Origin of the sequence: Pseudomonas sp. 1D4 (genome assembly GCF_001728925.1) — a bacterium.
Taxonomy (GTDB): Bacteria; Pseudomonadota; Gammaproteobacteria; order Pseudomonadales; family Pseudomonadaceae; genus Metapseudomonas; species Metapseudomonas otitidis.
Window position 1 is genome coordinate 1 of the sequence record NZ_LXJQ01000020.1, and the last position, 90472, is coordinate 90472.

At 64.3% G+C, this 90472-nt stretch carries 85 protein-coding genes and 4 pseudogenes; 36 read left to right on the forward strand and 53 right to left on the reverse strand.

Annotated elements, in window-relative coordinates:
- The coding region (locus A7D27_RS27175; protein ID WP_139134090.1) for a transposase at positions 1-136 on the forward strand (136 nt) is incomplete at its 5' end.
- A gap of 45 nt (positions 137-181) precedes the next feature.
- Here A7D27_RS27175 and A7D27_RS12165 read toward each other — a convergent pair.
- From A7D27_RS12165 to A7D27_RS12175, 3 genes are all read right to left on the reverse strand, one after another.
- Entirely contained in the window at positions 182-949 is a 768-nt protein-coding gene (locus A7D27_RS12165) for a GntR family transcriptional regulator (protein WP_069561964.1), read from the reverse strand.
- A gap of 137 nt (positions 950-1086) precedes the next feature.
- The gene (locus tag A7D27_RS12170; RefSeq protein ID WP_069561965.1) at positions 1087-1791 is read right to left on the reverse strand and encodes a FadR/GntR family transcriptional regulator; all 705 of its coding nucleotides are present in this window, start codon (positions 1789-1791) and stop codon (positions 1087-1089) included.
- A gap of 71 nt (positions 1792-1862) precedes the next feature.
- Positions 1863-3155 (reverse strand): C4-dicarboxylate transporter DctA, encoded by a 1293-nt coding sequence (locus tag A7D27_RS12175; RefSeq protein WP_069565051.1) that lies wholly within the window; start codon positions 3153-3155, stop codon positions 1863-1865.
- 312 nt (positions 3156-3467) lie between these two features.
- On the opposite strand from A7D27_RS12175, the gene A7D27_RS12180 reads away from it, so the two are divergent.
- The gene (locus A7D27_RS12180) at positions 3468-4817 is read left to right on the forward strand and encodes an NCS2 family permease (RefSeq protein ID WP_069561967.1); all 1350 of its coding nucleotides are present in this window, start codon (positions 3468-3470) and stop codon (positions 4815-4817) included.
- 63 nt (positions 4818-4880) lie between these two features.
- On the opposite strand, the gene A7D27_RS12185 is transcribed toward A7D27_RS12180, so the two are convergent.
- Positions 4881-5153: a hypothetical protein gene (locus A7D27_RS12185; RefSeq protein WP_069561968.1), complete on the reverse strand. Its 273-nt coding sequence runs from the start codon at positions 5151-5153 to the stop codon at positions 4881-4883.
- Positions 5154-5537: 384 nt separating this feature from the next.
- Here A7D27_RS12185 and A7D27_RS27180 point away from each other — a divergent pair, with 384 nt between their 5' ends.
- Together A7D27_RS27180 and A7D27_RS12195 are read left to right on the forward strand one after the other, a co-directional pair.
- The gene (locus A7D27_RS27180) at positions 5538-6248 is read left to right on the forward strand and encodes a S24 family peptidase (protein ID WP_165675156.1); all 711 of its coding nucleotides are present in this window, start codon (positions 5538-5540) and stop codon (positions 6246-6248) included.
- Positions 6249-6425: 177 nt separating this feature from the next.
- Positions 6426-6578: pseudogene (locus tag A7D27_RS12195) on the forward strand (transposase); the annotation flags it as partial.
- Positions 6579-6654: 76 nt separating this feature from the next.
- Here A7D27_RS12195 and A7D27_RS12200 read toward each other — a convergent pair.
- The 9 genes from A7D27_RS12200 to ppsA all read right to left on the reverse strand — a co-directional run bounded on the left by A7D27_RS12200 (position 6655) and on the right by ppsA (position 14786).
- Positions 6655-7701: an OmpA family protein gene (locus A7D27_RS12200; RefSeq protein WP_069561971.1), complete on the reverse strand. Its 1047-nt coding sequence runs from the start codon at positions 7699-7701 to the stop codon at positions 6655-6657.
- Between the two features lie 108 nt (positions 7702-7809).
- On the reverse strand, positions 7810-8400 hold the full coding sequence (gene sigX, locus A7D27_RS12205; RefSeq protein WP_069565054.1) for an RNA polymerase sigma factor SigX: 591 nt from the start codon (positions 8398-8400) through the stop codon (positions 7810-7812).
- 87 nt (positions 8401-8487) lie between these two features.
- On the reverse strand, positions 8488-9312 hold the full coding sequence (locus A7D27_RS12210) for a mechanosensitive ion channel domain-containing protein (protein WP_044401644.1): 825 nt from the start codon (positions 9310-9312) through the stop codon (positions 8488-8490).
- Between the two features lie 2 nt (positions 9313-9314).
- On the reverse strand, positions 9315-9560 hold the full coding sequence (locus A7D27_RS12215) for a CrfX protein (protein ID WP_069561972.1): 246 nt from the start codon (positions 9558-9560) through the stop codon (positions 9315-9317).
- 55 nt (positions 9561-9615) lie between these two features.
- Complete coding sequence (locus tag A7D27_RS12220) at positions 9616-10611, reverse strand: zinc transporter ZntB (RefSeq protein ID WP_069561973.1); 996 nt, start codon at positions 10609-10611, stop codon at positions 9616-9618.
- Positions 10612-10631: 20 nt separating this feature from the next.
- Positions 10632-11120 carry a ribonuclease E activity regulator RraA gene (gene rraA / locus A7D27_RS12225; RefSeq protein WP_069561974.1) on the reverse strand — a complete coding sequence of 163 codons (489 nt, stop codon included), beginning with the start codon at positions 11118-11120 and terminating at the stop codon, positions 10632-10634.
- Between the two features lie 19 nt (positions 11121-11139).
- Positions 11140-11346 (reverse strand): hypothetical protein, encoded by a 207-nt coding sequence (locus A7D27_RS27835; protein ID WP_139134091.1) that lies wholly within the window; start codon positions 11344-11346, stop codon positions 11140-11142.
- An 11-nt stretch (positions 11347-11357) separates the two neighbouring features.
- The gene (locus A7D27_RS12230; protein WP_069565055.1) at positions 11358-12353 is read right to left on the reverse strand and encodes an alpha/beta fold hydrolase; all 996 of its coding nucleotides are present in this window, start codon (positions 12351-12353) and stop codon (positions 11358-11360) included.
- Between the two features lie 63 nt (positions 12354-12416).
- Positions 12417-14786, reverse strand: coding sequence for a phosphoenolpyruvate synthase (ppsA, locus tag A7D27_RS12235; RefSeq protein ID WP_069565056.1), 2370 nt, complete (start codon positions 14784-14786; stop codon positions 12417-12419).
- Positions 14787-14944: 158 nt separating this feature from the next.
- Between ppsA and A7D27_RS12240 the strand changes: the two genes are divergently transcribed.
- Complete coding sequence (locus A7D27_RS12240; protein ID WP_044401624.1) at positions 14945-15763, forward strand: pyruvate, water dikinase regulatory protein; 819 nt, start codon at positions 14945-14947, stop codon at positions 15761-15763.
- A 15-nt stretch (positions 15764-15778) separates the two neighbouring features.
- Positions 15779-16408 carry a LysE family translocator gene (locus A7D27_RS12245; protein ID WP_069561977.1) on the forward strand — a complete coding sequence of 210 codons (630 nt, stop codon included), beginning with the start codon at positions 15779-15781 and terminating at the stop codon, positions 16406-16408.
- Between the two features lie 5 nt (positions 16409-16413).
- Here A7D27_RS12245 and prpF read toward each other — a convergent pair whose 3' ends face one another.
- The 5 genes from prpF to A7D27_RS12270 all read right to left on the reverse strand — a co-directional run bounded on the left by prpF (position 16414) and on the right by A7D27_RS12270 (position 23226).
- A complete protein-coding gene (prpF, locus tag A7D27_RS12250; protein ID WP_069565057.1) occupies positions 16414-17601 on the reverse strand; it encodes a 2-methylaconitate cis-trans isomerase PrpF in 1188 nt (395 codons plus the stop codon).
- Positions 17602-17695: 94 nt separating this feature from the next.
- Positions 17696-20305: a Fe/S-dependent 2-methylisocitrate dehydratase AcnD gene (acnD, locus tag A7D27_RS12255; RefSeq protein WP_170832292.1), complete on the reverse strand. Its 2610-nt coding sequence runs from the start codon at positions 20303-20305 to the stop codon at positions 17696-17698.
- A 14-nt stretch (positions 20306-20319) separates the two neighbouring features.
- The gene (gene prpC, locus A7D27_RS12260) at positions 20320-21480 is read right to left on the reverse strand and encodes a 2-methylcitrate synthase (protein ID WP_069561980.1); all 1161 of its coding nucleotides are present in this window, start codon (positions 21478-21480) and stop codon (positions 20320-20322) included.
- Between the two features lie 124 nt (positions 21481-21604).
- Positions 21605-22492: a methylisocitrate lyase gene (gene prpB, locus A7D27_RS12265; RefSeq protein ID WP_069561981.1), complete on the reverse strand. Its 888-nt coding sequence runs from the start codon at positions 22490-22492 to the stop codon at positions 21605-21607.
- Positions 22489-23226, reverse strand: coding sequence for a GntR family transcriptional regulator (locus A7D27_RS12270; RefSeq protein WP_069561982.1), 738 nt, complete (start codon positions 23224-23226; stop codon positions 22489-22491). The genes prpB and A7D27_RS12270 overlap by 4 nt, the downstream gene beginning before the upstream one ends.
- A gap of 297 nt (positions 23227-23523) precedes the next feature.
- Between A7D27_RS12270 and A7D27_RS12275 the strand changes: the two genes are divergently transcribed.
- Genes A7D27_RS12275 through A7D27_RS12285 form a run of 3 tightly spaced genes read left to right on the forward strand, consistent with a single transcriptional unit; the run spans position 23524 to position 26586 of the window.
- The gene (locus A7D27_RS12275; RefSeq protein ID WP_069561983.1) at positions 23524-24063 is read left to right on the forward strand and encodes an ATP-dependent zinc protease; all 540 of its coding nucleotides are present in this window, start codon (positions 23524-23526) and stop codon (positions 24061-24063) included.
- Between the two features lie 5 nt (positions 24064-24068).
- On the forward strand, positions 24069-25595 hold the full coding sequence (locus tag A7D27_RS12280; RefSeq protein ID WP_069561984.1) for an inactive transglutaminase family protein: 1527 nt from the start codon (positions 24069-24071) through the stop codon (positions 25593-25595).
- A 4-nt stretch (positions 25596-25599) separates the two neighbouring features.
- The gene (locus tag A7D27_RS12285) at positions 25600-26586 is read left to right on the forward strand and encodes an alpha-L-glutamate ligase-like protein (RefSeq protein WP_069561985.1); all 987 of its coding nucleotides are present in this window, start codon (positions 25600-25602) and stop codon (positions 26584-26586) included.
- Between the two features lie 80 nt (positions 26587-26666).
- On the opposite strand, the gene A7D27_RS12290 is transcribed toward A7D27_RS12285, so the two are convergent.
- The 7 genes from A7D27_RS12290 to A7D27_RS12320 all read right to left on the reverse strand — a co-directional run bounded on the left by A7D27_RS12290 (position 26667) and on the right by A7D27_RS12320 (position 37448).
- Entirely contained in the window at positions 26667-27818 is a 1152-nt protein-coding gene (locus tag A7D27_RS12290; protein ID WP_069561986.1) for a MalM family protein, read from the reverse strand.
- Positions 27818-29407 carry an outer membrane protein transport protein gene (locus tag A7D27_RS12295; RefSeq protein ID WP_170832290.1) on the reverse strand — a complete coding sequence of 530 codons (1590 nt, stop codon included), beginning with the start codon at positions 29405-29407 and terminating at the stop codon, positions 27818-27820. Before A7D27_RS12295 ends, A7D27_RS12290 begins: the two co-directional genes overlap by 1 nt.
- Positions 29408-29423: 16 nt before the next feature.
- Complete coding sequence (locus A7D27_RS12300; protein ID WP_069561988.1) at positions 29424-30431, reverse strand: flagellar protein FilC; 1008 nt, start codon at positions 30429-30431, stop codon at positions 29424-29426.
- Positions 30432-30509: 78 nt separating this feature from the next.
- Positions 30510-31271: a C39 family peptidase gene (locus A7D27_RS12305; RefSeq protein ID WP_069561989.1), complete on the reverse strand. Its 762-nt coding sequence runs from the start codon at positions 31269-31271 to the stop codon at positions 30510-30512.
- 87 nt (positions 31272-31358) lie between these two features.
- Positions 31359-31799 (reverse strand): DUF6160 family protein, encoded by a 441-nt coding sequence (locus A7D27_RS12310; protein ID WP_069561990.1) that lies wholly within the window; start codon positions 31797-31799, stop codon positions 31359-31361.
- A 241-nt stretch (positions 31800-32040) separates the two neighbouring features.
- On the reverse strand, positions 32041-34740 hold the full coding sequence (locus A7D27_RS12315; protein WP_069565059.1) for a LuxR C-terminal-related transcriptional regulator: 2700 nt from the start codon (positions 34738-34740) through the stop codon (positions 32041-32043).
- Complete coding sequence (locus tag A7D27_RS12320) at positions 34737-37448, reverse strand: LuxR C-terminal-related transcriptional regulator (protein WP_256557161.1); 2712 nt, start codon at positions 37446-37448, stop codon at positions 34737-34739. Before A7D27_RS12320 ends, A7D27_RS12315 begins: the two co-directional genes overlap by 4 nt.
- A gap of 256 nt (positions 37449-37704) precedes the next feature.
- On the opposite strand from A7D27_RS12320, the gene pabB reads away from it, so the two are divergent.
- Positions 37705-39045, forward strand: a complete 1341-nt coding sequence (gene pabB, locus A7D27_RS12325) for an aminodeoxychorismate synthase component I (RefSeq protein ID WP_069565060.1) — start codon at positions 37705-37707, stop codon at positions 39043-39045.
- 53 nt (positions 39046-39098) lie between these two features.
- Here the strand turns inward: pabB and thrH are convergent, their stop codons facing one another.
- Entirely contained in the window at positions 39099-39716 is a 618-nt protein-coding gene (gene thrH, locus A7D27_RS12330; protein ID WP_069562036.1) for a bifunctional phosphoserine phosphatase/homoserine phosphotransferase ThrH, read from the reverse strand.
- A 192-nt stretch (positions 39717-39908) separates the two neighbouring features.
- Here thrH and A7D27_RS12335 point away from each other — a divergent pair, with 192 nt between their 5' ends.
- Positions 39909-40643, forward strand: coding sequence for a phosphoadenylyl-sulfate reductase (locus A7D27_RS12335; RefSeq protein ID WP_069561993.1), 735 nt, complete (start codon positions 39909-39911; stop codon positions 40641-40643).
- A 4-nt stretch (positions 40644-40647) separates the two neighbouring features.
- Positions 40648-40923 (forward strand): hypothetical protein, encoded by a 276-nt coding sequence (locus tag A7D27_RS12340; RefSeq protein WP_069565061.1) that lies wholly within the window; start codon positions 40648-40650, stop codon positions 40921-40923.
- 48 nt (positions 40924-40971) lie between these two features.
- Here the strand turns inward: A7D27_RS12340 and cysB are convergent, their stop codons facing one another.
- The 5 genes from cysB to A7D27_RS12365 form a co-directional block, all read right to left on the reverse strand.
- Positions 40972-41946, reverse strand: coding sequence for an HTH-type transcriptional regulator CysB (gene cysB, locus A7D27_RS12345; RefSeq protein ID WP_069561995.1), 975 nt, complete (start codon positions 41944-41946; stop codon positions 40972-40974).
- A gap of 121 nt (positions 41947-42067) precedes the next feature.
- Entirely contained in the window at positions 42068-42568 is a 501-nt protein-coding gene (locus A7D27_RS12350; RefSeq protein WP_069565062.1) for a universal stress protein, read from the reverse strand.
- Positions 42569-42611: 43 nt separating this feature from the next.
- Positions 42612-43514: a 5'-nucleotidase gene (locus A7D27_RS12355; protein ID WP_069565063.1), complete on the reverse strand. Its 903-nt coding sequence runs from the start codon at positions 43512-43514 to the stop codon at positions 42612-42614.
- 9 nt (positions 43515-43523) lie between these two features.
- Positions 43524-44483: a putative 2-dehydropantoate 2-reductase gene (locus A7D27_RS12360; RefSeq protein WP_069565064.1), complete on the reverse strand. Its 960-nt coding sequence runs from the start codon at positions 44481-44483 to the stop codon at positions 43524-43526.
- The gene (locus A7D27_RS12365; RefSeq protein ID WP_069565065.1) at positions 44483-44866 is read right to left on the reverse strand and encodes a thioredoxin; all 384 of its coding nucleotides are present in this window, start codon (positions 44864-44866) and stop codon (positions 44483-44485) included. The genes A7D27_RS12360 and A7D27_RS12365 overlap by 1 nt, the downstream gene beginning before the upstream one ends.
- On the opposite strand from A7D27_RS12365, the gene A7D27_RS12370 reads away from it, so the two are divergent.
- Both A7D27_RS12370 and A7D27_RS12375 read left to right on the forward strand, forming a co-directional pair.
- A complete protein-coding gene (locus A7D27_RS12370) occupies positions 44867-45286 on the forward strand; it encodes a PilZ domain-containing protein (RefSeq protein ID WP_069562000.1) in 420 nt (139 codons plus the stop codon).
- A 162-nt stretch (positions 45287-45448) separates the two neighbouring features.
- The gene (locus tag A7D27_RS12375) at positions 45449-46525 is read left to right on the forward strand and encodes a 3-deoxy-7-phosphoheptulonate synthase (RefSeq protein ID WP_069562001.1); all 1077 of its coding nucleotides are present in this window, start codon (positions 45449-45451) and stop codon (positions 46523-46525) included.
- Between the two features lie 59 nt (positions 46526-46584).
- On the opposite strand, the gene A7D27_RS12380 is transcribed toward A7D27_RS12375, so the two are convergent.
- Together A7D27_RS12380 and A7D27_RS12385 are read right to left on the reverse strand one after the other, a co-directional pair.
- Positions 46585-46866 (reverse strand): GNAT family N-acetyltransferase, encoded by a 282-nt coding sequence (locus A7D27_RS12380; protein ID WP_069562002.1) that lies wholly within the window; start codon positions 46864-46866, stop codon positions 46585-46587.
- A gap of 18 nt (positions 46867-46884) precedes the next feature.
- Positions 46885-48156 (reverse strand): hypothetical protein, encoded by a 1272-nt coding sequence (locus A7D27_RS12385; RefSeq protein ID WP_069565066.1) that lies wholly within the window; start codon positions 48154-48156, stop codon positions 46885-46887.
- A 442-nt stretch (positions 48157-48598) separates the two neighbouring features.
- Here A7D27_RS12385 and oprI point away from each other — a divergent pair, with 442 nt between their 5' ends.
- Positions 48599-48850, forward strand: coding sequence for an outer membrane lipoprotei OprI (gene oprI / locus A7D27_RS12390; protein WP_011335311.1), 252 nt, complete (start codon positions 48599-48601; stop codon positions 48848-48850).
- A gap of 125 nt (positions 48851-48975) precedes the next feature.
- On the opposite strand, the gene A7D27_RS12395 is transcribed toward oprI, so the two are convergent.
- The 3 genes and pseudogenes from A7D27_RS12395 to A7D27_RS12405 all read right to left on the reverse strand — a co-directional run.
- On the reverse strand, positions 48976-49935 hold the full coding sequence (locus tag A7D27_RS12395) for a L,D-transpeptidase family protein (RefSeq protein ID WP_069565067.1): 960 nt from the start codon (positions 49933-49935) through the stop codon (positions 48976-48978).
- Positions 49936-50005: 70 nt separating this feature from the next.
- Positions 50006-50287 carry a hypothetical protein gene (locus A7D27_RS12400; RefSeq protein ID WP_044401521.1) on the reverse strand — a complete coding sequence of 94 codons (282 nt, stop codon included), beginning with the start codon at positions 50285-50287 and terminating at the stop codon, positions 50006-50008.
- Positions 50288-50343: 56 nt separating this feature from the next.
- Positions 50344-50631 (reverse strand): annotated as a pseudogene (locus A7D27_RS12405) (arylesterase); the annotation flags it as partial.
- Positions 50632-50677: 46 nt separating this feature from the next.
- Here A7D27_RS12405 and A7D27_RS12410 point away from each other — a divergent pair.
- Both A7D27_RS12410 and A7D27_RS12415 read left to right on the forward strand, forming a co-directional pair.
- Complete coding sequence (locus A7D27_RS12410; RefSeq protein WP_069565068.1) at positions 50678-52162, forward strand: tyrosine-type recombinase/integrase; 1485 nt, start codon at positions 50678-50680, stop codon at positions 52160-52162.
- The gene (locus A7D27_RS12415; RefSeq protein WP_069565069.1) at positions 52159-52503 is read left to right on the forward strand and encodes a hypothetical protein; all 345 of its coding nucleotides are present in this window, start codon (positions 52159-52161) and stop codon (positions 52501-52503) included. Before A7D27_RS12410 ends, A7D27_RS12415 begins: the two co-directional genes overlap by 4 nt.
- 321 nt (positions 52504-52824) lie before the next feature.
- Here A7D27_RS12415 and A7D27_RS12420 read toward each other — a convergent pair whose 3' ends face one another.
- On the reverse strand, positions 52825-53628 hold the full coding sequence (locus A7D27_RS12420) for an abortive infection family protein (protein ID WP_069565070.1): 804 nt from the start codon (positions 53626-53628) through the stop codon (positions 52825-52827).
- A 285-nt stretch (positions 53629-53913) separates the two neighbouring features.
- Here A7D27_RS12420 and A7D27_RS12425 point away from each other — a divergent pair, with 285 nt between their 5' ends.
- The 5 genes from A7D27_RS12425 (at position 53914) to A7D27_RS12445 (ending at position 60134) form a co-directional block, all read left to right on the forward strand.
- A complete protein-coding gene (locus A7D27_RS12425; RefSeq protein ID WP_165674747.1) occupies positions 53914-54507 on the forward strand; it encodes a BRO family protein in 594 nt (197 codons plus the stop codon).
- Positions 54508-55411: 904 nt separating this feature from the next.
- Positions 55412-56203, forward strand: a complete 792-nt coding sequence (locus A7D27_RS12430) for a hypothetical protein (RefSeq protein ID WP_069565072.1) — start codon at positions 55412-55414, stop codon at positions 56201-56203.
- A gap of 58 nt (positions 56204-56261) precedes the next feature.
- Positions 56262-58517 (forward strand): hypothetical protein, encoded by a 2256-nt coding sequence (locus A7D27_RS12435; RefSeq protein WP_069565073.1) that lies wholly within the window; start codon positions 56262-56264, stop codon positions 58515-58517.
- A gap of 275 nt (positions 58518-58792) precedes the next feature.
- Complete coding sequence (locus A7D27_RS12440) at positions 58793-59554, forward strand: hypothetical protein (protein WP_205895076.1); 762 nt, start codon at positions 58793-58795, stop codon at positions 59552-59554.
- A gap of 46 nt (positions 59555-59600) precedes the next feature.
- Positions 59601-60134 carry a hypothetical protein gene (locus tag A7D27_RS12445; protein ID WP_177343737.1) on the forward strand — a complete coding sequence of 178 codons (534 nt, stop codon included), beginning with the start codon at positions 59601-59603 and terminating at the stop codon, positions 60132-60134.
- A gap of 292 nt (positions 60135-60426) precedes the next feature.
- Here A7D27_RS12445 and A7D27_RS12450 read toward each other — a convergent pair whose 3' ends face one another.
- Complete coding sequence (locus tag A7D27_RS12450) at positions 60427-61029, reverse strand: arylesterase (protein ID WP_069565075.1); 603 nt, start codon at positions 61027-61029, stop codon at positions 60427-60429.
- Positions 61030-61040: 11 nt separating this feature from the next.
- Here A7D27_RS12450 and A7D27_RS12455 point away from each other — a divergent pair, with 11 nt between their 5' ends.
- From A7D27_RS12455 to greB, 3 genes are all read left to right on the forward strand, one after another.
- Entirely contained in the window at positions 61041-61724 is a 684-nt protein-coding gene (locus tag A7D27_RS12455) for an ABC transporter ATP-binding protein (protein WP_069565076.1), read from the forward strand.
- 5 nt (positions 61725-61729) lie between these two features.
- Positions 61730-64237, forward strand: a complete 2508-nt coding sequence (locus tag A7D27_RS12460) for an ABC transporter permease (protein ID WP_069565089.1) — start codon at positions 61730-61732, stop codon at positions 64235-64237.
- A 64-nt stretch (positions 64238-64301) separates the two neighbouring features.
- Complete coding sequence (greB, locus tag A7D27_RS12465) at positions 64302-64799, forward strand: transcription elongation factor GreB (RefSeq protein ID WP_044401512.1); 498 nt, start codon at positions 64302-64304, stop codon at positions 64797-64799.
- 1 nt (position 64800) lies between these two features.
- On the opposite strand, the gene A7D27_RS12470 is transcribed toward greB, so the two are convergent.
- The gene (locus tag A7D27_RS12470) at positions 64801-65109 is read right to left on the reverse strand and encodes a hypothetical protein (RefSeq protein ID WP_044401509.1); all 309 of its coding nucleotides are present in this window, start codon (positions 65107-65109) and stop codon (positions 64801-64803) included.
- A 227-nt stretch (positions 65110-65336) separates the two neighbouring features.
- Here A7D27_RS12470 and thpR point away from each other — a divergent pair, with 227 nt between their 5' ends.
- The 5 genes from thpR to A7D27_RS12495 all read left to right on the forward strand — a co-directional run bounded on the left by thpR (position 65337) and on the right by A7D27_RS12495 (position 70491).
- The gene (thpR, locus tag A7D27_RS12475; RefSeq protein ID WP_069562015.1) at positions 65337-65882 is read left to right on the forward strand and encodes an RNA 2',3'-cyclic phosphodiesterase; all 546 of its coding nucleotides are present in this window, start codon (positions 65337-65339) and stop codon (positions 65880-65882) included.
- A 198-nt stretch (positions 65883-66080) separates the two neighbouring features.
- On the forward strand, positions 66081-67013 hold the full coding sequence (locus A7D27_RS12480; RefSeq protein ID WP_069562016.1) for a triacylglycerol lipase: 933 nt from the start codon (positions 66081-66083) through the stop codon (positions 67011-67013).
- A 46-nt stretch (positions 67014-67059) separates the two neighbouring features.
- Positions 67060-68094 (forward strand): lipase secretion chaperone, encoded by a 1035-nt coding sequence (locus tag A7D27_RS12485; protein ID WP_069562017.1) that lies wholly within the window; start codon positions 67060-67062, stop codon positions 68092-68094.
- A gap of 385 nt (positions 68095-68479) precedes the next feature.
- The gene (locus A7D27_RS12490; protein ID WP_069565077.1) at positions 68480-69412 is read left to right on the forward strand and encodes a triacylglycerol lipase; all 933 of its coding nucleotides are present in this window, start codon (positions 68480-68482) and stop codon (positions 69410-69412) included.
- Positions 69413-69459: 47 nt separating this feature from the next.
- On the forward strand, positions 69460-70491 hold the full coding sequence (locus A7D27_RS12495) for a lipase secretion chaperone (RefSeq protein WP_069562019.1): 1032 nt from the start codon (positions 69460-69462) through the stop codon (positions 70489-70491).
- A gap of 66 nt (positions 70492-70557) precedes the next feature.
- Here A7D27_RS12495 and A7D27_RS12500 read toward each other — a convergent pair whose 3' ends face one another.
- Both A7D27_RS12500 and A7D27_RS12505 read right to left on the reverse strand, forming a co-directional pair.
- A complete protein-coding gene (locus A7D27_RS12500; RefSeq protein ID WP_069562020.1) occupies positions 70558-70992 on the reverse strand; it encodes a DoxX family protein in 435 nt (144 codons plus the stop codon).
- Positions 70993-71104: 112 nt separating this feature from the next.
- Positions 71105-72520 carry a transglycosylase SLT domain-containing protein gene (locus A7D27_RS12505; RefSeq protein ID WP_069565078.1) on the reverse strand — a complete coding sequence of 472 codons (1416 nt, stop codon included), beginning with the start codon at positions 72518-72520 and terminating at the stop codon, positions 71105-71107.
- A 237-nt stretch (positions 72521-72757) separates the two neighbouring features.
- On the opposite strand from A7D27_RS12505, the gene A7D27_RS12510 reads away from it, so the two are divergent.
- The 5 genes from A7D27_RS12510 (at position 72758) to A7D27_RS12530 (ending at position 77776) form a co-directional block, all read left to right on the forward strand.
- Entirely contained in the window at positions 72758-73564 is an 807-nt protein-coding gene (locus tag A7D27_RS12510; protein WP_069562022.1) for a TatD family hydrolase, read from the forward strand.
- Positions 73565-73672: 108 nt separating this feature from the next.
- Positions 73673-75154 carry a methyl-accepting chemotaxis protein gene (locus A7D27_RS12515; RefSeq protein WP_069565079.1) on the forward strand — a complete coding sequence of 494 codons (1482 nt, stop codon included), beginning with the start codon at positions 73673-73675 and terminating at the stop codon, positions 75152-75154.
- An 88-nt stretch (positions 75155-75242) separates the two neighbouring features.
- The gene (locus A7D27_RS12520) at positions 75243-75599 is read left to right on the forward strand and encodes an Mpo1-like protein (protein ID WP_069565080.1); all 357 of its coding nucleotides are present in this window, start codon (positions 75243-75245) and stop codon (positions 75597-75599) included.
- A gap of 95 nt (positions 75600-75694) precedes the next feature.
- Positions 75695-76198: a molybdopterin-dependent oxidoreductase gene (locus A7D27_RS12525; protein WP_083265619.1), complete on the forward strand. Its 504-nt coding sequence runs from the start codon at positions 75695-75697 to the stop codon at positions 76196-76198.
- 3 nt (positions 76199-76201) lie between these two features.
- Positions 76202-77776 carry a GGDEF domain-containing protein gene (locus tag A7D27_RS12530; RefSeq protein ID WP_069565081.1) on the forward strand — a complete coding sequence of 525 codons (1575 nt, stop codon included), beginning with the start codon at positions 76202-76204 and terminating at the stop codon, positions 77774-77776.
- 1 nt (position 77777) lies between these two features.
- Here A7D27_RS12530 and A7D27_RS12535 read toward each other — a convergent pair whose 3' ends face one another.
- The 10 genes and pseudogenes from A7D27_RS12535 to A7D27_RS12575 all read right to left on the reverse strand — a co-directional run bounded on the left by A7D27_RS12535 (position 77778) and on the right by A7D27_RS12575 (position 88250).
- A complete protein-coding gene (locus A7D27_RS12535) occupies positions 77778-78575 on the reverse strand; it encodes an acyl-CoA thioesterase II (RefSeq protein ID WP_069562026.1) in 798 nt (265 codons plus the stop codon).
- Positions 78576-78694: 119 nt separating this feature from the next.
- Positions 78695-79456 (reverse strand): CHAD domain-containing protein, encoded by a 762-nt coding sequence (locus A7D27_RS12540; protein ID WP_069562027.1) that lies wholly within the window; start codon positions 79454-79456, stop codon positions 78695-78697.
- Between the two features lie 41 nt (positions 79457-79497).
- Positions 79498-81492: a DUF3488 and DUF4129 domain-containing transglutaminase family protein gene (locus A7D27_RS12545; RefSeq protein ID WP_069565082.1), complete on the reverse strand. Its 1995-nt coding sequence runs from the start codon at positions 81490-81492 to the stop codon at positions 79498-79500.
- Complete coding sequence (locus A7D27_RS12550; protein WP_069565083.1) at positions 81489-82448, reverse strand: DUF58 domain-containing protein; 960 nt, start codon at positions 82446-82448, stop codon at positions 81489-81491. Before A7D27_RS12550 ends, A7D27_RS12545 begins: the two co-directional genes overlap by 4 nt.
- Complete coding sequence (locus A7D27_RS12555; RefSeq protein ID WP_069565084.1) at positions 82448-83365, reverse strand: MoxR family ATPase; 918 nt, start codon at positions 83363-83365, stop codon at positions 82448-82450. The genes A7D27_RS12550 and A7D27_RS12555 overlap by 1 nt, the downstream gene beginning before the upstream one ends.
- Positions 83366-83488: 123 nt before the next feature.
- Positions 83489-84361 (reverse strand): methyl-accepting chemotaxis protein, encoded by an 873-nt coding sequence (locus A7D27_RS29115; RefSeq protein WP_371850573.1) that lies wholly within the window; start codon positions 84359-84361, stop codon positions 83489-83491.
- Positions 84347-85468 (reverse strand): annotated as a pseudogene (locus tag A7D27_RS29120) (HAMP domain-containing protein); the annotation flags it as partial. The gene A7D27_RS29115 and the pseudogene A7D27_RS29120, both read right to left, overlap by 15 nt.
- Before the next feature lie 235 nt (positions 85469-85703).
- Complete coding sequence (locus A7D27_RS12565) at positions 85704-86312, reverse strand: flavin reductase family protein (protein WP_069565085.1); 609 nt, start codon at positions 86310-86312, stop codon at positions 85704-85706.
- A gap of 69 nt (positions 86313-86381) precedes the next feature.
- Positions 86382-87806 (reverse strand): MFS transporter, encoded by a 1425-nt coding sequence (locus A7D27_RS12570; RefSeq protein WP_083265620.1) that lies wholly within the window; start codon positions 87804-87806, stop codon positions 86382-86384.
- A gap of 165 nt (positions 87807-87971) precedes the next feature.
- Positions 87972-88250 carry a hypothetical protein gene (locus A7D27_RS12575; RefSeq protein ID WP_069562033.1) on the reverse strand — a complete coding sequence of 93 codons (279 nt, stop codon included), beginning with the start codon at positions 88248-88250 and terminating at the stop codon, positions 87972-87974.
- Positions 88251-88413: 163 nt separating this feature from the next.
- Between A7D27_RS12575 and A7D27_RS12580 the strand changes: the two genes are divergently transcribed.
- On the forward strand, positions 88414-89439 hold the full coding sequence (locus A7D27_RS12580; protein ID WP_069565086.1) for a patatin-like phospholipase family protein: 1026 nt from the start codon (positions 88414-88416) through the stop codon (positions 89437-89439).
- 108 nt (positions 89440-89547) lie between these two features.
- Here A7D27_RS12580 and A7D27_RS28715 read toward each other — a convergent pair.
- Positions 89548-89727, reverse strand: a pseudogene (locus tag A7D27_RS28715) (IS5/IS1182 family transposase); the annotation flags it as partial.
- 263 nt (positions 89728-89990) lie between these two features.
- Positions 89991-90311, reverse strand: a complete 321-nt coding sequence (locus tag A7D27_RS27845; protein ID WP_139131172.1) for a hypothetical protein — start codon at positions 90309-90311, stop codon at positions 89991-89993.
- Between the last annotated feature and the right edge of the window lie 161 nt (positions 90312-90472).

A 90472-nucleotide genomic window follows, 5' to 3' on the forward strand; every position in this document is an offset into this window, starting at 1 on the left:
TTTCCATATGAACACCAGTGTCCTGGAGGGGGTGAACAACCGCATCAAGGTCATCAAGCGCATGGCCTACGGTTTCCGGGACTCGACGTATTTCTTCCTGAAAATCAAGGCCGCCTTCCCCGGGAAGGCGCGATGAACCTGAAAAAGCCCCGGAAACGGGGCTTTTTCATGCCTGCGTGAATCAGGCGCCGCGGGAAGCGCGGGCGCCCTTCTTCTTGTTCTGCAGGATGTGCGAGAACACCGCGTGCAGATCATCGGAAGCCGTCTCGCCATCGAGGTTGAGTTTGGCGTCGACGCTGTCCATGTGACGCATCATCAGTTCCACGGCGGTGTCCACGTCACCTGCCTCGATCGCGTCGATCACCCGGTCGTGCTCCTCGTCGGAACAATGGGTGCGACTGCTGCTTTCGTAGAGCGCGATGATCAGCGAGGTCTGCGAAATCAGGCTGCGCAGGAAACCAAGCAGGGTGTAGTTGCCTGCGGCCTCAGCCAGCTTGAGATGGAATTCCCCGGACAGGCGGATACCCATCCCACGGTCGCCCCGGGCGAAGCAGGCGCGCTCCTCCAGCACCATCTGGCGCAACCCGGTGATCTGCTCGGGGGTGGCGTTCTTGCAGGCCAGCTCGGTGATGGCCCGTTCGATCATCCGACGTGCGTAGAAGATCTGCCGTGCTTCCTCGGCACCCGGGCTGGCCACTACGGCACCCCGATTCGGCCGCAGCAGCACCACACCCTCGTGGGCGAGGCGGGACAGCGCGCGTCGGATGATGGTGCGGCTCACGCCGAAGATCTCGCCGAGGGCCTCCTCGCTGAGCTTGGTGGCCGGTGCCAGGCGCTGCTCGAGGATGGCTTCGAAGATATGCGCGTAGACCACCTCGTCCTGGGTTCCACTGCGCGTGCCTTTGGTGGCACGCGGCGGTTTCTTCAGACTTTGCTCGACGTCGTTCATGAGGACCACACAGTGAAGTTCAAAAGCGGGAATGGGCTGACACTATGCCGACGGGATGCCTTTACGCCAGCACCCAAGCCATCAGCCGCATGAAAGTGTGGCGCATTGTACACAAACCGCCCGCAGCTCACAGAACATCACGCTTTGGAGGCACTCATCGGCGGCTCCGGCAACTGCAGCGGCAGGTCGAGACGGCGAGCCTCATTGGCCAGGTGCAGGCGCATCAGGTCGGCAGCCAGGGCGCTGTCGCGGCGACGAATGGCCTGCACCAGCGCCTCATGCTCGCGCACTCGCGCCTCAAGCTGGTCGGCGCCCTGGCGCAGCAACACATCGCTGCGGGCCAGCGCATCCCCAGCCTGGCCAACCAGGTGCTGGAAGATCGGATTGCTGGTGAGATTGCCCAGCAGGCGGTGAAACCCCAGATAGGCCTCGACGAAGGCATCCAGCGCACCGTCCTCGGCGGCATCGCGCAAATCCAGCAGGCGCAGGCGCAGGCGATCGAGGTCGGCACTGGCGATGGACTGTGCCACCAGCCCCACGATGAAGGGCTCCAGCGCATAGCGCAGCTCGAGGATGTCAGCCATGCGATGCCCGGCCGCCACGCGCGGCTCAACCACGTCGGCGGCCTCCTGCGCCAGCACCTGCACCCCCTTGCCGGGCAGCGAGCGCACCATGCCGAGGGTCTCCAGCACGGTGACGGCTTCGCGCAGGCAGGGCCGGCTGACCCCGAGCTGGTCGGCCAGCTCCCGCTGCCCGGGCAGCATCTCCCCGGCGGGCCAACGGCCCTGCTCGATGGCTTCACGCAACGACTGCACAACCGACCCCACCAGGGTGGTAGACATGGATTCGCTTCCTCTTCGACCCGTTCAGGCCCGGCGCCGGGCAGCATCATGCCTGCCCGATCGGTCCGTACTCAATCGGCAGAAGGCCGAGCCTTGAAGGCCAGCCCCTGCTCGCCGGCCAGCACGCCACGGGCGCGCTGCAGGTCGATGTCCTGCTCCCAGCGGGCGATGGCGACGGTGGCAACACAGTTACCGATTAGGTTGGTCAGCGCCCGGCCGATGCCCATGAACCAGTCCACCGAAAGCACCAGCACCAGGCCGACCACCGGGATCGCCGGCACTGCCGCCAGGGTCGCCGCGAGGATCACCAGCGCCGAGCCCGGGATGCCGTGGGCGCCCTTGGAGGTCACCAGGGAGACCAGCAGGATGGTGAGCAGGTCGTTCATCGCCAGGGGTGTGCCGGTGGCATGGGCGATGAAGACGATGGCCAGGGTCAGATAGATGGAGAAGCCATCCAGATTGAAGGAGTAACCGGTGGGGATCACCAGCCCCACGGTGGAAGTGCGGATGCCCAGGTGCTCCAGCTTGCGCATGACCTGAGGCAGTACCGCATCGGATGAAGCGGTGCCCAGCACGATCAGCAACTCCTCCCGCAGGTAGCCGAGGAATGGCAACAGGCGCAGCCCCGAAACCCGCAGCACCGTCCCCAGCACCAGCAGCACGAAGGCCGCGCAGGTCAGGTAGAACACCAGCACCAGGCCGCCGAGGTGGCGCAGGGAGTCGATGCCGTATTTGCTGGTGGTAAAGGCGATGGCGCCGAACACCCCGATCGGCGCCAAACGCACGATCATCCCCATGATCCGGAAGATCACCTGGCTCAGCTCACCGATCAGCCGGGCAATACCGGCCGCCGACTCCCCAGCCATGTTCAGTGCGCAACCGAACAGCACCGAGAACACCAGCACCTGGAGGATGTCGTTATCAGCAAAGGCTCCCAGTACGGAGTTGGGAATCAGCCCCATCAGGAACGCCACCGGCCCATGCAGGTCGCCGGTGCGCGAGGTGTAGGCCGCCGCATCACCCGCCGGCAGCTCGCTGAGATTGATGTTGGCGCCCTCCCCCAGCCCGGAGCCGTAGGCCACCAGCAGGCCGATCAGCAACGCCAGGGTCGTCAACACCTCGAAGTACACCACCGACTTGAAGCCGATGCGGCCCACCTTCTTCAGGTCGCCGGCACCGGAGATGCCACTGACCACCACGCAGAACACGATCAGCGCGATGAGCATCTTGACCAGCTTGATGAATCCATCTCCGAGAGGCTTGAGCTGCGCCGAGAACTCGGGGAAGCCGACGCCACAGAGGATACCGATGACCAGGCCGATGACGACCTGAAGGAAAATCGAGCGCGAACACCACTTGAGCATTGGAGTGATCTCCTGGGGTGCCTTCGCGGCGCGCAGCAGGGAGCCACGGATACCGGAGGCTTTGTTGTTGTGGTCTTACCGGTCAGTCCAGCTATCGCAGTCTAGGACCGTGAAAACTCGTACACAAGAGCACGCAAACTCCAATTGACTTTTTTGTACACAAACACATAATCCAACTGCATACTTTCTGACTCAAAAGTCAGAAAATGCGTCAGCCCGCCGGGCAAAAACCTCAAGGCTTCCCCCTCCGTGCAAGGGACCCAGGTAACCAGCCGGGAAGAAGCTCACAACAACGAATGAGAGGTACCTGCTGTGGAACGCACCAGACAACAAGAACAAAACCTGTACGCCGAAAGCCCTCCTGCCCAGGGCCTGCTCGATCGCCTCTTCAAGCTCACCCAGCACCGCACCACCGTGAAGACCGAACTGGCCGCCGGTCTCACCACCTTCATCACCATGGCCTACATCATCTTCGTCAACCCGAACATCATGGCGGACGCCGGTATCGACCACGGCGCCGCCTTCGTCGCTACCTGCCTGGCTGCCGCGTTCGGTTGCTTCCTCATGGGGCTCTACGCCAACTGGCCGGTCGGCCTGGCGCCGGGGATGGGCCTCAACGCCTTCTTCACCTACACCGTGGTCAACACCATGGGCTACAGCTGGCAGATAGCCCTCGGCGCGGTCTTCCTCTCCGGCGTGCTGTTCATGGTGCTGACCTTCTCGCGCATCCGCGAATGGCTGCTCAACAGCATCCCCAGTAGCCTGCGATTCGCCATGGGAGCCGGGGTCGGCCTGTTCCTCGGGCTGATCGGCCTCAAGACGGCCGGCATCGTCGTCGCCCACCCCTCGACCCTGGTGCACATCGGCGACCTGACCTCCCCCGGCCCGCTACTGGCCGCCATCTGCTTCCTGATGATCGCGGTGCTGGAGTACCGCCGCGTATTCGGCGGCATCCTCATCAGCATCCTTACCGTCACCCTGGCCGGCGTCGGCCTTGGCATCGTCAAGTTCGGTGGCGTGTTCTCCATGCCCCCGAGCCTGTCCCCCACCTTCATGGCAATGGACATTGCCGGCGCGTTCAACGTGACCATGGTCAGCGTCATCCTCGCCTTCCTCTTCGTGCACATGTTCGACACCGCCGGGACGCTGATGGGCGTGGCCCAGCGCGCCAACCTGGTGAAGGAGGACGGCCGCATCGAGAACCTGTCCAGGGCCATGAAGGCCGACAGCGCCTCCAGCGTGTTCGGCGGCGTGCTCGGCGTACCGCCGGTGACCAGCTACGTGGAAAGCGCGGCCGGTGTGGCTGCGGGCGGAAGGACCGGCCTGACCGCAGTCACCGTGGGCGTGCTGTTCGTCGCGGCGATGTTCTTCGCCCCGCTGGCCGGGATGATCCCTCCCTACGCCACTGCTGGCGCCCTCATCTATGTCGCCATGCTGATGATGGGCGGCATGGCCCACATCGACTGGGACGAACACACCGAGACCATCCCTGCGATCGTCACCGTGATCATGATGCCGCTGACTTTCTCGGTCGCTGACGGCATCGCCCTGGGCTTCGTCAGCTACGTCGCCATGAAGGCCTTCACCGGCCGCTACCGCGAGGTGTCCCTCAGCCTCTACGTGCTCTGCGCGATCTTCATCGCCAAGTTCATCTTCCTCTGACCGCCCCGGAGTCTCGCGCGCCGACCGCGAGGCTCCGTACAGGCGCTCACCTCACCCCGACACTCAATGACACAACGCCAGCAGATGCGGCCGATAATGGCCGCCTGGCTCCTCACTGATCGAGCACATGAAACTCAGCCGCGTCGGGCCGGACAGCCAACCCACTTCCTCGAACACCCGCACATCGGCGGTCACCTGCTGCACCAGATAACCCCGGTTGCAGCGATGCTCCTCCCGTGTCACAGGCTCGCGCGCGATGGAAGCGAAACAGCAGACACGCCCGCCCACCTCGACACGATGGATACCCAAGCAAAGGACCGTCAGTTGAAATTGCACATCGCGTCTCCTTTCGCGAGACACCAGGGCAACCTGGCCCCAGCGTAAGAAAGCCCTCCCCCGTCACTGCACCACCCCTGGCCGGGACCATGCGAGCCCTCGAATCGGAAAGGGCACCTTCCTGGCACCCCATCCAACCCCGGAGTCACACGGGATACCAAGGACGGGCAACCACGCGACGGCTGGAGAGCGAAACGTCCCAAACCGGCGCCATCCTCTTTCCTGCCAGTCATCAACGCCAGAAGGCAGATTGTCTGGAAGGGCGAATACAGCGCCACCTGCGGAAAAATCCCAAAGACAGAATACGCATAGTATTCGATGATACAACCCTGTATTACACAAGGTCACTGGCGAATGGCAATACGGCGCGTACTGTCGCCCTCCATGAAAAAATGGAACCTGCTGGCCAAAGCCAGAATGAAAGAATTGGGCGTCACCCAGGAGCAATTGGCCGAACGAATCGGCGTGACCCAGGGCGCAGTCGCGCACTGGCTGAACGGCCGCCGCGAGCCAGGGCTGACGAGAATCAACCGGATACTTGCCTGCCTGCAGATGCCGACTCTCAGCATCGGCGGACAACTCGTGCAGTCTGCTCACGACAGCCCCGACAGCAAAGAAGAAGCGCGCGAGGTCCCGGAAGGAGTCATCCCCATGACCATCAGGGAAACCGATGCTCCCCGCTACGAGTACGAAATCGAGCTTCCACTTCTGAGGGAAGCCACAACCTCCAAGGCAAAAAGCAACACCCTGGAGGAACTGGACTACTCAGGCATCCGCTTTAGCCGACACGCACTTCAGGCGCGCCAGATCGACCCGGCTCTCGCCGCCTGCCTCATCGTCTGTGGCGACAGCATGGCGCCCCTGTTTCCCGATGGCGCCATCCTCGGCATCGACCGTGGCCGCCGCGAAGTCATCGATGGCAAGACCTATGCCCTGCTCGATGCCGGCATGCTCCGGGTGAAGATCCTCCACCGCCTGCCCGCCGGCCAGGTACGCCTGCGCAGCCACCAACGGGACGAGTACCCGGATGAAGAGCGAGCGCTGGCTGAGTTGGAGATCGTTGGCCAGGTCTTCTGGTCCTCGGTGCTCTGGTAGTTCCCCGCACCCGTCAACCGATCCGGGCTGCTCGTACCTGAGCGGCCCTTCCCCACCAAACTCCGGACAAAAAAGGTTCTTCGCGGAATCAGGGGAAAGAGCGAGTTGACAGTCAGGGAAGTAGGTAGATTGGCAGTCGCCAAACGCACCAACCCCCACCCCCTGCTGCCGCCGTGCATCCTAGCCAGTGCCCGTTTCCATATGAACACCAGCATCCTGGAAGGGGTGAACAACCGCATCAAGGTCATCAAGCGCATGGCCTACGGTTTCCGGGACTCGACGTATTTCTTCCTGAAAATCAAGGCCGCCTTCCCCGGGAAGGCGCGATGAACCTTTTTATTGACGCAGTTTTCCCCAGACAAAGAAAAACCCGGCCGAGGCCGGGCTTTCCTGAAGCTCAGACCAATTACTTGGCTTGGGCTTCTACTTCAGCTTCTACGCGACGGTTAACAGCGCGGCCAGCTTCGGTGGCGTTGTCGGCAACCGGGCGGGACTCACCGTAACCAACGGCGTTGACGCGGTCAGAACCTACACCGTACTGGTTGACCAGTACTTCACGAACGGCGTTGGCACGGCGCTCGGACAGCTTCTGGTTGTAGGCGTCGGTGCCGACGGAGTCGGTGTGGCCTTCAACGGTGGTGGTGGTGGCCGGGTACTGATTCATGAAGTCAGCCAGGTTCTTGATGTCGCCGTAGCTTTCTTCCTTGACCTTGGACTTGTCGAAGTCGAACTTCACGTCCAGCTCAACGCGAACCACTTCGGCAACGGCCGGGCAGCCGTCGGCGTCAACGGTGACGTTGGCCGGGGTGTTCGGGCACTTGTCGACGTTGTCGCACACGCCATCGTTGTCGCTGTCGGAGCAGACTTCGGCAACCGGAGCAGGAGCCGGCTCGGCAGCGGGCTTGGAGCCACCACCGAAGTTCACGCCAACACCCACACCAGCAGCCCATTCGGCTTCGTTGGCGTCGATGTTGTACATGCCGTCCAGACCAGCCTTGGCGTAGAAGTTCTCGGTGAAGTAGTACTTCACGCCGGTGCCGATGTTGGCGAAAGTGCTGTGGTCACGACCGGTACGATCCGGAACGTTGCTGATGTTCTGGTGAGCGAGACCAGCGGACACGTACGGGCGCAGACCTACACCGGGAGTACCGAAGTGGTAGATCGCATCCAGGCCAGCCTGATTGCCTTTGATGTTCTTGTTACCAGTGTCGTTTTCCGAACGAATGTCGTGAAACTCGCCATAGGACAGAGCCAGTTCGACGTCATCGGTCAGGTAGTAACCAACCGAACCGCCCAGCAGGTTGCCGTTGGACAGATCACGCGAGCTATCGGTGAAGTAGCGCTTGCCGAAAGCCTCCACCTCGACAGCGCCTTGGCCTTGCGCCAGCGCGTTCAGAGAAAATGCGGCAACGAGAGAGCCAACGGCTACGCCTAAGGTGTTTTTCAGTTTCATCCGTAAATCCCCATCTTGGTTGTCAGTAAGTTGTCAAACAATCTCAATGGACAACTTGGTCCGCAAGTTTACCAGAACTCGCTGCTCTTAGAGATTGATTTTGCCCAACTAAGTTTCGGTCGATCCTGAAAATTTTTCGCGCAAGCGATCAAGAGCGCGTTTGTATCTCATCTTTGTCGCGCTCAAGCCCATATGCATGATGTCGGCGATCTCCTGGAACTCCAGTTCCGCAACAAAACGCAGTACGAGGATTTCACGATCGATCGGGTTCACATGCACCAGCCAGCGCTCGAGCCCGCCACGCTCCTCGATCTTCGGAGCCTTCTCATCGGAGGCCTCCTCAAGCGGATCGAGACTCAGGGCATCGAGCAAGCGACGCTTGCGTCGCTCTTTGCGGTACTGGGTAATGCATTCGTTGTACGTGATGCTGTAGAGCCAGGTCTTGAACTTGGATTTACCCTCAAAGTTCTTGAGCCCATATAGCACTTTGAGCATCACCTCCTGGCAGACATCATCAGCGTCTCGTTCGTTCCCCAAATATCTCGCGCATACATTGAAGAGGGTCCGCTGGTAACGGCGCATCAGCTCTTCATAGGCCCGAGTGACATGGAACAGCTCGACATGCGCACGCTCCACCAGCTCTTCGTCGGAGAGTTCGTGAGGGTCATAGCGCAGGGACAGCGATTGGGGTTTGTTCAAAACAGGTCGGGCCGGCAATGATCGGGAGCCGCCGGAGCGCGTGGGCGCTGATCCGGCGGCCAATATTAGCAGGGATGGCGCTGCGTGTTAGCGGCTCGTTACCCGCTGGTCGAGAAGCGTCCGATTGGCCACCGATACCAGATCCCCCTCGTCGGTGAGCAGGATGGTCTTCACGGTGCCGATCTCCTCGATCTGCCCTTCGATGTCCCCGACCTTGACCTCCTGGCCGACTTGGTAAAGCTCGCGCACATAGATCCCGGCGATGATCTGCGCGGCAATGTCTCGGCTGCCAAGGCCCAGGGCCAGAGCAGCCGCCAGACCGATGGAGATCAGCGCGATGGCGATGACGTTGTTCAGCAGGTCGGTCTTGACCTCCAACTGGCCAATGGCCACGGAGATACTGATGAGGATGACCAGGCCCTGGGCGATACGCCCCAGGCCATGGGCGTAGTCCAGGCCCACGCCTTCCGCCGCGCCACGAACGATCCCGCTGAGCAGTTGCGCCAGCAGCACGCCGGCCAGCAGCACCAGAGCGGCGCCCAGCACTTTGGGAAGGTAGAGCGCGAGCATGTCCAGGGTCGCCGAGACGCGATCGAGACCCAAGGACTCGGCAGCGGACACCAGGAAGATGAGCAGGACGAACCAGTAGACGATCTTGCCGATCAGTGAGGAAACCGGCACCTGGATACCGACGCGGCCAAGCATCTTGGTCAACCCGGTCCCGGCCATCAGGCGATCCAATCCCAGCTTGGCCAGCAGCTTGGAGAGCAGGGTATCCAGCAGCTTGGCAACGACGAAACCCACCAAGACCACCACCAGCGCGCCGAAGAAGCGTGGGATGAAGCCGGCTACCGGTGTCCACACCGTGGTCATGGCGTTAACGATACCTTGGGTCCAGGGGTCGAATTCCATCTTCATTCAGCCTTGTCAGCAGAGCGTTTCGAGGAGGAACGGCGAGATACGGGCGCCACATGCGCCGAGCCATTGTTCAGGGCGATCATCAGGGCTTCGGCCCAGTGGCCGAGCAGGCAGAAGAGGTCGCCCACGCCAACCTGCCGGTTCGCGGTCTTGAGGACGCGACCGAGCGCCGCGCTGTCGTCATGGTCGGACGGCGCGTTACGGAGCATGTCCCGCAGGGATTCTTCGAAGGGATCGTGCATTCGCACCTCTCGTAGGTATGTCGGCTAGACGCAGCAGGCTGGAGATGGGTCACATTCAAAGCCAGCGCAGCCGACGGAAGAGCCACCACTGGAAGGCGGCCACCCCGAGGAGGAGCAGGCACACGATGGGAAAGCCATGGGATGCGTCGGCGCCCGGCAGCCCACCCACGTTGATACCCAGGAGCCCGGTGATGAAGCTCATGGGCAGAAAGAAGCCGGTGATGATGCCCAGCAGGTACATAGTGCGCGTCATCCGCTCGCTCATCCGGCGGTTCTCGGACTCCAGCACCAGGGCGACTCGTTCGCGAATCATCTCCAGCTCTTCGAGGTAGCGAGTCAGGCGGTTGTTCAGTTCGTTCCAGTAGTCAGCGTCATCGGACGCGAACCAGCCAAGCCGATTGCGCGCCAGTTGGCCATAGATGTCCCGCTGCGGAGAAAGGAAGCGGCGCAAGGCCGCAGCCCGCCGGCGGGTCTGCAGCATCAGGTCATGATCGGGGTTGTAGCGCTCACTGGCATCGAGCTGCTCCTCCTGCTCATCGACCGCATCCCCCAGATGAGCGATCAGCGAATCGACCTTGCTGGTCAGGTGCTCGGCAAGATAGAGCAGCACCTCGGATGCACTGCGCGGCCCGGTCCCGGCGCGCCACTGCTGGATCAGCTCATCAGTGGCATGAAGGGGGCGCAACCGCAGGGAAATCACATGGCGCGCATCGGCGAAGATGCGCACTGCCACCATGTCTTCCGGCTGGGCACCGGGGTTGAGGTTGACCCCGCGAAGGAACAGCAGCAGTTGCTCATCCGGCAGGGTTACCAGACGCGGGCGGGTGCTCTCCTCCAACAGCAGGTCACAAGCGAACTCCCCCAGCCCACTGCGCTCGCGCAGCCACAGGCGCGCCAGGGGATGCCCACGGTCCCAGTGCAGCCAGAGGCTTTCATGCGCGCCGAGCTGGAGCCCATCCAGCTCGGCGCGACTGATGGCGCGCGCGCCACCCTGCGCGTCGAGCACGAATGCATGGACCAAACCCGCACCGGGGCTCTGCTCACCTGTCATCCTCGCGCCACCCTGCCCGGTTACCCGGGCATCTTCAGCGGTTCGGGGGAGACGATGATGCCGTTGTTATCGGCATACAGGTACTGCCCCGGGCGGAAAGTCACGCCACCGAAGGTGACGGCAACATTCAGGTCGCCGATACCGCGCTTATCGGTCTTCATCGGGTGGCTGGCCAGGGCCTGGACACCCAGGTCAGTCTGGGCGATCACGTCCACATCACGGATGCAGCCGTATACCACGATGCCTTCCCAGCCATTCTTCGCGGCCTTCTCGGCGAGCATGTCTCCCAGCAGCGCACGGCGCAGGGAGCCACCGCCATCGACCACCAGGACCTTGCCCTGACCGGGCTGGTCAACCTGCTCCTTGACCACCGAGTTGTCCTCGAAACACTTGATGGTGACGATTTCGCCACCGAAGGAATCGCGACCACCGAAGTTGCTGAACATCGGCTCAACGACCTGCACCAGGTCAGGGTAGGCATCGCACAGATCAGGGGTGATGTATTGCATGGCGTGGCTCCTTGCGGGTCTAGAGATCGGGGCCGTCACGATCACCGTCCTGGGCCGGCAGCGGAAAGCGTTGCGCAGCGCATACACCGGCACGCTCCAGGTCGAAGGCGATCCCGTGGCGGGAACAGCGCAGCACCCTACCGCCGGGGCGGATGCCGCGCAAGGGCGCAACACCGCCGTGACAGCGGCTTTCCGGGACGTTGAGCAGCGAATTCGCGACAATCAACCGAATTGCTTTCACATTGCCGAAGAGAGTTCACGTTCAGGCTGGCCTGGCAACGCCGGAAGGCTGCGGTGCAAGAGCCAGTGCTCGACGAGCGGCCAGACCTCCTGCTGCGCCGACTTGCTCACCAGCATCTCCACATGGCCGTAATCCTCGGCAAAGCCGGCCTCGCGGGACAGGCAAAGGAACTCACGGACCTCGCTGCCGAACTGGTCGAGCAGCTTCCGGCAAGCCCACGCCGGGTCCTGGTGATCCCCAGCCGAACCCACGGCCAGTACCGGCACCCGGACATCCGCCAACCCCTTCCACCAATCTCGCTCGGCGTCACCGAAGCGGCCGAACAGGCCATGCCAGCGGAGATTCTCCAGCCCGATGCCGATAGGCTCATCCTCGGGCCCGCGCTTGAGGCCGGAACCGGAGAGCGCATCGAAGCGCTTGAGCAGGAAACGCCCCAGCCACTCCACCGGCGGAACCTTGAGGGGCCAGTAGACCCGACTGATCTGGCTGCCGAACAAGGCAACGGACGCCGCAGTCTCCTCGTCGAGGTAGCCGCCCCCCAGTGCGGCGGCCAGGGTCACACCACCCAGGGAGTGCCCCACCCAGTGAGCGGGCGATCCGGCCTGCTCACGCACGAAGGCGCCAATGGCCGGTAGATCGTAGCGGGCATAGTCGGCCACGCGGTTGTGCCGGTAGGTCTGATTGCGAGGGGAAAGACCGTGGCCGCGCATCTCGACGATCCACACATCAAAACCCGCCCTGGCCAGGAAAGGCCCCAGGCCCAGGCCGCGCGGCGAGTACCAGAAGCGGCGATTGGAGAAGCTGCCGTGCACCAGCACCACAGGGATACCGCGCTGCCCTTCACGCCCGTATAGGCCCAAGCGCGTAACCACCAGTTCAACGCTGGGATCAGGACTGTTGCCAGGCTTGAGGCGATAGAGGTCTTCCGTGAGGTCCCCACGGAGTTCGGCGCCCACCAGGGCCACCGGGAAAAGAAGACTGCTGCTTTGCATGAAAACTACTTGCATGAAAAAGGGCGGGTGATGACCCGCCCTTTTTCCGGTTACCGTTCGGGATCAGGCTTGGCCTTCGGCCAGGAAGAACCAGGTGTCGAGCACGGAGTCGGGGTTGAGGGAAACGCTCTCGATGCCCTGCTCCATCAGCCACTTGGCCAGGTCCGGGTGGTCCGAAGGGCCCTGACCACAGATGCCGATGTACTTGCCCGCCTTGTTGCACGCAGCAATGGCGTTAGACAGGAGCTTCTTCACCGCCGGATTACGCTCATCGAACAGGTGGGCGATGATGCCGGAGTCGCGGTCCAGGCCCAACGTCAACTGAGTCATGTCGTTGGAGCCGATGGAGAAGCCATCGAAGAACTCCAGGAACTCCTCGGCCAGCAGGGCGTTGGACGGCAGCTCGCACATCATGATGATGCGCAGGCCATTCTCACCGCGCTTGAGGCCGTAGTGGGCCAACAGGTCGATCACCTGGCTCGCCTCGCCCAGGGTACGGACGAAGGGCACCATGATCTCGACGTTGGTCAGGCCCATCTCGTTGCGCACCTTCTTCAGCGCGCGGCATTCCAGCTCGAAGCAATCGCGGAACGACTCGCTGATGTAGCGGGAGGCGCCACGGAAGCCCAGCATGGGGTTCTCTTCCTCGGGCTCGTACAGCTTGCCGCCGATCAAGTTGGCGTATTCGTTGGACTTGAAGTCCGACAGGCGGACGATGACCTTCTTCGGCCAGAAGGCCGCGGCCAGGGTGCTGATGCCTTCGACCAGTTTCTCGACGTAGAAGCCGACCGGATCGTCGTAGCCGGCGATGCGCTTCTCGACGCTTTCCTTGATCTCCGGCGGCAGGCCGGCGAAGTTCAGCAGCGCCTTGGGGTGTACGCCGATCATGCGGTTGATGATGAATTCCAGGCGTGCCAGGCCCACGCCCTCGTTCGGCAACTGCGCGAAGTCGAAGGCACGGTCGGGGTTGCCGACGTTCATCATGATCTTGAACGGCAGCTCCGGCATGGCGTCGACGGAGTTCTTGCGCACGTCGAAGCCCAGCTGGCCTTCGAAGATGAAGCCGGTGTCGCCCTCGGCGCAGGAAACGGTCACGCCCTGGCCATCCTTGAGCATCTGGGTGGCATTACCGCAGCCCACGACAGCCGGGATGCCCAGCTCACGGGCGATGATCGCGGCGTGGCAGGTACGGCCGCCACGGTTGGTGACGATGGCGCTGGCGCGCTTCATCACCGGTTCCCAGTCCGGGTCGGTCATGTCGGAGACCAGCACGTCGCCCGGCTGGACCTTGTCCATCTCGGAAACGTCGTGGATCACCTTCACCGGGCCGGCGCCGATGCGCTGGCCGATGGCACGGCCTTCCACCAGGACGGTGCCCTTTTCCTTCAGCAGGTAGCGCTCCATCACGGTAGCGCTGGCGCGGCTCTTAACGGTCTCGGGACGGGCCTGCACGATGTACAGCTTGCCGTCGTCACCGTCCTTGGCCCATTCGATGTCCATCGGACGGCCGTAGTGCTTCTCGATGATCATGGCCTGCTTGGCCAGTTCAGTGACTTCGGCATCGGTGATGCAGAAACGCGCACGCTCGGCGCGGTCGACATCAACGGTCTTCACCGACTTGCCGGCCTTGGCTTCCTCGCCGTAGACCATCTTGATCGCCTTGCTGCCCAGGTTGCGACGCAGGATCGCGGGGCGGCCGGCTTCCAGGGTGTGCTTGTGCACGTAGAACTCGTCGGGGTTCACCGCACCCTGCACCACGGTCTCGCCGAGGCCGTAGGCGCCGGTGATGAACACCACGTCACGGAAGCCGGACTCGGTGTCCAGGGTGAACATCACGCCGGCCGTACCGGTTTCCGAACGCACCATGCGCTGCACACCGGCGGACAGGGCGACCAGCTTGTGGTCAAAGCCCTGGTGCACGCGGTAGGCGATGGCACGGTCATTGAAGAGGGAGGCGAAGACTTCCTTGGCGGCACGGATCACATTGTCCACGCCACGGATGTTGAGGAAGGTCTCCTGCTGGCCGGCAAAGGAGGCGTCCGGCAGGTCTTCGGCGGTGGCGGAGGAGCGCACGGCGACGGCCATGTTCTCGTTGCCAGCGGCCATTTCAGCGAACGCCGCGCGGATTTCAGCGTCCAGACGCGCCGGGAACTCGGCGTCCATGACCCACTGGCGAATCTCGGCACCGGTCTTGGCGAGCGCATTGACGTCATCCACGTCGAGCTTGTCCAGCGCATCGTGGATGCGATCGTTAAGGCCGCTCTGCTCGAGGAAGTCACGGTAGGCCTGGGCAGTCGTGGCGAAACCACCGGGAACGGAAACCCCAGCACCCGCCAGATTGCTGATCATCTCGCCCAGGGATGCGTTCTTGCCCCCCACATGCTCAACATCGTGGACGCCGAGCTTATCGAGGGAAACTACGTACTCAACCAAGGTGATCTCTCCACTATCTGTTGGAATAGCTGGGCGGAGCGGTTCCGCCGCGTTCTGGCATGGTGCCGGAAAAATGAGTCACAATGCAGGCCGGCTTCAGGCCAGCAAAACGGACCTATGATAGCCAAGAATCGTTCCCGACTTAAGGCCTTTGGCGCATGAAACGAACCGCTTTTTTCATCTCCGACGGTACCGGCATTACCGCTGAAACCCTCGGACAGAGCCTGCTGGCGCAGTTCGAAACCATCACGTTCGCAAAGCTCACGCGGCCCTATATCGACAGCGTGGAAAAAGCGCGCGCCATGGTACAGCAAATCAACAAGGCTGCCGAGGCAGACGGGGCGCGACCGATCATCTTCGACACCATCGTGAACAAGGAGATCCGGGAAATTCTCGCGACCTCCAACGGCTTCATGATCGACATCTTCTCGACCTTCCTCGCGCCGCTGGAACAGGAGCTCACCTCCCATTCCTCGTACTCCGTGGGCAAGTCCCACTCCATCGCCCACAACTCCAACTACATGGAGCGCATCGAGGCGGTGAACTTCGCGCTGGACAACGACGACGGTGCCCGCACCCACTACTACGACAAGGCCGACCTGATTCTGGTCGGCGTGTCGCGCTGCGGCAAAACGCCCACCTGCCTGTACATGGCGATGCAGTACGGCATCCGCGCGGCCAACTACCCGCTGACCGAAGAGGACATGGAGCGCCTGCAGTTGCCCAATGCCCTGCGCCCCTACAAGCACAAGCTGTTCGGCCTGACCATCGACCCCGACCGTCTCACCGCCATCCGCAACGAGCGCAAGCCCAACAGCCGCTACGCAAGCTTCGCCCAGTGCGAGTTCGAAGTGCGCGAGGTGGAAAACCTGTTCCGCCGGGAAAACATCGCCTACATCAACTCCACCCATTTCTCGGTGGAAGAGATTTCCGCCAAGATCCTGGTGGAAAAAGGCGTTGAGCGCCGCCTCAAGTAATTTCGCGAGCCCGTCATGACCCTCAACGATGCCCTGCTGTTCGCCCCGATCGCCCTGCTGATCGCGATCACGCCGGGCCCCAATAACTTCTGCGCGATGAACAACGGCATCCGCCATGGCATGGCGACTGCCGTACTGGCCACCACGGGGCGAGTCATCGCGTTCGCCTTCTTCCTGCTCATTTCGGCGGTCGGCCTCGGCGCCATGCTGATGGCCTCCGAACAGTTGTTCAGCGCAGTCAAATGGGTCGGTGCCGCCTACCTGCTCTACCTGGGTATCAGCGCGTGGCGCAGCCGCGCCTTCGCTCTGGACGAACGACAAAGCCCGGCAGAATCGAGGCGCACCCTGTGGCTGGCGACTCGCCAGGAGTTTCTCATCGGCATCAGCAACCCCAAGGCCATCCTGCTGTTCGCAGCGATCTTCCCGCAGTTCATCCGCCCCGATCAGCCGGCCGCCGAACAGTTTCTCTACCTGGGCACGACCTATCTGCTGGCCGAATACGCCGCCTCGTTGCTCTACGCACTGTTCGGCCTGCAGATTCGCCGCCTGATCCGCAGCGCCCGTGGCGTGCGCAACCTCAATCGCACCACCGGCGCCTTCTTTGTCGGCGCCGGCGGCCTGTTGCTGGGTACCAGCCAGCACTGAGCGACTCAGAAGCTGTCGCCCGGCACCCGTACCCAGCCTTCCATCAATATCCGCGCACTGCGGCTCATGATCGCCTTGGTCACCTGCCACTGGCCGTCCACCTGCCGGGCTTCGGCGCCCACGCGCAGGGTGCCGGAGGGGTGGCCGAAACGTACCGCCGTGCGCTCGCCACCACCGGCCGCCAGATTCACCAGGGTGCCGGGAATGGCCGCCGCGGTGCCGATGGCGACCGCCGCCGTGCCCATCATCGCGTGGTGCAGCTTGCCCATGGATAGCGCCCGCACCAGCAGGTCGATCTCGTCGGCCTTCACCGTCTTGCCGCTGGAGGCCTGGTAGTCCCTGGGCGGCGCGACGAACGCCACCTTCGGCGTGTGCTGGCGGGTCAGCGCCTCTTCGGGGGCCTTGATCAGCCCCATGCGCAGTGCGCCGGCGACACGGATCTTCTCGAAGCGCGCCAGCGCCTCGGGGTCGCCGTTGATGGCCTCGCGCAGCTCGGTGCCGGTGTAGCCGATCTCTTCGGCGTTGACGAACACCGTGGGAATGCCGGCGGTGATCAGGGTCGCCTTGAAGGTGCCAACGCCCGGCACGTCCAGCTCATCCACCAGGTTGCCGGTGGGGAACATGGAACCGCCCTCCTCCCCGTCATCCGACGGATCGAGGAATTCCAGCACGATCTCCGCCGCCGGGAAGGTCACCCCGTCCAGCTCGAAATCGCCGGTTTCCTGCACCTGGCCATCGGTGACCGGCACGTGGGCGATGATGGTTTTCTGGATATTGGCCTGCCAGATGCGCACCACGCAGGTGCCGTTGGCCGGAATGCGAGACGGGTCCACCAGCCCGGCGTGAATGGCGAAGGCGCCCGCCGCGGTGGACAAATTGCCGCAGTTGCCGCTCCAGTCGACGAAGGCCTTGTCGATGGAGACCTGCCCGTAGAGGTAGTCGACATCGTGGTCGGGCTGGCCGCTCTTCGACAGGATCACGCACTTGCTGGTGCTGGAAGTCGCCCCGCCCATGCCGTCGATGTGCGCGGCGTAGGGATCGGGGCTGCCGATCACCCGCATGAACAGCCGGTCACGGGCCTCGCCCGGCACCTGGCAGGCCTCGGGCAGGTCCTGCAGACGGAAGAACACGCCCTTGCTGGTGCCACCACGGATATAGGTGGCGGGGATTTTCACTTGCGGCAGATGAGCCATGAGTGCAGTCCTGAGAAATGGCCCGGATGTCATCCGGGCTAAGCCTTCAATGAGCCGCAGGATGGAGGGAAAAAGCGCCCTCCACCCTACGCAGTCAGGAGACCTCGCCCTTGAGGAAGTCCTTGGCGAAGCGCTGCAGCACGCCACCGGCCTTGTACACGCTGACGTCGGCGGCGGTGTCCAGGCGGCAGGTGACCGGCACCCGCACCACCTCGCCGTTGCGACGATTGACCACCAGGGTCAGGTCGCAGCGCGGCGAAATGTCGCCTTCGACGTCGTAGGTCTCGGTGCCGTCCAGGCCCAGGGTCAGGCGCGTGGTGCCCGGCTTGAACTCCACCGGCAGCACACCCATGCCCACCAGGTTGGTGCGGTGGATGCGCTCGAAGCCTTCGGCCACGATCACTTCCACACCCGCCAGGCGCACGCCCTTGGCCGCCCAGTCGCGGGACGAGCCCTGCCCGTAGTCGGCACCGGCGACGATGATCAGGTTCTGCTTGCGGTTCATGTAGGTCTCGATGGCTTCCCACATGCGCATCACCTGGCCTTCCGGCTCCACACGGGCCAGCGAACCCTTCTTCACCTGCCCGTCGACCACGGCCATCTCGTTGACCAACTGCGGGTTGGCGAAGGTAGCGCGCTGGGCCGTCAGGTGGTCCCCACGGTGGGTGGCGTAGGAGTTGAAGTCCTCCTCCGGCAGGCCCATTTTCGCCAGGTACTCGCCGGCGGCCGAGTCCGCCAGGATGGCGTTGGACGGCGACAGGTGGTCGGTGGTGATGTTGTCCGGCAGGATCGCCAGCGGCCGCATGCCCTTGAGCGTGCGCTCGCCGGCCAGCGCGCCTTCCCAGTACGGGGGGCGACGGATGTAGGTGGACATCGGGCGCCAGTCGTACAGCGGGCTTTCCGCCTCCTGCACGCTGCCCAGGTCGAACATCGGGATGTAGATCTGCTTGAACTGCTCGGGCTTCACCGAGGCGGCGACGATGGCGTCGATCTCCTCGTCGCTCGGCCACAGGTCCTTCAGCGTGACCGGGTTGCCCTGGGCATCGGTGCCCAGCGGGTCCTGCTCGATGTCGAAGCGCACGGTACCGGCGATGGCATAGGCCACCACCAGCGGCGGCGAGGCGAGGAAGGCCTGCTTGGCGTAGGGGTGGATGCGCCCGTCGAAGTTGCGGTTGCCCGAGAGCACGGCGGTGGCGTACAGGTCACGGTCGATGATCTCCTTCTGGATCACCGGGTCCAGCGCGCCGGACATGCCGTTACAGGTGGTGCAGGCGTAGGCGACGATGCCGAAGCCGAGCTTCTCCAGCTCCGGCAGCAGGCCGGCTTCCTCCAGGTACAGCTTGGCGACCTTGGAACCCGGCGCGAAGGAGGTCTTCACCCAGGGCTTGCGCACCAGACCGAGGGTATTGGCCTTCTTCGCCACCAGGCCGGCGGCGATCACGTTGCGCGGGTTGGAGGTGTTGGTGCAACTGGTGATGGCGGCGATGATCACCGCGCCATCGGGCATCAGGCCCTTCGCCTCTTCGTCACGACCGGCCTGCAGCTTGGCCTCGTCGGCGATGCCGCGCTCGGCCAGCGCCGAAGTGGGCAGGCGGCGGTGCGGGTTGGACGGGCCGGCCATGTTGCGCACCACGCTGCCCAGGTCGAAGCTCAGCACGCGCTCGTACTCGGCGGTCTTCAGTGCACTGCCCCACAGCCCCAGGGTCTTGGCGTAGTGCTCCACCAGCGCCACCTGCTCGGGCTCGCGGCCGGTGAGCTTGAGGTAGTCGATGGTCTGCTCGTCGATGTAGAACATCGAGGCGGTGGCGCCGTATTCCGGGCACATGTTGGAGATGGTCGCGCGGTCGCCGATGGACAGGCTGTCCGCCCCCTCGCCGAAGAACTCGACGTAGGCGCCCACCACACGCTCCTTGCGCAGGAACTCGGTCAAGGCCAGGACGATGTCGGTGGCGGTGATGCCGGGCTGGCGCTGGCCGGTCAGTTCGACACCGACGATGTCGGGCAGGCGCATCATCGACGGGTGGCCGAGCATCACGGTCTCGGCTTCCAGGCCGCCAACGCCGATGGCGATCACGCCCAGGGCATCCACGTGCGGCGTGTGCGAGTCGGTGCCGACGCAGGTGTCGGGGAAGGCGATGCCGCCGCGCGCCTGGATCACCGGGCTCATTTTCTCCAGGTTGATCTGGTGCATGATCCCGTTCCCGGCGGGGATCACGTCGACGTTCTTGAATGCAGTCTTGGTCCAGTCGATGAAGTGGAAGCGGTCCTCGTTGCGGCGGTCCTCGATGGCGCGGTTCTTCTCGAAGGCGTCCGGGTCGAAACCGGCGGCTTCCACGGCCAGGGAGTGGTCGACGATCAACTGGGTCGGCACCACCGGGTTGACCTTGGACGGGTCCCCGCCCTGCTCGGCGATGGCATCACGCAGGCCGGCCAGGTCCACCAGCGCGGTCTGCCCGAGGATGTCGTGGCAGACCACCCGCGCCGGGTACCAGGGGAAATCCAGGTCGCGCTTGCGATAAACCAGTTGCCCCAGCGACGCGGTCAGGTCGGCGGGCTCGCAGCGGCGCACCAGCTGCTCGGCCAGCACACGGGAGGTGTAGGGGAGCTTGTCCCAGGCGCCGGCCTGGATCGCCTCGACCGCCTCGCGGGCGTCGAAGTAATCCAGCGCGGTGCCGGGCAAGCGCTTGCGGTATTGGCTGTTCACGGTCGTGGTCATTGTTATTTACGGTCCTTGAGCGGCACGAACTCCAGGTCTTCGGGGCCTGTGTAGTTGGCGCTCGGGCGGATGATCTTGCCGTCGATGCGCTGTTCGATGACGTGGCTGGACCAGCCCGAGGTGCGGGCGATCACGAACAGCGGGGTGAACATGGCGGTGGGCACGCCCATCATGTGGTAGCTGACGGCGCTGAACCAATCGAGGTTGGGGAACATCTTCTTGATTTCCCACATGGTGCTTTCCAGGCGCTCGGCGATGTCGAACATCTTGGTGTTGCCCTGCTCCACGGAGAGCTCGCGGGCCACTTCCTTGATCACCTTGTTGCGCGGGTCGGAGACGGTGTAGACCGGGTGGCCGAAGCCGATGATCACTTCCTTCTTCTCGACACGGGCGCGGATGTCGGCCTCGGCCTCATCCGGGCTGTCGTAGCGCTTCTGCACTTCGAAGGCCACCTCGTTGGCGCCGCCATGCTTGGGCCCACGCAGCGCGCCGATGGCGCCGGCGATGCAGGAGTACATGTCCGAGCCGGTGCCGGCGATCACCCGCGAGGTGAAGGTGGAGGCGTTGAACTCGTGCTCGGCGTACAGGTTCAGCGAGGTGTGCATGGCGCGCACCCAGGATTCGCGGGGCTTCTCGCCATGCAGCAGGTGCAGGAAGTGGCCGCCGATGGAGTCGTCGTCGGTCTCCACCTCAATGCGCTTGCCGTTGTGGCTGTAGTGGTACCAGTACAGCAGCGCGGACCCCAGGGAAGCCATCAGCTTGTCGGCGATGTCGCGGGCGCCGGGGTGGTTGTGGTCATCCTTCTCCGGCGACAGGCAGCCCAGCACGGAGACGGCGGTGCGCATCACGTCCATCGGGTGGGCGGAAGGTGGCAGCTGCTCCAGCGCGGCCTTGACGCCAGCGGGCAGGCCGCGCAGAGCCTTCAGCTTGGCCTTGTAGCCGGCCAGCTCCGCGACGTTGGGCAGCTTGCCGTGGACCAGCAGGTGGGCGATTTCTTCGAATTCGCAGCGATTGGCGAAATCCAGCACGTCGTAGCCCCGGTAGTGCAGATCGTTGCCGGTACGGCCCACGGTGCACAGGGCGGTATTGCCGGCGGCGGTGCCGGAAAGGGCCACGGATTTCTTCGGCTTGAAGCCCGGAGTGGTGGTTTCGTTGGTGCTCATCGGTATCTCCTCGAGTCTTTTTGTTCTGTTGCGCGCTGAGCAGGGTGGGCCGGGCGGCGATCGACTTCAGCCCACCAACAGCGCGCTGACACGGTGGGCTGAAGCCCACCCTACCTTGCTGGTTCTACTTCTTGCCGGCGGCGAACAGCGCGTCGAGCTTCTGCTCGAAGGCGTGGTAGCCGATGCGGTCGTACAGCTCCGCGCGGGTCTGCATCAGCTCGATCACATCCTTCTGATGGCCGCTCTGGCGAATGGCGGTGTACACGGCTTCCGCCGCCTTGTTCGCCGCGCGGAAGGCGGACAGCGGGTAGAGCTGGATGGCCACGCCAACCGAGGCCAGCTCGTCCCGGGTGAACAGCGGGGTGGCGCCGAACTCGGTGATGTTGGCCAGCACCGGCACGTTCAGGGCCTCGACGAAGCGCTGATAGGTCGGCAGGTCGTAGGCGGCCTCGGCGAAGATGCCGTCGGCGCCGGCTTCGACGTAACGCAGGCAGCGCTCGATGGCGGCGTCCACGCCCTCGGCCTGGATGGCGTCGGTGCGGGCGATGAGGAAGAAGTCCGGATCGGTCCGGGCATCAGCGGCGGCGCGCACGCGGTCGACCATCTCCTCGCAGGAGACGATCTCCTTGCCCGGGCGGTGACCGCAACGCTTGGCGCCCACCTGGTCCTCGATGTGCGCCGCGGCGGCGCCGGCCTTGATCAGGCTCTTCACCGTGCGCTCGATGTTGAAGGCACTGGGCCCGAAGCCGGTGTCGATGTCCACCAAGAGCGGCAGGTCGCAGACATCGGTGATGCGGCGCACGTCGGTGAGCACGTCATCCAGGGTGTTGATGCCCAGGTCCGGCAGACCCAGGGAGCCGGCCGCCACGCCACCACCGGAAAGATAGATGGCCTTGTAGCCGGCACGCTTGGCCAGCAGCGCATGGTTGGCGTTGATCGCACCGATCACCTGCAGCGGGCTTTCTTCGGCAAGGGCCTGGCGGAAACGCTGGCCGGCGGAGAGCTGGGTCATGAGTCACCTCGGGTCTGGGAGGGGTTGGCGAGCGCGTCCTGCCCGTTCTGGGAGCCGTAGTGGCGCTCGATGTTGCGCTTGGAGGCGCCGATGTGACGGCGCATCAGCAATTCGGCCAATTCGCCGTCTCGGTCGGCGATGGCGTCGAGAATACGGTGGTGTTCAGCAAAGGCCTGGCGCGGGCGGTTCGGCGTGGCGGAGAACTGGATGCGGTACATGCGCACCAGTTGATAAAGCTCGCCGCAGAGCATGCGGGTCAGGGTCTGGTTGCCGCTGCCCTGGATGATCCGGTAGTGGAAGTCGAAGTCGCCCTCCTGCTGGTAGTAGCCACGCCCGGCCTGGAAGGCCTCGTCGCGCTCATGGGTATCCAGCACCCGGCGCAGCTCGTCGATCTCGTCCTGGGTCATACGCTCGGCGGCCAGGCGGCAGGCCATGCCTTCGAGGGATTCACGGATCTCGTACAGCTCGATCAGTTCGGTGGGGCTCAGCGACACCACCCGCGCGCCGACATGGGGCACACGCACCAGCAGCTTCTGCCCTTCCAGGCGGTGGATCGCCTCACGCAGCGGACCACGGCTGATGCCGTAGGTGCGCGCCAGCTCCGGCTCGGAGATCTTGCTACCCGGTGCAATCTCACCCCGGATGATGGCGGCCTGGATACGACGGAAGACGTGCTCGGAGAGGGTTTCCGAGTCTTCGGTCACAGCCAGGGGAGTTTCCAGGGTAGCAGCCATGATTGTCGACACATTCAATTTAAGATGCACCGAAAAGTACGCTCAAGGTCATTTACTGTCAAACCAAAGACCAACATTGTCGACAATGGTCGAGTGTCGCGAAAAATTCATATAAAGGCGCCAGCGCCTTCACAAAGCACATGGGCCGGCTGTCGCCGTGGAAAACCCACATGCTAGAATGCGCGCCTCATGCGCCTGGCGAGGCGCCATCCGTTTGCCTGCTAGACTCTTTCGCCAGACGCCGGGGCCATGGTCCTCGCGCCGGGCATCAGGATCCCGAACCGCATCCAAGGACTCATGACTTACAAGCCCTTAGCCCTGCTCCTGTGCCTGGCGAGCCTGCCAGGCTTCAGCCTCGCCAACGGCAAGACCATTTACGGTCTGAACGAATACGCCCGCCTTTCCGACCTTGATCTGGTGATCGCCGCCAAACTGGACACCGGGGCCAAGACAGCTTCCCTCAGTGCCCGCGACATCAAGCGTTTCAAGAAGAACGGAGAGTCGTGGGTGCGCTTCTACCTCGCCATCGACGACACCCACGCCCATCCGATCGAGCGCCCCCTGGCGCGGATCAGCAAGATCAAGCGGCGTGCCGGTGACTACAACCCCGAGGAAGACGACAAGCGTTACACCGCACGCCCGGTCATCGAGCTGGACGTGTGCATGGGCAGCGCCCTGCGGCGGATCGAAGTGAACCTCACCGACCGAAGCGCTTTCCAATACCCGCTCCTGATCGGTTCCGAGGCGCTCAAGCGCTTCGATGCACTGGTCGACCCGAGCCTTAAATACGCTGCCGGCCAACCCGGCTGTGCCACTGACGCAAACGCTGCCGAGTAACTCACATGCGCTCTCTTACCCTGCATCTGAAAGCCCTCATCACCCTGCTGGTGAGCCTGGGCATTCTGATAACGGCCTACCAGATCTTCATTCAGGGCATCCCGATCACCGAGGATGAGACCGACGACCTCTGGAACATCGACGCCAAGGTCGAGTTCCAGGCCAGCCCGCGCGACCCGATCAAGGTGCAGATGTTCGTACCGCCGCTGAACCGGGACTACGTCAGCCTCAACGAGAGCTTCATCTCCAACAACTACGGCGTGAGCATCAATCGCGTGGACGGCAACCGCAAGGTGACCTGGTCCGCCCGTCGCGCCAGTGGCAACCAGACCCTCTACTACCGCCTGGTGCTGACCAAGCGCTACAGCGGCGAGAAGCCCAAAGACAAAGGGCCGATCTTCCGCGACAGCATCCCGGTGGAAGGCGCCGAGAAGATCGCCGCCGAAGCCCTGCTGGCGCCCATCCGCCAGCACTCGGCGGACGTCGAGACCTTCATCAGCGAGACCATCAAGCGCGTCAACAACGCCAACGACGACAACGTCAAGCTGCTGCTCGGCGGCGACGCCGGCACGCCGAACAAGGCCAAGGTCATCGAACTGCTGCTGTCCATCGCCCACGTCCCGATGGAGCGCGTGCACACCATCCGCCTCGCCGCCGACCAGCCGCAGAGCCCCGAGCTCTGGCTGCGCAGCTTCAACGGCGAGAGCTGGCTCTACTTCAACCCCGAGACCGGCCAGCAGGGCCTGCCGGGTGATCGCCTGGTGTGGTGGACCGGCGACGAGCCGCTGATCACCGTCGACGGCGGCAAGAAGGCCCAGGTGACCTTCAGCCTGAACAACAGCGAGATGAACGCCATCCGCCTGGCCAAGCTGACCGACGAGAACACCGACGCCGACTTCCTCGAATACTCCCTCTACGGCCTGCCGCTGCAGACCCAGCAGACCTACCAGATCATGATCATGATCCCGATCGGTGTGCTGGTGATCCTCATCCTGCGCAACCTCGGCGGCCTGCAGACCCTCGGCACCTTCACCCCGGTGCTGATCGCCCTGGCCTTCCGCGAGACCCAACTGGGCTTCGGCATCGCCCTGTTCACCATCATCACGGCGCTTGGCCTGTCGCTGCGCTCCTACCTGGAGCACCTCAAGCTGCAGATGCTGCCGCGCCTGTCGGTGGTACTGACGTTCGTGGTGATCCTCATCGCGGTGATCAGCCTGCTCAGCCACAAGCTCGGCCTGGAGCGCGGCCTGTCCGTCGCCCTGTTCCCGATGGTGATCCTGACCATGACCATCGAACGCCTGTCCATCACCTGGGAAGAGCGCGGCGGTGGCCATGCCTTCAAGGTCGCCATCGGTACGCTGTTCGCCGCCACCCTGGCGCACCTGCTGATGACCGTGCCGGAGCTGACCTACTTCATCTTCACCTTCCCGGCCGTGCTGCTGATTCTGGTGGGCTTCATGCTGGCGATGGGTCGCTACCGCGGCTACCGCCTGACCGAACTGTTCCGCTTCAAAGCCTTCGTGAAGGACTGAGCCCATGTTCGGCCTGATCAAGACGTGGAAAGCCCTTGAAGCCAAAGGGATCATGGGCATCAACCGACGCAACGCGGACTACGTGCTGAAGTACAACAAGCGGCACCTGTACCCGATCGTCGACGACAAGATCATCACCAAGCAGCGCGCCATCGAGGCGGGGATCCACGTACCCGAGATGTACGGGATCATTTCCACCGAGAAGGAGATCGACAAGCTCGACGAGATCATCGGCGAGCGTAACGACTTCGTGATCAAGCCGGCGCAAGGCGCCGGCGGCGACGGCATCCTGGTGATCGCCGACCGCTTCGAAGGCCGCTACAAGACCGTCTCCGGCAAGATCATCAGTCACGAGGAGATCGAGCATCAGATCTCCTCGATCCTCACCGGCCTCTACTCCCTCGGCGGGCACCGCGACCGCGCGCTGATCGAGTACCGCGTGACCCCGGACCCGATCTTCAAGAGCATCAGCTACGAAGGCGTGCCGGACATCCGCATCATCGTGCTGATGGGCTACCCGGTGATGGCCATGCTGCGCCTGCCCACCCGCCAGTCCAGCGGCAAGGCCAACCTGCACCAGGGCGCCATCGGCGTGGGCGTCGACCTCGCCACCGGCATCACCCTGCGCGGCACCTGGCTGAACAACAAGATCGCCAAGCACCCGGACACCACCAACGCAGTGGACGGCGTGCAGCTGCCCAACTGGGACGGCTTCATGAAGCTGGCGGCCGGTTGCTACGAGCTGTGCGGGCTGGGCTACATCGGTGTGGACATGGTGCTGGACGTGGACAAGGGCCCGCTGATCCTGGAACTCAACGCCCGTCCGGGCCTGAACATCCAGATCGCCAACGACTGCGGCCTGACCCACCGTGCCCACGCCGTCGAGGCCCGCCTCGAAGAGCTGAAGGCCAAGGGCATCCAGGAGTCCCCGGAAGAGCGCGTGCGCTTCTCCCAGGCACTGTTCGGCAACGTACGGCCGTCGGAAGTCTGACCCGTCCTCCCCCATGAAGAAGCCCGGCTCGATGCCGGGCTTTTTCATGGCAGGTCGCCAGGCGACAGAGCAGCCCGACGTTACCGCAAGATAGCCAGCTCGAACGCCCCCTCATCCGAATGCTCATGCACCTGCATGCCGGTCTCGCTCAGGGCGAGGTCCTGCAGTGGGCGCTTGTAGGGTTTGTTGTCCAGGGTCTTCACCGCGCGGTCTTCGTCGGTAGTGAGCAACAGCGCATAGCGCTCGCCCTGGTTGGCGCGGACCTGCACGGTGCCCTCGATGTAGGCGTAGCGGTACCAGGTCTCGCCGTGGAGCTGGTACACCGCGTCGCTCACCAGTCGGGTCGGCCGCTTGGCCTCGTCGAGGAAGAGGATCGACGGGTAGACCACCTGGCGATTGGCGAAGCTGCGGATGCGCAAGCCGTACTCCCGCCCCGAGCGCGGCAGGCGCACGGCGGCGTAGTAGCTGCGCCCCATGGGGAAGGTGAAGCTCGGCGAGAAGCGGTTCAGCTCCTCGTAACGCGGCTCCTCGGCGGACAGTTCGGTGAAGGCCGAATCGGACAACTGGCCACAGCACTGCTCCACCAGCTCCTGGTAGAGCACGCGGCTGCGCTCCTCGCTGCCTTCCAGCAGAGCCTTCATGGCTTCGCTGGGTTGGCCGTCCAGAGCGGGAAGGATCGGCGCCTTGCGCTCGAACACCACCTCACGGCTCTCGGTGTAAGCCACTGGCTGGCCGACGCTGGCCACCGCCCTGGTGCCGTCCTTCGGCGGCACCGGGGAGTTGTGGGTGCGCCCCTGGTCGTCCACCCAGGTGTAGTAACCGGTGCCGTTCTCCGGGCGGGAGTAACCGCGCCCTTCCAGCACGTCGGCATCGATGTACTCGCCCGCGCGATGCCCGCTGGGCAGCAGGTAGTCACGCTGGCCCGCCGGCACCTGGCCGGCGGCGTAGAAGCTGTTCTGCAGGTTGCCGCTGGCATCCACCCAGGTGAAATAGCGACGCTTCTGCTCGCCACCGGCCGCGCCCCAGCCGGCCGCACCCTGCTCCTTCAGCCGCTCCAGATCGCTGCGGCTGACGCGCCGGGCCGCCTCCTGCTGCTGCTGGCTGTAGCGGTCGTCGACGAAGCTGTTGTGCACGCGGCCGTTGTCGTCGATCCAGGTCAGGTAGCGCCCGCCGCTGGCCTGTACCGTCGGCAGGATGGAGAGGGCGAGCAGGACGGAAATGAGCGTCTTCATCAGAAGGTCGTCGTGTAGGTGAATGCCATGATCAACGCCTTGACCGAGGTTTCCACGTTCATCCCGGCGTAGGGGTTGTAGACCATCTTGTCCAGGCCATCGCAGTTCATGTTGCAGCTCTCCCCGGCCATGGTCTTCTGCGAAGTGACGAAGTAATTAACGCCCAGGTCGATGCTGGTGTCCTTGTCCCAGCGGTAGCCCAGGCCGAGCCCGTAGAGGTGGGCGTCGCCAATGGGCGCCAGCACGTCGGCCTTGTCGTCCGGAATGGCCGAGGGACGGAACTCGTAGCCGGCGCGCAAGGCCAGGCGGTCAGTCACGTCGTACTGCGCCCCCACCGCCCAGCTCCAGGTGTCGCGGTAGCCGCGGTCCAGGGTGATGCTGGTGGCGGTGGCCTTGCCGCCACCGAAGGTCTTGGCGATGCGCAGCATGTCCAGCTCACGGTCGAATTCAATCTCGAACTCGTTCCAGTCGCTGTAGCCGGACCACTTCAGGTCGAAGTTGAACTGCCAGCGCTCGAACGGCTTGATCTTGATCCCGGTGGAGAAATTGTCCGGGTAGGTCATGGTCAGCGTGGCGTTGCCGCTCTCCTCGTCGGTACGCCCATACGGGAACAGCGGGCTGAGGATCTGGCCGAATACCGCCGACTGGAAGCCGCTCCAGAACCCTTGCCACTCCCTGGAGTAGTCCACCCGGTACTTGCCCTGCAGGTGCATGCGGGCCTCGCTCTGGTAGGTGGCGCCCCAGGCGAACCAGTCGGTGGGCTCCCAGAGCACGCCGATGTTCCAGGTGGGCGACAGCGACTCCTGCATGTCCAGGTCCAGGTTGGCGAGCGAGTCGAAGGGGCCGATGCGTCCGCCGCAGACGTTCAGGATCGGACCGATGATCGTGCCCATCCCTGGGCAGATGGTGTCGTGAGCCAGGGCAGCCAAGCCGGTGAGCATCCCCGGTGCGCGAAAGTCCTGGTTGAGCGCCATCGCCTGGTGGGAGAACCCCACCGACAGCCCCAGGGCCAGCTCGTCGTTCACCTGGTAGCCCAGTGAGGGCGAGAAATAGGTGATGCGCTGGATCGCCACCTGGCGCCCCTGGAAGCGCGCCGGATCGCTGTCCGAATCCCGCGAGTAGCCCAGCGCCATGGGCGCGTAGACGTTGGTGGCGAAGGTGAACTTGGAGCCCGGCGGGTTGATCGACAGCCCCGCCAGCGGGGCTGCCAGCAGCGGCATGTCGGTCATGCCGCCCATGCCGGGCAGGTACATGGCCGGTGTGAGGGTGCGGCTGTTGGCACCGGCCACGCTGTCGTTCTTGTAGCCGAAGAAGCCGTAGTCGGCGGGCGCATCGAACTTGGCGCGGATGTCCATCACCCCGGCGATCATCTTCACCGTGGTCTGGCGGCCCTTGAGTTTGACCAGGGCCGCCGGGTTGTAGTGCACCGCATCGATCCCAGTGGAGTCGGCGGTCACGGCATTGGCCATGGCCATGGCCTTGGGGTTGCCGATGGTCAGGTCGTTGGCCAACTGCGCCTGTGCGCCCCCCGCCCAACCGAGCCCCACCCCCGCCAGCGCCAAGGCCAGCGGCGAAATACGCATCGTCATGTCGTCGCCTCGCCGGTTACTGGGCCTTCAGGCCTTTGATGTCCAGGGGAACGGAGAACCCGAGCATCACGTCCGGGGAGTCCTCGGTCATGCCGAAGCCGGCGTTGACGTTGACGATGTAGTCCGGCGAGGTTCGCAGGCCGAGCGAGAAGTTCATGATCGCGCTGGTCTGTTCGCTGCCTTCGGCCTTGTTGCCGTCGGAGAAGGTGTAGGTGGGGCGCGTGTTGTAGGCCATCTGGTAGGAGGTGGCCAGGGAGACGTCATAGGACAGCGCGTAGGCGAACCCCATGCTCATGGACAGGGTGCCGCCCGGGTCCACGTCCACCAGCTCACGTCCGCCAACGTTCTGGTGGATGTTGTGCACCGGCATGTTGTAGGTGTAACCGACCGAGCCGAACAGCACGACCGGGTCGATCACGTAGGAGGTGTTGGCCCCCACGCCCAGGCTGTAGTAGCCGTTGCCGGTGGAGAGGTCCGACTCGCGGTTGATGTCGTAGGGGCTCTGGCCGGTAGGCAGGCCGAAGGTGGCGAACAGCGTGGTGACCGGCTTGCCGCGGGTGGCCGACCAGGGCTGCCAGCGCAGGCTGGCGGACACATCGCCCAGGCTGTAGACATTCAGGTCGCGCTCGGTGTCGTACTTGGCGATGAAGGGCAGCCGCACGCTGAAGGTGAGGTTGTCCCAGACGCCGTAGTCGAAGGTGAAGGAGTTGGTGAAGGTGTGCTGGGCCTCGCTGCGCGGGATCACGCTGTACACGTTGCTCCCGGTGCGCACCTGCTCGATCTGCACATCACGGGTCAGCGAGTAGTCGAAGCCGTAGGTGAGCGTGCGCTCACCCTTCTTCAGCAGCGTGTAGCTCTTCTCCGATGCCTGGAACACCTGCTCCAGCGCCTTGGCGCTGTCGGCGTCACCGTCCTTTTTGCTCAGCGCTTCACGCGCCTCGTCCACCGAGTTCTCCTCGGCCCACAGCGGCCCGCAGGCGCCCAGCGCCAGCATGGCCAGCCATGCGTAACCCCTCACTCCCATGGCACGGTCCCCTGGTTATTTTTCTAACTTATGCGGGTTCTTCTTTTTACTGGCCGGGATGGCCTGCCGACGGCACGCTCACTTGCGTCGGTAGTAACGGATATCGCCTCCCGAGCCCAACTCATCCAACTGGTTTTCGGTGAACTTGGTGATCTGCGGAAACTGCTGGAACGCCAGGAGGCTGATGGTCCTGTCATCCACCAGGCGCAGGTCGCGCTCGGTCAGGGCCATCGCGTTACGCGGTTCCGCACCGGTCGGGTAGATCACGAACAGCACGTTCTGGTCCCACACCTCTTCGAATCGGGTGCGGGTGAAGCTGATGTTCCCCAGGGCAGGGTCAGCGACGAACACGTGATCGTTGTAGACATCGCGCACCACCACGAAATGCTTGAAGCCGCCGTAGTGGATCGGGACCAGCGCCGGGTGCTCCAGCTTGTCGAGGTCCTCGAATTCAGCGCGAAAACCGCCGCTCTTGTAGCCCAGGGCGGTGACGAAGCGCTTCATGTCCAGCAGGGAGAAGCCACGCCGCTCGACGATCTTGTCCGCCTCGCCATAGCGCAGCAGCCCTTCCATCACCTGGCGTTCCTGCAGGTTACGCCCCAAGTAGTAGTCCAGCAGGCTGGTCAATGCGGCTGAGCCACAGCTGTAGTCGTAGGCCTGGCGGATCACATTGCGGAACTGCAACTGACTCATCGGCTCGATGTTCACGGTCTCCCGGTAAGGGCCGTTGGGCGCGAGCGACTGCGTCAGGTTCACGGAACCCTGGGGCTGCGGCTTGGTGTCCACGGCCTGGGTGAAGCCGAACAGGCCCAACAGGCTGCCAACCAGTATCTCGATCATTGCCGTTCCGAATCAGGACTTGCGATGAGGAAGGTCCCGCCGACGGGGCTCGGCGGGACCTTCCGGACTACAGGTCGAACGCGCGGATCAGTGACCCCAGACCTTGATGGTGGTGCCGGCCAGGTTCATGTCGTTGACGGCCAGGGAGCCGATGCTGGCAGCGGTGGCATCACCCATGCGGATGGCGCCGACGCTGAGCTGACCGGTGATGGTCGGCAGGGTGATCTGCAGCTTGTCGTTGCCGCTGGCACCGCCGTCGATCACGTCGACCAGGATCGGGGCGCTGTCGGAGATGTTGAAACCGGTGAAGGCGATGGTGTCCAGGCGCAGGCTGCCGGAAGCGGAGCCTTCCTTGTCGGTGTAGACGACGCTGCCGATGGTGCCGTTGAAGTTACCGGAGATGCTGATGCCATCCTGACCGGTGACGCCCGAAAGGGCTGAGTCATCCATGGCTTTCAAATCAGCCTGGGCCATGAACGGAGCAGCGAGCACAGCAGCGGCGAGAGCCAGTTGTTTGAAGCTTTTCATTGTTTTTATCTCCAAGATTCTCACAGGTGGGTTGCCCCGGGGGCCTGCCGCCTACCTCCTCATCGGCGACAGTTGGATCGGCCTGGCCGACCTCCGTTGCAGGCGCTGCTTCCCTATGCGCTCCCGCTTCGGACTCGGAGCACGCAGGGCGCCCCGACCTGATTCCACGTTACCGAGCGCCTGCTCGGCTGCCAGCCCATCCAAGGGATGGAGCATGGCGAGTCCTACCGCATTAATCACATCAGGCCTCACTGAGCAGGCCCAGGCTCTTGCCCTTGAGCACCGCCTGAGTGCGGCTGCGCACACCCAACTTGGCGAACAGGTTGTGCAGATGCCACTTGATGGTGGCTTCTGAGAGGTGAACCGCCTGGGCGATGTCACGGTTGGACAAGCCGGCCGCCACGAAACGGAGGATCTCCCGCTCCCGGTGGCTGATGTCCTGGTTGTCGTCGAAGGTCTCCGGATCGACGTTGAGGCGACGGCACTGCTCGCTCAGGTTATCGGCCAAACCCTGCCAGACCCCGGCGCGCTTGGGATCGGCAGCACGCCAGGCCTCCCACAACGGCAGCAACCAGAGCGCGTCGTCCTGGAACAGGCGCCGGTAGCCCCGGTTCCAGGCCTCTTCCAGCACGGGCTGGAACAGGGCGAATGCCTTGTCGCTGTTACCCTTGCGCCAGTACGCCACGGAAAGTAACAGCGACAGGCGCAGGCGGCGGTCACGCTGGTGTTCCGCGCCCTGCCGCGCCAGGCAGGCCTCCAGCACGGACTGGGCCTTCTCCGGCCGGCGCTCACTGAGGGCGAGTCGTGCCTGGGAGAGCGCCAGCACCGTATGGGCGTCGGCATAACGGGCCTGGGACAACGGCGCCAGGTGGCGTTCCAGTTGCAGGCAGACTCGCTCGGCCTCGTTGGGCCGGCGCAACCAGAGCAGGAACTGCACCTTGCAGCTCATGCCGTGGGCGAAGACCCGCTCGTAGCCAGGGCCCTGGAGCCCAGCGAGCCAGTCGTCCAGTTGATTGAGAGCCAGCTCCGATTCACCGGCGAAGAACCGCGCCCGTGCCATCACCAGCTGGCCTCGGCTTATCAGCTCCACCGGCGTGGCCACGTCGCGCCAGGTGGTGGCCAGGGGCAGTTCGGCCAGCACGGCGGCGTGGCGGTCCTGCTCGTAGAGCAGGTCGGCGTAGGCCAGCACCAGCGGCCCGCCGACCCGGCTGCGGCGGCCGAACACGCGCTCGACACGGCCCCGGGCGACTTCGGCGATGGAGCGCCCACGCTCCAGTTCGCCACTCTCCTTGCAGATCAGCGACTCGATCAGGCTGGTCATGACGTGCAGGTATTCGCTGTCCACCAGGCGCAGGCACTCCCGCGCTGCGGCAATGGAGCCGGCGGCATCACCGAACTCCCCCAGCAACGCATAGGCCGCCGCCTGTACGCAGGCGAGGCTGGCGCGGAACACCGGCTGGTTGTCCGGCACCATGGCCAGCCACTGGCGGGCCACCTTGAGGCAGGCTTCCAGCTTGTCCTGGTAGAGCAGCACCAGGGCCTTGAGCACCTGGGACGCGGCCAGCAGCTCGCCGAGTCCGAAGTGGATGACCTTGCCGCGCCCCTGCAGCAGGCGCGTGCTGACTTCTTCGATCAGCGCCTCGGACTCGGCGAACTTCTGCTCGAAGGCCAGTTGCCAGGCGTAGAAGATCTGGAACACCGGGTGCTCGCGGATTACCTCCGCCGGCACGTCCTTGAGCATGGAAAGAATGCCGTAGACCCGGTTACCGGCGATGAGCCGCGCGCCCTGGCGCTCCAGCAACTCGGCAGCAAAGGCGAAATCCCGGCCCCTCAGGGCGTACTTGATGGCCCGGTCGGGCAGGTCATGGCTCTCGCACCAGCGGGCAGCGGCGTGCAGCAGGGTCGCGCTGTCGCCGTGTCGCGCCAGGCGCCCCTGGAGGAACTCGGCGAACAGGTGGTGGTAGCGGAACCACTCGCCCTGCTCGTCCAGGGCGATGACGAAGAGCTGCTCGCGCTGCAGGCGCATCAGCATGTCCAGGCCGTCGCGCCGGCCGGTCAGAGCGTTGCACAGGTCGGCGCAGAACTCGTCCAGCACCGAGGTCTGATCGAGGAACTGCTGCAAGGTCACCGGCAGGCTGTTGACCACGTCCTCGGCCAGGTAGTCAGCGATGTTGCGCTCGGTGCCGCTGAGGCTGGCGAGGAAGGCCGCGCGATCCGGATACCGCGCCAGCGCCAGACTGGCCAGATGCAGCGCGGTGATCCACCCCTCGGTGCGCGCGTGCAGTTGCTTGAGTTCGCTGCGGCTCAGCTCCAGCGGGCGCACGTCGCGGAAGTAGACTTCGGTCTCCTCCAGGGACAGGCGCAGGTCCTCGGCCTGGAGCATGAAGGCCTCGTTCTCGACGAACAGGCTGCGCGGGGTGAAGCGGGTGCTGCTGATCAGGTGCACGTTGCGGGGCAGACGTTCCACCAGGTGGCGAGCGCCCTGTTCCAGGCTGGCGTGGCGAATGCGGTGGAAGTCGTCGAGCATCAGGTACAGCTCGTCCTCCAGGCGCTGCAGGTCACTGACGAAGGCATCGATGATGGCCTCCACCGGCCAGTTCACCTCGCCGCAGAGCAGGCCGGCGGTGTTGGCGCCGAAACCGGGTATCACCGCCTCGACGGCCGCCACCAGGTACTGCAGCAGTCGCTGCGGCTCGCTGTCCGACTCGTCACAGGAGAGCCAGGCGACTCGTGCGCCCTCGCGCTGCAACGCCTCACGGAACAGGCTGAGCACGGTGCTCTTGCCAAAGCCGGCCGGCGCGCTGAGCACCAGCACGCGGCGCTCACGTGCCTCCCACAGGCGGTCGATCAGCACCTGGCGCGGCAGGCGCGGCTGACCGCCGACCTCCGGCGGGTAGAGCTTGGTGCGCAGCAGGTGGAACGGCTGGCTGACGCTGTTCACGGCAACAACCCCAGCTCCCGGGCCCGACGGATGGCCTGGGTGCGATTGCGCACTTTGAGCTTCTCGTAGATGTTGTGCAGGTGCCATTTGACGGTCCCCAGGGCCAGCGAGAGCTGCTGGCCGATCTCCTCGTTGGAAAGCCCTTCGGCGGCCAGCAGCACGACCTCGCGCTCACGCTCGGTCAGCCCCTCCTCCAGCACGTCCTGGGCCTTGCGCACGTCCTGCCCCGGCCAGATGGCCAGCAATTCGCGGATGAAGCCCTGCAGGGAGGGCTGGCGCTCCGCCGCTTCCAACTGTTGCAGCAACAGGCGGATGGCATCGCCCTCTTCGACGAACAGACTGCGGATGCCTTCGCGCTCGGCACTCAGCAGGCATTGCACCAGCAGGCTGTGGGCCCGCTCCTGGTAGCCGAGGCGCTGGTAGCTCAGCGCTGCCAGCAGGTCGAGCCGCAAGCGCTGCAGGCCGTGCCAGCCGGGCAGCAGTTGGGCGCGCAACTGGTTGATCTCGTGCAGTGCCTCGCTGTAGTGCCCGCGCGCCTGCTGCAGGCGCACCCGCAGCAGGCCCTGGGTCCAGAGCACCGGGTTGAAGCCGCGACGGACGTAGTCGGCGGCGAGCTTGTCCCAGTCCACGGCCTTGAGGCGCTGCTCGGCACGCTTGATACGGTCGGTGGCCGGCTCCTGAAGGATCAGTGTCACCTCGTCGGCCACCGCCTGGGCGTAGAAGCGCCAGGACTGGTTGCGGGCGGCGAGGTTCTGCATCAGCACCAGGGTGGCCTGGGCCTCCTTGGAGCGGTCCTGCATGCGCTGGACGCGGGCGAGGAACAGCATGCCCTGGGCGTAGATATCGATCGGTTTGATCACGTCGACATGCCCGAGGGCCCAGCGCAGGCGCTCCTCCAGGCCGTCCAGCCGGCCCTGGTGGTAGGCGATAAGCGCTTCGATGATGGCGAGCAAGGCCAGGGCGCGGGAGCGTTCGTCGAACAGCGGCACCAGGCGCGCGCGCATCTGTTCGTGGAGAAGCTGCGCCTGTTTGACCTGGCCCTGCTCCAGGGCGAGCAGCACCTCGACGTTGCCCAGTTGCATGTCGAGGTAGCGCCCTTCGAGGAAGTGGTTGCGCTGCTGGGCCAGGGCCAGCAAGCGGCGAGCGTGGTCGGGCTGGGCAAGGATCGACAGCGCCAGGGCGCCGATGACCAGCATGGCCACTTCGAGGAAGGCTTCGTTCTGCCCCAGGTGGCCTTCGACCTTGCGTGCCAGGGTCACGCACAGGTCGAGGTCGTCTTTCTGCAAGGCGATGGCGGCCTTGACCGCAAGCGCTGCCAGGTACTTGTCACTGACGGGAGCCTGGCAGCCCTCCCCGCCCCAGCGGGCGAGCAGGTCGTCGAGCATCTGGTTGGCTTCGGGCAGCGCCAGTTCGGTGGCGCTGTTCCATACGTCGGCCAGCACCAGGGTGGGGTAGCGCGCGGCGATGTCGTCCGGCACCTGCTGGCGCCAGCGGTAGATCTGGTTGAGCTGGCCGCGGTTGATCAGCTCCAGGCCGCAGCCGTCCACCAGGGCCGCGAGCATCTCCGGGTCCTCGGCCAGGCAGGCGTGCTCGATGGCGAGGTTCTGCATGTGGTGGTTGGTGAACCACAGGCTGGCGTTGAAGTGCAACTGCTGGAAACGGTCCGGGTCACGGGCGCGCAACCGGCCCCGGAGGAAGTCGGCGAACAGGTGGTGGAAACGGTACCACTGGCGCTCGCGATCCAGGGGCAGGAGGAACAGCTGCATGGTCTCCAGCCGCTCCAGCAGGGCCTGGCCATCGCTGCGCCCGGTGAGGGCATTGGCCAGGTCGCCACTGAGCTGGCTGGCGATGCCCAGGGCCAGCAGGGCTTCCTGCAGGTCGGCGGGCAGTTGTTCGAATACGGAGGTGAGCAGGTAGTCACCCACGGCGGCCTGGTCGGCACCCAGGGTCTGCACCTGCTCGGCGGCCTGGGGCTGGTGGCGCAGCCAAAGGCTGGCCAGGTGCACGCCGATCATCCAGCCCTCGGTGCGCTGGTGCAGTGCGGACAGGGTGGCGTCGTCCAACACGATGCCACTGCGCTCAAGGTAGGCGCGGGTTTCGTCCTCGGTCAGGCGCAATTCGTCCAGCCCCACCTCCAGCAGCCAGCCCTTGGCCCGCAGGGTGGCCAGGTTCATCGGCGGCAGGGAGCGGCTGCCAATGGCCAGGCTGAAACCCGGTGGCGCCAGCTTCACCAATCGACTCAGGGCGTTGAAAATTTCGGCATCGGTGACCAGGTGCAGGTCGTCCAGCACCAGCAGCAGCGGCTGGTCGAGGGCGGAAAGCCCCACCAGCAGGCTCTCCAGCACCGCTGCGACGGGCACTTGCATGGTGTTCTGCAGGAAGGCGCGGGCAGGATCGGCCAGGCCGGGCACGGCCTCGTCCAGCGCATGGCTGAGCTTCAGGAAGAAACGCGCGGGATCGTCGTCCTCACTGCCCAGCGAAAGCCAGGCCACGGCGCTGCTGGCCTGCCGACGTTGTTCGGCAAGCGAGGCCAGGGCAGTGCTCTTGCCGAAACCGGCCGGAGCCGAGAACAGCAGCAATCGAGCTTGTGGGTATGCCGCCATGGCCGCCTGGATCTGCGGTCGTGGCAAATAGCCGGCAGACGCCCGGGGCGTCATCGTTTGCGAGCGCAAGAAACTGCCGGCAGCGGGGTCGAGAACTGCATCCACGGCCTGTATCCCTGTGTCTTTATCATTGTGGGACGGGGGGTTCCCCCCGCGGGACCTGTCCATAATTATCAGAATGCATTTCCTGCGTAAACTTGGGAAATCGCTCTAGCATCGACTCTACAGCCGTACCTGGGGCGGTCTTGAAAAAGTCCGTTTCACCCTGGCAAGCATGCACTGCCCGAAACGGCAGCGAGGCAAAATTGGAACTTTTTCAGAGTTTCCCTAGAATCCGCTGTCGCCCTGCTTGCTTTGTCCTATGCCCAACTGTCTCGTACACCCCCTGCCTTATCACGAAGATCCGGGAATGCGCTTCTCGCACATCCGCCATGCACCCGGGGCGGTGCTGCTGGATGCAGGGCGACCCGGCGCCAGCCGTGGACGCTATGACCTATTCAGCGCCTGGCCATTGGCAGAACTTGCGCCAGGTACCGACGAATCGGCCAACGACTTCGCTGACCGCCTCCGCGCGGCGCTGCACCAACTGGGGCGCTGCGAGGCGCCGGACGGCGTGGAGCTGCCATTCACGGGCGGATTGATCGGTTATTTCGCCTATGACTTCGGTCGCCGCCTGGAGTGCCTTCCCGCACAGGCTCGGGATGACCTGGGGCTGCCTGACGCCCGATTGGGCCTGTATGCCTGGGCGTTGGTGAGCGACCATGAGCGGCGCACCAGCCAATTGGTCTTCCACCCCGCGGTGGCCGATGACGAACGCACTCGGCTGATCCAGTTGCTGAGCGAGCCGACAGCGCAGCCAGCGGGCGCCTTCCGCCTCAAGGCACCGTTCGCGGCCAGCATCAGCGAGGCGGATTACCGTCGGGGCATCGAACGCATCCTGGCCTACATTCGTGCCGGGGACTGCTACCAGGTGAACTTCACCCAACGCTTCCAGGCCCCCTGCGACGGCGACCCCTGGGGTGCCTACCTGTCATTGCGCGGTGCCTGTCCGACGCCCTTCTCGGGCTACCTGGCGCTGGAAGCCGGCGCGATCGTCAGCCTGTCCCCCGAGCGCTTCATCCGCCTGAGCCAAGGCCAGGTGGAGACCCGCCCGATCAAGGGCACGCGCCCGCGCGGCCTGACCCCGGACGAGGATCAGGCGCACGCCGACGACCTGCTCTGCAGCCCGAAGGACCGCGCCGAGAACCTGATGATCGTCGACCTCCTGCGCAACGACCTCGGGCGCAGCTGCCGCATCGGCAGCGTGAGGGTGCCGGAGCTGTTCGCGCTGGAGAGCTACCCCAACGTGCATCACCTGGTCAGTGCTGTTCGCGGCGAGCTGGCCGAGGGCAAGGACGCGCTGGACTTGCTGGCAGGCAGCTTCCCCGGCGGCTCCATCACCGGAGCGCCGAAAATCCGCGCGATGGAGATCATCGACGAGCTGGAGCCGACACGCCGCTCGATCTACTGCGGCTCGCTGCTGTACCTGGACGTGCGGGGGGAGATGGACAGCTCCATCGCCATCCGCACCCTGCTGGTGAAGGACGGCCAGGCAAGCTGCTGGGGCGGCGGCGGCATCGTGGCCGACTCGGACTGGCAGGCGGAGTACCGCGAGTCGATCACCAAGGTTCAGGTCCTGCTGCGTACCCTGGAAGCGCTGTAAGCCGGGGCCAGAGACAGAAAAGCCCGCTTGCGCGGGCTTTTTCATGGCTGGGCTCAGAGGCTCAGCGGGCGGTTGGACGCCTTGAGGAACTCGCGCTTGAGGTCCTCGTAAGTGTGCACGGCCGGGAACTGCGGGAACTCGCGAATGACGTTGTCCGGGGCGTGGAAGAGGATGCCGGCATGGGCCTCGGAGAGCATGGTGGTGTCGTTGTACGAGTCGCCGGCGGCGATCACGCGGTAATAGAGGCTCTTGAAGGCAATCACGGACTGACGCTTCGGGTCCTTCTGGCGCAACTGGTAGCCGACGACGCGGTCGGTCTCGTCGGTGATGAGGCGGTGGCACAGCAAGGTCGGGAAGCCCAGTTGGCGCATCAGCGGCTGGGAGAACTCGTAGAAGGTGTCTGAAAGGATGACCACCTGGAAGCGCTCACGCAGCCAGTCGACGAACTCCACCGCGCCGTCCAGCGGCTTGAGGGTGGCGATCACTTCCTGGATGTCGGACAGCTTCAGGCCGTGCTCGTCGAGGATGCGCAGGCGCTGTTTCATCAGAACGTCGTAGTCGGGGATGTCGCGGGTGGTGGCCTTGAGCGCTTCGATTCCGGTTTTTTCGGCGAAGGCGATCCAGATTTCAGGAACCAGCACACCTTCAAGGTCGAGACAGGCGATTTCCACGAGCATTTCCCCGTTATTGGCTTGTAAAGGAGGCGGCACTCTAGCCTTTCCCTCGCCGGGCACGCAACGCGACGCCTTATATCCGAAACAGGCAGTCCACCTTCCGTATGGTTATTTAGGCGCATAAATGGCTTTTGCTACCATCCGCCGCCACAGAGCGCGTAGCGCCGCAGCCAGTAGGAAGTCCGCCTGATGAGCCACCCCTTCGACGTCACCGATATTGCTGCGTCCTACGCCAGCAAATCCCCCCAGGAAATCCTCAAGTTCGCCTTCGAGCAGTTCGGCGACGACCTGTGGATCTCGTTCAGCGGCGCCGAAGACGTGGTGCTGGTGGACATGGCCTGGAAGCTGAACAAGAACGTGAAGGTATTCAGCCTGGATACCGGCCGCCTGCACCCGGAAACCTATCGTTTCATCGACAAGGTCCGTGAGCACTACGACATCGCCATCGAGGTGCTCTCCCCCGACGCTGCCAGGCTGGAGCCTTTCGTCCGTGAGAAGGGTCTGTTCAGCTTCTACAAGGACGGCCACGAGGAGTGCTGCGGCATCCGCAAGATCGAGCCGCTGCGACGCAAGCTATCGGGCGTCAGCGCCTGGGCCACCGGCCAACGCCGCGACCAGAGCCCCGGCACCCGCAGCAAGGTGGCTGCCGTGGAAGTGGACGGCGCCTTCTCCACGCCGGATAAACCTCTCTACAAGTTCAACCCCCTGGCACAGATGAGCAGCGAAGAGGTCTGGGCCTATATCCGCATGCTGGAGGTCCCTTACAACCCGCTGCACGAGCGCGGCTTCATCAGCATCGGCTGCGAGCCCTGCACCCGCCCCGTGCTGCCCAACCAGCACGAACGCGAAGGCCGCTGGTGGTGGGAGGAAGCCACCCAGAAAGAGTGCGGGCTGCACGCGGGCAACCTGATCGCCCGGGAGTGACACGATGCGCATCACACTGGTGACCAAGGTCCTGGCCGATGGAACGGCCTGTGCAAAGTGCAAGGATGTGATGCGACTGCTGGAACGGGGCAACCACCTGTCGCGCATCGACCGAACCCTGGTGGCGGACGAGCGTGACCCTACGGGCCCGGGCTGGATCGCGGCTCAACTCTACGGCGTGGACAGCGCGCCATTCTTCGTGGTGCGGACGGACGACGGCCGCGAGCGGGTCTACACCGTCTTCCACGAATTCCTCCACGAGGTTCTGGAGGCAGGCTGAAACGAACACGCCCGGCGATTGCCGGGCGTGTTCGTTGAAGGGAGGCAATCAGTAGGTGGGAAGCTGCACGCCCTGGAACAGCTCGTCCAGTTCCACCTTGTTGTGGCACTGCACAGCCTTGGCGAGCATGTCGCGGGTCAGGTGGGGGGCGAACTTCTCGATGAAGTCGCACATGAAGCCCCGCAGGAACGTGCCGCGGCGAAAGCCGATCTTGGTCACGCTGGACTCGAACAGTTCGCTGGCATCCAGTACCACCAGGTCGCTGTCCAGCTTGGCATCGACCGCCATCTTCGCCACGATGCCGACCCCAAGGCCCAACCGCACGTAGGTCTTGATCACGTCAGCATCAGCCGCAGTGAACACCACCTTCGGTGTGAGCCCACGGTGGCTGAAGGCCTCATCCAGCTTGGAGCGCCCGGTGAAACCGAACACATAGGTGACGATGGGGTGCTCCGCCAAGGCTTCCAGGGTGAGCTTCGGCAGCTTGGCCAGGGGGTGCCCCTGGGGCACGATCACGCAACGGTTCCAGCGGTAGCAGGGCATCATCACCAAGTCGCCGAACAGCTCCAGCGCTTCGGTGGCGATAGCGAAGTCAACGGTCCCATCAGCGGCCATCTCGGCGATCTGCATCGGGGTGCCCTGGTGCATGTGCAGGGACACGTCGGGATACTGGCGGATGAAACTGCTGATCACCGATGGCAACGCATAGCGCGCCTGAGTGTGGGTGGTGGCGATGGAGAGGGTGCCCTTCTTCTCGTTTGAGAACTCCTGGGCGATTTGCTTGATGCTTTCGACCTTGCGAAGGATCTCGCCGGCCGTGTTGATGATTCGTTCCCCGGCAGGCGTCACGCGGGTCAGGTGCTTGCCGCTACGAGCGAAGACCTCGACCCCCAGCTCATCTTCGAGCAGGCGGATCTGCTTGCTGATGCCCGGCTGCGAGGTATAGAGGCTCTGCGCGGTGGCTGACACGTTCAGGTCGTGGTGCGCCACCTCCCAGATGTAGCGCAGTTGCTGAAGCTTCATAGATGTCCCTCGGAGCAGATGGCGACGCGTGAGTGGTCAGTGACCTTTTATAACCATATTAATGGTTTGAGGCTTAAAACTAGACGTTTTTTTATTTCCTGCACGCTCTTTCGTCGGCGTCTCAGAACTCGCCCCGCCCACGGTGCTGGAGCATAGGCACCAGATAGACCGGCACTTCGGAAAGCTGCACCAGCCGGGAGGCCGTGCGCCCCAGCGGCGTTTCAAGCGCAGCACCGTGACTGTGACTGCCTACGACCAGCAGATCGACCCCAAGTTTCTGAGCCTCTTCCAGAATCATCTGTGGCGGGTCCCCCTGCACCACCCGGACGGTCTTGATCAGGCTCAGTTCGTTCTCCGCTTCACCGATCTCGTCGCGAAAGCCTTCGAGTACACGCTGCTCGATGCTGGCCATCACCGTACCCAGGCCCTGGGCACGCAGTTCCTTCAACAGCGTCTCATCCAGGTACGTCTGCAGGACGGATTCGGCGAACAGCCCGAGGGGCTCCACTGCATGTACGACGTAGAGTTCAGCCTTGTGGGCCTTGGCAAGGGAAAGGGCGTGTTGAAGGACATAAGGCGAATACAACCCGAGGTCGGTCGCATAGAGGATCGAGCGAATCATGAGGCCTCCTACTGCCTGCTTGGCGGGCCTCGCATCAGCTTAGTCAGATCTTCGGCTCGTTGCTCACGCCATGCGGTACATGCCCGGTGGCGACCACTTCGCGGGCTTTCTCGCAATGGCCGGCCTGGTCGTCGAAGAATACATCGGCGCCAAAGGCATCGAGAATAGCGGACTTCTCGAGCCCCCCGAGGAAGAACGACTCGTCCAGGCGAATATCCCAATCACGCAGGGTGCGGATCACTCGCTCATGGGCCGGAGCAGAGCGCGCGGTCACCAACGCGGTTCGAATCGGGCACCCATCCACGGGCAATTCGCGCTGCAACTGGTTAAGTGCCGAGAGAAAGGGTTTGAACGGTCCACCGTCCAGCGGCCTCAACGCTGCCTCACGCTCATGGGCCTGGAATGCAGCCAGCCCGCCGGACTGGTAGACACGTTCAGCGTCATCGGCAAACAGCACAGCGTCGCCATCGAAAGCGATGCGCAACTCGCTGCTGGACGCCCTGCGAGGTGCGCCGGGGAGAATGGTCGCCGCCGCGAAGCCCGCCTGCAGCGCCACCCGGACGTCCTCCACATGGGTAGAGAGGAACAGGTGGCAGCCGAACGCTTTCAGGTAAGGTCCGGGGCTGCGACCACCGGAAAAGGCTGCGCGAGAGATTGCCAGGCCGTGCTTCTGGATCGAGTTGAACGCCCGCAGGCCGGTGTCCGCGCTGTTGCGCGAGACCAAGATCACCTCCACGCGCGCCTGGGCGAGCTGCTCATTGAGGGCCAGCAACTTGTGTACCAGGGGAAAGGCATCACCCGGCTCCAGCAGTTCGTCCTCGTGCTCGATCTGATACTGGCGATAGGCTTCGATCCCTTCCGACTCATAGACGCGATGACTGTCATCCAGGTCGAAGAGCGCCCGGGAGGAAATCGCCAGCACCAGCTTGTCGTTCAGCGCGCTCATCCTCGCCACTCACTCCTCACGGTTGCGCATATCGATGAAACGCAGCGCCTGGTAAAGCGCCCGGATTCGGGGCAGGTCACACCCCGCTGCTCCTGCGGCGGCCAGAGGAGCCGCATAAATAGCCTCGAGTTCAAGAGGCCGCTGCTGCACGTGGTCGTGATACATGCTGGGCAGGTAGTCAGGCATGCGGTCCGTCGATGCCAGCAGCTTGCCGGCAAAGCCCTCCGGCAGGGTATACCCGCAGGCCACGGCGCCCTCCACCACTTCCTGCATCAGTGCCTGGATCAGTGCGCGGCTGTCCGGATTGGCCATCAGCGCGGTGGTCCCCGCATTGAGCAGAACGGAAAGTCCGTTATAAGGAACGTTCCACACGAGCTTCTGCCAGCGCGCCTGCTCAAGACTGGGCATGGCGGCAGAGTCCAGCCCGGCGGCCCTGAAGAAACCCACTCCCTCCTCGAGAATCGCCATGCGCTCGGCAGCTTCGGTAGCAGGGCCACTGTGGTAGCCAAGGTTCACGGCACCGAGAGACTGATGCACCACATGACCCGGACCCTCGCGGTGGACGCAGATGTAACAGAGCCCGCCCAGCAGATTGAGGTGCTCGGGCAGCAGGGGGCGCAACGTCTCCTCCACCCCAAGGCCGTTCTGCAACAGCACCACCTTGGCACCTGGTACGGCAACCTGGCTGATCAGCGGTGCCAGCTCGGCATTGCTGGTGGTCTTTGCCCCCACCAGCAACCAATCGCATGGGGGCATCGCCGCTGCATGCCGGTATGCATTCACCGGGTGCAGCGCCAACTCGCCGTGAACGACACTGGACAAGCGCAGCCCCTGGCGGCTGACGGTTTCATACTCACTGCGCAAGAGGAAATGCACATCGAATCCGGCGCGGGCAAGCAGCAGACCGTAGACCCCCCCAATGGCGCCAGTGCCGATGATGCCGATACGGGGGGATGGGGTCACACTCATCAAGGCAGCTCCTCTGCCTGGCGCTGATGGGCAACGGCCAGGCTCTCGTTCAGATCAGCGCCACGCAGCGTACTGTGCAGGGCGCCAAGAAATTGGCCATCCCGCACCAGGAACAGGGCGGGAAGGTGGAACACCTCGTAGCGCTGGACCAAACCACCGTTATCGGCAGCGTCTATCCAGCACAACCGGTCGACGGCCAGGTCGAGCCCCGGCAAATGGCGGCGCGCCCAACGGCAACTGGCACAGCCTATGCTGGTAAATATCAGCAAGGAGGCTCCGGGCAGACTGAGCAGACGCTGATCAGCGTCGAAGTCGCTCAACTCGATCTCATGCAAGCCGTATTCTCCAACCAGGCCAGACCACTGGCACAAAGGAGTCCTCATATGCGCCGATTCCTGCGTCACCCCAGCGACCTGCCGGTCGAACTGGTTCTGCGCAAGCACAACTTCCTGCCGCGACAGCGGCTGCACAATATCAGCCTCGGCGGCGTGGCGTGCAACTCCATAAGAGGCTTCCGCAAGGGCACCGCAATCGAGCTGCGCATCCCACTCCTGGGCGAGCAGGCCAGTTGCCCAGGAGTGGTGGCGTGGTGCCGCAAGCAGCCGGACGACTACCTCGTCGGCATCTGCTTCACCGACGAGGAGTCTCTGTTCCGCGCCCGCATGGTGGAGCAGGTCTGCCAGATCGAGGCCTACCGCAAGCAGCGCGAGGCGGAATCGGGAGAACCGCAGCCCATCGAGCAGATCGCCGAGGAGTGGATTGCCCAGCACGCCATCGAGTACTCGGCTTCCAGCCTGAACTGATTGCTTCCGCCCAATTGCAACCTTGGCGCCATTGTCTAGCCACCGCCTAAAGCGTTAAGGTTCCGCGTCCCTGCCACGCCTTCAATGCCGTGCTCCGCCGCTCGGGGGATGGTGGCGGTCAAGCACCCGTGACCCGACGACTGAACTCCAATGACTAGCACGATGGCTGATTTACCGATCGACGACCTGAACGTTGCCTCCAACGAGACCCTGATCACCCCGGCGCAACTGAAACGCGAAATCCCCCTGACGGGTGCTGCCCTGCAGACCGTCGCCCACGGCCGCCAGGTGGTCCGCGACATCCTCGACGGCAAGGACCACCGCCTGTTCGTGGTGGTGGGGCCCTGCTCCATCCACGACATCAAGGCCGCCCACGAATATGCTGACCGCCTCAAAAGCCTGGCTGCCGAGGTTTCCGACACGCTGTTCCTGGTCATGCGCGTGTACTTCGAGAAGCCCCGCACCACCGTCGGCTGGAAAGGCCTGATCAACGATCCTTACCTGGATGATTCCTTCAAGATCCAGGATGGCCTCCACATCGGCCGCCAGCTCCTTCGTGATCTGGCCGAAAAAGGCCTGCCGACTGCTACCGAGGCCCTGGACCCGATCTCGCCGCAGTACCTGCAGGACCTGATCAGTTGGTCGGCCATCGGCGCTCGCACCACCGAATCCCAGACCCACCGCGAGATGGCCTCCGGCCTGTCCTCGGCGGTGGGCTTCAAGAACGGCACCGACGGCAGCCTGACGGTAGCCATCAACGCCCTGCAGTCGGTATCCAGCCCGCATCGCTTCCTCGGTATCAACCAGGAAGGCGGCGTCTCCATCGTCACAACCAAAGGCAACGCCTATGGCCACGTGGTGCTGCGTGGCGGCAACGGCAAGCCGAACTATGACTCGGTCAGCGTAGCCGTCTGCGAACAGGCCCTGACCAAGGCCAGCATCAAGCCGAACATCATGGTCGACTGCAGCCACGCCAACTCCAACAAGGACCCGTCGCTGCAGCCACTGGTAATGGACAACGTCGCCAACCAGATACTGGAGGGCAACAACTCCATCGTCGGCCTGATGGTGGAAAGCCACCTGGGATGGGGTGCGCAATCCATCCCGAAGGACCTCAACCAGCTGCAGTACGGCGTCTCCATCACCGACGCTTGCATCGACTGGGATACCACCGAGAAGACCCTGCGCTCCATGCACGCCAAGCTCAAGGACGTGCTGCCCAAGCGCAAGCGCGCCTGAAGGGCTGCCGCTAGAACAAAAACGCCGGGCTTTGCCCGGCGTTTTTGTTCTAGCGCTCTTCACTCCTTCGGAGCGTGGCGTTGGCGGCGCTCGATATAACGCTCTACATAGGAGCACGAGGGAATCACGGTGTAGCCCTGGTCTTCGGCAAAGTTCAGCGCCTTCTCGGTCAGCGCCGCAGCAATGCCACGCCCGCGCAGCGCGTTCGGCACGAAGGTCCTGTAGATATCCAGGGTCTGCTTGCCGAGATCCATATAGGCCAGGTAAGCACGGTGACCATCCACGGTGGTCTCGAACTGGTGACCTGCCTGGTCATGATGGATGGACAGCGCCTCGCTCATCGCAACTCCTCTGTGGGTTTAAAACATCACCCGTACCTTATCTATCTTTTCGAGCCGAAGGAACATTTCAGCCGAACCGGACCCAAACTGGACACTGAGGAACGCCTTACCGTTCTCCACCTTGTGTAATACACCCTGGTAATAGGCGCCATCATAGGTGATGAATTGCAGGCGTTTACCCTTGTATCTCGCCAGATCGGAGACTTGGACGAACTCGTAGCGCGGCGAGGCACCGGCGTTTTCATCTTTTTCGACTGCGGCAGACACCCTCTCGTCGCCCTTCATTTCCGGCCGTTTGGTGATATCGACCCAGGAGAAACCGATTGGCTGCACCGCCTCCTGGTTGACCAACAACACCGGGCGCAGCATGCCGATCACGTCCTTTGGCTCAAAGAACTCCAGGCCCTCCCAGGCCATGCCCTCGCTCGGGCTCAGCTCAAGGCGCAGGGCCTGTGGATCGCTCAGATAACGACCGTAGGCTGCCAGCACAGCAGGCTCGAGCGCGACACGCTGGGCACGCAGGTTGCGGTCGAACTGCTCCACCGCCGTCTTGAGGTAGGCTTCGCGCGACTGACCGAGCTTGCCGGCACAGAAATCCTGCACCTTGCGCTGATACTGGTTGTCGTTCAGCTCGAACACCACGCTGGAGACGCGCGGCGGGTTGACCCGCAGGTCGCCCGGATTGTCCGGCATGTTGATCAGGGACAGACTGAGACGGGTATCACCCATGTCGCGGGTGTCAGCCTTGAGGTTGAAGGTCAGGCGTTTGGCGCCCTCTTCCAACTGGTAAGAGAACTGGGCATCGGTTTCAAACGTCCGGTAGCCCATGTCCAGCAATTCGTTGGTCCCGATGTGGCTCACCTTGCCGCAGGCCACCTCGCTCATCGCGGTGAAGATGCTGCGCTCGGCCGGCGCATCATACAACTGCTGCATGAACGGACCATGGACTGCCAGTTGCAGCCCCTTGAGCTCGACGGACATCTGCTTGGGCAGCTTCCCCTCCTCCAGACGCTCCTTGAAACTCAGCAGCTCACGAAGCCCGTTGAAGCGCAGTTGCGCGTGCTGCACCTGCAGGCTGTCGCCCAGGGCAGGAACGCGGATCGTGACGTTCTCCAGACCGACACGGCCATCGAACGACGACGTGATGCCGCCGTAGCTGATGTCCATCACAGGCGAGAGCTTCGTAACCGCCTCATTCATGATGGAACGCACAGAGAGCCACAAAGAACCCTTGATCAGGACAGCCAGCGCCAGAACGCCCAGCACTGTCCACTTGAGAATTTTTGCCATGACGCCGTCCTTGAGGCCGTAAAAATGCGACGAGCTTATCAGTGCGCCCAAGGTGCCACCATCCACCCCCTGGGGTCGCTACAAACACTTTTCCATTACGTGAAGAAGTTCACCTAAGAACACGTATGACGGCAACTTGCTGCCAAGCGCTGACAAGTCAATTCAACTTATCGATAACCCACAGCAGCCGACTCAACAGCTCAGCCCCACATACAACGACTAGAATTTGAACTTCGCTTGTGACGAAGCCCGGCTTTTTGGTCGTTTTTTGCTCAAGCGCCCGCGGCCAGTGGGGTAAAAAGGCAGCCTAGGTGAAAAAAAGTGTCCGCCTTGCGCCCCGTCAGTTTACTTACTACAAGTTATGGGTAGTATGTACGCCGGCTAATTTCCCACGCTCGGGGAATTGCTTTTAATGGAAATATCCACCTTAAAGGGGAACACGATGAACAACGTTCTGAAATTCTCTGCTCTGGCTCTGGCTGCTGTTCTGGCCACCGGTTGCAGCAGCGCCTCCAAAGAAACCGAAGCTCGTCTGACCGCTACTGAAGACGCAGCTGCTCGTGCTCAAGCCCGTGCTGACGAAGCCTACCGCAAGGCTGACGAAGCTCTGGCCGCTGCTCAGAAAGCCCAGCAGACCGCTGACGAGGCTAACGAGCGCGCTCTGCGCATGCTGGAAAAAGCCAGTCGCAAGTAATAGCCCACAAGGCTTTTACCTGAAACCGACCCAGGCAACTGGGTCGGTTTTTTATTGCAGAAACAAAAGTACAGGCGATAAAAAACCCGCCACTCAAATAGAGCAACGGGTTTTGTGAAAAACGATCAGAGTGAAGGCGGAGCGCTGGCAGCGACCGACGTCGAAGGCTCGGCGATCTCCACCGGCAAACCATCCTCGGCTGCCACTACCTCACGCACCACGTCCCAGTCCAGGCGGATGGTGTTGACCAGATCCTCGCGCTTGAGCAGCGCATTGATCACCGCAGTGTGCTTGTCGACTACCGACGGATCGCCATGGTCGTCCAGCGGTGCATGGGCCTCCAGGTAGATCTTGCCGTTGCTGACACCAAACTTGTACGGCTCGTTGATCACGCGGACCGGCGTACCCACCGGCGCCATCCTGGCCAGCTCCAGCACGTTGTTGTTAAGCATCCGGAAGCAGCCATGGCTGACACGCATCCCGATGCCGAACTTCTTGTTGGAGCCGTGGATCAGGTAACCCGGCAGAGCGAGAGTGAACTTGAACGGACCGAGAGGGTTGTTCGGGCCCGCCGGCACCACGGTCGGAAGCGGGTCGCCATCGGCAGCGTGCTCTTCACGGATCGACTTGGGCGGGTACCAGGCCGGATTCGGCGTCTTGGCGGTGATCTTGGTGGTGCTGATCGGCGAGCCCCAGCCTTCTCGGCCAATACCCAGCGGATAGGTGTGCACCACGTTCCGCCCTTTCGGGAAGTAGTACATGCGGTATTCGGCGAGGTTGATCACGATCCCCTCGCGCGGCCCCGGCGGCAGAATGAAGCGGGTCGGCAGGATGATCTCGGCGCCTTCGCCCGGCAGCCAGGGATCAACGCCGGGATTGGCCGCAACCATCTCCAGGTAGCCCAGGTCGTTGGCCGAGCCGATATCGGCGAAGGTGTCCTCGTACTTGGCCTTGATCACCTGGACCTGGCCAACGATATCTTCCCCGGGGGGCGGCAGAGGCAGCTCCAGTGCTGCGGCGTTACCGGCTAGCACAGCGGCGGCCAGAGACAGGGTACGGGCGACGGCGGGAACGCGCGACAACATCCGGGAATCCTTGGCTGAGGGTTGAAAAATGAGTGGCAGATTGTACACCGGCCCGCCAACCGCCGGGAGGCTAGCTGTCAGGCCACTCCGGCCGCTTGCCGTCGCGCTGCGCCTCGAGTTCCTGCTTGCAGAACGGGCACAACCGGCGGTCCTGCAGAAGGCTGCGGCCCACCTCGCACCAACGGGGCATGGCCGGCAGCAATCCGCCGCACAAAGTACGGTCGGCGTAGCCCCCCAGCTCGAGCTGGCGCGCCACCAGGTGCAAGCGAACCTCACGGCAGGCGAACAGGTCGAGCTGCTCGTCTGGCTCGATCAGCTTATAGGCGTGCAGGGACCAGGCAGGGCGAGGCATGGGGGACTCCGGAGCGGGTGCGCAACATTAGCCGAAAGCCCGGTCCCGGAAAAGCCTCAAAGCAGCGGCTGGAGCGACGGCCAGACGTTTTCCAACAGCCTTGGCTGGGCACCGGCCGCCGGATGGATACCGTCGGCCTGCATCATGCCCTCCACGCCCCCGACGCCTTCGAGAAAGAACGGCACCAGCGGCACCTGCTGTTCCTTGGCCACATCACTGAACACGCGAGCGAACGCATCGGTGTAGCGCTTGCCATAGTTCGGCGGCAGGCGCATGCCCAGCACCAGCACCTTGGCGCCCGCCTGCCGGGACTGCTCAACCATCGAGGCAAGATTCTGTTGCAATCCCGACTGAAGGACAGGAACCCCACAAACTCAAGGGTTCCAGCCAATGACCAGTCAAATCAGTGCCCAAAGTGTTACAAACCTGTTAGAAAGCGACCGCCCGAAGCTCACCACCGTCCTGGCTAAGCCATGGCACTACAGACGAAACGGGCGTTACTACCTGCGCATCCGCACCCAAGGACTGCCGTACTCCTCCTTCACCGTGTCCCTGCGGACCAGCGACCGAAGCACAGCCATGCAAATCTCCAGCAACATCCAGAGGGCGCTCGCCTACTTCCACCTTGATAAACCCGATGCGACCTGGGAGCAGCTCAAGGAGCGACTGGCCGCCATCGTTGAGGAGTGCCTGGAGATCGCTCATGGGAACTTCGGGGTGGACATCGCGCATAGCGAGTTCTATCGGGAGATGTACGGGGCTCTTCGGCAGATCAGCAAACAGGGTGACCTGAGCGTTGTCCAGCATAGAGCTGTAGCTATCGGTCAAAGCATCATGGCCGCTGCCAATGCTCGCATTGAGGGCCGCTCGGGGGCGCTGGTAAAGATCATTGATCAGCTCAATCAAAAAGCAACCCATGATAGTCAGACTGACCTTTCCCCTTCCCTATCTGTAAGCCCCCCTCAAGAACCTCTGACCTGGGGTGACCTCTCGGCTCTCTACATGGCCGAACACAGCATCAACCTCAAAGAGTCCAGCCGGAAAGCTGCAATCACAGTCCACACGAACATCGGGCGGGCTTTCGAGGCCATCGGCGTGACAGACCTCCGGGGCCACACTCGCGAGGATATGACCAGACTACGTGACAAGCTGCTGGAAGGCCGTAAGGCGTCCACGGTGAACAACCTATGGGCCAAGCTGCAAGCAGTAATGAGCTGGGCGGTCAGGACGGACAAACTCACCAAGCAGTACGCGGATAAGCTCAAGATCACCAAGGGAGCGGACAGCGAGCGGGTAGCTTTCACTCGGGATCAAGTGGTCGCCCTGATGGACCATGTAGATACCCTTCCCGAGTCCTCCTGGCAGCGCTGGGCCTTATCCCTGGCGGCTATCACCGGGGCCCGTGTGGGTGAAATCAGCTACCTGACCAAAGCCGACATCAAGCAGGTAGACGGCCTGTGGTGCATCGACATCAACGAAGACACTGGCGGTAAATCCATCAAGAACAAGCACAGCAAGCGCCTTGTGCCTCTTGTAGATGGAGCCCTCGGATTTGACCTGTCGGTTTTCCTACGTGCGGTCGATGCGGGCGCCCTGCCCTCTGACAATGGGGTCACGCCCGGTCGCGCCAGCAAGCAACTCAACAGCATGCTGAAAGACATCCTCGGCGACAGTAAAGGAGACAATCAGAAGCTCCATTCACTGCGGCATCACCTGATTTCCTCTATGGAGGCCGCAGGTGTCCCCGTGGCTCACGCCCAGGCCGCTGCTGGCCAATCTTCAGGCACCATCGCATACAACGTATATGGTTCAGGATCACCTATCCCGAAGGTCTATGCGGCAATCAAGCAGGGGCTGATGGGGGACGCCCAATGAACACGCAGCAAGCCATGGTGAACTCTCTTCGATCCCTGCTGGCCCTTGAGGACTGCCCCAACTGCCAGGACGGCAAGAAGGCCAAAGGCAAGGACGCTCAACAGAACCGTGAGCAAGTACGAAAGCTGATCCGACAAGCAGGAAAGGCGCTTCGGGACTATGAGCAAGAGCTTTTGACGCTCGACCAGCAGGAGTACATGGACAGCCTCCAAGCCGATAGTCGTGCCTTCCTGGCTGCCGCTAATGAAGACCCAGAGCGCAGAGCTGAGTATCTGGATACCGCTGCCCTGCTCGCCAAGGTCCATGGGATTCTCTCGGCACCACGAGGAGCGACCGCATGAGCCTCTTCTTGACCTGCCTTCAGTGGCTATGCGGTGCCCTTGCGGTCTACTGGGCTGTCCGGGCTGTAATGAGCCTTACGGCTTTAGCCCTAAGTCTTCGCAAGCCGGCAGACAAAGACGGCTCAGCCATCAAGAAGCCTAATCCGTGGGTAGACCAATGAGTCTCTGGCAGTTCCTGGGCGTCCTCGCCCTGTCCATTGTGATCTTCGTGTGCATGCTGGACACCGACTGGAAGCGAAAGCTCCTTCGGCATCATGGGGAGAAGAACCCGTAGGCGGTGCTCAAAGCCAGCTCTTTGCGGGGCTGGCCTTAAGCAGGGACTCAAGAGCGATACGCGTGGTCGTGAAGGAAGACGATTGCGGACGCCGTGAGGTTGATTACAGCTTTCGCTACATGCTCGGGCACAACCTTTTCGACCTCGCCGGCACCGTGCGAAGTGCTGATCCGATTTCTCAATGTCCCAATGATGAGTAACGGCTGCTCCCAAAACGCGTCTAAACCTGCCTTGTCCATGATGGTTTTCAGAAGCTTAGAGGTTGTGTCGCCCTGCGAGTAACCAAAGCCCTTCTGGCCACAAATGACTTTCATCACGCTTTCATAGCTGCTGTTGCATTTCGTCACGCAGTCGCCGAATTTGCGGTGCCGGTAGTCTTCGAGCGCGGCCATGAACTCCGAGTTAGCATTTAAGAACGCTGGCGTCCTAAGAACCTCCAAGGCAGGCTGTATAGCGGTCTCGTGAAGGAGCTGGCTGTCCTTTGGAATGACCTTGGCCTCCTCTCGAAACACCATCGACCTACACTGTCCATCGCTGTCGTATTTGTGCTCCCAGACCTGAGGAACGACATGGTACGGAAGGTCATCAATCATCAGAAATTCGTTGAGCCGCTCGACAACTGCATCTCGGTTCGCCCCAAGGTACTGACCGCAATCGTAACGCAGCGCATACTCAATAAAGTTCAAGAACTGCTCGTCTTCACAGTGCTCCAAGTACGCCAGTAGGTCCTCGTGGGGCCTGTTGTAACGCTGTCCTGTGAGGCTGTGGCGTCCGAGTAGATACGCGAACCTATCGTGAAGAACGTCCAAGAACTGATAAATCCCACCGTGTGTGGCATCTCGGAACAGCATCAGAGTTCTGCCTCGGAATGTCTCCGTCAGCTCCTTCCTTACGGCGTTTTGATTCCCCTGGCGGCGAGAAAACACATCGAAAATACCTCGAATCACACCAGCCTCCACTGCTTCTCGGGCAACGACTGCCGCAGGTTAACATCCCTGGCATGGACCCACCTACAGCATCGACAGCGGCTGCATGGGAACCCTCTCGGTCACCATCGACCAGACCACTACCTACGTCTACAAGCTCTCGGACATCCTGGGCCGCATTGAGGTGTCGGTATGAGCGCAGCAAATAGCATGAAGTTTGAAAAGAGGAACTTCATGGGCATTGAACTGGATGTCCTCGTGGGGCACCCAGACTACAGGATGCTCTTCATCGCCACCCAGATAGCCAAGGCCAGCGGGCTTCGTGACCCTAAAAGCAGCGTTCGTCTCCACCGTCTCCACCACCGCGCAGGGGTCTACCTGAAAGACGTACTGGTAGAGGAATTATCTACCAGTCTCCCAAAGGACGCTAAGGGTCGGAACATAAAGAACATCACGGTGTTTTTCACGGACGCCGAGGCTTACCAGATGCTCCTCCGGGGCCATGCACCAGCCTCTGAGCCTTTCCGCAAGTGGGTCACCGAAGAGGTACTCCCGGCCATCGAGCAGACCGGCAAGTACAACGCAGCCGACTCCGAGAACCCTATCGCCCTGGCCATCATGGACGAACTGAAGTCCCTGCGCGGCGAGATCGTGTCCCTGCGCCAGGAGCTGCAAGCGAAGACGTTCAGCCTTGAGGCTCCGGTGGTCGAAGTGAGTCCCTACGAGGGCCAGCCTGGGTGGCCCTTTATGACGATCTGTCGGGCTTCAAAAGGCATATCTACCGGGAGCTGGAATCAACGGTAGTCCTTGTTTCCGCCTGAGGTAATGCAGAAGCGCCCGCCTCTCGGCCCATAGCAGTAATTCCCGCTTCCACACCTACAGCCGGAGCCCCCCTCGTAACCTCCACCATGTGCTGCGCGTGGAACTTGAGATGGCAAACGGATCGTCTTAATGCTCTCAATTCGGGATTGAACCATCGGGTCAAGGGACTTCGCGTTTTGAACGAAACGACAGTCTAAATAGGTCAGCATCGCGCCTGCGAGTACGACATCCGACTGGGCTAAAGCTTGAAAGTGCTTGAGCACTCCCTCCCGCTGCTCAAGGTTACGGTTGTGGGCGTAAACGAAACGCCCCCGCATTGGCTCTTGGGCCACAGCAAGTTGCATACTTACCAAGGCCGGGGAAACTGGTGAACCCACCTCCTTTAGGCGTCTGACAGCTGCATCCGTGTTAGAGCCCTCAATCCCCAGTATGTAGTCCGACACATCAGCCCAGAGCACCTCAATTAGCAGTTTACCCAGGGCCGCTCGATGCTCTGGGCTAAGCCCGGAGAAGTAATGCTCTGTCAGGTCCGACTGGCCGCAGTAAGTCTCATAAAACCCCTCGATGTCCTCACCTGGCTCCCAGGGGTGCGCCCATTCCGCAGATGACTGCGCAGCGACCAGGAGAAGACATCCCATCATGAGTGCTTTAAGCATATTGCAGTCCCTTCAGTAGCGCATGCGCCAGCAGCAGCATCTTACATCTACCCTTCCGTCTGTTAGCTGAACGAAGATCGGCGAGGAGCACTATGCGATAATTACGTGGCTAAGCCCGAAGCAAGTCGGCATCGGGTGGATTTCAAGGCTCGCCGCCAACAAAACGCAAAGCAACGAAACACAACGTAAAGCCGCTCTGGGCCTAAGGACTTTTCCGTAGGAGCTTTACTGTGTACGAACCACCCATAACCCCCTCCCCTTCAAACAGCACCCCGCCGCGCCCTCTGAGAGTCATCACGCGAACTTTCGGGGGCAAGCCACTGGCTATCCTGATTGGTCATGAGGACTTCGATCTGGCCTTTATCGTCAATCAGGTCGCGGAGGTGTGCCATATAGCCAACCCTTCGGCAGCTACTGTCATGACCATGGAAGCCACCTCCGGGGTAGGGTTTCTACAATTGCGCGAAGTGCTGCATGCCGTTGAGAACCCTGAACAGATTGGCTCCTGGGGGCTTGAGCGTACAACTGGAGACACATGGCTGGCATCCAGCGTGGCAACGTATCGAATGCTTCTCCGTTTCGAGGCTCCCCATGCGCAGTTCTTTCGCGAGTGGCTGAACGATGAAGTTCTTCAAGAGCTATACGACTCGCCCGAAGCCGTTGAGGCTACGGACGCCTACCCCGATGAGATCAGCCAGCTAAGGGCAACCATCCGGCGTCTTGAACGGAGGCTCAACGCATCAGAAGCACGAGAGCGACGCCTTGAGAGCGCAGCGAATGCCCTGGATAAAAGGCTGATCAGCACAACCCGAGAACTGTTAGCGCTTCGCAGGGGATTCCCAGGCTTTGGCGCCCCTGCCGATACCACCCCGTCGCTACTGGAGCGCATGCAGGCTGAGTGTGATGCGCTGTCATACGGTTGGCGGCGCAGGCTGCATAAGGATGCAGTGGGCATGGCAGGCGCAGAAGTAGAGGAGCGGTTGTTTCGTCGATACAGCGGCATCCCACATCCTCAGGGCTGATTGAGCACGGCAAAAACCCTCACTGGTAGACAACTCAACGTTTGCCAGGAGGGACACCATGCGCAACACCATCGCACAGGCCATCGACGCCCAAGAACGCAGCGGGGTCGAACGCCTACGCGACACAGGAAGGCTCAACTACAGGGCCACCACAGTTCAAGCCCCTGTTGGTAATAATGGGGTCGGAGAAGCACTCCTTAACTTCGGAATGAATGCCGCCCGCATGTATGGCAGCTACAAGGAAGCATCCGCATCACTGGCCGAGGATCGATCCAACGAGATCATTCGTAAACTGACCCCAGAGCAGCGCCGCCAAGCTGTAGCCAGTGGGACCCTCCTGTATCAGGACGACCCGGACGCAATGGAGGCCCTCCGATTCAAGTCCGGTCGTAATGCTGCCTTCGAGGTGGAGACAGAGATTCGGGAGAAGATCGGTCAGGGCACCTTCAAGTCCTCACAGGAGCTGACCGAATACCGGCAGACCCGCCTGGAGGGTAAGTCCCGAGCCTATGCGGAATCTGTGGGCATTGACCCTGCGGATCAAGCGTATCAACGGGGCTTCAACGCTGACATCGTAACCCGGAACAACGCCGTCTTTGATCTGCATGCTCGGAAGCTGAGCGAACAAGCCCAGGCGATTGCCCAGATGGAAGCAGTATCGGACCTCGGGTCCATGTTCGCAGGGGAGTCCTTTCTCCGCTCCGAGACCGCGCCGGCTGACTTTGCGGCCTACTTCTCGGGCAGTCTGGAGAGCGGTTCGATCCCTACCGAGGGGATGGCCCTGTCGATCCTTCAGGAAACCCTGGCGAACAATGCGAGCCAGCCTGGGGCTGATGTCTTCTTCAAGAATCTCTCGGAGCAGACCGTCAACGTCTATGGCCGTGAGGTCAAAATCCGTGACCTTGTGGGTCCCGAGGTGCTGGAGAACTATCAGGTAAAGTCCGGTGAGGCTGCCTTCAACCGCAACCGTGAGCTGACCCAGCAGTTCACCTTCGGCCTTCAGGATGCGGAGGCGCAGACCGATCCCCAGCAGGGGCTTACGATGCTGAGCAAGATGCAGGGCGCTCTGTACCGCATTCAGGACACGGACGTGGTTACCCGGCAGACCCAGCAGCTCGACGCAGCCCGTGGGCGCCTCCTGGCTCGCATCGGACAGGACTCGGTGACCAGGGCCAAGGAGATGGACAAAAAGATCAAGGCGGACAACCGTGCGCTCCTCTTCGAGACCAAGTACGCCCAGCGCATCCAGGGCGACAATGTGTCCACCGATTGGCGGACCTTCGAGACCGATGACAACACCGGGACCTTCAAGGATGAGGATGCGGCTAACTTCGCAATGAAGAAGCTCGCTGAGCTGGACCGTATGAGCCTCACGGAAGCTGAGCGCGACCGGCAGAAGCTCAACTACCTCCGGGCTGACTTCGCAGACGGCCCCTTCCGCAAGCACTTCCAGACCCTTACTGCTGACGCTGTGGCTCAGTACAAGGGGCTGGTGGCTGCGGACTCGGCAGAGATCAACGAGCAAACCACTGGACGCATCCGTGAGTTCCAGCGCATCTATCAGGCAGACCCAGCGACCATCGCTGCGCTCTACCCGGAACAGGCCGCGATGGCTGAGCGTGTGGCTTTCATGGAGAGCATGGGGATCGGCATCGAGACGATGGTGGACGCTGACCGCAAGCAGAAGGGGCTGACCAAGGAAGAGCGCGACTTACAGGAACGGAAGTGGGGCGAGCTGTTCACATCCTCGGATAGTGTGGCGGCATTCATTCCGGCCAACCTGCGCAACGCAGCGCGAACCCTGTACGACTCTGAGCTGTTCCGCACCGGGGACGAGACTGGAGCTTTGAACGTGGTCAAGCAGTGGCTGGACAAAACCACCGTTGGCTTCGAGTCCAACTCACGCAGCGTGGGGCGCCTCCAGAAGCGAACCCTAATGGTTGACCCGCAGGACGCCACGAGCTGGCACAAGGGCCGCGACATCATCAACGAGATGGTCAAGGAGATCGCCGCATCCCGCCCGTGGTTGAACGAAGGGGACATCACGATCACTGAGACCCCTCGGGGGATTGTGCTGAGTGATCCGCTGTCCTCGATTGGCCTGCCACCGATCCCGCCGAGCTATCTACGTGATCACTACCAGATCACTCAGGAGAACAAACGCAGGGAAGCGGAAGCACTGAGACGTAAGGCTACGGAGGAGAAAATCGACGCATACAAGGCGGAGCAGGAACGCCGCAAGCAATCGCCATTCGGTGGACTGGACCCAGCAACTGGCACCCTTGAGGGCGCAGCGGGGCTCAAGGATCGCTAACCAGAAAAAACCCTCACTTATAGGGAAGGGGGACCTAAAGTTCCCTACTTAAGGTTCCTCCTCCCTGCCTTCTCAAAGTTGCCCTTGGTGATGATCGGTTCTCCTCAGTGCTGATCATCATCAATGAACAACCACCCTCGCCCATCGCTGGGCTTCTCCATCAACACAGTCTTTCCGATTGCTCCTCGTGCCTGCTGCCAGTCCCCAATGTCGTGGGTCTGTGTGCTGGTCGTGGGGAGCGAACGCGGGGAGCAATCGAAAGGAAATACGACAACATGAATATCGACAGCATGGACGCTGAGCAGCCCGAGCGGCTGCCTATCGTCATTGAGGGCCACTCATTCAAGCCGAACTCGGAGGACCTGTGGTCCCTAAACGAGGTTCACCGCGAGCTTAGCCTTCCGGAGTCCAAGAGCCCTTCAGAATGGCGGAACGCTGTAGCCACTGAACTACGGACCTCCGGAAATTTGCGGAGCTTGGATGGCAGTGGCACATGGGCCACCGAAGCTGGGGCCATTGCATACGCTATGTGGGTCTCGACCGATTTCTACCTGATGGTTGTCTATGCCTTCGTGACCATGCGCAATGACGCCATATTGTCAGCCCGCTTGGCCCTCCTGGCAGCCGCTGCGGCAGACACCAAGCTATCCAGAGTCATTCCCAAAGCTGACCTCATTGACTCGCGCCTGACTGGTAGCGGAATCCCTTGGGGGCAAGCATGCAAGCTGGCGGGGATTTCTAAGCCCCAGTTAGCGAAGGAGTATCTGGTCCACACCAAGCGTTTCGCTGTCTCTGAACATCCAACCGAAGGCCGCAGAGTTTTGAAGCCGGCAGCCAAGGGCTTCACCGGAGGCTACTTCAAGTCCTGCTCGCTTGGCTTTGGCAATGATGAGGGATTCCGAGTCACCGCTAAGGGCCTCGCGTGGCTTCAGGAAAAGACTCAAGAGATCAATGCTGCCATAGCCGAGAGAGACCGCAAGAACGCCGCTAATCGCCGCAAGGCAACCAAGCGTCCGAAGGTGGTCCGCCATGTGTGAGCCAGTATCCATCGCTATGGCCGTTGTGGCCACTGCTGGTGCGGCTATGGGCGCACACGATAAGGCCAAGGCTGAGGGGCAAGCCGAGGACGCACAGCGTAAGTCTCAGATCGAAATGATCAAGCAGATGAACACTGCAAACGCGGACCTCTCCCTGGAAGCCAAGGACAAGGCCGAGCAAGCCCGCCAACAACTGACAGAGATCAACCTTCAGGCCATACGGAATCGGGGCATGGTCGCGGCTGCTATCGGAGAGTCGAACATTGCGGGCAACTCAATGAACCGCATCAAGCGGGTCACTGACGCCCAGTCGTCCCGCGAACAGATGGCCGTAGTGGACAACTACCAGCGCGACTATCAGACCATCTTCGCCAACCAACTGGGCAACGTCGAGAACACCAAAGCTCAGATGAGGTCCATGGCGCCAGTCATTAGGACCTCGAAGATCGCCCACGCGCTGAATGTGGCGTCCGCTGGAATGGGGGCCTATACGGCCTCGGGCGGCACCTTTGGTAAAGGCTCCGGTGGGTCGGCCCCCTCTACCCAAGCAGCAGCCGAAGAGGCTCCAAAGAAGCGCTGACGCCATCTCCCCAAGCTCTGGGACCTTCGGGTCCTGGGGCTTTCTTTTTGAGTATCCGACTATTTTAGTCAACAATCTTTTAGCATGGCCTTCTGAGAAAATGGGACAAAAATTCGAGACCCCATTCCATAAAAGGGACGCGCTCAGATTCCCCCGTGCGCCCGGTCACCTCATGGCATCCGAAAGCCCGTCCCAGAGCGGCCAAGTGTTAGAAGCCTGTTAGAAAATCTGGTTGACAGGCACCACGAGGCAGCCACTAAGATGGCGCCTCCTGACCTTCTTCAGGATCGCTTCAGAGTAATGGTTTGAGTGTCGGCCAGACGTTATCGAGTAGCACTGGCTGAGCAGCAGCGGCAGGATGGATTCCATCAGGCTGCATCATGGAGGGCACGCCAGCCGCGCCTTCCAACAGGAAAGGCACCAAGGCCGAACCGGTCTCGCTGGCTACCTTGGGGAACACTTCAGCGAAAGCTGTCGTGTAACGCTGACCGTAATTCGGCGGCAGTTTCATCCCCAGAATGAGCACCTTGGCGCCCACCCCCTTCGACTGCCGAACCATTTCAAAAAGATTCTGTTGCAATTGCGCCGGGGGCTGGCCACGCAAGCCATCGTTGCCACCCAGCTCGATGATCACCACTTCCGGCTTGTGCTCGCCCAGCAGCGCAGGCAGTCGCGCAACCCCGCCAGCACTGGTGTCGCCGCTGATGGAGGCGTTCACCACACGGTGATCGATACGCTCGGAATCGAGCTTTTCCTGCAGCAGCGAGACCCAGCCCTGGCTGGTTTCCAGCCCCAAAGCGGCGCTGATACTATCGCCGACGACCAGCACGGTCCCCGCCGCAGCCTCCTGCGCCAGCAGCAACAGCCCCAGGCAGCAGCCCATCCACCCACGCATCGGATTCTCCAATGAGCCCAAGCATTCTCAATGCGCGGCACCTTAGCAAAGTGGTCCCCAGCGCGGAAGGTGAACTGACCATCCTCCAGGGGCTCGACCTGGACCTCGCGCAAGGCGACAGCCTAGCCATCGTCGGCAGCTCCGGCTCGGGCAAATCCACACTTCTCGGCCTGCTGGCCGGGCTCGACCTGCCCAGCTCCGGCGAAGTCACCCTGGCCGGTCACCACCTCTCGCGGCTGAACGAAGATGAGCGCGCCCGCGTGCGGGCCGAGCATGTCGGCTTCGTGTTCCAGTCCTTCCAGTTGCTGGACAGCCTCAACGCCCTCGAGAACGTCATGCTGCCGCTCGAACTGGAAGGCCACCGCGACGCCCGCCAGCGCGCCCGCAGCCTGCTCGAACGGGTCGGCCTCGGCCAGCGGCTGACCCACTACCCCCGCCAACTGTCCGGCGGCGAGCAGCAGCGCGTCGCCTTGGCCCGCGCCTTCGCCGCCGAGCCGGACGTACTCTTCGCCGACGAGCCCACCGGCAACCTCGACAGCCACACCGGCGAGCGCATCACCGACCTGCTCTTCGAAATGAACCAGGAGCGCGGCACCACGCTGGTGCTGGTCACCCACGACGAACGCCTGGCCCATCGCTGCCAGCGCCTGATTCGCCTGGAAGCCGGCCACCTGATCGACCGGGTGGAACCCTGATGGCAATGAAGGGACGCCTGCCACTCTCGCGCCTGCTCGCGCTGGCCCTGCGCCAACTGCTACGGGACGCCCGCGCCGGCGAACTGCGCGTGCTGTTCTTCGCCCTGCTGGTCGCCGTGGCCGCCAGCAGCGCCATCGGCTACTTCGGCGCCCGCCTCAACGGCGCGATGTTGCTGCGCGCCACCGAATTCCTCGGCGCCGACCTGCTGCTCAGCGGCTCTTCACCCGCAGACGCCGAACAGGTGGAAGTCGGCACCCGCTTCGGCCTGCGCCATGCAAGTGCGGTGGAGTTCTCCAGCGTGATCGCCGGCGACAACGGCATCCAGCTCGCCAGCGTCAAGGCCGTGAACGACAGCTACCCCCTGCGCGGCGAACTGCGCAGCGCCGCCCAACCCTACGCTGAAGAGCAGGCCGGTGCCGGCCCCGCACCGGGTGAAGCCTGGGCCGAATCACGCCTGTTCACCGCCCTCGACATCAAACCCGGCGACAGCGTCGACGTCGGCCAGAAGACCCTGCGCCTGACCCGCGTACTCACCTACGAGCCCGACCGTGCCGGTGACTTCTACAGCCTCACCCCGCGCCTGATGATGAACCTGGCCGACCTCGACGCCACCGGCGTGGTGCAACCCGGCAGCCGGGTCCGCTACCGCGAACTGTGGAGCGGCCCGGCCGAAGCCCTGGCGCGCTACCGCGCCGCCCTTGAGCCCACCCTCGCCGCCAACCAGCGCATCGAAGATGCACGCGATGGCAACCGCCAGGTCGGCGGCGCCCTCTCCCGCGCCGAGCGCTACCTCAACCTCGCCAGCCTCGCCGCCGTGCTGCTCGCGGGGGTCGCGGTCGCCCTGTCCGCCGCCCGTTTCGCCGCCCGACGCTTCGACGCCAGCGCCCTGCTGCGCTGCCTCGGCCTGTCACGCCGCGAAGCGCTCACCCTGTATGCCCTGCAGCTCGCCATCCTGGGTCTGGCCGCCAGCCTCGTGGGTGCCCTGCTCGGCTGGCTTGCCCAACTGGGTCTGTTCCACCTGCTGCGGGAGCTGCTGCCAACGGACGTCCCGTCCGGCGGTTTCATTCCGGCCCTGGCGGGGATCGCCACCGGCCTGGTGGCCCTCGCCGGTTTCGCCCTGCCGCCCCTGGCCGCACTCGGCCGCGTACCGCCTCTGCGGGTGCTGCGCCGCGACCTGCTCCCCGTACCGCCCAGCGCCTGGCTGGTATACGGCGCCGCCATCCTCGCCCTCGGGCTGATCATGTGGCGCCTGAGCCTGGACCTGAAACTGACCCTTGCCTTGCTCGGCGGCGGGCTGCTCGCCACCCTGCTGCTGGGTGGGCTGATGCTGCTGGGGCTCAATGCCCTGCGCCGGGCACTCGCCCGCGCCGCCCTGCCCTGGCGCCTCGGTCTGGGCCAGTTGCTGCGCCACCCGCTGGCCGCCGCCGGCCAGTCACTCGCCTTCGGCCTGATCCTGCTGGCCATGGCCCTGGTCGCCCTGCTGCGTGGCGAACTGCTGGACACCTGGCAGGACCAACTGCCGGAAAACGCCCCGAACTACTTCGTCCTCAACGTCCTGCCCGCCGACAAGGACACCTTCGACCAGCGCATCCAGGCCCTCTCTCCACAAGCCGCGCCACTTTACCCGGTGATCCCGGGGCGCCTGACCCGCATCAACGGTCAGCCCGCCAACGAACACGCGACCGAAGACTCCCAGGGTGAGCGCGCCCTGCAGCGCGATCTCAGCCTCACCTGGTCCGCCGACCTGCCGCCGGGCAACAGCCTCAGCGCCGGCCAGTGGTGGAACGAGGCAGCGCCCGGGGACCTGCCCGGCGTCTCGGTGGAAGCCAAGCTCGCCACCAACCTCGGCCTCAAATTGGGCGACCGCCTCAGCTTCGTGGTCGGAGGCATGGAGCGGGAAGTGCGCATTACCAGCCTGCGCACCGTCGACTGGGACAATTTCCAGCCCAACTTCTTCATGATCTTCGCGCCCGGCTCCCTGGCCGACCTGCCCACCACCTACCTCACCAGCTTTTACCTGCCGCCAGGCCACGACCGGGAACTGGTGCAGTTGGCACGGGACTTCCCGGCCGTCACCCTGCTGGAGGTGGAAGCCATCCTCAAGCAGCTGCGCAGCATCCTCGCCCAGGTGACGGTGGCGGTGGAGTTCGTCCTGCTGTTCGTGCTCGCCGCGGGCCTGGCGGTACTCTTCGCCGGCCTGCAGTCCACACTCGACGAGCGCCTGCGCCAGGGCGCACTGCTGCGGGCCCTGGGGGCCGAGCGGCGCCTGCTGCAACAGGCCCGACGTCGCGAGTTCGCCCTGCTCGGCGCCTGCAGCGGCCTGCTCGCGGCGCTGGGCTGCGAACTGGTCAGCGCCCTCCTATATACCTACGCCTTCAACCTGGACTGGAAACCGCACCCCTGGCTGCTGCTCCTGCCGGTCATCGGCGCCCTGCTGGTAGGCAGCGCGGGCCTGCTGGGCACGCGCCGCGCCCTGACTGCCAGCCCGCTTCAGGTCCTGCGCGAAGGCTGACCCTGCCGTGGCCGCCGAGCCCTTGCTAGACTCGGCGGCCCGTTCCCGGAGACACCTCTACCCCATGAGCCGCTACCGCCCCCCTCGTACCGCCGGCACCCCGCTGATCACCCCGGAAGGCGAAGCCCGCCTGCGCGCCGAACTGCATGAGCTCTGGCACGTGCGCCGGCCCAAGGTGACCCAGGCCGTCAGCGAGGCCGCCGCCCAGGGCGACCGCTCCGAGAACGCCGAATACACCTACGGCAAGAAGATGCTGCGGGAGATCGACAGCCGTGTGCGCTTCCTCACCAAGCGCCTGGAAAACCTCAAGGTGGTACGCGAGCGCCCGGCGGACCCGGGCAAGGTGTACTTCGGTGCCTGGGTCACCCTGGAAGACGAGGACGGCGAACAGGCCCGCTACCGGATCGTCGGGCCGGACGAGCTGGACCTGAAGCAGAACCTCATCAGCATCGATTCGCCATTGGCCCGCGCCCTGGTGGGCAAGCCGCTGGATGCCGAGGTCCGGGTCAACACGCCCACCGGCGAGAAGACCTGGTACCTGGTGGAGATCGAGTACCCCTGAATCAGCGGCGGGTGATCAGCCCCTGGCGGGCGACCCGGACCAGCTCGTGCACCAGCTCCTCAAGGTCCTCGGCGCAAGGCGCCTGGACCACCGCCATGTCGAAACTGTCCCGGGCGTAGCGCTGCATGGCCTGGGCGTCGAGGGCGAACTGGATGAGCAGGTTGCGCGAGCCGTTCCAGCGCTTAGGCCAGCCGTCGAGGTAACGCAGCAACTTGGGCTGGTTGGCACCGCTGAGCAGGATGCGCGGATTGCGCGGCGCGGGGCCGGTGGTGATGGGGGTCAGGCGGATCTGAGGTTGCGGACAGGTCATGTTGTCGTGTCTCTGCCTCGTTGTTGCCGCTGGGCAGCGGTGGAGGCGACACCGAACCAGCGCTTTAGCAGTATTTTTCGAGGGGTGTACCCTGCCGCGCCCTGCAAGTAGCTGTCTTAAATCGGCGCATGGGGCGAAATCCTAGAGAAGGCCCCGCGACACTGTCAAGACGACTCTTGCCAACCCCTAGGAAGATTCCGAACACCCCCCTTCCGACAAGGATCGCCATGCCAACACCGTCTCTGCGCCTGTTCTTCGCCCTCCCGCTGCCCGGCTCCATCGCCTCGGCCATGGCCAACTGGCGCGACACCCTCGATTGCGGCGGCCAGCCGGTGGCCGTCACCAACCTGCACCTCACCCTCGCCTTCCTCGGCAGCCAGCCGAGTGAGCGCCTTGATGACCTTTTCGCGCTGGCGGACGGCATCCGGGCCGATGCCTTCCCCCTCCACCTGGACCGGTTGGGCCTCTGGCAGCAAGGGCTGCTGCACCTGGCGCCCAGCCAACCGCCCGCAGCCCTGCGAGACCTGGCCGCGACCCTCGTCGAGCGCCTGGACGCCGCCGGCTTCCCCCAGGAACGCCGCGCCTACCGCCCTCACGTCACCCTGGCCCGGCGGGCTCGCAGGCTTCCTGAGGGCGCACCCCAAACCTTCGATTGGGTCGCCGACCGCTTCACCCTTTTTTCCTCGGAAAATCAGGAAGACCGCCTCCACTACCGCGCCGTGCACAGTTGGCCGTTACGGGCAGACGACTCGAACGCGCGTTTCACTCAGTAACAGGGAAACGGCTCGCACCGTTGGGTGAACGGCTGTAAACAACAGCGAAACGCCCGCCCCAGAAGGCACGGGCACCTGCGGCCCGCTCTGGCATGGAATCTGCCACGGGCTCCACGCCGATGTGCGCCCCCGGGACGGGGCGCGAAGTAGCAGGGACGCACTCCACACAGCCTGTTCCACCACCCACGAGAGCACCCGATGAACAACAACAAGATCCTGCTCGCGCTCACCCTGGGAGTCGGCTTGGCCGCCTCCGGTGAATCACTGGCCGCCAACGGCTACACCCAGACCCGTTATCCCATCGTGCTGGCCCACGGCATGCTGGGCTTCGACAGTATCCTCGGCGTCGACTACTGGTACGGCATCCCCTCTGCCCTGCGGCGTGACGGGGCCAGTGTGTACATCACCGAGGTGAGTCAACTGAACACCTCTGAAGCGCGTGGCGAAGAACTGCTGGAACAGGTGGAAGAGATCGTCGCCATCAGCGGCAAACCCAAAGTCAACCTCATCGGCCACAGCCACGGCGGCCCCACCATCCGCTACGTCGCCGGCGTACGCCCCGACCTGATCGCCTCCGCCACCAGCGTCGGCGGCCCGCACAAGGGCTCTGCCACCGCTGACTTCCTGCGCCAGATCCCCCCAGGCTCTGCCGGTGAAGCGGTTGTGGCGGGCATCGTCAACGGCCTCGGCAGCCTCATCAATTTCCTTTCGGGCAGCCGCAGCACCCAGCCGCAGAACGCACTCGGCTCCCTGGAGTCGCTCAACAGCCAGGGCGCTGCCCGCTTCAACGCCAAGTTCCCCCAGGGCATCCCCACCACCGCCTGCGGCGAAGGCGCCTACCAGGTCAATGGCGTGCGCTACTACTCCTGGAGCGGCACCAGCCCGATGACCAACCTGCTGGACATCAGCGACGGCCTGCTGGCCGCCACCGCCCTGACCTTCAAGGGCGAAGCCACCGACGGCCTGGTCGGTCGCTGCAGCTCCCACCTGGGCAAGGTGGTGCGCGACAACTACCGCATGAACCACCTGGACGAGGTCAACCAGACCTTCGGCCTCGTGAGCCTGTTCGAGACCGACCCCGTCACCGTCTACCGGCAGCATGCCAACCGCCTGAAGAACGACGGACTGTGACCCAACGGGCAGGGCCTGCCGGCCCTGCCCCCTGCTCGAGGTGCCCGTGAAGAAACTCCTGCTGTCCCTGCCCCTGCTGTTCGCCGGCTGCCTCGCCGCCCTGCTCTACATCGACACCGGCCAGGCCCGACGTGCCACGCCCACCGCCACCGCAACAGCCCCGCTGGCCAACGTCCCAGCATCAGCTCCCAAAACGGCCGCCAACCACGCCGCCCCATCCCTGCCCCCGCGCGTCGCTGCCCTGCCGCCCTCCTTCGCCGGTACCACGGTGGATGGCCGTCTGCAGGTGGACGCCGCCGGCAATCTGGTGATCGAAGAAGGCGTGCGCCGGCTGTTCGACTACTTCCTCGCCGCCATGGGCGAGGAGCCCCTGGCCACCACCGTGCAGCGCCTGCGCGACTACATCGGCAGCCAACTGCAGGAGCCCGCCCGCCAACAGGCCCTCACCCTGCTGGAGCACTACCTGGACTACAAGCGCCAACTGGCCGAACTGGAGCGCGACCTGCCCCGCCAGGCCGACCTCGCAGCATTGCGCCAGCGAGAAGACGCTGTAGCCGCCCTGCGCGCCCGTCTTTTCAGCCAGGAAGCCCACCGGGCGTTCTTCGCCCAGGAAGAGGCGTACAACCGCTTCACCCTTGATCGCCTCGCCATCCGCCATGACGCCAGCCTCAACGACGACGCCAAGGCCCAGGCCGTGGATCGCCTGCGGCAGTCACTGCCCGAAGAGCTGCAGGACGCCGTCCTGCCCCAGCTCCAGGCCGAGCTGCGGGCGGAAACCAGCCGCCTTCAAGCCGAAGGCGCCACCCCGGCAGACATTCGCCGCATGCGCCAGCAGTTGGTCGGCGCGGAAGCCACCCAGCGGCTGGAGGAACTGGACGGCCGCCGTCAAGGCTGGAATCGCCGCATCGCCGCCTTCCAGGCGGAGAAGACCCGTATCGAAGCCAACGCCGGACTCAGTGACGCCGACAAGCACCAGGCCATCCAGCGTCTGGCTGAAGAGCGCTTCGACGAGCGCGAGCGCCTGCGCCTGAACGCCGCCATGGAGCTGGCCAGCCGGAAAGTCGACAAGGCGATCCAGTAGTCTCCAGTTCCCTCCAGCGTGGGCGCCTGCGCCCACGTCACGCCGCATACCAGAACCCTGGGCACCTCGGTGCTCAGGCCTTCCGCTCCCACACGTTCACAGCCGCCAGATAGACGTCCATCGAGCCCCTGTGAACAGCCTCCTTGAGAACTATTCCCAATCACCTCGGCAAAGTCCTACAGGATTTAATAGGCGCGTCGTTCAAGCCGCCAAGTTAACGACGCGCATACTCTCCCCGCTCCAGGCTGTAGCACCGCCAAGACGCTGCTACAGCCGATTTCGCCTTTCACGAAGAGCCCCAACTGCCCTGAGCGTTCCACGGACGAGACGCCACCTTGCGGGAAGCGTCACGTCCTCATCCATCAACCGCAAGAGCAAGCACTTCATGACGAAACGCAAACTTTTCCTGACCCTCAGCCTCGGTGCCGGCCTGCTCGCCTCCGCCCAGTCCTTTGCCGCCACCGGCTACACCCAGACCCGTTACCCCATCGTCCTGGCCCACGGCATGTTCGGCTTCGACAGCATCCTCGGGATGGACTACTGGTACCGCATTCCCTCTGCGCTAAGGCGCCACGGAGCCACCGTCTACGTGACCGAAGTCAGCCAACTGAACTCCACCGAGGCCCGGGGCGAGGAGCTGCTGGAGCAGGTGGAAGAGATCGTCGCCATCAGCGGCAAACCCAAGGTCAACCTCATCGGCCACAGCCACGGTGGTCCGACCGCCCGCTACGTGGCCGGCATCCGCCCCAACCTGGTGGCTTCGGTAACCAGCATCGGCAGCCCCCACAAGGGCTCCGCCACCGCCGACTTCATCCGCAGTATTCCCCGTGATTCCCCCGGCGAAGCCTTCATCGCCAACATCGCCAACGCCCTCGGCAAGGTGATCAACGTCCTGTCCGGCAGCTCCAGCCAACTGCCGCAGGACGTGCTCGCCGGACTGGAGTCGCTGACGACCGTCTCCTCTGCCCAGTTCAACGGGCGATTCCCAGCAGGCGTCCCGACCACCGCCTGTGGTGAGGGTGCCTATGTCGTCAAAGGCATTCGCTACTACTCCTGGAGTGGATCAAGGACTCTCACAAACCCGCTCGACATCAGCGACCCCCTGCTGTTCGCCACCTCGCTGCCCTTCAAGGGCAAGGACAACGACGGCCTGGTCGGTCGCTGCAGCTCGCACCTGGGCAAGGTCGTGCGCGACAACTACCGCATGAACCACCTGGACCAGGTCAACCACCTCCTCGGACTCGTCAACCTGTTCGAAACGCCTCCCGTCAGCGTCTTCCGCCAACACGCCAACCGTCTGAAGAACGACGGGCTGTGACCCAACGGGTGGAGCCTCCGGGCTCCACCCACTCATCCGAGGTAATCGTGAAAAAGCGTCTGCTATTGATCCCGCTGCTGTTCGCCGGCGGCCTTGCCATGTTCCTCGACCGGAGCGAACAGCAGGAGCCTCCTGCCACACGCAGCCTGCCCCCTGCATCCCCTCTTCCACTGCAACCTGCCAAAGCCGCATCGCCCGCACCGTCAGTCACGCCCACTCTCCCGAATGCCATTGCGCCCCTCCCGCCGTCCTTCGCAGGCACGGAGGTGGATGGCAATCTGCGCGTGGATGCTGCCGGTAACCTGGTGATCGAAGAAGGCATACGCCTGTTGTTCGACTACTTCCTCTCCGCGATGGGCGAAGAACCTCTGCCCATCACCGTGAAGCGACTGCGCGACTACATCACCAGCCAGTTGCAGGAACCTGCTCGCCAGCAGGCACTGACCCTGCTGGAGCAATACCTGGACTACAAGCTGCAGTTGGTGAGCCTGGAGCGCGACCTGCCACGTCAGTCCGACCTTGCGAGCCTGCGTCAGCGCGAAGACGCCGTCAGCGCCTTGCGCGCCCGCATCTTCAGCCCTGAAGCCCACCGGGCGTTCTTCGGCCAGGAAGAGGCCTATAACCGTTTCACGCTGGATCGCCTGGCCATCCGTCACGATGCAAACCTCGATGACGCGGCCAAGGCTGCTGCCGTGGATCAGCTTCGCCAGTCCCTGCCCGAAGACCTGCAGGACACACTCCTGCCCCAACTACAAGCTGAATTGCGGACCGAGACCAGCCGTTTGCGGGCCGAAGGTGCCAGCGCCGCGGACATACGCCGCATGCGCCAGCAACTGGTAGGTGCCGAAGCGACCCAGCGCCTGGAGGAACTGGACGGCCGCCGACAAGGCTGGAACCGCCGTATTGCAGCATTCCAGGAAGAGAAGCGCCGTATCGAAGCCAACGCCGGTCTCAGCGAAGCGGACAAGGCGCACGCCCTTCGCAACCTGGCCGAAGAACGCTTCGACGAACGCGAGCGTCTGCGCCTGGAGGCTGCCCTGGAACTGGCCGACCGCCGTGCGAAACAGGCAGGCCAGTAAGCGCCCATGAAAAAACCCGAGGCGGTGACCCGCCTCGGGTTTCCTCATATTCGGGTGAGGGGTGAATCACTGCCCCAGCTTGCGATCCAGCGAATAACGCCCGGCCCCCTCGATCAACAGGGTCGCAGCGATCAGGCCCAGGATCATTGCGTACTCATAACCACCGTTGGTGATGAAAAAGCCGCTGGCCCAATGCACGCTGAAGGTTGCTACCACCATCGCCACGATCAGCGACAGCGCCGCCGGGCGCACCAGCAGGCCGATCACCAGGGCCAGACCGCCAAAGAACTCGGCGCTGCCCGCCATCAGGGCCATCAGGTAGCCCGGAGCCAGGCCGATGCTTTCCATCCACTGGCCGGTGCCGGCCAGGCCGTAGCCTCCGAACAGGCCGAAGAGCTTTTGCGAACCGTGGGCCATGAAGGTCAGGCCGGTGACGATGCGAAGCAGGGTGATGCCGATACCGGCGTTGGTGGAGAAGAGGCGCTTGAGGGCGTTCGACATGGTGGCTGTTCCTTTCGTTGTGAAGCGTTGTGGGTTCAGGTGGACGCCATCCTATCCGAATTTATCGATTGTAAAATCGCAAAAAACCCCTAAAAGAAATCGACAAAATCGATTATTTGCGCCCGCGACTGGCAACGCGAACCTGCTTCTCCAGGTCATCACGCTCCCGGGCGTAGGCCAGGTAGTACTTGTTGACTGCACTCACATAACTCACCACGCCCATGCCCAGTTGCTCGGCGGCGACGCGCTCGACCTGAAAGAACCACTGGTTGGGATTGAGCCCCCGCCTGCGGGCCTCGGCGCGCAGGCTCTGGACTCGCTGCGGGCCTACGTTGTAAGCCGCCAGCACGAAGGCCATGCGCTCGCGCTCGTTGAGCTGGGCGCTGCTGAAGAAGCCCTTGCGCAACTTGGCCATGTAGCGGGCCGAGGCCTGCACGTTCTTGTCCAGCACATGGATATCGCCCACCCCCACCGAGCGCGCGGCCGCCGGGGTGATCTGCATCAGTCCGGTCGCCCCGCTGGCGCCCCGCGCACCGGGGTTGAGGCTGGACTCCTTATAGGCCACGGCAGCGAGGCTCAGCCAATCCAGAGCGTGCTCGGCGGCGAAGCGCTGCAACACCGGGCGGACCTTCTCCAACCGCTGGCGATCCGCCCGGGCCAGCGGGTAGCGCACCTTGTAGAGGCGCCGGTACACGCGCTGGAAGGTGGCATCCTGATCCGCCGGCGTCTTGTAGGTCGCCAGGAAGCGGTCGATGCTGGCCCGCAGCATCGGCGCATCGCGGCGCACGTACCAGGTCATGTCGCGCTGGTTATCCAGCACCAGGTGGCGGTCGATACGCAGCTTGGGCAGCACCTTGGCCCAGCGCTCGGCAATGGGTTGCTCCACCACTGTCATCGAATAGATGCCGGCCTGGACCATCTCCAGCACGTCTTCCACCGCCAGGCTCGGGTCCACCCACTCGATGGCAATGGGTGCCAGGTGGCGCTGGGCGAGCTGCCGGTTCACCTTGCGCACCGCCTCCGCCGCACCACTGCCGGCGGGCAGGGTCACCACCCGCCCCGCCAATTGCTCCAGGCCTTGGAAACGCCGGTCGCCAGTGCGCGCCACCAGCACCAGCGGCACATGCTCACGCACCGGCGCACTGGCACTGACGTCCGAGGTCGCGCGGGGATCAAGGAGTTCGCCGGGGGCGACCAGATCGCCCTCCCCGCGCAACAACGCGGCGGCGAGCTGGTCCTTGGGGCGGGGAATGATGCGCACCTCAAGCGAGCGCCCATCACGGTTGAGGAACTGTTCGAAGGCGCGGATGCGGTGGTACTCGACGCCAATGGCCTGGCCCTTCACTTCACCGGAGCTGTTGCGGCTCTGGTTGACCAGCACCTTGAGCACCCCGGTCCGGCGGATCTGCGCCAGGTCGCGGGCCTCGCTCGGCTGCTGCCAGTTCTCCGGCGGGCCGGCCAGGCGCGCCACTGCCGGGAACGGCAGAAGAGCCAGCAGGCACACGAGCAGCGGCAGGATTCGCGTCATCTGATCTCCGGACCCGTAGGCCCGCACCATGCGAACCCGAGCGACTGAGAACGCCATGCCCGAGGGGAGTTCCCTGGGACCAGCGAGGGGCGCGGAGAGTGTCACAGCCCGCCGTGCATTGCCAGCCATCGGCGGTCGCCCTGCCGACGAACCCGCATAACCCCACGTAAATATTGGCTTTTTCGACTGATCGGGCGCTTGCTATCCTGCCCCGTTCGCATCAGAGAGGTAGGAAAGATGCAACTCATCGACATCGGCGTCAATCTGACCCACCCGAGCTTCGCCACCGAGTGCGAAGCCCTTCTGGAGCGCGCCACCGCGGCCGGCGTGGTGCAGATGGTGCTCACCGGCACCAGCGAGAAGGAAAGCGAAGCCGCTCTGGCACTGGCTCGCCGGCTCGACCCCGAGCGGCAACGCCTATTCAGCACGGCGGGGGTCCACCCCCACGATGCCAGCCACTGGAACGCCGATACCGCTCGTCGCCTGAAAGCACTGCTGAGCGAACCGGACGTGCGCGCCGTAGGCGAGTGCGGCCTGGACTTCAACCGCGACTTCTCCCCCCGCCCACAGCAGGAGAAGGCCCTCGAAGAACAGTTGGCGCTGGCCGTGGAACTGGGCAAGCCGGTGTTCCTCCACGAGCGCGAGGCGGACGAGCGCCTGCTGGCGATCCTCCGTCCGTTCCGCGACCAGTTGCCCGCCGCCGTGGTGCATTGCTTCACCGGCGAGCAGCGCACGTTGTACGCCTACCTGGACCTCGACCTGCACATCGGCATCACCGGCTGGATCTGCGATGAGCGCCGTGGCACCCACCTGCATCCGCTGGTGCGGGACATCCCCATCGGTCGGTTGATGCTGGAAAGTGATGCGCCCTACCTAATGCCTCGCAGTTTGCGGCCGAAACCCAAGCATGGGCGCAATGAACCGGCCTTCCTCACGGAAGTCCTGCGGGAAGTCGCGCTGCACCGGGGTGAGTCGCAGGAGCAGCTCGCCTCACACAGCACGGCATGCGCTCGTCAGTTCTTTGGGCTGCCGGATATCGCCTAACCTCTTCGTGCGAAAGTGCGAATTGATAAGGATCAAGTTTCGCGTCAGAGTGCTGCGAAACAATGCTGGCACCTTGCCAACAGCCATACCGAGAAGAAGAACGATCCCATGGGCAAATGGATTCGCGACCTGTCACTGAAGTACAAGTTCTGGGCCGTCAACGCGGTGGCATTCGCCACCACCCTCCTGTTGGTCTTGCATGCCCTGTCACTGGAGCAGGACGCTCGCCATCAGGCTGCCCGTGAGGCGGCGCAATCCCGGGCACAGTTGCTCAAGGCCTGGCCGAGCGGCCAGGCACTGCCCGGCAACGGGGACGTCGTGGTCTTCGCCAGTGGCAGCAGCCCCGAGGTGCGCGGGGTGGACGTCTCCGCGCTGGCCCGCGCCAATGGCTGGGTCGACCTCCCCCATGACAACCTTTTCGGCAGTACACCGGTCATCGGCGCCCAGGTGCAGGACGCCGGCCAGGGCCAGCGTGTCGCCGTGCTGGCCCGCGGGCCGAGCTTCATCGAGGTGTTCGCCGACCGCACCCTCAACTACGCCGTCACCGTGTTCCTGCTGATGATCGTGCTGCTGGCTTCCTCGCAGCTGCTGATCCGCTTCCTGCTCAGCCACCTCAACACCCTCAAGGACGTGATGCTCCACGTCGAGAAGAGCGGCGACCTCTCCGCCCGCGTCCCCCTGGACAGCCGTGACGAAGTGGGCCAGATGGCCAGCGCCTTCAACGCCATGCAAGCGGGCTTCCAACGCGTCGTGGGCACCGTTGCCCAGGTCACCGCCCGCCTCGACGAAGGCGCCGCCCGCCTCGCCGGCAGCATGGGCGAGGTCCGCCAGGGCATGCTCGGCCAGCAGAGCGAGACCGACCAGGCCGCCACCGCCATCAATGAGATGTCCGCCACCGTCCACCACATCGCCCAGCATGCCGCCGACACCCGCGACCAGTCGCGCACCGCCGACCAGTTGGCTGGCAACGGCCAGCAGGTGGTCAGCCGGGTGGGCGAGTCCATCGCCGGACTGTCCAGCGGTGTGCAGCAGACCGCCGAGATGATCGGTCGCCTCGCCGAGGACAGCCAGAAGATCAGCAGCGTGGTCAGCGTCATCCACGGCATCGCCGAACAGACCAACCTGCTGGCGCTCAACGCCGCCATCGAGGCCGCTCGCGCCGGGGAAATGGGCCGCGGCTTCGCCGTGGTGGCCGACGAGGTGCGCAACCTCGCCCGCCGCGTGCAGGACTCCACCGACGAGATCACCTCCATGATCAACGCCCTGCAGTCCGGCACCCGGGACGCCGTGGAGTTCATGCAGGAGAGCTCCTACAAGGCCGACAACTGCGTGCAGCAGGCCCACGAAGCCGGCGAAGCCCTGGCCGCCATCGCCGGGGCCGTGGCGCAGATGCGTGAGAGCAACACCCAGATCGCCGTCGCCGCCGAGCAGCAGAGCCAGGTGGCCGAGGAAATGACCCGCGCCGTGGTGCGCATCCGCGACGTCACCGAACTCACCGTCGGCCAGACCGTCGGCTCCGCCGCCACCAGCAACGAGCTGGCCGAGCTGGCCAGCGAGCTGTCCCGCGCCATTCGCCAGCTCAAGCTGTAGCCGCTTCTATCCCACCCATAGAGAAGACCCATTCGCCGGCCCCCTCGGGGCCGGCCTAGACTGCCCGCCATCCCAGGAGGATTCGCACATGGGCAAACGTCATCCCGATCTTCACCGCTGGCAATGGCGCACCTATGCCAGGAACCACCGCAATCCCACCAACCTCGTGCTGCACCTGATCGCCGTGCCGCTGTTCATCGTCTCGGTGCTGGTGATCCTTACCGGCCTGTTCGACCTGGCCTGGCTGCCCATGGCGCTGGGTGTCATCGGCATACTCGCCTCCCTTGCCCTGCAGGGCCACGGCCACCGTCTGGAGCACGAGATGCCGGAGCCCTTCGAGGGGCGACGCGATGCCGTCGGGCGCATCCTCATGGAACAGTTCGTGACCTTCCCGCGCTTTCTCTTCAATGGCGGCTGGTGGCGCAACTGGCGGAACCGCTCCTGAACAGCCGGCAAAGCGCCATCACGTTTCGTCGGATTCCCTCAAGCCTGTCACCGTGCTGACGATATGCTGGCACCACAAGGCCCGAGGACAGTCGCATGCCGTTAAAGCGACGTTTTTTTGTCACCATTTTCCTGACGTTACTGGCCTGCTCCTGGGTCCGGGCGGATGAGGCCGCCTACCCACTGGACCTGCCAGCCCTGAGGGTGCATAGCCCTGGTCAGCCAGTCCGTACCTTCACCCTGCGCACCCTGCAGAGCATGCCCGCCGCCACCGTCACCGCCCGCGGCCCAGCCGATGATCGCGTCTCCGAGTGGCGCGGCGTGCCCCTGGCCTATCTGCTGCGCCAACTGCATGTGAGCCCACCGGCCGACGCCCAGTTGCGCATGCGCGCACTGAACGACTACTCGGTGATCATCCCCGCCAGCGACATCAGCCGCTATTCCCCGGTCATTGCCTACCAGCGTGACGGGCAGCCGATGCCGGTGGAATCCTTCGGCCCGCTGTTCCTCATGTACCCGTTCGGCCAGCACCACGAACTGCGGACCCAGAAGTACTACAACCGCGCCATCTGGCAACTCAGCGAGATCTTCATCGAGTAAGCCATGTCCGAGCGCTTGTCCGACAATACCGCCTATATCGCCCGCCAGCGGATGGTCATGCTTGTTCTGTTGGCGCTGCTGGCCGGCATGGCGATGGTGGTGGCCGGCTGCCTGTGGATGGTGATCCGCGAGGCCCGGCAATTGGGCCATCCGACCTCCCACGGTGAACTGTGGCAGGCCTACCAGATCCGCAACGCCATGAGCCGCCTCGTCGAGGAGGCTCATACCCTGGAAAGCGGTGGCAGCAGCCCCTCGGCCTTCACCGTGCGCCTGGGCGTATTGCGCAGTCTGACCCGCAACCTCTCCGACCACCCGATGTTCGCCCACCTGCCTCAACCCCGAGCGGACGTGGACGCCACCCTGCGCCAAGTGGAACAGTTCAGCCTCCGCTGGCTGCAACGCGCCAGCTGGGACGACCACGACACGGCCAGGCAACTGGCCGGCGAAGTGATCCATGAACTGCCACACCTGCAACTCGCCATGCACGAGGTGATGGTGGCCGCCAACATTTCCCTGGCCAACGAGCTGGACAGCGAACGCCAGCACCTCTACCGCTATTTCCAGAACCTGGCCTGGGCCCTGTGCGGCCTGCTCGGCGGCGGCGCCCTGCTGATGCTGCAACTGGTGCGCAACTACCGGCGCGAACGGCGATTGGCCGAACGCCTGGGCGAACTGAACCAGAGCCTGGAGGCACGGGTGGACGCCCGTACTCGCGAACTGAGCCAGGGCCGTGAGTTGCTACGGGACATCCTCGAAGCCAGCCCCAGCGACGTCGTCCTCATCGGCACCCTCTCCGGCAGGGTTCACTTCGTCACCCAGCGCCTGCTTCGGCGCCACGCCTGGGCACGGGCGCGCCGGGTCACCTTCGAGCAACTGTTCACCGACGCCGAGGAAGCCCAGCGCTTTCGTGCCGCCCTCGAATCCCGTGGCGAGCTGGACGACTGGGAAGCCCGGCTCGGCCGCCAGCGCCCCTACTGGGGCGTCATCTCCGGGCGCCTGGTGGAAATGGACGGCGAGCCGGCCTATCTGGTGTGGAGCTACGACATCACCCCGCGCAAGCGGCTCGAACAGGAGCTGCTGATCCTGGCCACCACCGACGCCCTCACCGGCCTCGGCAACCGTCGCGCCTTCATGCAGCGTGCCGGCGACCTGCTGCGCCAGCAGGACCGCTTTGGCCATCCCTGTTGCCTGCTGATGATGGACCTGGACCACTTCAAGGCCGTCAACGACCAGCATGGCCACAGCGCCGGCGACGAAGCCCTACGGGCCGCGGCACGGGCGATGACCGCCACCCTGCGGGAAGTGGATGTGCTGGGCCGACTGGGTGGCGAGGAATTTGCCGCGCTGTTGCCGGAGGCCACCCTGGAGACGGCCCGGCATGTGGCCGAGCGCCTGAGGGGCGAGATCGAGGACCAGTGCATGACCCTGCCCGAAGGCCAGGCCCTGCGCATCACCGTCAGCCTGGGCCTGGCCCAGTTGCGCCCTAGCGAAAGCCTGGAAAGCCTGCTGGGGCGCGCCGACAAGGCCCTCTACGCTGCCAAGCTCGCCGGCCGCAACCGCGTCGAGCAGGCGGTCTGACTCATCCGAATACCGCCACCGTCTGCCGGCTCAGCGCCACCAGCTCACCTGCTGGCGTCCAGAGCCGCGCGGAGATGTGCCCGTAGCCATCCCGCGCGTGGTCGATCTCGGCGCGGTACAGGCACCAGTCCAGGGTGCTCAGGGCCGGTGCCGGCTGCACGAACTCGATGGTCCAGGTCAGCGAACTGCCCGGTGCCGGCGAACGCAGGTGCGGCAGCACCGCCGGCGGCCAGGCGTCCACCAGGGCCAACAGCAGCGCCTCGTCCACCGGAGCCTCCTCCACCTCCCCACGCAACCTCACCCAGCCGCCCATTTCACGGCTGGGGTTGTTGGTGAACGGCATGCCGCCGATGCCCCAGCGCATCGCCAGGTAACGGGTGAACTCGGGGGTCACGCCGCGCAGGTAGGGCAGTTCCTGGCAGGCATCGGGGGCCTCGATCACGGGGGCCGGCTCGCCCTCCACGACGATCGCCGACTCCCGCGCGGCGCCGAAGCTGCCCTGCACCACCGCCACCGTCTGCTCGCCCTGGCGCACCCGACAGAACATCTGGCTCACCGCCTTGCCCTCGCGCAGCACCTCCGCCTCGAAGCGGGCCGGCACCTCGGCCTCCATCGGGCCGACGAAGGTGATCGCCAGGGAACGCACCGGCCGTCCGGGCTGCGCCTTGTCACGCATGGCGCCATAGGCCAGCGCCGCCACCAGGCCGCCAAAGCTCGCACGGCCCTGGGCCCAGCGAGCGGGCACGGTCACGTTCAGCGGGTCGTTCTGGACCGCCTGCATCAATTCGAAGAAGGTCATCGGGATCTCATCCACAGCTCCAGGATGAGGCGATGGTAGGGGAAGCCCCCACCCCCCGGAAGCCGAACTTCAAGCGAGTCCCGACAACCCGGAGGGGATAAACGCCAGGGGGCTGCACATCAGCCCAGGCGCGCCTGCAGCTTTTCCAGCACCCGGTCGGACCGCAACTCGGCAGCATGCAGGGCGGTGCTCCAGGCACGGGTACGCGGTGCCAGGTCAGGCTCGCGCTCGGCGGTGGCCAGCCACTGCAGGCGGTCGTGCCATTTGCCCAGGGCGTCCTGGGCACCTTTGAGCAAGCGCCGGATGCGCTCCGGCACCTCCACCACGCCGGGATAGGCATCGGCGCCATAACGTGCGCGCTTGATGAGCAAACGCAGGGCATGGCGATCGTGGGCCGGATCAGCCAGAGCCTGCTCCAGGCGGGCCCAGTCCTTCAGCAGGCGCTTGCGGATACGTGTGCGCGGCCGTTCCAGCAAGCCTTCCCGGGCCGACAGGCGCAGCAGTTGCGGCCAGGCGTCGAGCACCTTGAACAGCCGCTCCAGCGCCGGGGCCTGGAGCACCTCGCGGCAGCCCTGGCGCAGGCGCAGGCGGCGGGGCTCGGCCAGGCGCTCGTGGCGGTGGCTGGCCAGCTCGGCGATCAGCACTTCCAGATCCCGCAGCGGCGTGGTGATCCGCCCCAGTTCCCGGGCCGCCTCGATCAGCACATCGGCCACCGGCAGCCCACGCAACGGACGCAGCAGGCTGCGCAGACGCCGCAGGTTGATGCGCAAGTCGTGCAAGGCCTCGTCGTCGGTGGCGGCCTCCAGGCGGGCACGGGCAGAGATGAGCTGGATTTCGAGTTTCAGAACCTGGGCGATCAGGTCGTCGAGCATGGCGGACATGGCAGGTGTTCCTTCGGCGGAGCGCCCCGGCAAGGCCCGGGTCAACGCTCCTGTCGAGTCAGGCGCCAAGGCAAAGCCCGGCGCAGGTTGTTCAGCGTGCGCCGCAGGTCGGCCGGCGCTTCAGGGGCGCCAGCATAGCGCAGCGCCTCAAAGCGGCGGGCGAATTCATCGATCAGCCGCGCCTGCTGCGGCAGGGCCAGGGCGGCACGGGCGGCGAAATCACGCGGGCCCTCGGCGGCGCGACGCACCAGCCCGTGGCGGGCCAGTACCCGTTCGAAGGCCTGATGCAGGCGTACCTGCGGGTCCCGCTCGCGACGCCAGGGCTTGAACATCCATAGCGCCACCAGGGCCACCAGAAAGGCTGCCGTGCCCACCAGCAGCAGGGCGAAGGTGCGCGCATCCAACTGGCCGAACCAGCGTTGCAGCACCTGGGCCTGGGTCTCGCCCTGGTAGCCCAGCACCCAGCGCTGCCAGCCGTAGTTCACCCGGTCCCAGGCCAGGCGTACCTGGTTGATCCAGCCGATGTCGCGGTAACGCAGGGGCGAGAATGGCGAGTCCTGCAGGAAGCTCTGCTCCTGGGCCACGGCCTGCTCCAGCCCGCTCTCGATGCGCTCCGGTGCCACCTGGAAGGTGGGATCGACACGGGTCCAGCCGGCCGCGGGCGTCCAGTACTCGACCCAGGCATGGGCGTCGAACTGGTGCACCAGCACGTAGTTGCCGGCGGGGTTGATCTCGCCACCCTGGTAGCCGGCCACCACCCGCGCGGGAATGCCGGCAGCACGCAGGACGAAGGTCATGGCGCCAGCGTAGTGGGCGCAGAAGCCCCGGCGGCTGTCGAACAGGAAGGCGTCCACCGTGTCCCGCTCGGCCAGCGGCGGGCGCAGGGTGTAGACGAACGGCTCCTGGTTGAAATGCCGCAGCAGCGCCTGCACCAGGGCATCCGGCTCGGTGTAGCGGGCGCTCAACTGCTCGGCCCAGGCCCGTGTGCGCAGATCACCTTCGCGGGGCAGTTGCAGGTTGCGCCGACGCACCGCGTCCGCCAGCTGCGGGTCGCGCACCGCCTGGGGCCAGGAGGTGACGCTGTAGAGCAGCGAGCGCTCCACCGGCAGGCGCCGCTGCAGGTGGAAGTCGACCATCTGGCGGGTGTCTTCGGTGCGGGTCTCGGCCACGTCCAGGCCGAACAGCCAGGGCTTGCCGCTGGGCTCCATCACCACGCTGTAGGTGAGTGCGGGGCCCTGCTTCGCCCATTGCGCCGGCGCCTGCACCTGGCTCGCCGGGGACTGGGACCAGCGCCGCCCGTCGAAGCGCTCCAGGGTGAGCGCGCGCCAGTAGAGTTCGCGCCGGGGTGGCGGGTCGCCCTCGAAGCTGGCGCGGAAGGCCAGGGCGCCGGACTGGCTCAGCTCGGCGATGTCACCGGGCGCCATGTCGTCGGAGAGCCCGGTCACACCCTTGTCGCTGGGCAACGGCAGGGACCACAGCGGCCCCATGCGCGGGAAGAACAGGAACAGCACCAGCATCAGCGGCAGCGCCTGCAGCAACAGGGTGCCGGCCAGCTTCAGGGTGGCCGTCGGGCGCTGGGCGAAGCCGCTCTGCTGCAGGCCGATCAGCGCCGCCAGCAAGGCCGTCACCGGCAGCAGGCTGTAGAGCCCGGCGAGCATCCCGTCGTCGAACAGGTAGGCCACCACCACGGTGAAGAAGCCGAGGAAGATCAGCACCAGCGCATCGCGCCGGGTGCGCATCTCCACCAGCTTGAGGATGAAGGCCGCCACCAGCAGCACTGCGCCGGCGTCCAGGCCGATCAGGCTGCCCCGGGACAGCACCACGCCGGCAGCGGCCACCAGCATCATCAGGATCTTCGCCAGGGCATTGGGGTAGCGCGCGCGCATGCGGAAGATCTGCACCCGCCAGGCCGCGCAGACCACCCAGAGGCCGATGATCCACACCGGCAGGTGCACCAGGTGCGGGACGATCACCAGTACCTGGGCCACCAGCAGCCAGGTAAGGGCAATACGCGGAATCGGCTGCTCCACGCTCATGGCGCCACCCCGTAGAGCGCCAGGGCGCGCAGGCAGGCGTCGCGGTGGGGCTCGCCGACATCGGCCAGCAGCTCCAGGCCCCCCAGGCGCAGGCCGAAGGGCTGGCCGCGCTCGGTGAAGGTCAGCACCCAATGGCAGAGCAGCGAGAGGCGGCTCTCCAGGTCACCCTCCAGCCCGGCGAGGTCGAGCCACAGGTCCGCTCCGGAGAGGGCGGCGAAGTCCTTGATGAACAGGCCCTGCCCCCGGGAGTAGGCCTTCCAGTGCAGGCGCCGGCGGGAGTCACCCGGCTGGTAGGGCCGCAGGCCCTGGAAGTCGTCGGCACCGCGCCCGTCCACGCGCACGCCCTCCTCCTCCGCATCGGCACGCCCACCGGCGGCCAGGGGCAGGTCGCCGGGCAAGGGGCGCGGGTATACCAGCGCGGCCTGGTCGAGGTCGACCCAGCTCCAGGCCACCAGCAGGCCGAGGGGAAAGCGGCTCTCCACCCGCAGGCGACCGGGCCGCAGCCAGCCACGCTGGAGCGCAGGCAGGTTCAGCTCGCAGTCGGTGGCCCCGCTGGCCGGCACGTCCTGCAGTTGCAGCGGTTCGGGCGGCCAGCCCAGGGCGATGGCCTCGTGGGCATGGCGGCGGCTCTCCAGGCGCACCTTGAAGCGCGCCTGCTCGCCGGCGAAAACCGCCGGGGCGCCGGCCGCCCGCAGCACCAGCCCGGAGAGGTTCCGGTAGGTGTGGAGGATGGCAAGGATGAACACCGAGGCCAGCAGAAAGGTCAGCCCGTAGGCCAGGCTGTTCTGGTAGTTGATGGCCGCCAGCAGCATCAGCACCAGCGCACCGCCGAAGGCTGCGCCGGTACGGGTGGGGATGATGAAGATGCGTTTCTGGTCCAGGCGCAGTTCGTGGGCCGGGGGGATGCGCCGGGCCAGCCAGCGGTCCCAGCGCGGCCGCAGGATGCCGCCGGCCATCAGAGTGCCGGGACTTCGCGCAGCAGCCACTGCACCAGCGTGCCGCCACCGTGGCCGGCGGGGTCGGCGCGCTCGCGCAGGCGGTGGCCGGCCACCGAGGGCAGCACCGCCTGCACGTCCTCGGGGATCACGTAGTCGCGCCCCGCCAGCAGTGCCCAGGCCCGCGCCGCACTCAGCAGCGCCAGGCTGCCCCGTGGCGAGAGGCCGAGGGCGAACTGCGGGTGAGTGCGGGTGGCCTCCACCAGGCGCAGCACGTAGTCCACCAGAGCATCGCTGGCGCGCACGCGGGGCACCTCGTCCTGCAGCGCGGCCAGGGCCGCGTGGTCCAGCACCGCTTCCATGCGCGGCAGCAGGTTGCGCCGGGCCTCGCCCAGCAGCAGTGCCTTCTCCGCCGCCCGGGCCGGGTAGCCGAGGGACAGGCGCATGAGGAAGCGGTCCAACTGCGACTCCGGCAGGGCAAAGGTGCCGCCCTGGCTCACCGGGTTCTGGGTGGCGATGACGAAGAAAGGATCGGGCAGCGGCCGGGTGGCGCCCTCGATGGTCACCTGCCCCTCTTCCATGGCCTCCAGCAGGGCGCTCTGGCTCTTGGGGGTGGCGCGGTTGATCTCGTCGGCCAGCACCAGCTCGGCGAACACCGGGCCGGGGTGGAAGACGAACTGGCCGGTGTCCTTGTCGAACACCGAGGTGCCGAGGATGTCGCCGGGCAGCAGGTCGGAGGTGAACTGGATGCGCTGGAAGCTCAGCCCCAGCACCTTGGCCAGGGTGTGGCTGAGGGTGGTCTTGCCCATGCCGGGCAGGTCTTCTATCAGCAGGTGCCCCCGCGCCAGCAGGCAGGTGAGGGCCAGGCGGACCTGCACCTCCTTGCCCAGCAGGACCTGGTTGATGGCGTCGAGGCAGGCATCCAGTCGGGTTCGCATATCAGGCTCCATGAACGATCGGCCGATGCTAGCCGCGCCCGGCGCGCTGGCAAAGGGACTTGCAAGATTTGCTCATGAAAGCGCGGGTCGACAGGCCGCGCGATCACGGAAACGTCGGTCCGGTCACAACCTGAAGTGCGCAGCCATCGCCTGCAGGTCCCGCCCCAGAGCGGCCAGGCGAGTGCTGGAGGTGGCCGTCTCCTCCATCGCCTCGGCGGACTGGTCGGCGATGTCGCGGATGCTGGTGACGCTGCGGTTGATCTCCTCGGCCACAGCCGTCTGCTGCTCGGCAGCAGCGGCGATCTGCTGGTTCATCTGGTGCAGGGTGGACACGGCCTCGGCGATGCCGTTGAGTGCCGCCTCGGTCTGGCTGGCGTCCTCCACGGTCTTCTGCACCAGGGTTTCGCTCTGGTGCATGGTCTCCACCGAGCGGCGCACGCCCTCGCGCAAGGTGCCGATCAGCCGTTCGATCTCGGCGGTGGACTGCTGGGTACGCCGCGCCAGGGCCCGCACCTCGTCGGCCACCACGGCGAAACCTCGGCCCTGCTCACCAGCCCGCGCCGCCTCGATGGCAGCGTTGAGCGCAAGCAGGTTCGTCTGCTCGGCCACGCTCTTGATCACGTCCAGCACAGCGCCGATGCTCTGCGCCTCCTGGCTGAGCTGCTCGATGCTCTGGGTAGTGACCTCCATTGCCTGGGCCAACTGGTCGATGCGCCCCCGGCTCTGGCGCACCACCTCGTTGCCGCTGGCCACACGGGTGTCGGCACTTTGGGTGGAGGCCGCAGCGGCCTCGGCGTTGCGTGCCACCTCGTGCACGGTGGCGGTCATCTGGCTCATGGCGGTGGCGACCTGATCGGTCTCCTGTTTCTGCCCGTTGACCCCAACGCGGGTCTGCTCGGTGACGGCGGACAGCGCCTGGGCCGAGTTGGAAATCTGCTGCACCCCGCCCTGCAACTGGCCGACCATGTTCCGCAGGTTGGTCGACATGTTGCGCATGGCCTCCAGTAACTGGCCCACCTCATCGCTGCGGCCCACCTCGATGTCACTGCTGAGATCACCGGCGGAGATCTGCTGCGCCACCTCGATCACCCGCTTGAGCGGCCGCACGATCAGCAGCGCGATGAGCATCGCCGCTGCCAGGCCGATCAACAGCGCCAGCGCGCTGCCTCCCAGAATCAGCATCGAGCTGCCTCGCTGCTGATCCCGCATGGCCTGTTCCTGGTGGTCACGTGCCTTGTGCACGGCCGCGACCATGGCCTCGGCCCCGGCGGACAGCGCATGGAATTCGCGCTTCTGCTGCTGCAGGTACTCGGTGTACTCGCGCAGGCGTTCGTTGAAGGAGTCGATGTTGCCGATCACCTCGGTGAGGACGGCAGCGTAACCCGGGTCCTGCACGCGATCACGCAGCTCGGTGGCGAGCTTCTGGGCGTCCAGCGCTTCCTGGATCTGGGTATCGGCAGCCTCCCCGGTGCTGCGGCTCTGTTCCAGGCGCGTGCGAGCCTGGTTCAGCGCCAGCAGCAGGGACTGGTAGATGCGGCTGATCTCGCCCCCCTGCGCCACCATGTCGGCTCCTTCTGCTCCCTGGGAACTCTTCAGCAGGTCGATGCCGTCCTCGTTGAGTCCCGACTGCAGCACGTCAAGGCTGTTGGACGCACTGACCACCAGCCAGTTGGCCGCCTCCAGCGACAAACGCATGTTGTCGGAAAGCTCCACGTAGCGGTCAAAGGCTGCGCGGTAACCGTCCACCGCCCCAGCCACTTCGTCCAGGGCCTGGCGGCTGGCAGCCCCCACCTCGCCTTTCAGGGCGTCGTTGCGCTCCAGCAGCGCCTGGGTAGCCTTGCGCAGGGCCTCAGCGTGCTTGGCGTCACCGCTCAGGGCGTAGTCCTTCTCCACCAGGCGCATGCGCTGCACCTCGCTGCTCAGGACGTCCATGCGCTCCAGCAGCGCCGCCCCGGCCGCCACGTTGCGCAGCGCCAGGTAGCCGGTGGCCGCCACCACTGCCGTGAGCGCCAGCACCACGCCGAAACCGAGCGCCAGCTTAGCCGCCGTGCCCAGACTGGCCATACCCCGTTGGACCACCGTTGCCATGCCGATTCCCTCCATGCCGGTAACCGGGTCGACGCGCTCGCCATCCCGAACAACAGCGCGAACTTAGGAGCGCGCCCCTGCTAGCGACAAGCCATGACCGCGCCAATCCCACGCTAGCTGGTTTTTTTGGATATGCGGAGGTCGCTTTCAGACCATTCGGCGGCAGGTCGTCAAAGTCGCGGCGTCAGAAGCCGGTCGAGATTGCACAGGCGTGTGCAAAAGGCCCCGCAATAGTGCGGGGCCGGGCGGGTCAGGTGGGTCGCACCATGTTGAAGAGGTCACGGGTGCGCACATAGGCGCTGCCGCCCAGGCGGCCTACCAGGTCCAGCGCCTGGGTATCGACGCGCCCCTGCTCGGTGAGCACCGCGTCATCGATATGGGCCAGCAGCACCTCGGCGAAGATCAGGTGGCAGTTGGGGTTGTCGCGGGGGAACGGCTGCGCCTCCAGCAGGCGGCACTCGAAGGCGACCGGCGCCCCCTTGACCCGGGGCGGCGCCACCCGCAGCGACGGCTCGTGCTCGATGCCGCAGGCCTCGAACTCGCTCACCGTGTACGCCAGCGATGCAGCGGTGGCGTTCATCGCCTCGGCGAAGGCGAACGGCACCAGGTGGATCACCAGCTCGCCGGTTTCCTGCACGTTGCGCAGGGTGTCCTTGAGGCTGCCGTCATCGCGGCTGCCGACGTTGACCATCAGCGTCGGCGGGTCGTCGCTGATCACCTGGAAGAAGCTGAACGGTGCCAGATTGGCGACACCACTGGCCGACAGGCTGGAGACCCAGGCGATGGGGCGCGGGGTCACGGTGGAGGCCAGCCAGCGATAGGCCTCCAGGGGCGTGAGGGTGGAGAAGTCGAGTTGCATCAGGTGCTCCGGCAACGGCAAAGGCGAGGCCGGATTATGCCCCGCCCTCGCCTGCCCGACGCAACCGTCTCAGCGCTCTGCCACGCGCCTTACCAGCCAGGCGGCCAGGGCCGGCGCAAGGATGAAGCCGCTGAACAGCCAGATCGCCGCCGACCGCGCACCGGCCTCGCCGCCGGGCTCGATCAGGCCGGCCGCGTTGGCCACCAGCCCCGCCACCGCCGCACCAATGGCCATGCCGTAGAGCTGCACGGTGGTGATGGCGGTGGACGCAGCGTCTTCCTCACCCTTGGGAGCCAGGGCCATCACCCGGGTGAGCAGGTGCGGCCAGCCCATGCCGACCCCAGCCCCCACCGCCGCCAGCGCCAACGCAGCCAGCAGCGTCCGCAGCCATGCGCTCCAGTCACCGCCCAGGGGCAGCACCACCGCCAACGCTGCCAGGCCCGCCACGCAGAACAGCGGACCGCTGCGCAGCAGGCCATTGGCCTGGCGCCCCTCGCGTCCCGAGGACGTCAGCGAGCCGATGCTCCAGCCGGCTGCCATCGCCGCCGTCAGGTAACCCGCCAGCAGCGGCGTCTGGCCGTGCAGCACCTGCAGGAAGTACGGCACGAAGATCTCGGTGGTGGTGCCCACCAGCAACAGCGCAACGCAAGCGTAGGCAGCCCCCAGGGGCGCGCCCAGGGATGCGCTGCCGCTGGGCAGCAGGCGCACCCGCGCCTGGCGATCCACCCGCAGGGCCAGGGCCCCCAGCGCCAGCCCCAGGACGACTCCGGCCCCCTGCCAGGCCAGGTGCCCGGCGCGACTGGCCGTGGCCACCGCCAGCACCGAGGCGGCGAGCAGCACGATCTGCAGCACCGGCACCCGGGGCGGTGCCCCAGTCCCACGCTCACGCGGGCCGAGCTGCAGCGTCACCAGCAGGGCCTGGGCCGCCGCCACCGGCAACAGTGACCAGAACGCCCAGCGCCAGTGCCCGGCTTCGGCGAACAGCCCGCCCACCGCCGGCCCGCACAGCGTCGCCACGCCCCACATGCCTGACACCAGCGCTACCGCACGGGGCCACAACGGCGGTTCAAACACCACGCGGATCAGCGCATAGCTGAGGGCCGCCAACAGGCCCCCGCCCAACCCCTGGACCGCACGGGCCGCCAGCATCCATGGCATCGACAGCGCCGTGGCACAGCCAATAGTGCCCAGACTGAACAAGGCCAGCGCCGCCAGGCAGGCACCGCGCGGCCCGCGGCCCGCCAGCACCCGCACCGACAGTGCCGCGCCGATGATGGACGCCACCACGAACAGGGTCGTGTTCCAGGCGTACCAGTCCAGCCCGCCGATCTCACGCACCACCGACGGCAGCACGGTGGTGACGATATGAACGTTGATCGCGTGCAGCGCCACGCTGCCAGTCAGCGCAACGGCCAGCAGGCCGTTCCGCCCGCTGAAAAGATCGCCCCAGGAGGCGGTGGAAAGGGTTTCCGGGGAAGAAGTGGCAGTCGTCATCAGGCGTCTCTCCATGGCCTTTATCCAAGCAACGGCTTGGATATTAGAAATCACCCGGCAAATTAAACAAGAAATTTCTTTGATAAAGCCGATAGGCATTGCCTATGGCGTGCTCGCGACCACAAAAAAGCCGGGGCAAGCCCCGGCTCGTTCACCCAAGGGTTTTCAGCGGCCAGCGCGGGATTCGCGGATGTAGAAGCGTGCCTTCTCGGCCTTCTCCGTACAGCCCTGGAATCCCTCGAACTGCTGCTGGGTCTTGGCCGCCGTCAGCAGGCTCAGGGCCTTGGAGTAACTCACGGTGCCGGCGAAGCCCTCGGCCTTGGCCAGGTCCAGCTCGCGCCAGGCGGCATCCAGTTGGCTGCCGCAGCTCTCGCGGTACGCCGTCTTGCCAGCGCACCCCACGAGGGCAAAGGCAACGAGGGACAGGCTGATCCAGGCTTTCATGGTTTTCCTCCTCGGCTGCATGGGAAATGGCCATCAGTCTACTCAGACTGACCACCCTGCCAAAAGATTCCACGGGGTCACGCAATACTCCGCCGCCGCTTGGCTGCCCTAGGACTCGACAGGTATTGTCTGGTGCATTCTGAAAGAAACGGATGACAGCAGCATGAGCAAACGTGTCGCACTGGTGCTCGGATCGGGCGGGGCCCGGGGCTATGCCCACATCGGGGTGATCCAGGAGCTGGAGGCGCGGGGCTACGAGATCGCCTGTGTCGCCGGCTGCTCCATGGGCGCCGTGGTGGGCGGCATCTACGCCGCCGGCAAGCTCGACGAATACCGTGACTGGACCGAAAGCCTCGACTACCTCGACGTACTGCGCCTGCTGGATGTCAGCTTCCGCCTGGGTGCCATCCGCGGGGAAAAGGTGTTCGGCCGCATCCGCGAGATCGTCGGCGAGATCGACATCGAGCAGTTGCCCATCCCCTTCACCGCCGTCGCCACCGACCTCACCAACCAGCAGGAAATCTGGTTCCAGGAAGGCTGCCTGCACCAGGCCATGCGCGCCTCGGCGGCCATCCCCAGCCTCTTTACCCCGGTGATGCAGGGCTCACGGATGCTGGTGGACGGCGGCCTGCTCAACCCGCTGCCGATCGTCCCGGTGGTTTCCAGCCATTGCGACCTGATCATTGCGGTCAACCTCAACGCCACCAACCAGAAGCAGTACCAGCTCCCGGTGATCGAGCGCTCCCCCGCCCTCAAGGGGCGCCTGGACCAGCTCATCAGCTCCCTGGGCGATCGCCTGCCCTTCCGCCGCCGCAGCGATGAGGAGGAACCCGACGCCATCGCCACCCTCGCCGCCCTGCCCAACCCGTGGACCGACGACAGCGCCCGCCCCCAGGCCCAGCAACCCGCCGCCGCCCCGGAAAGCGAAGGCGCCCCACGCTCGGCCAGCGGCTCCCAGGTGGTCGCCAGCGTCGGCCCCGCCTCCCTGCTGGAGTTGGTCAACCAGAGCTTCGAAGTCATGCAGACTTCCCTCGCCCAGTACAAGATCGCCGGCTACCCGCCGGACATCCTCATCAACGTGCCCAAGCGCGTCTGCCGCTTCTTCGAGTTCTACAAAGCACCGGAGCTGATCCAACTGGGCCGACAGATCGCGCGGGATACGCTGGAGCGGTATGAGGAGTTGCACTGAGGGAGCCAGTTCCGGGATAGAAGTTATCCGTATTGGTCTGTAGGGCCATCAGAAGGATCGGAAGCAAGGAAATCTGGAACTCAGCAGGCACGAATCGATCGTCAGCTCACGGACTTGCAGTCGTTCAAAGACTCGGTCAAACGTGCCCTCGTCTCGCCAGTCAAGGACCGACAGGTCACGCTAGGCCGTTCCGGAGCAGAGAGTCCAGAAGATGCCATCGAGCATCAACCGATCATCACTACCCGGTCGGCCCATCTTGTGTTCAGGGGAAACCAGGTTTCTGATCAACTACCGCCTCGCATCCGGGAATTCGTAGCGCCTTGCCATGTGGGCCTCCAGCCAATCATGGCGGTAAAGCTACCCGCGCCGACTTTTCGTACAGAACCTAAACCATGATGCAGAAATGATGCGCCGATAACGCAAAGATGATGCACGGATAATGCAAAGCACGACGGCCCCACGCGAGCCAGCTCGTGGAGCTGTTGAGCAATAGGCCGGCCGATATAAAAACACCGGCGCGAGGCCGGTGTTTGGGTGTTATTCATTTCGCATTAGAACACATACGGATCAAAGTCTAGCTCAGCCCCAGCCTCGCTTATCAAGCAAAGAGTTTCCCATGAAAGATGAAAAGACGGCCGTATTCCCTCATCGGATCTTATAGACACCCCTACTTCTGGCTTTAGTTTATTAAGCTCGGAAATTTGAGCGACGTATCTTTTCTCTAGAGCAGAGTTAAAAACCTCTCTTATAAGTTCATCCAGAATTTCCGGATGATAAAAGTCGCGACTGACCGCCGCCGCAACCTCGGTGGCTGGCATGTCTTTTTCAGAGTCAGTATCCACGATCAACCTGACCAATACTGTGCTCGTCATTTCCACCTCGCGCCAGTATCTACTGGCTCATCATTACCCTTACATCCCCAGCGTTTCACGACAATTCTGCCATCTTCACATCCGCACAAGTCAAACTTTCCGCCACTCTTTTGGCCAATGGTGCCCCACTTTAATTCGTGTGGGTCATAGCCTCTAGGTTC

Excerpts from the sequence above, each read along its gene's own strand:
- A7D27_RS12165 (WP_069561964.1), bottom strand. The coding sequence starts at position 949 with ATGAACGACGTCGAGCAAAGTCTGAAGAAACCGCCGCGTGCCACCAAA.
- A7D27_RS12170 (WP_069561965.1), bottom strand. The coding sequence starts at position 1,791 with ATGTCTACCACCCTGGTGGGGTCGGTTGTGCAGTCGTTGCGTGAAGCC.
- A7D27_RS12175 (WP_069565051.1), bottom strand. The coding sequence starts at position 3,155 with ATGCTCAAGTGGTGTTCGCGCTCGATTTTCCTTCAGGTCGTCATCGGC.
- A7D27_RS27180 (WP_165675156.1), top strand. The coding sequence starts at position 5,538 with ATGAAAAAATGGAACCTGCTGGCCAAAGCCAGAATGAAAGAATTGGGC.
- A7D27_RS12200 (WP_069561971.1), bottom strand. The coding sequence starts at position 7,701 with ATGAAACTGAAAAACACCTTAGGCGTAGCCGTTGGCTCTCTCGTTGCC.
- A7D27_RS12210 (WP_044401644.1), bottom strand. The coding sequence starts at position 9,312 with ATGGAATTCGACCCCTGGACCCAAGGTATCGTTAACGCCATGACCACG.
- A7D27_RS12215 (WP_069561972.1), bottom strand. The coding sequence starts at position 9,560 with ATGCACGATCCCTTCGAAGAATCCCTGCGGGACATGCTCCGTAACGCG.
- A7D27_RS12220 (WP_069561973.1), bottom strand. The coding sequence starts at position 10,611 with ATGACAGGTGAGCAGAGCCCCGGTGCGGGTTTGGTCCATGCATTCGTG.
- rraA (WP_069561974.1), bottom strand. The coding sequence starts at position 11,120 with ATGCAATACATCACCCCTGATCTGTGCGATGCCTACCCTGACCTGGTG.
- A7D27_RS12230 (WP_069565055.1), bottom strand. The coding sequence starts at position 12,353 with ATGCAAAGCAGCAGTCTTCTTTTCCCGGTGGCCCTGGTGGGCGCCGAA.
- A7D27_RS12240 (WP_044401624.1), top strand. The coding sequence starts at position 14,945 with ATGAAACGAACCGCTTTTTTCATCTCCGACGGTACCGGCATTACCGCT.
- A7D27_RS12245 (WP_069561977.1), top strand. The coding sequence starts at position 15,779 with ATGACCCTCAACGATGCCCTGCTGTTCGCCCCGATCGCCCTGCTGATC.
- prpF (WP_069565057.1), bottom strand. The coding sequence starts at position 17,601 with ATGGCTCATCTGCCGCAAGTGAAAATCCCCGCCACCTATATCCGTGGT.
- prpC (WP_069561980.1), bottom strand. The coding sequence starts at position 21,480 with ATGAGCACCAACGAAACCACCACTCCGGGCTTCAAGCCGAAGAAATCC.
- prpB (WP_069561981.1), bottom strand. The coding sequence starts at position 22,492 with ATGACCCAGCTCTCCGCCGGCCAGCGTTTCCGCCAGGCCCTTGCCGAA.
- A7D27_RS12270 (WP_069561982.1), bottom strand. The coding sequence starts at position 23,226 with ATGGCTGCTACCCTGGAAACTCCCCTGGCTGTGACCGAAGACTCGGAA.
- A7D27_RS12275 (WP_069561983.1), top strand. The coding sequence starts at position 23,524 with ATGACTTACAAGCCCTTAGCCCTGCTCCTGTGCCTGGCGAGCCTGCCA.
- A7D27_RS12280 (WP_069561984.1), top strand. The coding sequence starts at position 24,069 with ATGCGCTCTCTTACCCTGCATCTGAAAGCCCTCATCACCCTGCTGGTG.
- A7D27_RS12285 (WP_069561985.1), top strand. The coding sequence starts at position 25,600 with ATGTTCGGCCTGATCAAGACGTGGAAAGCCCTTGAAGCCAAAGGGATC.
- A7D27_RS12290 (WP_069561986.1), bottom strand. The coding sequence starts at position 27,818 with ATGAAGACGCTCATTTCCGTCCTGCTCGCCCTCTCCATCCTGCCGACG.
- A7D27_RS12295 (WP_170832290.1), bottom strand. The coding sequence starts at position 29,407 with ATGACGATGCGTATTTCGCCGCTGGCCTTGGCGCTGGCGGGGGTGGGG.
- A7D27_RS12300 (WP_069561988.1), bottom strand. The coding sequence starts at position 30,431 with ATGGGAGTGAGGGGTTACGCATGGCTGGCCATGCTGGCGCTGGGCGCC.
- A7D27_RS12305 (WP_069561989.1), bottom strand. The coding sequence starts at position 31,271 with ATGATCGAGATACTGGTTGGCAGCCTGTTGGGCCTGTTCGGCTTCACC.
- A7D27_RS12310 (WP_069561990.1), bottom strand. The coding sequence starts at position 31,799 with ATGAAAAGCTTCAAACAACTGGCTCTCGCCGCTGCTGTGCTCGCTGCT.
- pabB (WP_069565060.1), top strand. The coding sequence starts at position 37,705 with ATGCCCAACTGTCTCGTACACCCCCTGCCTTATCACGAAGATCCGGGA.
- A7D27_RS12335 (WP_069561993.1), top strand. The coding sequence starts at position 39,909 with ATGAGCCACCCCTTCGACGTCACCGATATTGCTGCGTCCTACGCCAGC.
- A7D27_RS12340 (WP_069565061.1), top strand. The coding sequence starts at position 40,648 with ATGCGCATCACACTGGTGACCAAGGTCCTGGCCGATGGAACGGCCTGT.
- cysB (WP_069561995.1), bottom strand. The coding sequence starts at position 41,946 with ATGAAGCTTCAGCAACTGCGCTACATCTGGGAGGTGGCGCACCACGAC.
- A7D27_RS12350 (WP_069565062.1), bottom strand. The coding sequence starts at position 42,568 with ATGATTCGCTCGATCCTCTATGCGACCGACCTCGGGTTGTATTCGCCT.
- A7D27_RS12355 (WP_069565063.1), bottom strand. The coding sequence starts at position 43,514 with ATGAGCGCGCTGAACGACAAGCTGGTGCTGGCGATTTCCTCCCGGGCG.
- A7D27_RS12360 (WP_069565064.1), bottom strand. The coding sequence starts at position 44,483 with ATGAGTGTGACCCCATCCCCCCGTATCGGCATCATCGGCACTGGCGCC.
- A7D27_RS12365 (WP_069565065.1), bottom strand. The coding sequence starts at position 44,866 with ATGAGGACTCCTTTGTGCCAGTGGTCTGGCCTGGTTGGAGAATACGGC.
- A7D27_RS12370 (WP_069562000.1), top strand. The coding sequence starts at position 44,867 with ATGCGCCGATTCCTGCGTCACCCCAGCGACCTGCCGGTCGAACTGGTT.
- A7D27_RS12375 (WP_069562001.1), top strand. The coding sequence starts at position 45,449 with ATGGCTGATTTACCGATCGACGACCTGAACGTTGCCTCCAACGAGACC.
- A7D27_RS12380 (WP_069562002.1), bottom strand. The coding sequence starts at position 46,866 with ATGAGCGAGGCGCTGTCCATCCATCATGACCAGGCAGGTCACCAGTTC.
- A7D27_RS12385 (WP_069565066.1), bottom strand. The coding sequence starts at position 48,156 with ATGGCAAAAATTCTCAAGTGGACAGTGCTGGGCGTTCTGGCGCTGGCT.
- oprI (WP_011335311.1), top strand. The coding sequence starts at position 48,599 with ATGAACAACGTTCTGAAATTCTCTGCTCTGGCTCTGGCTGCTGTTCTG.
- A7D27_RS12395 (WP_069565067.1), bottom strand. The coding sequence starts at position 49,935 with ATGTTGTCGCGCGTTCCCGCCGTCGCCCGTACCCTGTCTCTGGCCGCC.
- A7D27_RS12400 (WP_044401521.1), bottom strand. The coding sequence starts at position 50,287 with ATGCCTCGCCCTGCCTGGTCCCTGCACGCCTATAAGCTGATCGAGCCA.
- A7D27_RS12410 (WP_069565068.1), top strand. The coding sequence starts at position 50,678 with ATGACCAGTCAAATCAGTGCCCAAAGTGTTACAAACCTGTTAGAAAGC.
- A7D27_RS12415 (WP_069565069.1), top strand. The coding sequence starts at position 52,159 with ATGAACACGCAGCAAGCCATGGTGAACTCTCTTCGATCCCTGCTGGCC.
- A7D27_RS12420 (WP_069565070.1), bottom strand. The coding sequence starts at position 53,628 with ATGCTGTTCCGAGATGCCACACACGGTGGGATTTATCAGTTCTTGGAC.
- A7D27_RS12425 (WP_165674747.1), top strand. The coding sequence starts at position 53,914 with ATGAAGTTTGAAAAGAGGAACTTCATGGGCATTGAACTGGATGTCCTC.
- A7D27_RS12435 (WP_069565073.1), top strand. The coding sequence starts at position 56,262 with ATGCGCAACACCATCGCACAGGCCATCGACGCCCAAGAACGCAGCGGG.
- A7D27_RS12440 (WP_205895076.1), top strand. The coding sequence starts at position 58,793 with ATGAATATCGACAGCATGGACGCTGAGCAGCCCGAGCGGCTGCCTATC.
- A7D27_RS12445 (WP_177343737.1), top strand. The coding sequence starts at position 59,601 with ATGGGCGCACACGATAAGGCCAAGGCTGAGGGGCAAGCCGAGGACGCA.
- A7D27_RS12450 (WP_069565075.1), bottom strand. The coding sequence starts at position 61,029 with ATGCGTGGGTGGATGGGCTGCTGCCTGGGGCTGTTGCTGCTGGCGCAG.
- A7D27_RS12455 (WP_069565076.1), top strand. The coding sequence starts at position 61,041 with ATGAGCCCAAGCATTCTCAATGCGCGGCACCTTAGCAAAGTGGTCCCC.
- A7D27_RS12460 (WP_069565089.1), top strand. The coding sequence starts at position 61,730 with ATGAAGGGACGCCTGCCACTCTCGCGCCTGCTCGCGCTGGCCCTGCGC.
- greB (WP_044401512.1), top strand. The coding sequence starts at position 64,302 with ATGAGCCGCTACCGCCCCCCTCGTACCGCCGGCACCCCGCTGATCACC.
- A7D27_RS12470 (WP_044401509.1), bottom strand. The coding sequence starts at position 65,109 with ATGACCTGTCCGCAACCTCAGATCCGCCTGACCCCCATCACCACCGGC.
- thpR (WP_069562015.1), top strand. The coding sequence starts at position 65,337 with ATGCCAACACCGTCTCTGCGCCTGTTCTTCGCCCTCCCGCTGCCCGGC.
- A7D27_RS12480 (WP_069562016.1), top strand. The coding sequence starts at position 66,081 with ATGAACAACAACAAGATCCTGCTCGCGCTCACCCTGGGAGTCGGCTTG.
- A7D27_RS12490 (WP_069565077.1), top strand. The coding sequence starts at position 68,480 with ATGACGAAACGCAAACTTTTCCTGACCCTCAGCCTCGGTGCCGGCCTG.
- A7D27_RS12500 (WP_069562020.1), bottom strand. The coding sequence starts at position 70,992 with ATGTCGAACGCCCTCAAGCGCCTCTTCTCCACCAACGCCGGTATCGGC.
- A7D27_RS12505 (WP_069565078.1), bottom strand. The coding sequence starts at position 72,520 with ATGACGCGAATCCTGCCGCTGCTCGTGTGCCTGCTGGCTCTTCTGCCG.
- A7D27_RS12510 (WP_069562022.1), top strand. The coding sequence starts at position 72,758 with ATGCAACTCATCGACATCGGCGTCAATCTGACCCACCCGAGCTTCGCC.
- A7D27_RS12515 (WP_069565079.1), top strand. The coding sequence starts at position 73,673 with ATGGGCAAATGGATTCGCGACCTGTCACTGAAGTACAAGTTCTGGGCC.
- A7D27_RS12520 (WP_069565080.1), top strand. The coding sequence starts at position 75,243 with ATGGGCAAACGTCATCCCGATCTTCACCGCTGGCAATGGCGCACCTAT.
- A7D27_RS12525 (WP_083265619.1), top strand. The coding sequence starts at position 75,695 with ATGCCGTTAAAGCGACGTTTTTTTGTCACCATTTTCCTGACGTTACTG.
- A7D27_RS12530 (WP_069565081.1), top strand. The coding sequence starts at position 76,202 with ATGTCCGAGCGCTTGTCCGACAATACCGCCTATATCGCCCGCCAGCGG.
- A7D27_RS12535 (WP_069562026.1), bottom strand. The coding sequence starts at position 78,575 with ATGACCTTCTTCGAATTGATGCAGGCGGTCCAGAACGACCCGCTGAAC.
- A7D27_RS12540 (WP_069562027.1), bottom strand. The coding sequence starts at position 79,456 with ATGTCCGCCATGCTCGACGACCTGATCGCCCAGGTTCTGAAACTCGAA.
- A7D27_RS12545 (WP_069565082.1), bottom strand. The coding sequence starts at position 81,492 with ATGAGCGTGGAGCAGCCGATTCCGCGTATTGCCCTTACCTGGCTGCTG.
- A7D27_RS12550 (WP_069565083.1), bottom strand. The coding sequence starts at position 82,448 with ATGGCCGGCGGCATCCTGCGGCCGCGCTGGGACCGCTGGCTGGCCCGG.
- A7D27_RS12555 (WP_069565084.1), bottom strand. The coding sequence starts at position 83,365 with ATGCGAACCCGACTGGATGCCTGCCTCGACGCCATCAACCAGGTCCTG.
- A7D27_RS29115 (WP_371850573.1), bottom strand. The coding sequence starts at position 84,361 with ATGCGCAACATGTCGACCAACCTGCGGAACATGGTCGGCCAGTTGCAG.
- A7D27_RS12565 (WP_069565085.1), bottom strand. The coding sequence starts at position 86,312 with ATGCAACTCGACTTCTCCACCCTCACGCCCCTGGAGGCCTATCGCTGG.
- A7D27_RS12570 (WP_083265620.1), bottom strand. The coding sequence starts at position 87,806 with ATGACGACTGCCACTTCTTCCCCGGAAACCCTTTCCACCGCCTCCTGG.
- A7D27_RS12575 (WP_069562033.1), bottom strand. The coding sequence starts at position 88,250 with ATGAAAGCCTGGATCAGCCTGTCCCTCGTTGCCTTTGCCCTCGTGGGG.
- A7D27_RS12580 (WP_069565086.1), top strand. The coding sequence starts at position 88,414 with ATGAGCAAACGTGTCGCACTGGTGCTCGGATCGGGCGGGGCCCGGGGC.
- A7D27_RS27845 (WP_139131172.1), bottom strand. The coding sequence starts at position 90,311 with ATGACGAGCACAGTATTGGTCAGGTTGATCGTGGATACTGACTCTGAA.